The organism is Alteromonas sp. LOR, assembly GCF_000753865.1.
GTDB lineage: Bacteria > Pseudomonadota > Gammaproteobacteria > Enterobacterales > Alteromonadaceae > Alteromonas.
On record NZ_JQFW01000015.1, the window covers coordinates 425,587 to 540,929 of the forward strand.

The window sequence follows — 115,343 nt, forward strand, 5'->3', positions numbered from 1 at the left end:
TGAAGGTTCATCTGAAAGCTCACATGTTGAAGAAAGTGGCCAAATGCAAAAAGGGGGAGAAAAACGAGCGTGGCACGTAATGAAGCATTTCTTTGAGGAGAGAGGAAAGTATTATCACAAGCATATATCTCGCCCTTTTGATGCTCGTCGTTCCTGTTCGCGATTAAGCCCCTATCTTGCTTGGGGGAATATCTCCATCAGGCAGGTTTATCATTTTGTTGAAAAAGAAAAGCAAGTAAAGAAAGCGTCCGCCGGTAAAGACAAAGCACTGTGGTCGCGAGCACTGTCGGCATTAACATCTCGGCTGCATTGGCACTGTCATTTTATTCAAAAGTTTGAAAGTGAACATACTATTGAATGGCGACCGATGAATGCTGCCTATGAAAAATTTCCATTTATTGATGGCCCCGAGGCAGAGCGACGTTTTTATCATTGGAAAAACGGGACTACCGGCTACCCATTGGTTGATGCCTGTATGCGGGCTCTCGCCCAAACGGGTTACATTAATTTTCGAATGAGGGCAATGGTCACAAGCTTTTTGTGCCATCATCTCAATGTACATTGGCTAAAGGCGGCGCACTATTTGGCCACACAATTTTTAGACTTTGAGCCTGGTATTCATTACCCGCAAATTCAAATGCAGGCCAGCGTAACAGGCATTCATACGGTGCGCCTCTACAATCCACATACTCAATCTATGAAACTGGATCCAGAGGGCGTGTTTATTAGGAAGTGGGTACCAGAGCTAGCAGAATTGCCCGGTGACACTGTGCATGCTCCCTACGCCATGCCGCCCTTAGAAGCGATTATGCTGAATTTCGATGTTGAAAAAGACTATGTGTTGCCAATTGTGGATATTGGCAGTATGGCGAGAAAGACTGGGGAAAGATTGTGGCAGTATAGAGAACGCGACGACGTATTGCGCGAAGCTCGTCGAATAGTGCATCGCCACACCATGCAAAACAGCCCGAGTAGACAGTGGCTAAAAAAGAAAGCCTAGTTTCAGTTATCACCTACTTTGATTATCACACCACCTGTTAACGATTGTTTTTTCTGAGCCACTCGGTAAGAAGCTTAATTTGCCCGCATTTGTACGATGCATACATAAGGCGCATGGCATTTGACATGGCCTCGCTATCTGTCCACCCAGTCTTCTCGCGAATTTCGTCGTAACACGCTTTGGCTTCTGGAGACACATAGCCGCGCACGAGTTTTTTACCGGCTTCTTTTTGACGTTCTCTAAAGCGTCGCTGTTTATCAGCATTTGCTTTCGCTTTATCGCTGTTATTTTTTTGAAGCGCTGTTTTTGATTGTTTTTCTGTCATATTGTTCAAGTACCTTTTGAAGAATTTAGTGTACCACGCGTTTTTCTTTATAAAAATGACTGTTCGGAGTTGTTTAGCGCACAACTGTTCGCTAAATTAGCACTGAAATTTAAAACAATACGAGTTGGGAATGTCTGAGAGAAAAAATAGCTTTACTAGAGACGACTTACTAGCGTGTAGTCGTGGGGAAATGTTTGGACCAGGTAACAGCCAACTTCCTGCACCTAATATGTTAATGATGGACCGTGTGGTTTCAATTACAGAAGATGGTGGAGAACACGGTAAAGGTGAAATTATCGCTGAGTTGGATATATCACCAGACCTATGGTTTTTTGACTGTCACTTTCCTGGCGATCCGGTCATGCCCGGCTGTCTTGGCTTAGATGCAATGTGGCAGCTTGTCGGTTTCTTCCTAGGCTGGAGCGGCGGTCCAGGCAAAGGCAGAGCATTAGGCGTAGGTGAAGTTAAATTTACTGGCCAAATTTTACCAACAGCAAAGAAAGTCACTTACAAACTCACTATGAAACGCGTGATAAAACGTAAACTTTTCATGGGTATGGCTGATGGCACTGTTGAAGTTGATGGTAGAGAAATTTATGCGGCGAAAGACCTCAAAGTAGGTCTATTTCAAGATACATCAAATTTCTAATTTTTCCGCAAATACAAAAAAAGCCCCTTATTTGAAGTGACCCCCAATAGTTGGACTATCCAATTACTGGGGGTCTTTTTATGTCCAAACATCACAGAGCATTTAAGTTAAAGCTAGCGCGACTAGCGCAAGAAGAGAGTTCAGGAGTCTTAGGTTCAAAGTTTGAGGTACGCTCCAACCTTGTCCGTTATTGGTCTCAAGTTTATCGCATTAATGGCGCTGATAGTTTTACTCACAAGCAACGTCCATACTCCTTCGAATTTAAAATTCATGTCCTTAAAGCTATGTCAGAGAATAATTGGCCACTGAGTTATACCAGTGCCTATTTCGACTTATCATCTCCTGGTATTTTATTTCAATGGCAAAAGCATTATGCTCACGAAGGAATAACCCGTCTAAAACCACAGAAAAAAGGTAGGCCTCGCGTGACGAATGATTCTTCAACTCCTAAACCATCAGCAGACATGTCTGAAAAAGAGCTCAGAGAAGAATTGGATTATCTACGTGCAGAGAACGCTGTCTTAAAAAAGTTAGAAGCCTTGGCTCAAGCCAGAAAGAAAAAAGCAAAGACAAAACGATAGTTGTCGAAGAGCTCAAGGCAAAATACAGCATACAACACTTATTAAAGGTCACAGGGCTTCCCAAGAGTGTGTATTACTACCAGCGTAATACACTGAATCGGCCTTGTTCCAACACTGACTTGCGCGTGAAAATACGTGATATCTATCACAAGCATAAAGGGCGATACGGCTATCGTAGGATAACTTATGCGCTAAGAGCGACGGGCTTAGTGGTTAATCATAAACGTGTACAGCGCTTGATGGGCGAACTTGGCTTGAAATCAAAAGTCAGACCTAAACGCTACAAGTCTTACAAAGGTGAAGTCGGTAGAATCGCTGAAAATGTTCTTCAACGTGAGTTCATGGCAAAAAAGCCAAACCAAAAATGGGTGACCGATGTCACTGAATTTAAGGTCAATGGCCAGAAAGTATACCTGTCGCCGATAATCGACCTGTTTAACCAAGAAGTGGTCAGCTATGAGGTGCGAACATCTGTCACGTTGCCCTTAGTCACTGACATGCTTAAAACCGCAACAGCAAAGCTGCTGGAGCATGAGAGACCACTCATACACTCAGACCAAGGTTGGCAATATCAAAATAAACGATACCAACAACACCTGGCAGAACATGGGCTGCTCCAGAGTATGTCCAGAAAAGGAAACTGCTTAGACAATGCCGTTGCAGAGAACTTCTTCGGCATATTAAAAACTGAGATGTATCACAATGAAACGTTCAAAGACGCAAATGAACTCATTGAAAATATCAAAGAGTACATCGACTATTACAACAACGAACGCATTAAGCTAAAACTAAAAGGCCTGAGTCCGATACAATATCGAAATCAGGCCTTGGTTGCCGCTTAGAAATGAGTCCAACTTAATGGGGTCACTTCAGGTTGTCACCAACCCTCGCTTTTTTTTCGCTTTATTTCGACCTTTATAATTGGGGCCTTGATATAGCGCCGTAATACTAGCGCCTTTACATTAGCACTCCCTTCGCAGCCTAAAGCCAGCTAGGCTGTTTGTCTTCAAACGCGCTGATAGCGCTATCAAGCTCAAGAGTTTGACCTATTGCATCAAGGCCTTTTATCAGGTTAGTTTTGTGATGAGGTGCAATATCAAAACTAAACGATGTGTCGTTAAAGCTCACTGTCTGCGCCGGCAAATCCACAGTAATAGCGACCGTAGGATCTGCTTTTACAGCATCAAATAAAGCGTCCATTTGTTCGCTACCTAACGCAACAGGAACGAGTTGGTTGTTAATACAGTTGCCATAAAAGATATCAGCAAAGCTGGTGGCAATAACGGTTTTAAAACCAAAATCGGCCAGTGCCCAAGGTGCGTGCTCTCGACTTGAACCACAACCAAAGTTTTCACGAGCCAACAATACGCTAGCGCCTTTATGCTCTGGCTTGTTCAGTGAGAAATCTGGGTTAGGCTCTTGCTCTTTTAAATCCAAATAGCGCCAATCGTGAAAAAGGTGCTTGCCGTAGCCAATACGGGTGACACCCGTGAGAAACTGCTTAGGAATAATTTGGTCTGTATCCACATTGGCTTGGTCTAACGGTGCTGCAATGCCCGTGTGGTGTGTAAAACCTTGCTCTGACATGTCTTACTCCTGATAGTCTCTAACATCGGCGAAGTGGCCGTTAATGGCTGCTGCTGCAGCCATTGCGGGGCTCACTAAATGGGTGCGTGCACCACGGCCTTGGCGTCCTTCAAAGTTTCTGTTGCTCGTTGATGCACAGCGATCGCCAGAAACCAGTTTATCGTCGTTCATACCCAAACACATTGAACAGCCTGGTAAGCGCCACTCAAAGCCGGCTTGCTCGAAGATTTTATCTAAACCTTCAGCTTCAGCTTGGCGTTTTACTGCCCCAGAACCCGGCACCACAATAGCGGTGACCGATGATGATACTTTGCCTTTTTTGGCAACGTGAGCCGCGGCACGTAAATCTTCTATACGACCATTGGTACACGAGCCAATGAAAACGTGATTGACTGCTACATCAGAAAGTTTTTCACCTGCCTTCAAGCCCATATAGCTAAGTGCTTTTTTCGCGCTTTCTATTTCAATTGGGTCGCTAAAGTCTTCGGGAGCAGGCACTGGAGTATTTACTCCAATAACTTGGCCTGGGTTGGTTCCCCATGTGACCTGCGGTGCTATGTCGGCCGCTTCAAGTTCGACAACCGTGTCAAAGCTTGCACCGTCTTCGGTGTATAAGGTTTTCCAATAGGCAACCGCGTCATCCCAAGACTGTTCTTTGGGTGCGTACTCGCGGTCTTTTAAATACGCGAAGGTAACGTCGTCTGGTGCTACAAGCCCAGCTTTTGCCCCCGCTTCAATACTCATGTTACACACAGTCATTCGCTCTTCCATGGTAAGCCCACGAATGGCCTCGCCCGCATACTCAATCACATGACCTGTTGCACCAGCGTGTCCAATTTTGCCAATGATGGCCAAAATAATATCTTTCGCCGTAATTCCCACAGGAAGTTTGCCATTCACATTAATAAGCATGCTTTTTGCGCGGCTTTGCTTCAGAGTTTGTGTGGCTAAGACATGCTCAACTTGAGAAGTACCTATTCCAAATGCAAGTGCACCGAATGCGCCATGGGTTGCAGTGTGAGAGTCGCCGCACACTACGGTCATGCCGGGCTGTATAAGCCCTAATTCTGGCCCCATTACATGCACGATGCCTTGCTTTTGATGGCCTACAGGGTAGAGCTGAATACCGTGATCTTCACAGTTTTTGGCTAGGGTATGCAGCTGTAGTGCATTATCTGGGCCGCATGCATCAATGGCTAACGAGCGCGTTGATATGCTGTGATCCATGGTTCCCACAGTTTTATCTGGGCGACGCACTTTACGGCCTTTTTCGTTAAGGCCAGCGAAGGCTTGCGGAGATGTCACTTCGTGAATTAAGTGGCGGTCGATATAAATAAGGCTATCTTCGCCTAGTTGGTCGACAATATGCGCTTGCCATACTTTGTCATATAAGGTCTTGGCCATGTGGTATTTCTACTCCTGCGCCATTAATTGTTTAACAATTTCATCGCCTACTTGCGATGTATTTGAAGCTTGGTCTCTTTTATCTTCAGACAGCAGTTCGCCAGTGAGTACGCCCTTTTCAAGAGTGGCGACCACGGCTTTTTCGATAGCATCTGCGGCGTCGTTTAAGTTCATACTGAAACGCAACATCATGGCTGCAGATAAAATTTGAGCGATGGGGTTTGCAATACCTTGGCCTGCAATATCCGGCGCCGAGCCGCCTGCAGGCTCGTATAAACCAAACCCGTCTTCGTTCATACTTGCCGAAGGCAAAAGCCCCATAGAGCCCGTCATCATAGCGCATTCATCAGATACGATGTCGCCAAACAAGTTTGAACACAGCATGACGTCAAATTGCGCGGGGTTCTTCATTATTTGCATGGTGGCGTTGTCGATATAAATATGATCTAACTCAACATCGGGGAAGTCTTTGGCCACTTCTTCTGCCACTTCACGCCACAATCTGCTAGTAACCAATACATTGGCTTTATCTACTGAGGTGACTTTACCGCGACGCTTTTGTGCTGCTTCAAAGGCTGCGACGGCGATACGGCGAATTTCTCGTTTACTGTAGCGCATCGTGTCGTAAGCAAACTCTTCCTCGCCTTCACCCTCACGACCTTTAGGCTGGCCGAAGTAAATGCCGCTGGTAAGTTCACGCACTACCAACACATCTACACCTGATTTAGCAATGTCTTCACGAAGTGGAGACAAACCTTCAAGGCCAGGGTAGATACGTGCAGGGCGCAAATTACTGAATAAATCGAAGTGGCTTCTTAAAGTAAGCAGTGCAGCGCGTTCGGGACGCTGTTCAAGTGGAAGCGTATCCCACTTAGGTCCGCCTATGCTGCCAAATAATATTGCGTCTGCTTGTTCACAACCTAACAGTGTTTTCGCTGGAAGGGCTTCGCCTTCGGTATCGATAGCAAAGCCACCAACGGGAAACTCGGTGCGATTTAGCGTAATGCTAAACTTCTTTTCTACAGCATCTAAGACCTTGTTGGCCTCTTGCATAACTTCTGGACCGATACCGTCTCCGGCTAATACGGCAATTGAAAACTGGCTCATTTACACTCCTACAACGCGTTCTTGTTGATTCTTTTGCTGATCAATCTGGTCGGCCAGATAAGTATTGTTCAGTACAAATATCAATGCTTTTACACCGGCCTCTACGATATCTGTGGCCAAGCCTATACCGTGGAATCGACGATCTTTATATGTGGCGATAACACTCACTTGCGCTAATGCATCTGCACCTTCGCCTTTTGAATCTAGTTTAAAGTCGACAACTTCTAAGTCTTCATGACCAAGAATAGAGATTATCGCTTTAAATGCGGCATCTACTGGTCCGTTACCTGTGCATGCCTGTGTAATCTCTTGTTCGCCCACTTTCATTTTTACGGTAGCGCTTGGGATAATCTCTCTACCCGAATTAGCTTGTAGATAAAGCAGTTGATAGTGCGCTTGGTCGTGCTTTTGCTTATCGAAAAACAACAGCGCCTCAAGGTCGTAGTCGTAAACCTGTCCTTTCTTATCAGCCAGCTTTAAAAACGCATCGTATACGGCCTCTAAATCAAACTCTTCAGGTTTGTAACCTAATTCAGTTAGTCTATGTTTGATAACATGGCGACCCGAACGAGAGGTTAGGTTTAGGTTGTTCTTATTAATGCCCACGCTCTCAGGCGTCATGATTTCATAGGTATTTTGCGCTTTTAAGACACCGTCTTGATGAATACCTGACGAGTGGCTAAAGGCGTTGGCTCCAACAATGGCTTTATTAGATTGCACCGGCATATTACACAGCTGGCTGACAAGTTTAGACGTACGTGAAATTTCCGTGGAATTGATATTAGTATCAATGCCAAGCAGCCCTTTTCGCGTTTGCAAAATCATTGCAATTTCTTCTAGCGACGCGTTACCCGCACGTTCACCAATACCATTTATAGTGCACTCTACTTGACGCGCGCCTTGCTCAACTGCCGCCAGTGAATTAGCAACAGCTAGGCCCAAGTCGTTGTGGCAATGCACAGAGATAATGGCTTTATCGATGTTAGGAACCCGATTGAACAACTGCTGAATAATACCGCCGAACTCAGTGGGTGTTGTGTAGCCAACAGTATCCGGAATATTGACTGTGGTAGCGCCTGCGTGTATAGCTGCCTCAACCATACGGCATAGGTAGTCGATATGTGTTCTGCCGGCGTCCTCACATGAAAACTCCACATCATCGGTGTATTTGCGGGCATGCTTTACCGCAGCCACGGCCATGTCTACCACATCATCATGAGATTTACGCAATTTGGCGCCAACGTGTATTTCCGATGTGGCAATAAAGGTATGAATTCTAAACTGATCAGCTACGCTTAGGGCTTGGCCGCATGCATCGATATCACCGGGAAGGGCGCGGGACAGACCGCAAATCACTGAGTTTTTGATTTCTTTGGCAATCAACTGTACTGATTGGAAGTCGCCAGGTGAAGACACAGGGAAACCGGCTTCAATAATATCTACACCTAGTCTCTCAAGCGCCAGTGCAATCTGTAACTTCTCTTTGGCACTTAGACTTGCTGGCAAGGCCTGCTCACCATCTCGCAACGTGGTATCAAAGATTTTCACTTGATTTGTCATGACGCTCTCTCAATTGAATAGTTAAAAAAAAACCCGTGCTGAGCACGGGTTTTTGTGTGATTAGTCGCTGGTCGCAATCTACCCGTGCAGTCTGGCTGCCTTGAGGAGTAGAGTAATTAGAAGAAAACGAATACGCATTTTTCGAAAATCTTTGCTGACCAAAATTGATAGCGACAATTTAACCATGTGAGCCTTGAACGTCAACCATTGTTTACCATATTGATTAAATTTTTATGAAAAAATTGATCTTAACGCTCATATTAGGATGGCTATCCTAATTGGTGGTGTGAGCTCTCTGGTTTTATGTGTTAAACGTCCGTTTGATTGCTGCTAATGCAGATTATGAGTTTGGCTTTTGAAATGGTTAGTATGTTTGTACTCTTTTTGACTGATATGAAGAAGTTATTAAATGAATTAATACTTATTATTTTTGTATTTTTATGCATGTTTGGTTTGGAATGGCATTATTAATGTCTCCTTAAAAGAAAAAAGGGCGTAGACAAGTCCTTTATTTCAATAAGGTAAAGTTCTTCCAGTTTATTTGAGTAGACAGCCGCATTTCTCTAATAGACAGTGCACGAGGTGATACTCGAGATTTGAAGTTCCAAGCATGACCCGAGCAGGCGCTCGCCATGATGGTTTTCGTTGGTTTAAGAAGAGTTTTACTATCAAAAGTTCCGTAGCTTTCAAGTCCACTTTCACGAGACTCTTCATCTGAGCTTTCAATTGAATGACTAGCCTGCTTATTTCTTCGATTCGCTTCCTGACTGTTTCCCCGATTGATTCCATCAACTGTAAACCAACCGTGTTTGTTCAAATGAACGACATCGTCTACCAACATCGTTTTGTCGATAGCGTCTAATTCAAGGTGAATACCTTCAATGGTTTTAACTAAGACCGGAACAATTAACCCATAGTCGGCATGTTTTCTAAACCATTGCGCCGTTGCATCAGCATCCTGTGGTAAACGAGGCGCAGATTTTGGCTGCTTTGCATACCAGCTTCCGTTATAGGTATCGGTAGATAGTGGGGTGGGGTTGGTTACAAAATATCGAGCGACACTTCTAATATGATGAGGCAAGCCACCAATTCGGCGTTTTAGGATAGACGCATTACTGATACCGCTGTGGGCAATAAACAAAAGTTCTCTTTCATATAGCGCCGTACACACTTCAGAAAACTGTGCGTGATTACCACCTAGCTCGCCTAAGTCGTTAAAAAAACCTGATTGTGTTTTTGGCGGATGACTTTTTGTGCTCACGTTAACATCGCGTTTTGACTGTCTCTGCACTAACCGTATCAAGAATACTGCTATCTCGCCACTGCTCGCTTATTAATTGCGCTAGAAGTGAAGAAAGAAGAAATGCATTTTGCGAAACGCCTGATCGGATTATGGTTCGGGCGGCGGCTTAACGCGATGAGTATTATTAGCATAATTGATAATACTTTTTTTGCAAAAGTTAAATTGTCTGGCCATCACTAATAGCTTCCTCATCAACGTCAAAATCAATATCAACATTCGCCTCACCTAATAAATTACCAATTCCACATTTTTGGTAAGTTTCTAGGAAGGTGTTGTTTTTCCTTTTGTTATTTCAAAATCAGTAAATTAGCGGCCTAAGGGCCTGTTTCAATAAGGCTAAGTAAAATTTAAATAAAATTTACATTAAAAACAGTTTGGTATTACCAACTACAGTCTTAATTCCGCTTTTTGTTTACATTCTTGGTTGACCAATAAAGTTTTTTGGCTTAACTTTGTGAACGCCTTGTGAACGTATTGTAAGTTTTTATCTGGCAGGGCATATGACGATGAAAAATAATTCTGTGATTCAGGTGGGCTAGTAACTCACTTTTCAATCCTTAAAGGAAACACAAATGGGACACAAACTATCCAAGATTACACTTGCCGTGCTGTCAGCTACATCACTCAATTTTGCCTCAATGGCCCATGCACAAGAGGCTGAAGAGCAAGGCAAGCAAGAAAAAGAAGTTGAAGTGATTGAAGTTTCAGGCATTCGCGCTTCACTCGCAAGCGCCCTGAACGAAAAGCGCTTTAGCAATAACTTAGTTGAAGTTATCGAAGCCGAAGATATTGGTAAGCTGCCTGATCAAAACTTAGCTGAAGTCCTCGAAAATATTACCGGTATTCAAATTACGCGTTCTGCTGGTGTTGGTACTGGCGTGCAAATTCGTGGTACAGACGCAAACAGAACAGAAATCAACGGTGTTTCAACAGTAGGTTCTGGCGCAGGTCGAAGCGGTATAAACTTCGAAGACGTGTCAGCTGCAATTATTGCAGGCCTTGAGGTAACGAAATCTCCAGATGCGAAAACTATCGAAGGTTCAGTCGGTGGTACCATCAATTTAAAAACTATTCGCCCTCTTCAACTTACTGAAAGACTTGCTGCCGTTCGAGTACAAGGCGAAAACAGTAGCCTTACAACAGACAGCACTTTCCAACCACGTTTTTCCGGGACTTTCGGTGATAACTGGGAAAACGACAACGGTAAGTTTGGTGTAGTAATAAGTGCAAGCTACGCAGAGCAGGATGTGACTGCATTCCGCCCACGTGCTGACCGAGATAACTTAGTAGCTACTGATAGTGGCTTTGCAAGCGCCCAGGCGTTTGACTTCCTTCCTATCCAGTTTTTCGTTCAAGACTACGATAACTTTGAATATGAAACTAAGAACTTTGTAGGTACGTTTGAGTGGGCGCCGAATGACAACTCTAGAGTATTCTTCGACGCGGTCATTAACGACCAAGAACGTCGTCAAGAAAGCTCGCGAGTTCAGGCTTCAGGCGTTAGTGCACTTAATGACATTTCAGTTCCTGATGAATATGAAACGGTTAACTTTGGTTCACTAGGTGGAAGAAACCTAGGTTCTGTAGAAGCGGCACTGCGTGGCGTCATTCCTGTAAACCTAGAGAATGATGATGACGATCCAAACCTTCGTTTTTCTAGCGATACAAACTCTCGTATCACCGACAGCAAAATATTCAGATTTGGTGGTGAGTGGCAAGGCGACAAGTGGAGCATCTTCTCTGAAATCGCGTCATCTTCATCAGATACTACAACGCCTAGCTTCAATACTACGCTTAACTTTATTAACCCTAATGCGCCCTTAGACGCTGGTGGCGGTAACGATAACAGTGTGCCATTTGCCTATGATTTGTCAGGTGGGTCATTAGCATTTGGAATCGCTGAAGGTGCAGATTTTGCGCCTACTTCATCACAGTTACTCGACCCTAATAATGTAGTATTGCGCGACGTTAACATTGGCCGAGACACAACGGAAAACTCTGAAGATGCGTTTCGTGTAGATGTGTCTTATTACATCGATTCACTAATTACGTCAGTAGACTTTGGTTATCGTTATAATAAATCGTCAAGCGTGCGAGAAGATATTGGTACCAGCGTAGGTTTGCGTACCATGGACGACAGTCCTCGCGGTAGCCTGTTCGCTGACCTTCTCGTTGCTGGTCCAGACAACTTTAATGATGCGGATGGCCGCCAGCTATTCGTAAAAGACTTCCTTTTAATTAACCCAGAGTTAGTTGCATCAGACCCAGATGGCGTTTTAGCAACACTTCAGTCTGCATTGACGACCCATGGTTCTAGCAGATCGTTAAGCCAACCGACGGCGTCATCATCTGGTTTCTTTGATATTGAAGAAGAGACTCATGCACTTTATGCACAAGCTAACTTCGAATACGAAATGTTCCGTGGTAATTTCGGTTTGCGCTATTTGCAAACTGACGTTACGTCATTAGGTAATTCAATTACTGAAGATGATGCCGGCAACGAGCTAGTGTCAAGAGTGACTAACAAAGGTGATTACGATTTCGTATTGCCACGTTTAAATATCGTTGCAGACGTTACCGACGATGTGGTTGTTCGCTTCGGTGCAGGTAAAGATATCCGCCGTCCAAACTACAACGACCTATCTACCTCTGTGGTTTACAGCACAAGTCCTAACCCGAATGTAGCGATTGGTAACCCTGGCCTAAGTCCTGAAGAAGTGACGTCATACGATTTATCAGCAGAATGGTATTTTGCAGAGGCTAGTGTTGTCAGTATCGGTATATTCCATAAAACACGTAAAGATCTTTTTGTTGACCAAATTGTCAGCCCATTCGAAGATCCAACCACTGGCTTCCGTGACCTAACCGACCCTTGTGAAGGCGGCGGTATCTTCAACCCTATTGCAGATATCAACGTGTTTGGTCCTGATTTAGGAACGGGTGTGTGCGTAGGTACAGAAACTAAAGTTAACGACACGGGTGAAACGACGCAAAAAGGTATTGAATTTGCTGTTCAGTATGACTTGTCAGGCTTTGAAAAAGAGCTAGGTTGGGCATCAGGTTTCGGTGTGTTGGCTAACTATACCATCCAAGAGTTCTCTGGTGGCGATACTGAAAATAGTGCGACCTCACGTGCCGCTAATGTATTTGCAGCAACAACGGGTAGCGAAGAGGAAGTATCTGCAGTTCAGGGCCTACTCAATCTTTCTGAAAATGCTTACAACTTCACGCTGTATTACGAAAAGTACGACTTTTCTGCACGCATGCGCTACACGTGGCGTGAAGCGTTCAGAACGGACGACTTCGGAAGTACTTCCAGTTTCCCTTGGGGCTTCCCGGCTGTTCAAGGGGATCGCGGCCAGCTTAACGCAAGCGTTACATACACTGTGAATGAAAACTTAAACGTTGGCATTGAAGCGGTGAATTTAACCGAGTCAGAAGTTGACCAGTATTGTGTAAATGAAAATGCCGTTCTTTGTTTCCAAGGATTGACAGATCGCCGCATCACTGTTGGCGCAAACTACAGATTCTAGAAGAGATACTGTAATCAAGGTTTGGCCTTTGTAACAAAAGGCCAAACCATTAACACTCAGCCATCATAATTTGGCTATTAACATATAGCGGAGCAACCCGCCTAACGTTGCAGTCATCCTACAGGTGATAAGCCGTAAATATCCCCTAAGGCGATTGTGACTTGGCGAGGCGTAATTAGCATTGAAACTGGATACTCAAGCGTTCATTCACCAATGTAATAAATGTATGAATATCCTACCTTTACCAACTTTTCATTTACCAATATTTAAATGTAAACCTAGATTGGTTGACAAATTGGTATAATAAAAATAGACTTTTGTTATGTGCTTCCGGTTATCAATTAACACGGTTATCCCGAAGGGGCTAAATCGTTAAGCAGTCTCTAGCGTTATTAAGAAAGAGTTTTATTAACCAGTGAATAAACAAGACTTCACTGCTTAGAACTCAATACTAGTATCAAAATTTAGGAGTTATTCATGTCCAAACCAACGATCGGTTTTATCGGCCTAGGCCTTATGGGCGGCAATATGGTTGAGAACCTTCAGAAGAAAGGTTACACAGTTACCGTAATGGATTTAAACAAAGACGCCGTTGAGCGTTGTGTAGCTCGCGGCGCGAATACAGCGTCTACGGGTAAAGAACTAGCTGAACAGTCAGATATCGTGATGTTTTGTTTAACAACATCAGACATCGTTGAAAAAGTGGTATACGCAGAAGATGGTGTCTTAGCGGGTATGAAAGCCGGTTCAGTATTGATTGATTTCGGTACATCAATTCCTGCTTCAACGCGCAAGATTGGCGCAGACTTAGCAGAGAAAGGCGCTGGTATGATTGATGCGCCGCTAGGCAGAACGCCCGCGCATGCAAAAGATGGCCTATTAAATATTATGGCGTCTGGCGATATGGAAACCTTCAACAAAGTTAAGCCGGTACTTGACGATCAAGGCGAAAATATTTTTCACCTTGGTGCATTAGGCGCAGGCCATACTACTAAGTTGATTAACAACTTTATGGGTATGACCACAGTATGTGCAATGTCACAGGCATTTGCTGTTGCCGAAAAAGCGGGTGTTGATAAACAGCAGCTTTTCGACATTATGTCTACAGGTCCGTCTAATTCACCGTTTATGCAGTTTTGCAAAAACTACGCGGTTGATGATGTTAGCGACTTAGGCTTTTCTATTGCTAACGCTAACAAAGACCTTGGATACTTCTTAAAAATGGTAGAAGACCTTGGTACTGAGTCGAAGATTGCTGAAGGTTCATCTGCGAACCTCAATGCTGCCGTCGATGCAGGGCTTAGCAACGGTAATGTGCCGGAAATTTTTGACTACTTCAAAACGCTAGCAAAGTAATAGCGAATCAAGGTAGATGAGCGCTCGAGATAGAGTATTGTATCAAGAGCGCTACGTTCCACTATCCTCAAACCTAACATCGTTTCTGTAAAAAATATGACATTTTTATTTGCCGTCTCGATAAAGTAAGAGTGTGTTATGCGATTAAGTACGGTCTATTTAGCAAGCTTATTATTCACAAGCGCTTCATTTCTCTCATTTTCTATTGATGCTGCCGACTACGTTGTTTCCTCTCAAGATGAATATAAAAACGTTTCAGGTAATCTAACGCCTGGCGACACTATCATTTTAACGTCTGGTGTCTGGCAAGATTTCGAAATATTGCTAGAAGGTAAAGGTACGAGCGAGGCGCCAATCACCTTAAAAGCAGAATCAAAAGGTGATGTAGTATTATCGGGCAAGTCAAACTTAAGGTTGGCAGGGGAGCACCTCGTTGTTTCTGGTCTAGTGTTTAAGAATGGTTACACGCCAACTAGCGCCGTTATTGCATTTCGCAAGAATAAAGAAAGTTACGCCAATCACTCTCGCGTAACAGATGTTGTTATTGATAACTTTAACAATCCAGACAAGCAAGAATCCGATTATTGGGTTGCTCTTTATGGTAAGCACAACCGCTTCGATCACAACCATCTAGAGGGTAAGCGCAACAAAGGCGTGACGGTTGCTGTTCGTCTTAACTCAGAGGCCAGCCAAGAAAACTACCACACCATAGACCACAATTATTTTGGCTATCGCCCCACGTTCGGTTCAAACGGCGGTGAAACCCTTCGTATTGGAACCAGTCACTTCTCCCTCACCAATTCGTACACGTTGGTAGAGAATAATATTTTCGAACAAACTAACGGTGAAGTAGAAATCATCTCTGTTAAATCTGGCAAAAATACGTTGCGCGGAAATGTATTTTTATCGGCTAGAGGCACACTGACTCTTCGCCATGGCAATGGCAATATCGTTGAAAATAACGTGTTCCTTGGCAACGAGGTTGCACATACCGGTGGCATCCGCGTTATCAACAAAGATCAGGTGATCAGAAATAACTACTTAGAAGGCCTTAAAGGCTATCGCTTTGGAAGTGGCTTCACCATCATGAATGGCGTTCCTAACTCTCCCATCAACCGCTATCACCAAGTAGAAAACGCAACAATCACAAACAATACGTTCATCAACGTTGACCATATACATCTTGCTGCAGGCAGCGACGCCGAGCGAAGTGCAGCGCCTAAATCCACTATTTTCAAAGACAATGTGGTTTATAACCAAAACGACACACAGCCATTTTCTATTTTCGATGATGTTAGCGGTATTTCCTTTCGTGATAATGTCACTAACACAGATGCTGCAAGCCCCATTGCGAGCGGGTTTGATAAGCAAAAGATTTCACTAGAAAGAGCGGAAAATGGGCTTTTTTACGCTAAAAGAATAGCTCAAGGTGTTGATGAGTCTTTATCAGTCATAGACAAGGAAAGTGTAGGAACCTCCTACTATCCTAAAACGGTAGTCTCTGATGATTTCGATACAGGAAATACCATCGCTGTTGAAGCCAGCGCAATGGCGTTAAAAAATGCCATAGCAACAGCACAAAATGGTGATGTGTTAGAGCTTGCTGAGGGAGAGTTTGTTGTACCGTCTGTACTCTACATTGATGACGCTATCACTATTAAAGCGCGAAATTTGCATAAAACCACCCTGTATTTTGAGCGCACTGCGCTATTTGAAATTCGTGACGGGGGAAGCCTAAAACTAGAAGGCCTGGTTATTTCTGGTGCACAAAGCCCTGATTCCTCTGGCAACAGTGTGGTACGTACAAAGAAATGGGGCATGGTAAACAATTACCGATTCACACTAGCAAACACCATTGTGAAAGACCTTGATATTAACCACTCGTTCTCATTCTTTACCTCTGGAAAAGGGGCCTTTGCTGATGCAATAACCCTTTCTAATAATACTTTTACATCGGTTTCAGGAGATATTCTTCGCCTAGATAAAGAAATTGAAGATTATGGTATTTACAACGCTGAATACGTGACCCTTGCGCAAAATACATTTACAGATATACAAGGTGGCGTACTTAAGCTGTATCGAGGTGGTACTGATGAAAGTACATTTGGCCCGCACTTACTGATGACCAACAACGTGCTAAATAATGTGGGTAACGGTAAGCGCAACAAAAAAGGGGCTAGCGTGTTCTTACACGGTGTGCAGGTGACTGATGTAAAGAGTAATGAGTTTATTCAGTCAGCACCTCTTATCATTGACCACACGGTTGGCGAGCCTATCACTTCTGTAATCGATAATACGTTTACGGCCACACCCACAATACAAATCCAAGAACTTCATGCCGAAGGACCACATACCGCAATACTAAAAAATAATATTGTTGCGGGAAAGGAAGCGAGTAACCTATGAAAAAGCTAGCAATTATATCGTGCGCCACAGCAGTGTTGTTATTTGCCGCGTCATCGCTGTCATTCCAGTCGCAGGCTGCCCATCCCAACTTAGTAATTACTGAAAGTGATGTGGTTGACATGAGAGCCGCCGTGAAGGAAGGAGGTCGCTTTTCAAATGCCTATCATGCACTTAAGGCAAACATCGACTTTTACATGACGCAGCCAAATGTTGTACCTGTGCCAAAAGATGGAGGCGGCGGTTACACCCACGAACGTCATAAGAAAAACTATCAGCTTATGTACAACGCTGGCGTGCTGTATCAAATCAGCCAAAATGAAGCTTACGCCAACTACGTTAAAGATTTACTGCTCGATTACGCTGCACTGTACCCTACACTTGATGTGCACCCAAAACGAAAAGTAAAGTCGCAAAACCCTGGAAAGCTATTTTGGCAGAGCCTAAATGAAGCCGTTTGGCTAGTGAATACTATTCAAGCCTACGATTTGGTTTATACGGCGCTAAGTGATGGTGAACGAGCAACTATAGAAAACAAGCTGTTAAAGCCAGTTGCACTATTTCTCTCTGAAGGCCAGCCCTCTACGTTTAACAAAGTGCACAATCACGGCACTTGGGCTACCGCTGGTGTAGGTATGGCCGGATACGTGATGGGCGAACCAGAATGGGTAGAGAAGGCGTTATACGACCTTAAAAAGTCGGGTAAAGGCGGGTTCCTGCGTCAGCTTGATACACTGTTCTCACCTCAGGGCTACTATAACGAAGGCCCTTATTACCAGCGCTATGCACTCATGCCCTTTGTTACTTTTGCCAAAGCGATTGAAAACAATCAACCTGAGAGAGACGTGTTCGACTATCGTGATGGGGTTTTACTTAAAGCCATTGATACCACCATACAGCTTAGCTATAACGGTTTATTCTTCCCCATCAACGATGCTATCAAAAGCAAGGGGATCGATACTATCGAACTGGTTTATGGTGTTGCGGTAGCGTACGGGCGAACAGGTGATACAGCCTATTTAGACATTGCTGATAAGCAAGACCAAATTGTATTAACTGGCGACGGTGTAAAGGTAGCAAAAGCGTTAGACGATGGTTTAACTACACCTTATAGCTTCCGCTCAGTCGCATTTGGCGATGGCAAAGATGGCGATGAAGGCGCTTTGGTCGTCATGCGCAGCGAGAAAAATGGTGATTCTGCAGTACTGTTTAAACCCGCTGCTCAAGGGTTAGGCCACGGCCATTTCGATAAACTCACATGGCAGTTCTATGATGCAGGTGAAGAAATCGTATCTGATTATGGCGCTGCTCGCTTTTTAAATGTGGAAGCAAAGTTTGGTGGTCGTTATCTGCCGGAAAACAACAGCTATGCTAAACAAACCGTTGCGCATAACACGATAGTGGTGGATGAAAAAAGTCATTTCAATGGTAACGTCAAAGTAGGCAATCGCAATGCACCAACCTTAAATTTCTTTGAAAGTAATGCCTTTGGAACGATAGCCAATGGAGAGATTGAAACGGCCTATGATGATGTGTCGCTAGAAAGAACGTTGGCGCTAATTGACCTTCCAAAAATAGACAAAACGGTAGCGCTGGATATTTTCGACGTGACCTCATCAAGTAAGCATCAGTTCGACCTTCCGCTTCATTACAAAGGGCATCTAATTGATACCAGCTTTCCAATGACGGCTAACACATCTTCACTTCCAGCTTTAGGCAAGGACAACGGTTATCAGCAACTTTGGCTTAAGGCTCAGGGAACGGTTGAAGACACCTTATCAAGAGTGACCTGGCTTAATGAAAATGGACACTTCTATTCTCAACTAAGCTTAGTGACTTCTCCAGAAACCTTTTTATTCACGCAGCTTGGTGCTGGCGACCCTAATTTTAACCTTCGAAATGAAAATGGATTTATTCGCAGAGTAGAGGGTGTTTCATCTCACCAGTTTGTGTCTGTGCTTGAGCCTCATGGGAGCTACAACCCAAGCAAGGAGTTTACGCTTAATGCATCAAGCTCAATAACGGCGCTTTCAATGGATGAAGAGTCTGGGATTGTGCTGGTTACACTAACTGCCGCCGAGCATACGTTTCTGATTGCGATAGACAAGCGAAGCGCCGCTGCAGATGAATCAAATTCTTTCACTTTTAACAAAACTTCATATTCTCTTGATGGCCGATTTGCCGTTTATGAGCTGTAACACGATTAGGAATAGATATTATGAATAAGCAAAGCGAACACTTTTTATTCGGCAATGAGACACCTACTGAAGACTTAGGTAATGGTCTAAAGCGCCAAATGCTAGGATTCAACCACGAGCTGATGGCAGTTAAAGTGTTTTTTGATAAAGGCGCTGAGGGTTATACCCATAAACATCGTCACTCACAGGTGACCTATGTTGAGTCAGGTGAGTTCCATTTCAGCATTGGCGGTGAGATGAAAATTCTCAAAGCGGGTGATAGCTGTTTAATTCCTCCCCATGTGGAGCACGGTGCAGTATGCCCAACAGGTGGTGTGTTAATTGATACATTTAGTCCTGCACGCGAAGACTTTGTAGGGGAATAGCCATGAAAGTAAACGGCTTACGCTGGTGGGTAATAGCGCTTATAGCGCTTGCTACCATCATTAATTATATCGACCGTCAGGCGCTGAGTGTGCTGTGGCCGGATATTGTTGAAGACTTGTTCCCAGATAAAAATGCACTGGAACGAAAACAAATCTACGCCAATATTTCCATTGTGTTTGTGTTCGCTTACGCCTTTGGTCAAGCCATTTTTGGCAAGGTGTTTGACTGGGTAGGTACTCGACTAGGCTTCGTTCTGTCCATTGGTGTGTGGTCACTGGCTACCGTGTTACATGCCTTTGCACAAGGTGTACTTAGCTTTAGTTTCTTCCGCGCTATCCTTGGTATTGCCGAAGCGGGTAACTGGCCCGGAGCTGCGAAGGGTAATGCTGAGTGGTTTCCCACCAAAGAGCGTGCACTGGCACAGGGTATTTTCAATTCAGGTGCCGCTATCGGTGGCATAATTGCTATTCCTGCTATAGCGCTACTTACCATCTACTTTAATTGGCAAATGGTGTTTGTGATTGTAGGTGCAATTGGTTTCCTATGGTTGGTTCCATGGCTTATTTTGGTGAAGTCGCCGCCAGGCAGTCACCCTTGGATAACGGAAGAAGAAAAGCAGTATATTCTTACCGGCCAGCGCGCAGAAGATAAAGACGAGCATGGAAATGCGTGTGAAGAGTACAACCCATCTACCGCTGAGTTATTAGGCCATAAAGAAAGCTGGGGCGTTATTATTGCGTCAGCTGCCATTGACCCTATTTGGTGGTTATTTGTGTTCTGGATCCCTATCTATCTTAACGAAGTGTACGGTATGGACGTACAGTCTATAGGCCTTTACGGTTGGGTGCCTTATGTTGGCGCCATGTTCGGAGCTTGGTTTGGTGGTCTGCTTGCGCAAAATAGATTGAAAGCAGGTTGGAACATCAATAAAACGAGAAAGCTCACTATCACGTTAGGCTGTCTTATCATGCTACCTGCCTTACTGGCGATGGCAAATCCTGGCGCTCCCGTCATTGCGGTATTGATCATGGCCGTGATTTTGTTTGGATTTCAAACCGCAATCGGAAACGTTCAAACACTACCTAGCGATCTACTTGGAAGAAAAGCGGTGGGTACGTTATCTGGATTTTCTGGTATGGCCGCAAAGCTCGGTGCCGTGGGACTCACATCGTTGGTGCCTTTCTTGACCGCTGATGGCAATTACACCCCTGCTTTTGTTATTGGTGCTTCTTTAGCCATTATTGCTATGGCTGCTGTGTGGTTCCTTATCCCTAAAGTTGAGCCGTTAAAAAGGTTGAAATAACGCTAGCAGTGCCCCGTTCAACAGCGGGGCGGGCAGCTGACCTCACAACGTAAATTGAGTGCAAATAATGAAAAAAATCTGCTTTATGGGTGAGTGCATGGTTGAACTGCGCCCAGTCGAGCCTCAAAAGCTGAATCAGTCATTTGCTGGTGATGTTTATAACTCCGCGGTGTACTTAACACGTTGTTTTAACGATGTTAGCGCGTCCATGTTAACCGCTGTTGGAAGCGACAGACTAAGCAACGAGATGATAGCTCGATTCAAGCAAGACGACCTTGATACATCGTATGTGTTTCAACATGAAACTCGCTCCACGGGGCTTTACTTAATTGAAACTGACGAAACAGGCGAACGCAGCTTCACCTATTGGCGCAGTGAGTCTGCCGCGAAACAAATAATATCGTTTATTACACAAGCGCAAATAGATTCGCTTAGTGACCTAGACCAATTTGTGTTCTCAGGTATATCTATAGCAATTATTGAAGCTGGCGATAGAGAAGCGTTTTGGCAGTTCCTCAATACACTGAAATCAAAAGGGGTTCAAATTGTTTTTGACCCTAATTACCGCGCTCGGTTGTGGAAAAACGAGTCTGAGGCAGTGATTAATTTCGACCACGCCTTTGAACTCTGTGACGTCACACTTGCTGGGGTAGAAGACTTAACTTCTCTTTATGGTGTTCACACCTCTGAAGAGGTGCTGAGCCTGTGTCAAAAGCACGATATCGACGAAATCATTGTAAAAGATGGACCTTCCTCAGTTATTTCGTGTTTCGACAACGAATGTTTAGAGCACGCAATCACTCCCGTCACCAACGTTGTTGATACCACATCAGCAGGTGATGCCTTTAATGGCGTGTATTTGGGCGCAAGGCTTTCGGGTAGCACTATCAGTGAGGCGATTTCACTTGCCGCTAAAGCAGCTGGAATAGTTATTCAACATCCAGGAGCTATTGTTCCGAAGGGGCTGGTAGAGAAGGTCATTAGTTGAGCAGGTCATTAATAGATAAAGTTGTCACAAGCTAGAAAATAGCAGCCGATGGTACAGACACGCTATCCACATGCTTTCCTAGCGCCTCAAAAGAGACGAAAGAAGGCGCGCACGAAATGACAAGTAAACGCGCAATTACACAATAGATACTGCACTTACGCACTTATGAACTGACCTCGGGGCTTTTGCCACGACAAAACAATATGGAGATTTTCAAATGACCCGTTTTTCTGAATTAATGTCGGGACAGACTCTACTGCCCATTATCCAAGCCAATTCGAGTGAAGAAGGTGTGAACATCGCCAAAGCGATGGCTGAGGCTGGTCTTAATTTAGTAGAAGTGGTTCTTCGTACTGAGGCATCACTTGATGCATTAACCGCTATCAAAAAAGAAGTCCCTTCACTATGCGTTGGCGCAGGGACAGTGATTAATAAAGATATTTTGAAGAAGGCCATTGATGCCGGCTCTGACTTTATTGTTACACCTGCGGTATCAAGAGGGCTTTTAACTGACCTTTCATCTTGCGGATTACCCGTGCTTCCAGGTGTGTCCAACACCGGCGATATATTACTTGCGCTAGAAGCGGGCTTTGAAGAGCAAAAACTTTTTCCTGCGTCACTTTCCGGTGGGGCACCTTTTTTGAGTGCAGTCTCCTCGGTATTTAAATCGGTTTCTTTCTGTCCGACTGGTGGCGTAAATCAGAATAATCAAGCTGACTATCTCTCCCTGCCCAATGTTTTTGCCGTAGGTGGTACATGGGTAGCCAAGAAAGAATGGGTTGCAGAAGGTAACTGGCAAGCGGTTACTGACGCGTGTCGAGAAGCAATAAAAGGCTAATTAATATGGATAGTATAAGGTCTACCATTAAACCCGGTGTGGCGCTTGGTGAAGAAGTGTCATCGCTGTACGCCCATGCACGGCATAACGAATATGCTTTTCCTGCGGTAAATGTTATTGGCACGCAGTCAATTAACGCAACGCTAGAAGCGGCTAAGAGTGTCAACTCTCCCGTTATTATTCAACTTTCACATGGCGGAGCGCAGTTTTTCTGCGGTAAAGGCTTGTCACTTCCGGCAGATGAGAGAGCCGTTATCGGTGCGGTGGCTGCAGCTAACTATGTGCACCACGTCGCCGAAAAATATGATGTGGCAGTGATGCTTCATACCGATCACGCAGCAAAAAAGTTGCTCCCTTGGATTGATGGTCTTCTCGATGAAGGAGAGAAGCACTATGCGCAAACTGGAAAGCCTTTATTTAGTTCGCACATGATAGACCTTTCAGAAGAATCTTTAGAAGAGAATATCGAAATTTGCGCTAAGTATCTCTCGAGGATGGCAAAGATTGGGATGACCCTTGAGATAGAGCTTGGCTGCACAGGTGGCGAGGAAGATGGTGTTGATAATAGCGATATGGACAATGCCATGCTGTACACCCAACCTGAAGATGTTGCCTACGCTTATAAAGAGTTAAGCAAAATCAGCGACAACTTTATCATTGCGGCCTCATTTGGAAATGTTCACGGCGTTTATAAGCCTGGAAATGTGGTTCTGACCCCACAAATTCTTAAAGATTCCCAGCACTATGTTTCGCAACAGTTTTCGCTCCCTGAAAACAGTCTGAATTTTGTCTTTCATGGCGGTAGTGGTTCAGAGCCTGAGAAAATCAAAGAATCGTTGGGGTATGGTGTAGTAAAAATGAACATCGATACCGATACCCAGTGGGCAACGTGGGAAGGCGTGCTTGATTACTACAACGATAAATCTGGCTACTTACAAGGGCAAATTGGCAACCCTGATGGCGACGATAAGCCTAATAAGAAGTTTTACGACCCCCGTGTGTGGTTGCGACATGCAGAAACCAACATGGCCAAAAGACTTGAGCAGTGTTTTGCTGATTTAAATTGTATAGGGCGCTACAAATAATGCGTCGGTTAATACCTGTACTTAAAAAAGACGGTGTTGAAACTGACCTAATAATGTTGATTAGGACGGTGCTTGCTGCATGCAAAGAAATTTCTTTTCGCGTATCACAGGGCGAACTTGCTGGCGTATTAGGGTCGTCCTTAAATGAGAATATTCAAGGTGAAGTGCAAAAGAAGCTCGATATTCTGTCTAATCAATTACTCAAAGACATACTGCTTGACGATGATGCGGTGAGAACCATTGCGTCGGAGGAAGAAGATAGCGTAGTAAGCGGAAACCCAAACGGTAAGTATATTGTTGCCTTCGACCCGCTAGATGGAAGCTCAAATGTTGATGTTAATGGGCAGATAGGCACTATTTTCACTATCTATGAGGCAAGAGACGATGTGCCCTGCGACAGTGATGAGCAATTCCTGCAGCCTGGCAATCAGCAGGTGTGCGCAGGGTATGTATTGTATGGCCCTTCTTCGATGCTAGTGATGACCACGGGAGGGCCTACTCGCTGCTACACATTGGATAATACTCACGGTGGATTTTTACTGACAAGAGACGCGTTAGAAGTACCAGAAGAAAGTAAAGAGTTTGCAGTCAACATGCTCAACTATCGATACTGGTCTGAATCAGTTAAACGCTTCTTTGACGACGTTCTCTATGCATCAGACAATTACGCCGGCAGCTCACTTCGGTGGAATGCTGCTATGGTCGGCGATATTCACAGAGTCTTGTGTAGGGGAGGCGTTTTTTTATATCCCCAAGATGCAAGGCCGGGGAATCAAAATGGAAAGTTAAGGCTGCTTTATGAAGCAAACCCGCTGGCCTTTTTGGTAGAGCAAGCCAAGGGAAGCGGGACGGCTAATGGCGAAAGAATATTAGACATACAGCCACAGGGTATTCATCAACGTGTTCCCGTAGCGATGGGCTCTAGCGTGCCAGTTTCTGCTTATAACTCGCAAACGTAATAGCTAACCAAACACGGTAGAAATAGAGGTGTAAATGCACGCTTCGGCCTTACCAAAATACGTTGCTAAGCATTAAGGATAAATGCTTTTGACCGTTTATTGTGCGATTGCTAAGTGAGTATAAAGGGTATTGTTTGAATGCCCGCGTTAGTAAAATACTGATTATTTCAGTCTTTTGCGTTTTTTAAGTTGGCTGAAATATGCACCAATTGAAATATTACCAATTGCGTGTATATTGGCGGAAAAAAAATGGCATAATATGCGTTTGCATGCGTACTAAATGGAGATATCGAACACAACAGTTTAATGATATTTTCTTGTTCATTTTCACTTAGAAAATAGGCAAAATTGGAAATTATGTGTGATGTTCAAGTGAATGTAATCGTTGGCTACATAATTGACTACACCCAGCGAAGCAGTAAACGTGCTTAAGTATTTAGCAATTATTTTTAAAAGGTTCGACCATGAAAAACCGTCGCATGTTCTGGCAAATAGCCGAAAAAATTCAGTCCCTAATTGAATCTGGATTATACCCTCCTGGAAGTAGACTACCTCCAGAGCGAGAACTTGCGGAATCCTTTAACGTGAGTCGGCCAACTATTCGTGAGGCGATCATTGCACTAGAAGTTCTCCAGCTTGTCGAAGTGAAAACAAGCTCTGGTGTTTACGTGCTTGATAAGCCCAAAAATAACCATGATGCACCGGCAGAAAAAATAAGTGCTTTTGAGCTAACTCAAGCCCGTGCTCTCGTTGAAGGTGAGGCGGCAGCGTTAGCTGCACTGTCAATCTCCGATGAAGAACTTAAAGCACTGGCAGCAACCCTTGATGCCATGGAGTCGGGTATAGAGGCGGAAAAAGCCGACCGTGAATTTCATATCATTATTTCAAAAGCAACGCGTAACAAAGCCATTTTGCTTGCAGTGAATAAATTTTGGTCGTTGAGAGATTCTCAGCCGCAGATCACACAGGCCTATAGTAATGTTTGCAGTCAGTCAGACAGAGACAGATTGGAAGAACATACTAAAATTTACCAGAGCCTAAAAGAGCGTAACTCACAAGCAGCCCGCGCTGCCATGCATGCGCATTTTAACAGGCTTATTAATGCATTGTTCGAAGCGAGCGAGGCACAGGCTCTAGAAGAGGTTCGTAAAAAGACGAGTCAGACAAGAGACTTGTATTCGCTAAGTCATCTGCGCAACTAAATCAACACGCCCCCAACGCGCCTCTAACATGCAAAAATAAAAAAACCTACTATGCAGCGCCTCGCATAGTAGGTTTTAGATATCCCTTGTAAACTTCCCTTTCTAATAGCTACTCGCTGTCTGCGTAGTTGTCGTGGCTGTTTTTGATAGAGTAGAACGTGACTCTCGCTCGCTCATCATTGTTGCTTGAGTTATTAACATGATAGACGCCGACCTTAAAATACATATATTGGTCTGCTTCGTCATAACGACTTCCCGTCATATCGTACGTACTCACTACATCTGCTTTACCTTCTCTAGAGATGGTTACGAACAGGGTGTTGCCAAGCACTTCAATGGTGTAGCTGAAAGGCTCGTTAAGGGCTATGCCGTCACTGGGGTTACTCGCTGTACTACTTCTAGACCCAATCATTTCAATCCAGTCTTCGCTCTTCTCCATGGAGCCATCAGCGCTGGCACGCTTTTCGTGAGCATAATAAATAGCGCCCTTGCCATTGTTAGGCAGCTTGCGGTAATACAGCCTTACAGGTTCGTCATCATTAGCATGAATTTGGCCGATAATGACTCTGCCAATCTGATAATTTTCACCCGTTGTACTCACTTCATTGACAGCTAGAGACACGTTAAGTTTACCGTCAACACCGCCCGCTGCTGTTTGTGCACTTTGCGGTGCAGAGCTAAATACCCAATTGTTTTTATTTACGCCCTGAGTGCTAATGCTTTTATTTCCCCGTCTTAGCATTTCTCTAAGCTCAACTCGCACGTAGCTGGTGTTTTGAGAGGTCTTAAAGCCATAGGCTGGTGAGCGCATTACAATGCCTGCATCATCACTGGCATAGAAGTATTCTGAGTTGGTGTATCCATCGGCCAGTTCGTTCTCATAAATACTGTCTGATGTTCCAGATCCGTCCTCGTCGGTAGGCACGCTCACATACCAATCGAGTAGTTCAATACCTACTTCATTGGGAAATACGTCGACAATTTCTCCGTCTCCTGCTTCGCAGTTAAATGCATCAACTTCTACGATTGCAGTTTCATCGTTTTCTGAGTTTCCAGAACCCGTGATGCGAAGAAAATTCGCGGTTGTTGGCTCTTCAAAGCTGATAAGTTCAAAGCCTGAATGTCGACCGCTAGAGCTTTCATTGCTCAGTATGGTGCTCCAATCGTTGCCACCTGACGAACCTTCAACTGAGAAGCGATATGTACGCTCACTGCCTTTAAACCATTTAATTTGAAGGCTGCCTACCTGTCGCTCCTGACCAAAACCAAGAGTCAGCGATTCGTTACTAAAGTTACTTTGCCATCTCGATGCGCTAGTTGTATCGTTATCGACAGCGTTGCTTGCCCCGAAGCTATCGCTAGATGCACTATCATCTGCAGATACGTTAATTGGCAGTGAAGTGGTGGAACATGTTTGACCGGTCGTGGGGGGCGGGGAAGGCACCTGCTCAGGCACCGACTCGCTAACTGGCTGGGATTGTGAGCCAGAGCCGCCACAGGCTGTAAGCGTTAAAAGGGTACACAATAGGTATAAGCTACGCATAAAATATTGCTCTTTAAATGTAAAAAATAAAGCGCAGAGAGAAGGTAGGGCTACCTTCATGTCTGCGCTCTTTGCATTGACAGGGTTGATCTATTTGCAAAGCTACTAGCACTTACAAGATGACTAGCGCTTGCAATGGTGTTAGTACTTGAATTCAACGCCTGCAAAAACACGTGGGCCATAAACATTAATTTCTGCGAAATTATCACGTGAAGGTCGATACTGTCTTTTCGGGTCGTCAAACAGGTTGATGGCCTCGAGTCTGAATTTCCAGTTGCTATTTAAGCGATATGACAAACGAGCCTCGAAAATTTCGGTATCGTCTACATAACGCACGGCGCTCGGTGTGCTTAAGAATTGCTGGAAGTAATTACTACGATATTTGTAATTTATCGCCACATTAAAGTTCTCATATTCATAGTAAACCTGAGTGGAAAGCACGTGCTCAGAGAAACCAAATAAATTCGCCGGTGGTACAATACCGAAACGCTGCTCAAGTTCACCCGTGCTTGAATTAATCACAACTGAGGTACCAAAGCTTTCATCTTCAAACTCAAAGTTTGAATCTGCGTAGTTATAGCTCACCTTAAAGCCAAAGCCATTTAACCAGCTGTCTAAATAAGAGAACGAGTGTGTGGCGGTAAGCTCTAGACCATAAATTTGGCTTGAGTCGTCACTTGTCTGAGGGGTAGTTACAATGGTATCCACTGACTCGCCATCAATTTCAAATGATTCAGTTTGCGACGTATTCGAGAAACCACCGTCGAAGGTTTTATAGTAAAGGCCAAATGCCAATACGGTGTCTTCATTAGGGTAGTATTCAACTGCAGCGTCTAGGTTCCATGACATAAACGGGTCTAACAGTGGGTTACCAACTGCAACTGCACGGCCTACCGCATCTGACAAGTTACCTGTGACTACTTCGTCATCTATTCCGGTAAAGCTTCGACCGAATCCTAAGTCAGATGGATCTGGGCGAGATAGTCCCCGATACAGACCGCCACGTACAAGAATGTCATCACGGACATCTACAATAACGTTTACACTTGGCAATAGTTCGGTGTAACTACCGCCGCCTTCTACCTGTTCTAGGTCTCCTTCGACAGGGCTTATTGCAGTAATAATGCCGTCAAAGTCTCGCTCAGCCGTAAGCGGGCCGCGATATGAAATTGAGGTTACGTCAGTCTTAACTACACGAAGACCAAAGTTGCCTCGCACACCATAATCACCAATGAAGGTGTCATAATCGGCCTGAAGGTAGGCAGCGATTGTGTCTTCTTCCATATCAACAGCGGCGATATCGCGGGCATCGGCTTCGTCATTGGTAGGCATTGAGTTTGCGATAGTGCGGATATCACCGTTTTCCAGCGTCAACGAGCTAAGAAGGTTTTCTGCTAAGCAGATAGGGTCAAACGTGGCAAAAGAATTGCCCGTACCGTTTGCTAGCACATTGCCATCGCTATCCACATTGGTAAATAAAGGTGCACCGCCGGTTTCGTTGTCAAGAAAGCCTGACTCAGGAAATACCGTATTACGACATGCTATGTTTGCCGCCGCTGCAGCTTCGTTACTGAAGGTTAATTCTGTTCTGTTGTTGGTGCCGCTTCCGCCGGGAACACTTGCGTATTCAAGTTTAGAGACTCGTAAGCCACCTTTCAATCCCACAATAAATTCTGAGTCAGGTATATAGTCAAAGTCTAAGCGGGCAGCATTAACGTCGTTGAAACGAGACTGATTGAGATCAAGGCGAGTTCGTGCTTGATCTGCAAAGGCAGCGTGATAATTTACGTCAAAGTTTTGTAGTGTCCAGGTTGGTACTAACGAACCATTGTTAAAGATTTGCGCTGCGGTAAGCACTTCACCATTGCTGTCTGCACCTTCAACGTTATTTTGATAGATATCTCTGTTTTCAGATTGAAGTCGAGTTTGAATAATGGTTTCTACCCGCTCTGTTTGCGAAGCGGCGTAGTCAAACATCACTTTTAATCTATCGTTAACGGTATATTTAATATTAATACCGCCGCCATTGTATTTCTCACCGCGTTCAGCATATTGGCTATTCGTTTCGATATTTTGAAGTGCAGTAAATTGACGAAGTGCGCCGTTTTCGGTGGCCACCAAATTAAACGGTAATCTTTCCGATTCAGGGGTGTTAAAACCGTCTATGTGGTTTGCCTCTGCAAACACTAAGTCGTTACGAATTTCGCTGAAGTCGCGGTTTGAATACTGATAGTCGGCATTTATTTCTAGTTTATCGTTAGGTTGCCACTGCACAGCGCCAAACACTGACTCACGGGTGTCGTCAGTAATATTTTGTCTAAAAGAGTTTTGAGAGCGAGAGAATACAAAGGGTGTGTTGGCATCAGGGGCGTTGCCACTTTCGTCGGCTACAAGGTCAAGGGCGCCACCACCGTCTTCACAATCAACTCGGCCTTGGTTAATTCCGCCATCAAACCCTGGCGCAATGCGACAAGCGTTCCACGAGGTGCCCGTGCGTGCCTCTTGCTCGGGGTTACTTTTGGTGTCCCGCTGTAAACCAATTGAGAAGCCAAAATCACCTAGCGAGTCAGTTTCAATTTGATCGACAAAGCTGGTGGTAATTCGATGTCCAAAATCGCTTACTGGATCTTCCAAGTCGTAATTGTCAGGGTTCATGTTACCTTTATAAGACAATTGAAAACGGCGCTTTCCGTAGTCTAAAGGTCTGATGGTATCGAGGTGTATTTGCCCAGAAACACCACCTTCAATTAATTCAGCAGATTGGGTTTTGTATATCGCAACTTTGTTAAACAACTCTGATGGAAACTGAGAAAAGTTAACAGATCGGTCACCACTGCCGTTAGCAGCTTCACGCCCATTCATTACCGTGCTTCCTAGATATGGACCTAAACCTCGAATTGATATTTCCGTTGCACCGCCTTGTTCTCTGTGAGAAGAGGCGCCGGTTAGGGTTTCTAACGCTTCACCAATAGACAAGGCCGGAAGATCGCCAATATCGTCTGCTGATATACCGTCGACAATTTCGGTAGATTCTCGCTTTATTGATATTGAGCTCTGGATTGTTTGGCGAATCCCTCGAACTTCAATAACTTCAGTTTCTTCAGCAGATTCACCTTCGCTTTCTTGCGAATAGGCAAATAAGGGAGCCATTGTCATAGGTGCGCATATTACACCAGCAACGAGCGAGGGGCGGTAGGCTTTGCGTATCGCTTGCAATACTTGGCTTAGTCTTGTTTCTTGTTTTGATTCAGTGTGCATAAATGTGATGTCCATTAAAGTTTCAACTACCAAATTTGAGTAAGGCGTTCCTTGTGACTCCATGCTGTCCATATACCAGAAAAGAGGGTAACTAGCGCTATTGTTTGTTACCAAAATTAACGGTAATTGTTACCAACTCTATTCTTTTGTTTACATATTGGCAATAACATTTGGTAAATATTTATAATTCTGTTTAGCGTTACCGTTCTAACGACGGTGTAATATAAGGCTCGTTATTACAATTTTTAATGACTGTATTCTTAGTGCCAGTATTGCTATTTTCTATCAACTGGCGGTGTACTTTCACTCAATGTAAGCTTGGAGAAGCTCACTCTGGCAAAGTCTCCATTCGCTTCATCTTCTTCCCAGTTTCCTGTGCCTAAACAGGCTGGATACCAAAACCCTGCTTTTTCGCTTGTACTGCATTGGTTGTATGCACCAGCTTTAAAGTAGTTCCAGTCGAGGGTGTAACCATAGGGGTGATCGAACTTATCAAGCTCACCATAAGCATCCACTGCATTGGCCAAGTTAATCTCATACTTCACCGTTTCGTGGCCCTCAGCTTCAAAAGTCAGATACATACTGTCTTCGTGAACATTGACGGTATAAGACATTTCATCACCCAGTGCGATGCCCTCACTACCCGGGTCGGCAGGCTCTTTCCAAGTATTCCCCCAAACTGGATAGGCAATGTCGGTCCTATTCGGGTCGTCTTTAGGAAGGTTGCGCTCGTAAGTCCAAAACACTGAGCCCGCTTCGTGCTGTGGCCACTTTTTATAATAAATCTTCAAAGGCTCATTGCCCCAGCCGAAACCCTGCACTTTTTTATCCCACTTGGTAGCGTGGATCTGACCAATTACAACGGAGAACGCGGGGGGTCTATCAGGGTACTTGGCTCTTTTTGCTACGTGCTCTACTTTCAGTGTGGCTTCCATTTTTCCACCAATGCTGGCGAATCGTTTTGCAATAGGGTTACTTGCCACCGTAAAACTGTTTTTTGGCGATTGGGTTTTAATGCGGCCATCGTCACCTTTGAGCATCTGACGAAGTTCGCTGCGAGTATTTGTCGAATTCTTGGTCGTTAGCGCCTTATTAGGCGCAGTAAAGACCATGTTGCCTTCATCATCAAGATAGAAAAAGTCAGGGTGATGAAAGCCTTGTAAGTCTTCTACAGAGATATTATCAACCTTTCCATCGTTATTATCATCTACAGGAAGCGTGATGTACCAGTGAGAAAGATCAAATCGCTCTGACGGTGCGTCGACAGCTACTCCTTGGCTTGAAAATAAGACAAAGCTTGAAAAGAGTAACGTCGTCATTTTTTTAGGTCGTATTTGCATAACGAAGTTTTCACATGTTGTTCACTTTGTTTCGCATATTAACAAACCAAATAAATTTACCAATAATTATTTTTTGACAAACCAATTTTTCAAGTGGAAGTGATTTTAAAGCTTATTCGATTAAGCTCTTTGAATACAAGGAGTGCACGCCTACGCTTTGTAAGAGTGCTATACGCAAAATTAATTTTTGGACTTGACCACCTGATAACGCTTGAAAGACTATTTGTTAATTTTTTGTATTTAATTATGGAATATGGTGAGGGATTGTGATTACATACCAAAAAATAAATTGGTAATAATTAAGCTTTTTGTTGGTAAGGTTTTATTTTTCAGCCTTCACAATGGTCAAGCATGGGTTTAAAAAAGGAAATAGGTGAACCGTGATGAAAATAAAGAGTGTGTTTACATTGAGTATGTTGAGTTTGACGCTTTACGGGTGCGGTGGTTCAGACGCACCTGGAAATCAGCCAGGCTCTGTGACGCTTTCAGGAAGTGCGATTGCTGGCGAAACGCTCAGTGCGAGTGTGGAAGATGCAGATGGTTTTGATGCAAGCGCCGTATCCTATCAGTGGCTAGCCAATGGGATTCCTTTGTCTGACCAAACAAGCTCGACCTTTACACTAACTAGTGCACAGCGCGGCGCTACCATTCGCGTGTCAGTGACCTATGTGGATAATGGTGGAACTCGCGAAGGAGCGACATCAAACGAGACTTCTGAAGTGCTTGCCAATGAAGCTGGTTCAATTACGGTTTCTGGCGCCACAACCGTTGGCTCGGTGCTTACCGCTGAGGTAACCGACGGCAACGGCTTGCCTGAAACAGTCACCTATTCTTGGGCAGCGTCTGGTACGGTGATAGAGGGTGAGACGGCTCAAACGTTAGAGCTTGGAGAAGCAACTGAAGGCACAACCATCACCGCTACGGCAAGCTATACCGACTTAGAAGGGTTCGAGGAAAGTGTTACCTCTGAGCCCACTGAAGAAGTCGATCCATTCGGTACGAATACCCCGGCAGAAATTAGCGGGCTAACTGCTACGGTAAGTAACGATGTGACTGATCCGCTAACGGGTTCGGTATCCGTGTCTGATGTTGATGAAGGTGAAGCAACAATTGTTGCACAAACAGACACCACAATAACTTACGGTACGTTTTCTATTACGGAGTCTGGCGACTGGGCATATAACCTAAACACAGAAGACCCAACGGTTGCTGGCTTAGCCAATGCCTCTGAGTCTGTTGAGGATAGTGCGGTATTAGAATCTGCTGATGGAACCGTTGCTACGCTGGTTATCACTATTATTGGTGTTAATCCTGCGAGCGGGAATAATCAGGCTGCTGTTATTAGAGATTTAACCGATGACGATACAGGAGAACTGCGTTTCTCGCTTCCTGAAGCACTAGCCGCTGGGAGAATTGAAGCAAGCTTCACCAGAACCGATGACGACCTTGGCAGTACTGATGCATTTATAAGCCTATTTAACTCGGGCAATAATAATGCAGGTTCTATTATTGACCTACGAATTCGCGATGATCAATTTGCGACTCGCTACCCTGAACGCTCATTTGATGGAGTGGATGTGACACCAGGAACTTTACAAGATATCGTAATCACATGGGCTTATCCTGATGGAAACACCGCGGCGGGTCAATTGCCAGTAATTACCGTTGAAATTGACGGCGAAGCAGCGGTTGATCCATTCACCCCAGATGGAAGCAATCCTGAAGGCGGCGTGACAACGGTTTCATTCCGTTTTGGTAGTAACTCTCTGGTGCTTCCTGAAACTGGTCAATTTACCATTGATGAATTCGCCGTATACAGCGACGTAAATGGTGACACTCTGGTATTTGAAGATGATTTCTCTACTTACAGCGCCGGCTTTAATCTTGATTCAGAAGTGAGTGACACTTCACCTTACGCGACTAATACTGAAGATGCTCTGGTTGAAGAATATGGTGCAGCCTCTGGTGACGGAAATCAGTATGCTCGCGTTATTGATACGGACGACAGCGATACCGGAGAGCTAAGATTCGCACTACCAGAAGCACAAGCTCAAGGTAAACTTGACCTTCGTTTTACTCGTACTGACGATGACGCAGGCAGCACTGATGCTTTTATCAGCCTATTCAACTCGGGAAATAATAACGATGGCTCAATCATGGACTTACGAGTAAGAGATGATTCCTTCGGTTTGCGCTACCCAAGTATGGATATCGAAGGGGCTGTAGTCACTCCTGGTGAATTCCAAACGTTAAGTGTGACCTGGGCTTACCCAGACGGAAACACGTCGGCAGGTCAACTACCTACTATTACGCTAGAAATCGACGGTGAAGCGGTAATGGATCCGTTTGAGCCAACTGGCAGCAATCCAGAGGGCGGCGTGACGACGATATCTTTGCGATTTGGTAGCAACAGCACGGCGCTTACGCAAGATGCCATGTTCTGGCTGGACGACCTTATCATCTATGCTGACACTGCCGGAACGAACATCGTCTTCCAAGATGATTTTCAAAGCTATGCAGATGGTGAAGACTTAGATCCAGATAACAACGCAAACTCTGTTTATTCAAGTAATACTTCAGAGGCAGTGGTAGCAACCGAGCAGTAAAAGCAGGCGTGTTGCTAAATAACATCGCAACATCGGTTGTCATAGCATAGAAGTTGTTGAATAAGACAAATGCCCGATACGCTACAACGTATTGGGCATTTTTTTCAGGTAAAAAAAAGCGCACTTTATTCAGTGCGCTTTTGTGTTTTTAAAGCGAGTTAACAGCGATTCATAAGAGAATCGCGTTCACTTTATTGGCCTTTAATTTCAGAAAGACCATTGTATGTTGCTGCACTACCAAGCGCTTCTTCAATACGAAGAAGTTGGTTGTACTTAGCGACGCGGTCAGAACGACATAGAGAGCCGGTTTTTATTTGACCTGCAGCAGTACCTACCGCTAAATCAGCAATGGTCGCGTCTTCAGTTTCGCCAGAACGGTGAGAGATAACGGCGGTGAAGCCTGCATCTTTCGCCATTTTAATTGCATTAAGCGTTTCTGTTAGTGAGCCAATTTGGTTGAACTTAATAAGGATTGAGTTACCAATACCGTTATCGATACCGCGCTTAAGAATTTTAGTGTTAGTGACGAACAAGTCATCACCAACAAGCTGTACTTTGTCGCCAATCTTCTTCGTTAAGCTTGCCCAGCCGTCCCAGTCACTCTCGTCTAGGCCGTCTTCGATCGATACGATAGGGTATTGTACAGAAAGATCAGCTAGGTAGTCGCCAAACGCTTCTGAATCGAAGCTCTTATCTTCACCAGACAATACATACTTACCATCTTTGTAGAATTCAGACGCTGCACAATCTAGTGCAAGGGTAATGTCTTCATTCATCTTGTAACCAGCGTTTTCAACGGCTTGTACGATAACAGCAAGTGCTTCAGCGTTAGAACTAAGGTTTGGTGCAAAACCACCTTCATCGCCTACTGCCGTGTTAAGCCCCTTCGCTGAAAGTACTTTCTTGAGTGAGTGGAAGATTTCAGCACCCATGCGCAGTGCTTCTTTAAAGCTTTTCGCGCCAACTGGCTGAACCATGAATTCTTGAATATCAACGTTGTTGTCTGCGTGCTCGCCACCATTGATGATGTTCATCATAGGCACAGGCATTGAATATTGACCAGACGTGCCGTTTAAGTCAGCGATGTGCTCGTAAAGTGCCACGCCTTTTTCAAGTGCGGCAGCTTTTGCTACGGCAAGAGATACAGCAAGGATAGCATTAGCACCCAGGGTTTCTTTATTTTCAGTGCCGTCTAAGTCAATCATCACCTGATCGATATCAGACTGCGCTAGTGCGTCTTTGCCTAGTAGAGCCGGAGCAATGGCGTCATTAATCGCCGCAACTGCTTTAATTACACCTTTACCAAGGTAACGAGACTTGTCGCCGTCACGCAGTTCTAATGCTTCGCGGCTACCCGTAGAGGCGCCAGAGGGTGCAGCAGCACGACCCATAACGCCAGACTCTAAATAAACGTCTGCTTCTACAGTTGGATTACCGCGTGAATCTAAGATTTCACGTCCGATGATGCGACTAATTTTCGCCATGTTATTTCCTCAACAATTGATGTGGGAACGCAACGGGAAAGCGTTCCCTTTATTAGAAACTAGTGATTTTCTTTTTGGTATTTGCCTGCAGCTTCAACAAACCCTTTAAACAATGGATGCCCATCGCGAGGTGTTGAAGTAAACTCAGGGTGGAACTGGCCTGCGATAAACCACGGATGGTCAGGTATTTCGATAACTTCTACAAGTCGTTTGTCAGTGGACAAACCACTTACTTTAAGGCCGGCAGCTTCGATTTCACCGCGTAAGTTGTTGTTCACTTCATAGCGGTGGCGGTGGCGCTCGTAGATTTCCACATTGCCATACATCTCATGCACTTTAGTGCCTTCAATTAGGTGGCAAAGCTGGCTACCCAATCGCATTGTACCGCCAAGGTCTGAGGTTTCAGTGCGTGTTTCGGTTGTGCCTGCTGCATCTAGCCATTCCGTGATTAACCCCACCACAGGATATGCGGTTTGTGGGTCGAACTCGGTGCTGTTGGCGTTATCCATGCCTGCAACATTTCGCGCAAATTCTATTAGCGCAACCTGCATGCCTAGACAAATTCCTAAATAAGGCACTTTATTTTCACGGGCGTAGCGAGCAGCTTCAATCTTACCCTCAATGCCACGCTCACCAAATCCGCCAGGCACTAAGATAGCGTCTAGCTTATCAAGAATCTGTGTACCTTTACTCTCAACATCTTGAGAGTCGATATGATGAATGTTAACGGTCAATCTGTTTTTAAGTCCAGCATGCTTTAATGCTTCGTTAACGGATTTGTACGCATCTGGTAATTCAACATATTTACCAATCATGCCAATGTTAACTTCGGCCGTTGGGTTGGATTCTGCGTAAAGCACCTGTTCCCACTCGACTAAATCAGCTTCTGGGCAATCAAATCCGAAGCGATCCACAACAAGCTGGTCCATTCCTTGTGCTTTAAGGGCAGCTGGAATCCGATAAATGCTATCTACATCTTTTAGTGAGATAACCGCTTTATCTGCAACGTTAGTGAAAAGCGCTATCTTTGAGCGCTCACTGGTTGGTAGTGCACCTACAGAGCGACACACAAGAATATCGGGTTGAATACCAATTGAGCGCAATTCTTTAACCGAGTGCTGAGTGGGTTTTGTTTTCACTTCACCGGATGCTGGCATATATGGCACTAGCGTAAGGTGCATGTACATAGCACGCTCGCGACCTACTTCAGTGCCTAGTTGGCGAATGGCTTCTAAGAAAGGTTGTGACTCAATATCACCTACGGTTCCGCCCACTTCTACAATAGCAACTTCGTGACCTTCAGCACCTTCAATTACGCGACGTTTAATTTCGTTGGTAATGTGTGGAATGACCTGAATTGTGGCTCCTAAGTAATCGCCGCGACGCTCGCGTTTGAGTACTTCTTCGTAAACACGGCCTGTGGTGAAGTTGTTGCGTTTTGTCATACGGGTGCGAATAAAGCGCTCGTAGTGGCCAAGATCAAGGTCTGTCTCTGCACCGTCATCGGTAACAAATACTTCACCATGCTGTATAGGGCTCATTGTGCCCGGGTCGACGTTGATATAAGGGTCGAGTTTTAACATGGTAACGGTGAGACCGCGTGCTTCAAGAATTGCTGCTAATGATGCTGCTGCAATACCTTTTCCAAGCGATGAAACTACACCACCAGTGACGAAAATATAATGTGTCATGCGAAACCTAGAACGTTAGGGTTGTATGGTAAATATAGGCCGATTTCAGAAAGAAACCATCTACACTTTGGACGGGGCGATAGTATACGCAAAACCATGTAAACAGACAATCTATTTGCCTACATGATGTGCAAATTTACGCCAGATTTACACCAAATTCAGGCCAATTGTGACCTAAACTTGGCCTTGCGGCTAAGACTGACTCAAGCGCTTTAAGGTGTAAATAAGGTCGAGAGCTTGCCGCGGAGATAGCTCATCAGGAGATATGTTCGCAAGGGCATCGACAGCAGGGTTAGGTTTATCTGGAAACAGCAGTTCTGCTTGGCCTTTTGGCTTTGCCTTTGATGCAGCCTTTGATGTAGCTTTTGTTGTAGCTTTTGTTGTAACTTTCGGGGTGCTTGCTGCCTTATCAGGCGCACTCTCTTCTCCTTGTGTCATAATATGAGAAGATTCGAGCGCGGCGAGCTTTTGGCGTGCGGCTTGGATAACGGTTTTTGGAACGCCCGCTAACTGGGCTACCTGCAGCCCGAAACTTTTGCTTGCTGCACCTTCTGAAACCGTATGCATAAAGCGAATGGTATCTTCAAACTCAACAGCATCTAAATGCACATTGACGACACCTGGCTGTGTATCTGGCAGCTCGGTAAGCTCGAAATAATGAGTCGCAAAAAGGGTATAGGCATTCAGCTGCTTGGCAAGGTAACTTGCGCATGCCCACGCCAGTGAGAGCCCGTCGTAGGTACTGGTTCCACGGCCTATTTCATCCATTAACACCAATGAGTTTTCCGTGGCGTTATTGAGAATGTTAGCGGTTTCTGTCATTTCTACCATAAAGGTGGAGCGGCCAGAAGCGAGATCATCAGATGCACCAATGCGGGTGAAGATACGGTCGAGTTTACCAATGTGAGCATGTTGAGCCGGCACGAAACTACCCACACATGCGAGCAGTGCAATGAGAGCCGTTTGACGCATGTACGTAGATTTCCCCCCCATGTTAGGACCGGTGATTATCAGCATGCGCCGTGAACTATCTAGCTGAAGCGGATTAGCAATGAAAGGTGCTTTCATTACATTCTCAACAACAGGGTGTCGGCCGTCTTGGTAAGTAAGTGCACACTCGTTACTGAGCTTCGGCCTATGCCAATCAAGGGCAATTGCCCGTTCGGCGAAACAACACAGCACATCAAGCTTTGCTAGCGCAGCGGCACTGTCTATCAGGTTATTTAAGTAAGGCGTAAAGTCATCAAATAGTGCCTCGTACAATTTTTTCTCTAGGGCAAGCGCCGCCCCTTGACTACTAAGTACCTTGTCCTCGTGCTCTTTTAATTCAGGAGTAATAAAGCGTTCGGTATTTTTGAGCGTTTGGCGACGGATATATTCTGCGGGTGCATTTGCACTATTGGCGCGGCTAATTTCAATAAAAAAGCCATGCACTCGGTTATATCCCACCTTAAGGGTAGAAATACCAGTACGTTCTCTTTCTCGACGCTCCATTGCATCAAGATAGTCAGTAGCACCCTGAGAGAGCGCGCGTAACTCGTCTAATTCTTCGTTGTAGCCAGGTGCTATGACGCCGCCTTCTCGAATAATTACCGGCGGGTTATCAATGATGGCGTGATTAAGCAGTGTTTGCAGCTCGGGATAAGTGCCGATGGTTTGACTAATTTGTTTTATTTGGCCAGTTTCAAAGCGCGATAATGCGTCGCGTAAATCAGGCAATGCGTTAAACGCGTTTTTCAACCTGGCAAAATCACGAGGTCGCGCAGAGCGAAGGGCTAAGCGCGCCATAATACGTTCAATGTCGCCAATGTGTTTTAAGGCGCTGCGAATATCGTCAGGGTTATCGTCAATAAAGGCATCAACGGCGTCTAATCGACTCTGTAGCTCATGTTGGTCGGTTAACGGTGAGTGAATAACACGTTGCAACATACGGCTACCCATCGCCGTTGTGGTGGTGTCCATCACACTAAAAAGCGTATTTTCTTGACCGCCAGATAAGTTATGAGTGAGCTCTAAATTACGTCTTGTCGCTGCGTCTAACTGAACGCGGCTGTCTTGCTGTTCGGTTTGTATTTGCCTGATATGGGGTAGGGCCGTTCGTTGGGTGTCTTTTACATATTGCAGCACACAGCCCGCAGCACCTAACCCTTTAGTTATACCTTTAAGGCCAAAACCATCAAGGGTCTTGGTCTCAAACTGCAGATTCAACTGCTCATCTGCGGTATCAATGTCAAACTCCCACTCAGGACGACGTCGTAACCCCTTTCTGTTTTCTATTAGCGATACATGCTCAAATCCCTCTGGGTAGAGCAATTCAGCAGGGTTGACTCGTTGAATCTCGGCGAGCAAGTTCTCATCATTATCGCATTCAAACACCACAAATCGCCCGCTAGTCACATCCAGCGTGGCTAAACCATAATGCATTGTGTGGCCACACACTGCGGCTAATATATTATCCCGTCGTTCTTCTAAAAGCGCTTCGTCGGTGACAGTACCGGGTGTGACAATACGCTGAACTTGGCGTTCCACGGGACCTTTACTCGTAGCGGGGTCGCCTACTTGTTCACAAATTGCCACCGATTCACCCATTTTAACTAATCGGGAAAGGTAACTTTCTACCGCGTGATAAGGTACGCCAGCCATAGGGATGGGATCGCCGCCAGACTTGCCTCTAGCCGTCAATGATATATCGAGAAGGTCTGCAGCTTTTTTGGCATCATCAAAAAACAATTCGTAAAAATCGCCCATGCGATAGAACAAGAGAATATTCGGATGCTGCGCCTTAATCGTAAGGTACTGGCGCATCATAGGAGTATGTGATTCCAAAAAAACGGCCTCGATAGATATGTTTATGGTGTTAGTGCGTATGGTAACAAATAAATGATAAACTCTGTGCAACAAAAAGCACTGACGGTAGATTGATATGACCACACCATTTTCAACGGTTTCTAAACCAAACGCCATACCCGTAATGCTTGATAGCGCATTAAATACCCAAGTCATGGCGATTGGTGATGTGTTGCGTAAAAAGGGGTGGACAGTATCGACTGCTGAATCGTGCACCGGCGGCGGCATTGCTTTTGCGTTTACCAGCGTTGCAGGCAGTTCAGATTGGTTTAATCAGTCTTGGGTAACCTATTCTAATAAGGCTAAAATGCAGGAGCTGTTCGTAAACACTGAGACCCTTGAAACGCATGGGGCTGTATCGCAGCAGACGGTGACTGAAATGGCGCTTGGTGTGCAAAAGCGATGTGGAGCAAACGTAGTGGTTACGGTTAGTGGTATTGCTGGGCCTGGTGGCGGTACTGACAGCAAACCTGTAGGCACTGTGTGGTTTGGTTTCATTTGTGGTGATGGTGCTTTTCAAGTCAAGCAGGTGTTTAGTGGCAACAGGGATGAAGTACGTGGTGAAGCGGTAGCCTTTGCAATTAATTATGTGCTGAAAATGCTTAGTACTAGTTAAGCAACACATCTTAGGCCGAGTTGAAAAAAATAATTAAAACACTGGTTGAAACTGTATGCTTGTACAGTATAGAATGCATGCAGAAATTGTTAGGGTATAGATGTGGTTTGTCGTTCTAGCGTTTTAATATTGACGAACGATGTTGTCTCAGTGGTTCAGTATTTATGGACGAACTCAAGGCAGCCTGAGATAGATAAGCTGCTGGCAAATAAATAGCTGGCAAATTAACAACAAAGTTAACAAATAACAGCGCAAACAAGTAGTAAGCAAAGCGAGAATCATAAGCTGTAAGATGTTTTGAAAGTTAAAATATAAGGAACGTAATAAAACATCCTTATATTTTCATTTTTACTCACATTCATGTTCCAACTCTTGTTGATAATAAACGCAATGTGACGCGCAAAAGATAAGCATAGGCATAGTTAAGATGACAGATCAAAATAGAACCAAAGCGTTAGATGCAGCGCTTTCTCAAATTGAAAAACAATTTGGGAAAGGCTCAATTATGAAGTTGGGCGAAAACAAGACAATGGATGTGGAAACTATTTCTACAGGCTCCCTTGGGCTAGACATTGCTCTTGGTGCGGGTGGTTTACCACTTGGCCGAATTGTTGAAATTTACGGTCCAGAGTCATCAGGTAAAACAACCTTAACCCTTGAAGTCATTGCTGAAGCACAGCGCCAAGGCAAGACTTGTGCGTTCGTCGATGCGGAACACGCGCTAGATCCTATTTACGCGGAAAAACTTGGCGTTAACATTAACGAATTATTAGTATCGCAACCTGATACTGGTGAGCAAGCGCTTGAAATTTGTGACATGTTGACACGCTCTGGCGCTGTTGACGTTATTGTTGTCGACTCCGTAGCAGCGTTAACACCGCGTGCTGAAATCGAAGGCGATATCGGTGATTCACACGTAGGTCTTGCTGCGAGAATGATGTCTCAAAGTATGCGTAAAATTACGGGTAACCTGAAACGCTCGAATACAATGATGATTTTTATCAACCAAATTCGTATGAAGATTGGTGTGATGTTCGGAAGCCCTGAAACAACTACAGGTGGTAACGCACTTAAGTTTTACGCGTCTGTACGCTTAGACATCAGAAGAATTGGTTCGGTAAAAGAAGGTGACGAGGTTGTCGGTAACGAAACTCGCGTTAAAGTCGTTAAGAACAAAATCGCGCCTCCTTTCAAGCAAGCTGAATTTATCATTCGATATGGTGAAGGTATTTCTAAGCACGGCGAGTTAATTGACTTAGGTGTTAAGCACAAATTAATTGATAAAGCCGGTGCATGGTATAGCTACAACACAGACCGTATCGGTCAGGGTAAAGCGAACAGCATGTTGTTTTTAAAGAATAACCCTGCTGTATCGGACGAGATAGAAGCTAAGCTAAGAGAAATGTTGCTTCCAGGCAAAATCGTTGAAGATAAAAGCGAAGAGGCTGGTGAAGAGTCATAAGCACCAGCAGAGATAGCTTCTTACACAAATGACTTGTGAGAAGCCCAACCCTCTTTTAGATAATTAAAACCGCCATCAAGGCGGTTTTTTTGTATCTGCAGATTGTTTATTTTTCATCTGTCTACCGCTTGAGTCATCTACCTTCTTGTTTACTTTTTATATCTATCAAACGCTATCGACAACCAAATAGAAAATTAACGATATCGTTTAATAGAAAAACATTTACTAACATTTTTTGCCTGAATAACCCTTGTTTACATGACCAATAAGAGGAATGCTGTAATTAATACCAAAAAGAAAAGACTAATAGTCTGTGCCGCGTTTCATTGAAGCGCAAAGTAAATCGATAAATAGTACAGCGATATATAGAGCAGTGATAAATAGAATGTTCAGGCAGTAGCCCAATCTATGAACGTTGTATGTTTATACAAAATAAAGTATTGCTAATAAGATAAAAGTAAATAGTGTAATGCTGCTTTTGCTGTATGCATCACTGAACGTCATCGGTTTATGAATACGCGAGTCGCTGGCATAAATCGTCACTAATAAAAGAGAAGAGGGAAGGTCCATGATTGAAATAGCTGGCCTCGCTAAACGTTTTGAGGTCGAGAACCCGAAAAAGCTTAGCGAACAAGAGAAAAAAGATCCGCGTTTAAAGGGGCGTTATTTTCAGTCTGTTCGGGATGTGTCTTTTACATGCCAAAGTGGAGAGGTTCTTGGTTTGCTTGGTCCCAATGGAGCAGGTAAAACGACCACGCTTCGTATGTTATCAACGGCACTTCGTCCAGATAGCGGCAGCGTGCTAATAGATGGTCAAGACATTTTGGCAAACCCTAATGTTGCTCGTAAAAAGATAGGCTTTTTATCGAGTTCCACAGGTTTGTATGGTCGACTTACTGGTAGAGAAAATATCAGCTACTTCGGCGAACTGCATGGATTATCGAAAAGTACGATTGAAGCTCGTATTGAAGAAATGGCAGACTTACTTGATATGCAGAGTTTCTTAGAGCGGCGAGCCGAAAACTTTTCATCCGGTATGAAGCAAAAGGTATCAATAGCGAGAGCGGTTATACACGAGCCTTCACTTGTTGTGCTCGATGAGCCCACCACGGGTTTAGATATTATGGCTACCAGCACCGTAATGGAATTTATTCAACGATTAAAAGATAAAGGCACACCCGTTATTTTCTCTACTCACCATCTCGATGAAGTGCAAACGCTGTGTGACAAAGTCACCGTCATCAATCAAGGTGAAACGGTATTCAATGACTCACTAGCGGCGTTCAGCGCACTGTCCGATGGCCAAATGCACAAGAGTTTCCTTAAAACACTAGAAACAGAATCACAGGAGAAGAGCAATGTGGTTAATCTTTAAGAAGGAATTTAAAGAATTATTGCGGGATAGAAAAACGATCATCTTTATGATCTTGTTACCGCTATTATTGTTCCCCGCGATCTTTGGTGTGGGCATTTTCTTTATGAGTAATGCCGCTGAAAAGGCAGAAAACGAAATTTTAAAATATGCCATTGTTGGTGAAGCTTATGCGCCAGATATTGTTGAGTCGTTCAGTCAGGCTTCTGATAAGTTTGAGCAAGTCGCTATTGACGGCGCTGATACTGACACAGCTACCGACAAAGAAGGCTACGCAACGCTGATTAAAAACGAAACCTTAGACTTCGTGCTAGTAATACCTGAAACCTTTAACCCTGATATTTTGACATCAGGGCAGCATAAAATTGAGCTTTATCTTAATGACGCTGGGCTTAATAAAGTGTACGGACGAGTAGCTGAAATTATCGATGTATATATGGATGAGTACCAGCTTTCTGCATTTACGCAGTTAGGTTTAAATGAATCTCAGCAGGAGGCGCTGCTAAAACCCATTTCAATTGAAAAACAAAATATTGCCGATGACAGAGAAGTGTGGGGAGAGCGTATTGGTGGCTTCCTTCCTTATTTCATATTCATATTGTGCTTACAAGGTGCTATGGCACCAGCGGCTGATTTGGGAGCAGGGGAAAAGGAAAGAGGAACACTGGAAACCTTGCTTATCTCACCAATGGACAGGTACAAACTTGTACTGGGTAAATTCTTTACGGTAAGCGCTGCGGGGATCATTACTGCCCTCATCACCGTATCGTCCATGGCTCTGTGGGGAATAGTGTTATCACAAGGTATGGCCATCGAATTTGTCGTTGAAGTGATGTCCATGATTGGCATTGTAGATTTTGTACTTATATTTCTTATGTTGGTGCCTGTGGTGGCAGTATTCGCAGCTATTTTGCTTTCCCTGTCTATCTATGCGCGTTCATTCAAAGAAGCACAAAGCTATATGGGCTCGCTAATCATGGTGGTTATCTTCCCTGTGCTGATTGCTATGATGCCTGGTGTAGAACTAAAGGGTGCGTGGGTGTGGGTCCCGTTAACGAATGTAGCTCTCGCGATGAAGGAACTGTTTAAGGGCACTATGGATTACTTTGCGCTGTTTGGTATTTTTACTTCCACAGCCGTTATAGCAATAGGCCTTATCATGTTCTGCATTCATTGGTTCAACAAAGAAAAAGTACTATTTAGATAGCCAGTGTACTGGTATCAGCGCGAGCGCCCCGTGTGGTTGGAAGGTGGTTAATCCTACCAGCCACACGGGGCGTTTTTTTATGGCGTGGAATATTTTCGAAGGCCGGATATTTGGCTAATACAAAGGACGTGTTTCATACCTCAAAATCGATTCGTTTGATAATACCTTCCCAGCCAGGAGGGATCTTTCCTTGAAGAACGTATGAGTAGGCGAGCAGCTCTGCGATAACAAAATACAAGGACTCTGGGATATCCTGGCCTACATCAAGTGTGGCAAGTACTTCACTTAAATAAGGGTCTTCATGGATAAGTATTCCTGTTTCTTCTGCCATAGCGATGATGGCTTCGGCGAGGTCGCCATATCCCTTTGCCACCACTTTGGGCGTATTTTTTTTGTCGCCTCCTTCGTACTTGAGGCCTATGGCACGTTTAGCCTTGTTTTGCTTATCTGAACTCATCGCAATAACTCATTTACCATTTTTACGCTTCTTTTGAAAAAGGGAGACTCAACAGAGCGTTTCCAAGGGGAACGCAAAAAAGAGAAGCATTCAAAACACGCTTCACACTTTGGTCTCAAAAATATGATGAGGACGGCTATTGAGTGTGTCTGGTATATGGCCGCGCTGAAAACTCGAATTTTCAACATGAAGCCCCAGCCCTTCTAACCGTTTGGTTAAATACGGCAGTGTATCTGCAATCCTTGCCAGAATAACGTCATTTGACGCATACAAGTCGAGGGTTATTGACTCTTTATCTATTTTTGATTTGGCAAGCACCTGACCTGTATCGCCGATATCCAATTTCATAGTGACGTTCCATAGCCCCCGCTGAGCATTATTTTCTTGCTGTTGATGCTGTTTGTGATTTTCGCGGTAGATGAGCAGTTCTGGTGGCGTGCTGTGTTGAGACAGCGTGGGCAGCACGTAATAAAAAGCATCTTGACCTTGAATACGTGAATCTGCTTGAGTTACTTTGCTTTGCTGATGATTGGCAAGCAATGTTTTTAATTGAGCTAACAGCTGCTGACGGCCATCTAACTGGTTTACATCTTGGCTAACCCTGCTTGGCTGAGTGTTACTTCCCACGCTTGCCAAGGTTTTGGAGATAATAGAGTCAGGTGCATCTATTTGCGACTTCAGACTGGGCTGTCGCTGCAGGGCTCTTCCCGCTAATGCGAGTTGAACAAGTGCAACAAGTCCTTGTACAAAACTCGATACCGCAACGGGAGAGGTTAGCGTTGATGGCGTTGCCAAAAGTGCTGGGCTGTTTAGCAGCGTTTGAATACGCTGAGGCAATGACGAGTCAGGCCCTGACGTACCGGCCTTTAAATTAGCGTCTTTAACCTCTTTGTCCTTTCCCGTGCTGTCAGTAGATTTCACGTCAGACTCGGCTAAAGCACTTGTCATTTCTTTGACTAGCGCGTTTCGTTCACTAGCACTTATTTGCTGCTTGCTGGTGTTATTTGAGAGTTGCTGCAATAGATTATTAAACAGCTCCACCGAAGCGCTTTTTGCTTCAGATTTTATCATTTGAGCAATGGATCCCAATGTGGGCTTTGTTGCGTTTGCTTCTTTGGTCAATTGGGTGTTCGCTGTGTTTTCTACCGCATTTGCAACCTGAGTAGAAGGTGCCTTTTGTGCAGGCAATCCCTGAGTTGTTTCAAGTTGTGGCTTGCTTAGCGCCGAAGGCGACGCCGAGCGAACGTCTATGCTTTTTAGTTGCTGTATTAATTTGGACAGTGCAGATGACGTATCTTGTTGAGCTATGGAATTACCTTGTACTTGCCCAAGAACGCTATTGTTCGGTCTATTCTCTACAATGGACACTAGGGCTGTAAGGGCACTAGCGGTGCTGCCAGTTTGATTTAATAAAACACGGGAGAGTGAGCGAATGGCGTTATGTACATCACTGCCGCTAAGGGACTCAGGTGCAGTTTTAATACTGGCACTGTGAGCATTATTAACACTATGAGAGCTATGTAATGACGCATTAGGTGCTAGCCGTGAACTTGCTCCTTTTCCAGCTTTTAATATTTCAATGCCAGTAAGTTGAGATATCGGCAGGCTTTTAACATCTACATTTCGCAGCTGCCCTGTGCTCAATACAGGCAATATGTCCTTGGCTAAAAGTGAAGCTGAAGCCGGTAGTGAAAATGTGGTTAGCACGCTATTTTTTGTAGTGTGAACGCTTAGTGTAGCGCTTGCTGCGTCCTTTGTATTTAAGGAAAGGAGACTTACGGCTTTTAAGATGTTGTTGCCAAAACTTGAGGTAGAGAGCGACGCCGAGCCAGGGAGAAGCTGCTTTAACGCTGAAGGAACACCGCGCTCTTGAGATATCGCCACACCGCCTTGTTTAAGTGCCTGCTCAATAAGTGGGTATTGAGCTTTAGCACTTATATTTCCTAGTGATAGGGAGTCTAAGTTTGTGCGCTGCTGTGCAGAGCTCTTGCCCGTTAACTCGTTGGCAATAGTATTTAAACTAGTGTGTAGTGTTAGCGCAACATTCCCACTTTGCGTCTTGTTGAGGCTGATGGAAACGCCTTTGCCAATAAGGTTTTGAAGTGATGCCATTGACTTAGCGTCTAATTGGGCCAAGGGCAAATGAAGTGATTTACCCCCCTCTATACCAAGGGTTACTTCTTTACTGGTAACAGAATGTACTTGTGCCCTAAGCGATACGGCGGCTCCTTCAGCGTTCTTTAAAGCTTCTGCGATTGCTTTAAACAGTTGACCTTGCTTATCCAAAGGAATACTTGTGCTCTGCGATATCACCTCTACAGACGTCAATGCAGCTTGTACTGTGCTGTTTATTCCAGAAGCCGTCGCTCCAGAGCTATTTACTCCAAAAGCTCCTGTCCCAGAGCCACTTGCCCCAGAGCCGAGGGATATGAGTTGAGGCTGCTGTATTCCTTGGCGAGAAACAGTATCGGGGACACGTAAATTCGCTTTTAACTGGGGAGTGCTTAGGGCCAAAACATTATCTGGAAGCCGAGCAACAACTACCTTAGCGGCGTTATCAATTGCTACCGCCCGTGATAGCGGGTTGCTGCGGGATTGATTCGTAGCGCCTTGTTGAGTAGGTGCTTGGCCTGTATCAGCGGAGACCGGACTGGTGTTTTGACTTCCAGCAGCGCTCGCAGCGCCTGTTTGCCCTGTAGATTGTGCTGTTGTTTTCAGTACACTCGCGAGAATATTGGAAAGTTGCGACGTCATGTGATTGGTATCGGCCTTGGCATGTTTTTCCTTAGCTGAGTAATTGATAAAGGCACAATCGATTATTATAGTAAAGCAGGCTAAAAGCCGCCTATTAAACCTGTTATTGGCTCACCGATTAATTCGCTAACTAACTCATTTTTTGAAAGGCATTTGAACAACCCAGTTAATGTTGTAGATAGCGTGTGATGGAAACAATAAATCGTAAATAAAAAAGACAAGAAAACTGTTGAAGTAAATCATATTTAATTGATATTCGCGACTGCGAAAATGCCATCCTGTGATAAACTAGCGCCAATTTTTAGAGTTAGTAATTCGTACAGAAGGTAGACGTCGTAGTGCTAAAAGCGTGTGAACTGACATGCGTAAAAAGAGACAGGGTCTTATTCGAAAATGTTTCATTGGCGGTCAGTGCCGGTGAGCTTCTGTATGTTCGTGGGCCTAACGGAGCGGGTAAAACCAGCTTACTTCGAATTCTCACCGGGCTAAGCACGCCTGAATCTGGCACCGTATTGTTTAACGGAGAAGATATTGCAGATTCTTCGTTATCGTATTTGTCGACGTTGTTATACCTAGGTCACAAGAGCGGAACCAACGGCAGCTTATCTGCACTGGACAACTTAAGGTTTTGGCTAGCTCAACATCAAGTGAAATGCGAAGAGAGCCAACTTTTCGATGCATTAATGCGTATAGGGCTAGTTGGTCTTGAAGACGTACCAGTACGGTTCTTGTCGGCGGGTCAGCAGCGAAGAGTAGCCCTTGCCCGCTTGTGGTTAAAGCCCGCTGACGTATGGATCCTCGATGAGCCTTTTACCGCATTAGATGTTAAAGGCATAGCGTTGCTCGAAGGGCGAATGAAATCTCATGTTGAGCGTGGTGGCGTTGTCATAACTACCTCTCATCAGCCGCTGTCTGAAGCTGCAGGCGAGCACAGCGTATTTGATTTGGAGTATCGGTTTTAATGTCGCTGTATCAGGGAGTTTTTAAACGAGACGTTCACATTGCGTTTAAACAGAAGGCTGAACTACTTCAACCGCTTATGTTTTTGCTAATGGTCGTTACTATGTTCCCACTTGGTGTCAGCCCGTCTCCTGACACCTTGCAACGCATTGGTCCTGGGGTGCTGTGGATTGCGGCAATCCTGTCATCATTGATGGCCATGGAGCGAATGTTTCGAGACGACTTTCAAGACGGCACCATGGAGCAATACGTGCTCTCAGGTATGTCTCTTGCGGGGATTAGTGCTGTGAAGGTGTGCGTGCATTGGCTGGTGAGTTTTATTCCCATGCTCGTGCTGTCACCGCTATTAGCCATGTTTTTAAATTTAACGTTTGATATGTACGTGGCGCTATTAGCAACGTTGTTTCTAGGTACGCCGCTACTGTCGTTAATTGGTGCAATTGCAGTAGGGTTAACGGTAGGGTTACAGAAAGGTGGTGTGTTGTTAGCATTGCTACTAATCCCTGTTTTTATTCCGTTACTCATTTTTGCCACATCAGCTGTGGATTCTGCCGCACTTCAATTACCTTATTATCCGCAACTTGCTATTATCGCGGCCATGCTGTTGCTGGCACTAGCAATAGCACCTTTTGCGATAGCGTATTCTTTAAGAGTGAGTCAGAACTAATGTGGAAGTGGTTACATCCCTACGCAAAAACAGAGCGAGCTTATCAGCTTTGCGTAACGTTACAGCCTTGGCTTTGGGCAGGCGCCGGTGTTGCTTTGTTTGTTGGCACGCTGTGGGGACTTGCGTTTGCGCCACAGGATTATCAACAGGGTGATTCATTTCGTATTATTTATATTCATGTGCCAAGCGCCATATTGTCTATGGGCACGTATGTAGCCATGGCAGTAGCGGCACTCGTCGGTATGGTATGGCAGTGGCGCACGGCTTACATGAGCATGATTGCCATGGCGCCTGTTGGCGCTGTAATGACATTTATTGCCTTGTTCACCGGTGCTGCATGGGGCAAGCCCATGTGGGGCGCGTGGTGGGTATGGGACGCGCGGTTGACCTCAGAGCTTATTTTGTTGTTTTTATATTTTGGTGTTATCGCGCTTTACGGTGCATTTGAAGATAAACAGCAAGCTGGCAAAGCCGCAGGGGTTATGGCGCTTGTAGGGGTAGTGAATATTCCTATTATTCATTACTCAGTTGAGTGGTGGAACACCCTTCATCAGGGGGCCACAATTAGCAAGTTTGACAACCCTTCGATAGCTCCTGAAATGCTGTGGCCGTTACTAATTAACCTACTTGGTTTTGCATTTTTTATTGGTGCAGTAACCACAGTTCGCTTACGCAATGAAATTGTGCTGCGAGAAATGCATCGTCCTTGGGTGCAAGCGCTTGCGAAAAAACAGGTAAAAGGGGCTCAGTAGTATGCAATTTGAATCGTTGACAGACTTTTTTGCGATGGGCGGGTATGCCTTTTACGTATGGATATCGTTTTTCGTCACGTTTGGCAGCATGGCCATCATAGCAATACAAAGTTATGTAAAACAAAAAACGCTGCTGTCTACAACGCTAAAAGAACAAGAGCGAAGGGCCCGAATTAAGCGTGCCCAGCAGAGCGTGTAAATTGGGCGCTTAAAATTAGCTCGCTGTATTAGGCGTGCTATTTACAAGACACATTTTTCAATTTTCCAAATATCGAAGTGAGATAGTTGCATGAACCCAAGACGAAAGCAGCGTTTAACTGTAGTGGCTTTAATCGGCCTTCTAGTTGCTAGTGCAATTGGACTGATGCTCTATGCATTAAACGACAGCATTGATTTATTTTATACGCCAAGCGAAATCATTGAGGGTAAAAATGGACTAAAGCCACAGGTAGGACAGCGTTTGCGTATTGGCGGAATGGTAGTGCCAGGAACGGTAAGCCGCGACCCAGATAGTTTAGCGGTCAGTTTCGACCTTGTAGATACAGGCCCTGCTGTTACGGTGACTTTTACCGGTATTTTACCGGATTTATTTCGCGAGGGTCAGGGCATAGTGGCAACGGGCGTATTAACAGACTCAAGACAGATAAATGCTCAGGAAGTACTGGCAAAACACGATGAAGAGTATATGCCGCCTGAATTGGCAGAAAAAATGAAGGGTATAAAACACGTTAAGCCGGAAAATAAATCCGGTTACGGTTCTTCAGACGCCAGCTCTTATAACGACAAATCCTATGAAGCTAGCTCTTATGAGAAAAGCACTTACGAAAGCGGTGTATCGGGCAATAAGCCCTCAAAGGCAGATTCAACCACGAGCATGAATGAGGGGCAGTAAGTTATGATACCTGAAATTGGTAATATAGCGCTTACACTGGCGTTAGTGCTATCCATTTTGTTGGCGGTATATCCGCTTTGGGGTGCCCACCGTCAACATGAAACCTTGATGGCAACGGCGAAGCCGTTAGCGATTGGCCTATTTATTTTTACGCTCATTGCGTATGTATGCTTGACATATGCTTTTGTTACCGATGACTTTAGCGTTGAATACGTTGCACAGCATTCGAACAGCAAACTGCCAATCTATTATAAAATAACCGCAGTGTGGGGCGGGCACGAAGGCTCGTTTTTATTGTGGGTACTGATGCTATCGCTATGGACTGTTGCCGTGGCCATATTTAGCCGAGGGATCCCCCTTGCTATGGTAGCTCGAGTCCTATCGGTGCTGGGAATGATCGGTATCGGTTTCTACTTGTTTATGCTGCTAACGTCAAACCCGTTCAACAGCATGCTGCCGTTCTTTCCTGTTGATGGGCGAGATCTTAATCCGCTGCTGCAAGATTTTGGCATGATTATCCATCCTCCTATGCTGTACATGGGATATGTAGGTTTTTCTGTGGCGTTTGCATTCGCAATCTCTGCGCTAATTTCAGGACAACTCGACTCCACGTGGGCTCGGTGGTCTCGTCCTTGGGTAATTGCTGCCTGGGCATTTCTCACCGTTGGCATTGCATTGGGTAGCTGGTGGGCTTACTACGAGCTTGGCTGGGGCGGCTGGTGGTTCTGGGACCCAGTAGAAAATGCGTCTTTCATGCCATGGCTTGTGGGCACTGCGTTAATGCATTCCCTTGCGGTAACTGAAAAGCGCAAAGCCTTTAAATCTTGGACCGTTTTGTTGGCCATTGCTGCATTTAGCATGAGCTTACTTGGCACCTTTTTGGTTCGCTCTGGCGTCATTGTGTCTGTGCATTCCTTTGCAAGCGATCCCACCCGAGGTTTATTTATTCTCGGTATTCTTATTGTGCTCAGTGGTTTTGGTTTACTGCTCTACGCAATGCGTGCTGCGTCACTAAAAAGCCCGGGCAGATATCAAGCTTTTTCACGTGAAGTGTTACTGATGGGAAACAACGTTTTCCTCTGTGCTGCAACGCTAGTGGTGTTGCTAGGAACTCTATTCCCACTTGTGCATAAAGAGTTGGGATTGGGCAGTATTTCGGTGGGTGCACCGTTTTTCAATCAGATGTTTACGCTGCTTATCGTTCCTTTTGTGCTTATTCTTGGCCTTGGGCCGCTTACCCGTTGGAAGCATCAAAAAGCCAGCGATCTCAAAAAACAGCTGCTTATAGCGCTGGGCATTGCGCTAAGTGCAGGCATACTTGTGAACTTCGCCTACGACACGCCAAGCTACATGGGTGTGCTTGGTATGGTACTGGTGTTTTGGATTTTGGTGATGACGGTGCAAGAAGTTATTCAGCGGGTATCCTCAATGCCCAGTGACATGAGCACACTGACATCGCTTAAAAAACTGACGCCTAGCCACTGGGGTATGGTGCTAGGTCATGTTGGTTTTGCTATTTCAATTATTGGTATCACTCTAGTGTCTAATTATGAGCTGGAGCGTGATATTCGTATGGATGTTGGCGAGACAGTGAGTTTAGGTGGTTATGACTTTACTTTTACCGATGTAAAGCGCGCCGACGGACCAAATTATAATGCCGACGCTGGCGTTTTTGATGTGCATAAAAATGGCGAGAAAGTCGTTAGGCTTGAGCCTGAAAAGCGTCTTTACACCGTGCAGCGTATGCCGATGACCGAGGCTGCAATTCACTCTACAATTACGCGAGATGTGTTTATCGCCATGGGCGAGCCATTAGATAATGGGGCTTGGGCAATTCGGATATACATTAAACCATTTGTTATTTGGCTATGGGCTGGTGCGGTAGTAATGGCGCTGGGCGGGGTACTGTCAATTAGTGACAAGCGCTACCGAATTGCAAAAGTGAAGAAAGTAAAAGCGGTATTGAGTAGAAGCACAACAGATAAACCTGAAGGGAATGCAATATGAAGAATGCGCGTTTAGTCGTCATTCCACTGGTATTATTTTTATTGCTGGTTGTCTTTTTATTCAAAGGGCTGTTTTCAGACCCTCGAGAGCTTGATTCTCAGGTGAAGGATAAAGTACTGCCAGCGTTCTCACTACCAGATCTTATGCAACCAGACATAACCTATACGCCAGAAAGCTTAAAAGGGCAGGTGACGCTATTAAATGTGTGGGGCGTATGGTGCGTAACGTGTGCGGTTGAAATGCCTTATTTGACTGAGCTGAAAAATGAGAAAGGCGTTCATATTGTCGGTCTCTATTTTGACCAAGATTTAGATCCAGATTTTGGCACTAAGACGCTTAACCGTGTTCAACAAGAAGTGACATCCATGTTGAGCCGATACGGCAATCCGTATGCGTTTAATATTTTTGATGTGTATCGCGATACGTCACTAGATTTGGGTGTTACGGGCGCACCAGAGCATTTTGTAATTGATGCCCAGGGCGTTATCCGGATGCATCATATTGGTGACATTAATGAGCGGGTTTGGAAAAACAAAGTAGGCCCACTGTACAATCGGTTAGTGGCAGATGCATCAACTGGTAAGTTTGATAGTGACAAGACAACTACTAGTACCAACGCAAACGCTAAAACTATTAGCGCGGAGGTAAAGTAATGCGCCAATGTATAACGTCGTTGCTCATTGTCTTAAGGTTAAGACCCTTCATATCATGCGCTTTAATGATAAGCGCGCTGGCTTTTGCTGGTACCCTCTATGCAGCAGAGGACAACTTTTCATTTGAAACACCAGAGCAACGGGCGGCGTTTTTAACGTTGACTGCGGAACTGCGCTGCCCTATGTGCCAGAATCAAAACATAGCGGATAGTGACGCTATGATTGCTCATGATATGCGCCGCAAGGTATATACCCTTCTTAAACAGGGTAAAACTGAAGCACAAGTTATTGATTATATGAAAACGCGGTACGGGGACTTTGTTCACTATCAGCCACCGGTGACAATCGCTACCCTGTGGCTATGGGCTGTGCCGGTGTTGTTTGTTTTTATCGCATTACTATTTATCGTTAGACGTAAGTCAGCCTCACCGCCTGAGGACATGGCTGCAAAATTAGCCAAAGCCGATGCAATGTTGGAGCAAGATAAAGAATGAGTTGGTCTGAGTTTTATTTAATTGTTTCTGGGCTTATTACCCTCGTTCTTTTAATTATCGCATTTCCGTTTTTACGCAATAAAAATCATGCAAAACGAGATAGCCTGAGCAATACGCAAATTATTAGACAGCGCCTAGTAGAATTGGAGCGCGAAGTAAAAGAAGGGCTAATTAGCGAAATAGATAAGCGTCAAGCGGTGGACGAGTTAAAAATTGCCCTTGTTGACGAAAGTGCTTTTACAGCAAAGAAAACCGGCACTGCGCCTCTTGTGCTGATTGTGGGTGGGTTAATTGCCCTCATTTGCGGCGCCGTGGTTTACTCTCAAGTGAATCAAATGAGCCAAGTCAAGCGCTCAACGAATGCAATTGCTGCGCTGCCTCAATTGAGTCAGCAACTTGCTAGTGGTAATGCGAATAGCCTGACTCAGCAGGATATTGCTGATTTAGCCCTCGCCATTCGCCAGCGCCTTCGCGACGATCCTAGTGACGATACTGGATGGATGTATTTAGGTCGTTTGATGCTAAGTATAGGGCAAGAGGTGCAGGCGATAGAGGCTATCGATAGAGCTACCGTTTTGGCTCCTGCCAACAGTGGTCACAAAATTACGCTTGCGCAGGCGTTGATGACCACCGGTGATGTGAATAACCTTCAAAGAGCACAGGGTATCTTAAACGGCTTGTTAGCTAACACTCCAGATAACGACAATCTTGCTTTAATGATGGCCGTAGTATCCGCACAAGTAGGTGATTTAGCGCAGACTAAACGTTATTATGCCCAAGTGAAGGACAAGCTTCCCAATGGCAGTGATATGCAGCAACGCCTAACGGTTCGTATTGCTGAGCTTGAGGGGCGAGCTAGTGATATGGCACAGCTGACTGGCAGCTCAGATGGTGTCGCTGGTGTTAGTGCTGACAGCAACATGTTGGCACCAGGTGAATCAAGCAATATGTCAGACACTGCGTTATCAGAACCGTCAAAAGTTAAAACTGGCTTTACTATCAAGGTAAAATTGTCCGAAGAGGCGAAGGTAAAAGCGCCCAAAGAGGGCTTTCTCATCGTGTTTGCACAAGATGCTCTATCAGAAAATAGAATGCCTGCTGCGGTAGTAAAAATGCCTATTGGTGCTATGCCTGCGGCGGTGACACTTAGCAATAAAAACGCAATGATGCCGCAATACACTTTAGGCTCGCTTTCTGACATCACCATCACAGCAAGGCTGTCTATCGATGGGGATGTTTCTATTTCATCAGGCGAGTGGCAGGGCAGTACCTCAGCGCAGGTTAAACAAGGGCAAATGCCTGAGTTAACCGTCATCATAAATAAGGAATTGTAGTAATGGATATAACCAGGCAACTGGTCGCTGGCGCTTTAGTCATAAGCAGCCTGTTAGGTGGATGTGCAACAAATAACGCATCTCAACAAACTTCAGAGGTTTCAACAAACAGCACACAGGTGGATTCATCAGACCCAAGAGATCCTCTTGAACCAGTAAACCGTCTAATGTGGGATTTTAACTGGGAAGTACTTGATGCTTATATCGTACGCCCTCTTACCGTTGGTTACGTGACAGTGATGCCTCAGTTTGCAAGAACTGGGTTGCTAAACGCCTCACGGAACTTGCAAGAGCCGGCTAACTTTATGAACAATGTGTTTCAAGGCAAGGTGGATGATGGTTTAGACAGCTTAGCCCGTTTTCTATTGAACTCTACCGTGGGTTTACTTGGTACTATCGATGTTGCTGAGAACATTGGTATATCTCGCAAAGACGAAGAGTTTGGCGAAACGTTAGGCGTATGGGGTGTTGATACAGGGCCCTTTATGATGCTGCCAGTGTTAGGACCAAACGACCCGAGAAGTTTCACAGGTCAATTTGTTGATGGCACGGTATACCCCATGGCGGTTATTGCCAGCAATTTTTTCATAGCTCGCTACGTGGTGTCTCTACTTGAAACTCGTGCTCAAGTAATGGCGCAAGAAGCGCAGCTAGAACAGTCGGTAGACGATTATGCGTTTATCAAAAACGCCTATTTTGAAAACCTAGCCTTTCGGGTTACCGATGGTAAAAGTGGCGATAAGGCTATTGATGAAAAGCAGCTAGATGATTTCGCTGATTTTGAGGCTATGCTAGAAGATTCAAGCTTCGATGATTACGAATATGAAGAAGAGCAAAGCGAAGATGATGAGCAAAGTGATAAAGCTAAAGCGTCAGAAGATAGCGATATTATAGATAATTAAAGGGCATTCAAAGCTCTCGAGCGCATAAGTAATAAAAGCTTACTTTTAGCAACGCTACAAGCTCAAGACAAATAAAAAACCATGCGTAGCGCATGGTTTTTTTGCATTTAAATGTGTCTAACCGAGGGTTAATCTTTTGGATAACCCGTTGGGTTCTGCGACTGCCAATTCCATGTGTCGGCACACATGTCTTCTAATCCTTTATCTGCGTTCCAATTTAGTTCTTGGGCCGCTTTTGTAGGGTCAGCATAACAGGCGGCTACATCGCCACTTCGTCTCGGTGCAACCTTGTAAGGCACCTTTTTGCCAGAGCCTTTTTCAAATGCTGCTATCATTTCTAACACAGAATAACCCTGGCCCGTGCCGAGATTATACTTATCTAATCCCATATTAAGATTGAGTCTGTCTAGCGCTTTCAAGTGGCCATTCGCTAAATCGACAACGTGTATGTAATCTCTAACACCCGTACCGTCAACAGTGTCGTAGTCATTGCCAAATACGCTAAGCTGCTGAAGTTTCCCTGTGGCAACTTGAGAGATGTATGGCATCAGGTTGTTTGGGATCCCGTTAGGATCTTCACCAATTTGGCCAGATTTATGTGCGCCTACTGGATTAAAGTAACGCAGCAACACAATGTTCCAATCGTTGTCTGACCCATAAAGGTCGCTAAGCATGTGCTCGACCATGAGTTTTGACATGCCGTAAGGGTTTGTTGGGTGACCTGTAGACATATCTTCGCTGAGGGGAAGGGATGCAGGGTCGCCGTATACAGTGGCTGATGAGCTAAACACAATGTTCTTCACATTGTGTTTTTGCATTGCTTTACATAGCGTTAGCGTGCCGTACACATTATTTTCGTAATAAGATAACGGCTTAGCAACCGATTCACCTACCGCTTTAAGTCCGGCGAAGTGAATAACGGCAAAAATGCTGTGCTCACTAAAAATATCATCTAATACGGCGGTATCTCGGATATCACCTTGTACAAAAGTAACTGACTTCCCAGTAAGGCCTTCAACCCGTCTCAACGACTCAGGACTGGCATTGCATAGGTTATCGAGTACTACAACGCCGTAGTCTTGTTCGAGAAGCTGTAGAACGGTGTGGCTACCGATGTAACCTGCACCACCAGTAACTAAGATGGTTTTCATTCATTTTCCTTGCTTGACGGTTGCGCTATGTATTTAGCACATATGGAGTATTGGATAGGTTTTATCACCAACGGATAAAGTAAAAATACCACAAATGCCCACAGTAGCGATGTCCAATTTGTGGCCGTTTGAAGAATAAAAGCAAAAACAGGCACAATAACGAGAAGCTTTAACACATTCAGTAGCGTTTTTTCTGGCACAGAAAGCCGCTTTGATGCTTGGTCTAGCAATCGAGCTCGCTCGGCTAAGGGTAAACCCTGTAGCGCAGGGATATTACGTGTAGAAAAATAAAACGTCATTATTCACTCTCAATAAAAAGCTTACTTGCAACCAACAGTTCGCTCCCAATAAAAAACCGCCGAAATACAACTATTACGGCGGTTATTGTAGGTCAATATTCTATTAGTTAAAACAGCGTAAAAATAAAACTGTTTTAACCTAGAAAAACATAATCAACTTCTACGTTTTTTCTTGGATCCCTGCTTTTTCCCAGAAGCGAGATTTAACGCTAAGAAGGGCAATCACAATACCTACTGCAATACTGAACAAAGCTATCTGTAGATAAAGATTAGGCATTTCTTTTACATTTTCCGGGTCGAAGTTACCAGAAAGAAGACCGGCAATGATGTTACCAATTGAATAGGTCAGTACGAATACCCCCATCATCTGTCCAGCAAAACGCTTAGGTGACAGTTTACTTACTGCACTTAGCGCCACAGGGCTTAAGCACAACTCGCCCACTGTATGTAGGAAGTATGTTGTTACCAACCACATAGGTGCGACTTTTAGGCCTTGTGCGGCATATTGTGATGCCATAAACATGACCAGGAAGCCAGACGCCATAATGATAATACCGACGGCGCATTTAATGGTGTAAGACGGGTCAATCATACGCTTTGCAAGGTTTATCCAAAGTGCGGCAAAAAACGGCGATAGTATGATGATAAACAATGAGTTTGACAGCTGGAACCACACCGTAGGTATAGCAGACATACCAAACCAAGAGGTAAGGAAGGAACCATCGCTTAACACACGGTCGGTATAATTCTGAGCAAATAAATTAAGTGAAGAGCCCGCTTGTTCAAAACCAGACCAAAAACATGCCGAGGCTACACATACAAGGAACAGCGCCCACATACGTCTCTTTTCGTTTTCTGATAGGTCGCCTTTGAAATAAATAAAGCCAAAATATAAAAAGAATATAGCAGTAAAGAAGATAGCCACTTTTTGTGCAAGGGCGATAGGTTCGATAACAATGCTACCCATGTGAGCCATGATGATGACTGCAATAGCTGCCGCAACAACCACAAGAACACCTGTCCACGCCCGCTTTCTGGCAACGCCCTGATAGGCATTTGCAGGGGCGACCGATTCTGCTGAAAGCGTACGGCTAGAGAAATAGTATTGAATTAAACCAATTGCCATACCCACAGCAGCGGCGCCAAAGGCGTAGTGCCATCCCCAGTTTTCTTGAAGGTAGCCGGTGACTAAGTAGGCAATCAAAGAGCCAATGTTGATTCCCATGTAATAAAGGGCATAGCCACTGTCACGGCGACCGTCGTCTTCCCCGTATTGCTGGCCAACCATGGCAGAAATATTAGGTTTGAGTAACCCCGTTCCTGATGCCACTAAAATTAGACCAACGAAGAATAGGTTCTGCAAATCAATAGCAAGTACTACGTGCCCTGCAAAGATAATGAGGCCGCCGTACCATACCGCTTGTTTACCGCCGATAAGTCTGTCAGCTAACCAACCACCGGGTAAGCCAAGAAAGTAAACGGCACCGGTGTATAAGCCATAAATTGCACCCGCTGTCGCTACGGTTAATCCAAGTCCTTGGGTTTGAAGGCTTGCTGTCATAAAAAGTACGAGCAGGGCGCGCATGCCGTAATAACTCATACGTTCCCACATTTCAGTGAAGAAAAGCGTTCTTAAGCCCCCTGGATGACCGAAAAAGCTTGTATCGATAGATGGTTTCATAATTATTTTTTAATTCCACATTGCTTATGGTTGTTATTGTAGAGCTCTATATTGGTCGGCTCTTTGATAATGGTCCGAATACGGATAACTTCTTATACTAGAGGTGGCGATAAGACACAAGATTTCGCGTGCAAACTTCGAAAGCCAAGTGTCAACCGACCAAGTATTGAACAAAGGAGGGGGATTAAACTAATTTTTTTAGGCTGTGATGTATCCGTACTGCGACTATAAGCTTCGATTAATATCGCTTGATTACTACATCGGGGTATCCAATTGATAGATTTATTTATTAAAAGATAGCCTAGTCATTGCCGCGTAACATTATTCGAACAATATTACCCTAGGTATGTAGCGTCTTTACTAACTTGCTTGAGTGACATTTATGGATTTAATAGATAGAGAATCGGAAGATCTTTTCTTTCACCATATTGGTGCGTGAGATATCATACCTTCACAACTTTGGTGCTGAAAACCCGAAAAAATTTATAATTTGTGCATTGAATCATTCTTTATGCTCAAAATGTGTTAGTTGGAACATCGATTGCATCTCATTACACAAGCCGACGTGCTTACCCAAAGTACAAACTCCTAATGAGGATTGTGTAAAGAGACCGTCGAAGAATTTGAATCAAAAGGATATAGACTATGAGTCAGGTAAAAAAGGCAGTAATTCCAGTAGCAGGGTTAGGAACACGGATGCTACCTGCCACGAAAGCAATACCGAAGGAAATGCTTCCAGTTGTTGATAAGCCTCTAATTCAGTATGTAGTGAGCGAGTGTGTTGCAGCAGGTATTAAAGAGATTATTCTCGTTACCCATGCAAGTAAAAACAGCATTGAAAACCACTTCGATACCTCTTTTGAACTAGAGGCTACGTTAGAGGCGCGTGTAAAGCGTCAGCTGCTTGAAGAAGTACAGTCTATCTGCCCTAAAGATGTAACTATCATGCAAATCCGTCAAGGCGTTGCGAATGGCTTAGGTCACGCGGTACTTTGCGCTCGTCCACTTATAGGCGATGCACCGTTTGCAGTTGTGTTACCTGACGTCATCATTGACGATGCTGCGAGCAACCCTAAGAAAGACAATCTTGCCGATATGGTGGCTAAGTTTAATACAAGCCGAGTTAGCCAAGTTATGGTTGAGCAGGTTGCGCAGGAAGATATCTCTAAATTTGGTATCGCAGACCTAGATGGCGCGTCTATTACTCAAGGTGAATCAGCGAAAATTCACAAAATGGTAGAGAAGCCGCCACTTGACGAAGCACCATCTGATTTGGCCGTTGTGGGTCGTTATGTGCTTTCAGAGAAGATCTGGGATCTACTTGAGTTCACGCCTCCAGGAGCTGGTGGAGAAGTTCAGCTTACTGATGCTATCGATGCGCTAATGAAGCTAGAGCAAGTAGATGCCTACTACATGAAAGGAAAGAGCCATGATTGTGGTAGTAAACTTGGTTATATGAAAGCGAATGTTGAGTACGCACTACGCCACCCGACTTTAGGTGAAGAGTTTAAAGAGTTTTTAGCTACCATCAAAGCATAATAGTAGAATTAAGATATTAAAAAATGCGCCTTTTTGTGGCGCATTTTTTTTGAATTGTTAATTCAATTAACTTTTACCAAGCTTTGAATCTTCGATAGCATTTTGTTACCAATTCCTTTCACCTCGGTTAGTTGCGCGACTTCTAAAAAGGGACCAACCTGCTCTCGGTAATCAATAATCGCTTTGGCTTTTGATACACCAACACCCGGTAGCGTTTGCAATTCGGCTAGTGAGGCCACGTTTAAATCAAGCTTGTTGGCAACTGACTGGCTAGCATTGTGTCGTGCTTCGTCAGTATCCATGCTTTGTGAGTAAGCCACAGGTATGTGGAGTGACAGTGCGGTGAGTAGCATTAATCCTGGTAGTGTTTTTTTCATCATCGTTCCTTGTTTTAACGGTGTACACCATTTGTACAACAAGAATTGTATGAGATTGAGGGGATTAGGCTAGTCCAGTTTTAGTACAGGTTTTAAAGTAATTACCTATGCTAACTGGTATAAGTGAAGAATGAGTAGATAAAAAAATAGCGGGCATTGCCCGCTATTTTTGTTTTCTTACTGTAGTGCTTACAGACGTTCAATCAGTGCGTCGGTAAACTCAAGCGTACCCGCTTCACCGCCGAGGTCGCGTGTGGTGCGGTCGCCGCTCTCAATAACGTCTTTTAGCGCTGAGCGAATTTTTTCTGCTTTGTCGCTCATGTTCAAATATTCTAGCATTTGCGCTGCAGCTAGAATTACTGATGTTGGGTTAGCAAGGTTTTTACCCGCAATATCAGGAGCAGAGCCGTGTACAGCCTCAAAGATAGCGCAATCTTCGCCGATGTTCGCACCAGGTGCCATGCCTAGGCCGCCCACAAGTCCTGCACATAAGTCAGAAAGAATGTCACCAAACAAGTTTGTCGTAACAATGACATCGAACTGATGTGGGTTCATAACTAACTGCATACAGCAGTTATCGACAATCATTTCTGCTGATTCGATGTCTGGATAACGCTCACCAACTTCACGGGCCACTTTAAGGAACAGTCCAGAGGTTGATTTTAAGATATTTGCTTTGTGAACCGCTGTAACCTTCTTTCTTCCTTCGCGGCGAGCAAGTTCGTAAGCAAAGGTCACAATCTTCTCTGCGCCGTCACGTGTAATCTTACTCATGGCTTCAGCTTCGTTGCCATCTTCAGACACTACTTGGCCAAGACCAGAATACATACCTTGAGTATTTTCGCGCACAGTGATGATATCAATGTCTTCGTAGCGAGCTTTTGTTCCCTTAAAAGACATTACCGGGCGAAGGTTTGCGTACAGTTTAAACTGCTTGCGAAGGCTCACGTTAATAGACGTGAATCCTTCTCCTACTGGAGTAGTAAGAGGGCCTTTAAGTGCTACTTTGTTTTTTGCAATGAGGTCGAGTGTCTCTTGTGGTAGCAATTCGCCATGTTCTTCTAGAGCAACGAGTCCTGCGTCGGCATAATCGTAGGCGAAGTTACAGCCAACCTTGTCTAAAATTTTTGTGGTTGCATCGATGATATCCGGGCCAATGCCGTCACCGCGAATGACTGTAATATGTTGCTGAGTCATGATGGGAGATCCTCTAGTAATTCTGTTGTCTTAGTCGTTAGGTTCTATATGCACCGCTTTATTGCAGCGAGCACAACACGCCATTGCTTGCCTGCTTATTATAAACTTGAAAAAGTAGGGGATATTAAAATGTCGCAGTGCAAAAGTCCGCGTATTTTATACGATAGAAGGCATAAGTTATAGCCATTCGTAAATATAAATTGGAAACGGGCAGAACCCTCGATATTTAACACCAGTTAAAAAGGAGGGCTTTAGTGCCTCAAGCCTGAATAAAAAGCCGGAGCGCTAAATGTCTTCCAGTAGAGAACTGCATACAGAGATAGCTAATTAGCGGGGCAGTGGGCATATCAAGTGAGGTTTTTGTTCATTCACAATGTACGCTAGGTCACTAGAAGACAAGGACAGTACAGACATCCACAGCTTTACATCTTCAGTGGTACTCAAGTCTTTATCAGGCGTTGTTAATAGGTACGCTTTGGCTAAATAAAACCCCAATGATATTACCGCATGCTCTTTTCTAAGTGATGTTGGCACAGCGTCATTTGTCTTATTACACTGATGGAGAACAGCACGCCACGTAGCGCTTTGATGCCAGTTCTCAGCTAGCTCACTGGCAATAGAGAGCCAGGGCGATGGTGTCGTTATTTTAAACGTATTATTGATGGAGAAATTCGGGTTTGCCCGAACAGGGAGTTTGGTAATTACTTTCAAGCCCGGCAGCGTGAAAAGCGGTGAGCAAGCAAAGGTCATAGTCAGTGCCGCGGATTGGGCCGTAAACTTAGTTTTGGTAAGCGATGCGATATGACTGGCAAACGCGCTGGCAACCAGTGTGAATTGTTTGCACGTATCGACAAGAGGAAACTCATGCTGTGTTAATCGCTCCATTAAAGCAAATTGAACAAGCATATCGCCCACGCGCTCAGTACCGTAAGTAAGTACTGCCTGTTTTATCGTCTTCACCGGCAGTTGCAAGCGGTTATCTTGGCTCGCTGTGCTTATCAAAAAATGATTGAACGTAGGAGCATGTTCTATTTTCTTACAAAGCGTTGGAATATCGATATCGCGTTTTTGCAACTCGTCAATAATGTGCAAAAGTGCTGAAGGGGGGCGTTGAATAGCAAATGTTGTTGGAAAAAAAGGCTGCCCTCCCTTTACTACTCTAGGGGCTCTAGTTTCATTAAAAAGCGCAATGAACGCATCAAATTCAATGTGTTGATGTATCGGCGAGCGTATTGATGAAGCAGGCACCCAGTCACTATCGCGGTCGGCATTACGAGCCACCGCTGCAAAACTGTGGTTTTGCTGTATATCTACAATGGTTGCCGGAATACCACTGGCATACACTTTCTCGCCTGGCATAGCACGCTCAAAAAGCGGAGACAGTGAGGGCAATAAGCCATGATGGTGCACAGGTATTAAGCGAGTGCATTGAGAAAAGAGACTATGCTTTTTTTCCGCCGATGCGCTGCTGATAATTTTAGACAGTAAACAAAGTCGTTGGGCGCGGTTGAGTTTAGCACTGGCAAGAGAGTGGGCTTGGGCATTTTTGACAGAAAATACTACCCGTTTTAACCGCAAAATATCCAGCCAAGACGATAAGCCTTTCGCGCGTAAAAATTCAGAAATTGCTTTACTGTCATTCGGTTTTCTTTCTTGGGTCGCGTCGCCTGCAAGTCCGGCATCTGCTTCGTCGCTTTTATCATGACCAGTAAGGTGATAGAGGGCCAAGGTTGCCGCAATAAGATGCTGAAGATAGTGATCGTTAAAGTGATTGAGCTTACCAAATACTGTCAACAATAGTATGTGGGTTAACTGCGGGGGGAGTGAGTTTTTAGTCCCATGAACCGCTAGTGCCGCGGCGGGCTCTTCATTAACAAGCGCGATGGCTAACTTAGCATTTCTAAGCCATAGGTTAACTTTGCTATCAACGCTTTGCGAGGGAGTCGGTGCAGCAAGTATCTGAGAAAACGTCGACTGAATATCGGCTAATGCCATACGGGGTTAGCTTTCTTGATAGCTAGAGTAGGCACCTTCTCCCCAGGCAATGAGCTTGTCATTTTCAAACAGTAGAGGCGTACATTCATCTTGGGTTGTTAACCCATCGGCGCGGACATGCTGCGTTCGAAAGAACATGACTTGAATAGCGTTCACCCCTTGGCGTTTCGCCTCAGTTAAATCAGGTGAGCCGAGTAGTGCAAGCACCTCCTCTCGCGTGCTGCCTAATTTAAGCTTGGTAATTTGAACGCGGTTATACTCTTCTCGATCCTTCCAATCCATGTTCTCAGGCTTATCTGGATAGAACGCGATAATCATAAAAACAAATAACGCGTAAAGTCCTACGCCAGCTAGGATGAGTCGAATAACTTTGGTGTTCATAACCGTTACTTCTCGTGTCTAAATTAATGTAGTAGTGACAAGCATGGGTGCCTATTGCAGATGCACAACGCGGCCGAATAACGTGGCCGAATACCTTGAGTGTGTAACGCATAGGCGTGCAGATGAAAAACGCGCTAAACCTATTCGCTCATTCCCAGCTTTTATAATATTTTAAGTTTACCGTAAATTGTATGAGAATAATAAGCGATTATGGTAAGTGTTTATGTCAGGCCATCATTACCAGCAAAAGTATAAACGCTAAAGAGTTGAGGGCGAACGAGCAGCGCTTATTTTCAAAGCGCTGGCGGTGCAATACATCTCTTGGCTAAATAAGTTGGCTAAATTAATTTGCTAAATGAGCTGGCTAAATGAGCTGGCTAAGTTACTTCACCAAATAGCAGGGCTCGTAAGCGCTGCCTGGAAGCTTCATTCGGTGTTGTTTTACAAATGATTTTAGCAGTACATCAACATGCTTCATTAACGCTTTATCGCCCGTGATCTCAAAAGGGCCGTTTTCTTTTATCTGCTTAATCCCTTCTGCCTTTACATTACCAGCAACGATGCCTGAAAACGCTTTTCTTAAATTCGACGCTAAATCGCTTCCGCTTTGATGATGGTCAAGTTGAAGCCCAGCCATACTCTCGTGCGTTGGAATAAATGGCTGTTGAAAGTCTCGCTCTATTTTTAACGACCAGTTAAAACTAAAAGCATCTCCCATCGCACCGCGATATTTTTTCACCTTTTCTAACCCTTTACATAATGAACGTGCTACTTCTTCCGGGTCGTTCACTATAATTTGGTATTTCTTCTGTGCTTCTTTTCCCAAGGTCTCTGCAATAAACGTGTCTACCGCCTCAAAATACTCTTCACTGCCTGCAGGGCCGGTTAGAATGACAGGGAATGGCTGTTGGTCATTTCTTTCATTCATCAGAATGCCAAGAAGATACAGCAGCTCCTCAGCCGTGCCTACACCACCTGGGAATATAACAATGCCGTGTGCCAAACGCACAAATGCCTCTAAACGCTTTTCAATGTCAGGCATTATGATGAGCTCATTAACAATGGCATTAGGGGGCTCAGCGGCAATAATACTAGGTTCTGAAATGCCTACGTACCGACCGGATTTGTGTCTTTGCTTAGCATGACCTATTGCCGCCCCTTTCATTGGGCCTTTCATTGCACCCGGCCCGCAGCCAGTACAAATATTCATGTCTCTTAGACCAAGCTGATAGCCCACTTCTTTAGTGTACTTATACTCAGTTTGATTAATGGAGTGGCCGCCCCAGCATACAATGGTATTAACGCCATCGTTGCCCTCTAGCGCTTTAGCATGGCGAAGCATATCAAACACCATGTCGGTAATCTGTGCGCCGTCTGCTGGTGAGTGTTGATGTAAGAAGTCATACTTATCGCCCATGTACAGTAAGTCTCGCAACACTGCGAATAAGTGCTCATGAACGCCTCTTACGAGGTTGTCGTCTACAAAGGCGACTTCTGGAGGGTTAATCAACTCAATTTTCACGCCGCGCTCACGGCGAACAAGTCTTATATCGAAACTTTCATAGGGGGCAAATAAGGTTTCAAAATTATCTTCATCAACACCGCTGTTTAAAACGGCGAGAGAGCAATTTCGAAACATGGTAAAGAGTTCGCTATCGGAAGCATCCTGCAGACGCGCAACTTCAGCTTGTGACAGTTGGCTCATCCAACCCATTGGGTTTAGCTGTACTTTTTTAATCACATTACTTCCTATTTTTGGGCGTCGATGTCAGTAACGACCTGATTTCGGCCATTTCGTTTAGCTTGATAAAGGTATTTGTCTGCTCGCTCAAAAGCCGAATCAATGCTATCTGTTGAGGTAAATGACGTACCTCCGAGCGATACAGTAATAACCACTTTTTCTTGCTTAAACTTGAGCTGCATACTTTCTAAATCTTTTCTAATAGCCTCTAGTTTTTCTCGTAGTTTTTTCTCGTTGGTATCGGGCAGAAGCACCACAAACTCCTCACCTCCCCAGCGCGCAAGAAACTGATCGCCAGCCATATGACGCTTAAACGCTCGGCTAACAAGCTGCAGCGTTTTATCACCAGCGGAATGACCGAACTTGTCGTTAATTGATTTGAAGAAATCAATGTCGATAAGGGCAATAGAAAGCGGCTTTTTTGAAGATTGGAAGTGCTGATGCGCTACAGCCAACTGTTCATTGTACGCTTGACGGTTAGGTAAACGGGTAAGTGCGTCTGTTTTACTTTGCATAACCTGTTCGGCAATTTTCCGCTTATAAGAATCAGTTTGCTGTTGAAGCTTGTTGATTCGGTCCTGCATTGACGACAATAATGAAATGAGTGCTGTTTGGCTCTCGCTATCGCTTGCCTGAGTATCCGTCAGCGTTTTTGACAATACTTTGATACATGATTGTGTTTGCGTTTTAAGCGTGTCAAAAGAATCGGTTGTAGAAACTGCTTCTTCAATGTTGTCGATATAGGTTTTCAGCTCAGCATTACTGGCTGTGCGTTGCTCAAACTGTGCTTTGCTTCCATCAATACTTTTACTCACGTCCTCGCCAATTTTACCGAGTGACGTATGCAGTCCCTGAATGACCTTTCCGGTTAAACTCGCTTCTGTCATGGCGTCTTGTACTATCATACGAAGTACTACGACACAGCTTTCTAGTAGCTGCTCGTTAGCCATGCCTTGATCAAGCCGCTTTTTGATATCTAAAAGCTGTCTATCGTTGGGTTTTTTCTCTGTGTATGAAGTAACTAGCTGATTTAGCTCTATAAATATAGAGCGATAAAAATGAGCACTCCCTTGCTCCGTACCTTCATCTTGAGTTGACTGTCGCTGTTTTGATGTGGCGGTTTCGGGCGTTGCAGAATCGCCTGATAACAAGCCTTTAACGTGCTTACCAAGGGCAACTCGGTGAAGCTGAACCGCTCTCGCGTAGAGCCTGTAAATGCTGAAAATATCTGATACTGGCTGATTAAGCTTTATGAGTTCTTGAGTAGCAAGGCCGCGAAGCTCTTCATCTTCAAAGATTATTTTCTGCAGCTGCTTCATAGCATCTTCAATAGATGACACCGTCTCAAGGCTGTACTTGCGAAGGCTAATCTCTTGATGCTGAAGCGCCGCATTCAGTTTATTGATACTGACTGTAGCTAAACTGAAATTGGGCGTGCCGGATAGGTGTCCGCGCAGGGTTTTCAGTTCACCATCAACCTTGTCTGAAAAACCCTCGTAAAAAGATGAGAGTTTTATGATGAATTGACACAATAGCGCATTGTTTTTTTTGTACGCTTGCAGCTGTTTATCTTCCATGTTGCTCATCTTTTGTTGTTTATGGACACGTCACACTTGTAAACTCAGTAAGGGACTACTGTCGAGCTTGACGATGGTTTGGGTAAGGTGCCTCAAAATTGGTACGAAACGGATTGATATCGAGTCCACCTCTTCGTGTATATCGAGCGCAGACCGTCAGTTTTGTTGGTTTACAGTGATTAAGGATATCGGTGTAAATGCGCTCTACACATTGCTCATGAAATTCATTGTGTTGTCTAAAGCTAATCAAATATCGCAGCAAGCCTTCATGGTCGATTGGCGAACCTGTATATTTAATTTGAATACTTGCCCAATCTGGCTGGCTGGTAATAAGGCAGTTAGATTTTAGCAAATGAGAAACAAGTGTTTCACTCACTTCATGACCTTTATCTGATGATGCCAAACCAAGATACCGAGTGTCGGGCTCATAATTATCAATCTCAATATCAAGCTCATCGAGCAATGTACCTTGGAACTCTCTGAATTGTAGTGTTTCAAATTCACTTGGTAAAATCAGGTTAACTTCAACATCTTTACCCGCGCAGGCAGATAAATCTTTTTGGAGCACTGATTTTACGTCATCGCTGCTTTGAAAACGGGTTTGATTAAAGCTGTTTAGATAGAGCTTAAACGACTTCGACTCAATCAGGTTTTCAGAGGTGATTGGCACCATGCATTCAAGAATTGCGACCTGAGGTTTACCCTTCATATTGAGCCAGGATAATTCATAGCCTGTCCACGTATCGATACCTTCAAAGGGAAGCGCATCAGAGGAAGGAGCTTTTGATTTAAAAGACAGTGTGTCTCTACTTAGACTACGAGGCACCCCTTGAAGGAGCGCAGGGTTGTATTCATACTCGTAGTCTACTTGCTTACCTAACGAGAGGTCGTTTGGTGCAGAAATAGTAATTTTTTCTCGTTTGTTGTCTGTCGACATAAGAACCCTAATGCATTAATCGGTATATCATCGCCAAACGTTGACTTGGCATATTTTACGTATAGTGTAACCCAAAAATACGAAGGTAATTAAATAATGGCTCTGTCTATTTGCGAACAACTGGATAATTTTGTTTCATCTTATGTCGAAAATGCCAGCGAAGGTGTTCTGTCCATTCCTTATGACGAGGAGTGGCCCTCGCTGTGTTATAACAGCGAAGGCGAGCAAGGGCTGCAGGGACAAATAGTACCTTGGCAGCCTGTGAAACAAACACAGCCGTTGTCTTTTGACAATGTAGGTTCTGCCCTTGAACTCACCTTAGACAGTGACTACTGCATCTATTTCACTCGTTATTTTAGCAATAACCTAATTGCAACAGCCCCTCAGGGTGAATGCGAGCTACTTCAGGTGTGGAATGAAGAAGATTTTGAGCGCTTGCAGCAAAACCTCATAGGCCACCTGCTTATGAAGCAGCGGTTAGAACAGGCGCCAACGCTATTCTTTGGGTTAACCGATGAAGAAGATTTCATATTAACGGTAATCAACAAAACAGGCGAGGTTGCATTAGAGCAGGTGGGCATGGAGCCAAAAGAAATTTTGGCGCCGTCACTCGCTATTTTTCTTTCTACACTTAAGCCAAGCTCAGCAAGTCGATAACGCCTATTTTACAATACCGACGAATAGACCCTCATTGCCGGCCGTGTATATTATTATCGGTCGCGTAGCAGGTCAGCCAGTGATGCTTTCAGTATTTCTACTTCTCGTTCGAGGGCATCTACTCGAGTCGCCAAGCTAACAGAGTCATCACCAGGCTGTGTCTCGTGCTGCGAGTTTTTAGTTTGTGCTTTTGGCGTACTGGCATTAAAGCGCTTAATTGCATCTATTGCTTCAGTAACCGACACTTTAAACGGCGCCTTCGAACGAAGAATTCCCACACTTGGCGTCTTGCCTTCTTCATGCATTTTTTGGCAGATAATGATTAATTGGTTGATGGTGTTGTTCATAGTTTATTTGTTACTACCCTAATGTTTATGCCGAGTGTCAATGTATCGCCCTCACTGTATTCCCTCAATGTGCCGCCCTCAATGTGCCGTCTTCAATGTGCCGCCTTCAATGAAATGGGGGGGGAAAGCCTTTTGAGTTTAAATTGAACGTTAAGCATCGTACTTATAATCAGTCTTTATATTCATTACTCAAAGTACTGCAAGGCATATCAAACTTACCTTCGGCGCAAAGGTAAAATGTTAAAAAGACTAATAATTTGCCTTATCCACTAATTGTTAAGGTATTTAGTATTTGGCGTTTTCAATAAATATAATAAAAACAGCTGCTTACATTTTGGCGCTATTTTTGATTGTTACTTGCTAAGTTTGTGCCTTGCAATGTTTGCCACCTAACGGTGTAACTACTTAGCAACGGCGCAGGCGTGTTGACCATTTTGACCAAAGCTTGAACAGAAATAGTCAAGACGCCCTAAATAAATCAAATAATAATTAAGGAATATACATGAAAACACTCATTCTTTCTGTCGCTGTTGCGTCTTCATTACTACTTTCTGGCTGTGTTGTTTCTGTAGGAGGGGGCTCTGATAGTCACTACGGTTCAGATTGGGAAGACAGAGAGTTCAATAATCGTAAACATATCGCTAATCTTGAGGTTGGGGTTGGCTATGAAACGGTATTGAGAAAAATGGGAGTCGCCGACTTCAACGAACTTTTTGAAAAAGCAGATGGCACATACCGCGTACTGTATTACCGTACTCAAAAAACAATGGGTGATGGTGTAACAACAAAAGACGAATGCACTCCACTGGTATTTAGAAACGGAAACCTTGCGGGTTGGGGAGACAGTGCCTACAGCCTAATGCATTAAAAATTGTTAATAAAAAGTTAACAGTTGCTGGGTTTTCGCGTAGTCTAATCATTAATCAGTTCTACAGCGTATGAGTTATCGCTATTTGAATTTGCGTGAACCGTATCTTCAGGGGGCATTTTTTCAAACGCGAACTTAGATATAAGCCTACACGGAGGCCCTCTCATGGATATCGAATCAAATGAGGCTGTTCTTGCTCCATCAGCCGATACGGTTAAAGCCATTTACCTTGGCGTTGATGATTTAAAAATCGCGGCATCTATCCTTTATAACGCCTATGTGGATGACCCTCTGTTTTTGGAAATTTTCCAAGCAGAAAAAGAAGGCTATGAGAGCCGGTTGCGTTCGGCTATCCGAGAAGAGCTTAATGCGTTTTGGGTTGCAGAGCAGCCCATGATAGGGCTGTTTGATGCTGAACGTTTAATTGCAGTAGCGTGCCTTACTGCTCCTGATGCGGCATTTGGTGCAGGGCGATATTGGCACTGGCGACTTCGCATGTTGCTTACCGCTGGGCTTTTCGGAACGAAGCAAATGCTGGAAAAGGAAGAAAAAGTACGAACCCTGGTTCCAGCAGAAAATTTTCACATGCTTAGCTTCATTGCTGTGCATCCTGATTATCAAGAACACGGTTTAGGTCATATTCTACTTGGCGCAATTGACAGTGTGGTTGAAGAAGACGCTAAAAGTGCAGGTATCGCGGTATTCGTGACCATTGATAAGCATAAATCCTTCTTTGGCGATGACAAGTACAGTGTTGTCGGTAATTTATCTTTATCTCATGTTAATGGGTCGGTGATGTTCAGAGCCAAATAGAGCAGAATTTGCCTCGGCACATTTTCACGCCATAGCGAGCATAAACGCCTAGAGCATATGCTCTGAAAATTTAACCCGAGAATATAGCGGCTACGCTCTTGTTCGCTGCGTAGCTGCAAAATTTATGGTCTTTTCACCTAAAAATTTGTTATCTAATGTTCACCACTTGCCGCCAGGTAAAGCTTCAGATTCGCTAATATTCGAAATATAGTCTAAACCTTATGATACCTATTCAACCTAACCGCTGCGAAACTATCCATGATCCATTCTATTTTATATGTAGAGGACGACTATCAGCTTGGTGATGTGGTTGAGGCTTACTTAGACGCTAATGGATATCGGGTGACCCACTGCAAAAATGCCGAGGATGCACTGCGTGAAGCGAAAAACAGAGAGTTTCATTGTGTAGTACTCGATCTAACCCTGCCTGATGAAGACGGATTGGTAGTTCTTCGGAAAATTAAAAGCTTTCGGCAGGTACCTATTATTATCTGCTCGGCAAGAAGTAGCGTAGAAGATAGAGTATCAGGGTTAGAATTTGGCGCAGATGACTATCTTAGCAAACCCTTTTCATCTAAAGAGTTACTACTGCGCATTAAGAAGCTGATCGAACGCTGGTCGTTTAGTGAGAAAGAAAGCGATAGTTTTAGAGTTGGAAAGTTTACCCTTGATACAGGCCGAAAAGCGCTAGTTGGATCGCTAGCTGATGAATATATCTCTCTTACTATTGGCGAGTATGTATTGCTTGCGCTGCTTGCAAAAAAACCAGGAAAAGTATATTCACGAGAGCAGATAATTGACAGTGTATCAGGCGTTGAAGGGCCAGAGAGCACAAGGGCCGTCGATATATGTATTTCTAGATTGCGAAGAAAAGTCGAAGCCGATCCTAAAAAACCAGTAGTGCTCAAAACATCTGTTGGTTTTGGCTACTACCTCGAAAATCGAACCCCTGAATAGGTGAACGAATCCAAAAAAACGATGTTCAAATAAAACGCTTCTATTTTCCTTGATGACATTTAGTGTCAATCCCAGTCGCAGAGTTTCCCCATTTCATTTCTAGGTACCCGTTGACCAAACGTAACATTATGTAGGCTGACTAGTGACCCGAGCTTTTGAGTAAGGCTGTCCATCACGTTAAACTTCTTTGCCACATTATCTAATGCGACGTAGAGTTTCACTTCATTATTGATACTGGATTGAACAACGCGAACGGCAACATCATTGACCTCAGGTATTAGTGATACTTCATATTTGATATCGTCTGGGCACACGTTATAGCCGTTTATCTGAATTTTATTATCGTGCCTACCTTCAACTTTAAAGCGACGATCGTCGCTAAAAACTAAGTTGTCTTGTAAAGCCAAACAATGGTCTTCATTAAAAACACGGGTATTAACTCGACGAAGAGATTGCCGAAGGGAATATTCAAATGAGTCTCCCGTTCTCAAGCCAATCCCTCCCGTTTCAGTAGCGCCGTATATTTGTAAAGCCGATTTATATTCGTTCTTGTGCAGGTGCTGCAGTATGTCAAAGTCCAGGGGAGCGGTTGAGAGCACTAGGTGCGTATTGCTTTTGCTGATGTCAGGAAGCCTGTCAATTAGGTGAACCATAGCTGGCACACTAATCATTAACGTGGAGTGAGTAATATCGAGACTATGAACAGTCATTTTTTGTACTTCGGTGGCTGTGATATTGGCTATTTTTGGTAAAACTACCGTCCATATGAAACCATATATATGCTTACTCGGTACGGTACTCAATACGTGAGAGAACGCCGGCAGCGTTTGCATCCAATCCTCTGCTTCACGAATTAATGCGCTTAATGTGTGTGTTATTTTTTTGGGTTTTGATTCTGAGCCTGACGTGTAAAAAGTAATGGCTGCATCATCCTGGTTCATAGCATGGGCACAAAGATCAGCTATCGCACTTAAATTTGGCGTAGCCACGAGGCTGTTGATGTTGTCGTCATCGTGAATATTAAAAAACTCGCAGATGTAGCTAAGTGCTTGGTAGGTCGCCAAAGAGTCAAGATACCACCGGTTTCGATTATCAACGTGTGTTGCACTGTCGACAATATCTTTTTTGCTTAAATCACGGTATGAACAGGCTTGTATTATCAGTTCGATAATCAACCGTTCTATTCCCTCATCCTCTTTGCTCCAATGGTATGTATTAATCATTTTTTCAACGCCTCAACCCATGTTTGATTCAAAGTATAGACGGCTTTAAACGTCAAATTTGCCTTGAAACATGTTTGAAACATCAAAGAGAACACATTGAAAAATCTATCAGCCATGCTCCATCTATCGCAACAAGATAGATTTGTTTTGCTATAGGAGATGAAGATGAATGAAGAGCAGCTTTTAGAGTTTTTGTACATTGCGCCTGTCGCTCTCATTAAATTTGATGAGGGCGGAAACGTAAAAATGGCTAATCCACGAGTGGCCCAGCTGTTTAACCGATATGCGCCTGGCGGCTACTTTGCCAATTTTTTCCAGTTTCTCGATGATGAGTTGCCGGATCTTAAAGAGGCTATTGCAAGCTATGGAGCCGAACACGGGCAGGTTATGGAAAACCAGCGATATTGCATGAAGGCGCCCGCTAGCGACGACGGTATTGCAAGCGATGAGTTGTGGATGGATGTCACGGTGGTAAGGCAAGACAAAGGTGAATTTATCGCTTCTTTAAACAACGTAACAAATCAAGTGAAAATTGAATCTGAAAAGTTTATCGCTGAACAAAAACTATCGCGTGTTTTTGAGTCGGTGAAACAACATGTCATTTTCACAATGACTGCTTCAGGCGTTACAGATAGCTGGAATACCACTGGCGAAACTTATATCGCTAACCGCGACGGCGCTATCGGTAAAGTGCTTTCGCAATTATTTCCCATATCTATAGCAAGAAATGCTGAGTTGTTAAGTCAAACACTCGAAGCTGGCGAGGTCGTTGAGCCTATTTCGTTTAAAGATTTAGCTAACTCTGCCCATGATGCACGTCTGTGCATTTCAACAATTCGAGACCAGAGAGGAGCTCACCGCGGCTTCTCTGTGGTATTGACCTTTGGCGCACAGCCACATTAATTCTATTGGAGATAACTATGAACTTCTCGAGTGTAACTATCGATCAACTCAATGCTGCTTCATCACCAAACTTCAACGCTGCTAATTTTGGTGTCGTTAAAATGTCCCACGATGGAAAAGTGACGGGATATAACGAAAATCAGGAAAAGCATACAGGAATGTCAAAAGCTGCTGTTTTAGGTAAGCACTTTTTTACTCAGGTTGCGCCATGTACGAACAACTTTATGGTGGCGCAGAAGTTTGAGAATGAGAGCACGTTGAATACGAAAATTCCTTACACGTTCACGCTGAAAATGGCACCTACCCCAGTAACACTGCGAATGCTAAAAGATAATCAAAATCAGTATTTGTTGTGTGATTGGTAGAAAAAAGTATCGGGCGTCTGTTAGGCGCCCGATAAATCAACTCGCATTATTCGAACGGAGGTTTACATGTCTAAAATCTACAGAATTTTAATATCATCGTTTATCACTTTTGTTGCCTTAGCAATAGGGTGCGTGTTGTTTGCGATAGGAAACGATATGTTTGGCTTTGTTTTATGCGGTGCGAGCGCCATATCGCTAGCAATATCTGGCTGGCTGCACTACTCACAGGTTGTTAAGCCCATAGCGCACTTAAATACACTTATTGAAAAGAATGTTGATGGGTTTAATACAATTTGTAAAAAGCAGGGTTTCAATATCAATGATGACTGTGTCATTGAGAAAATCACTGAACTATTAAGGGAGACCAATCGAGATAATGGAGAAATTCTCGAGGCCTACCAGGCCGATCACAGTATTGTCGAAAAAGTGAATAAAGAGATGGAAGCAATGGTTATGTACAACGACCACGTTATTGCTATTGATGAGGAGCACTCTTTTGATCCAGAAGCGGTGAGAGGCGCATTCGAACAATCTGAAAACGCGGCAGATTATGCCACAAGCACGTTTGAACAAATTTATATGTCCATTAATAACCTTGGCACCAGTTATTCAAATATTAATGAGAACTCACAAGCACTTAAAGAGAGCACCGCAGAAAGTGTAGAACTTGTAGATTCAACGCGAAAAAGTATTAGTGAACTCGCAGAGAAAGCGAGTGAGATAACTGAGTTTACTAACTCAATTGCCGACATTGCGAGGATGACTCAGCTCCTAGCGCTTAATGCGTCTATTGAAGCCGCACGAGCAGGAGAGTTGGGAAGAGGGTTTGCTGTTGTGGCCGACGAAGTTAAAAAGTTGGCCGAGCAAACCGATCAGGCTACCGCAAAAATATCGCAGATATCCGCATCAATTTTAGAAAGTAGTGCGCATTCTGCATCATCGATGGTACTTATCGATGAAAAAATAAACACGGTGAGCAGTACGCTCTTTTCTGTTGTTGATACGGTTGAAAACCAATGGAGTGACGTTCAAATGTTGCTTGGGCAGATGGGCCAGACTGCAGGAACCGTCAGTGGTTTAAAAGGCATCTTGCAAAGCTCATCGGCCGAGCTTGAGTCGCATTTTGTGATGCTGGATGGTTTATACAATTTTGCTCGAGAAAGCGCAGTGTCAGTGGTGAATCTTAGACAAATATTGGGGTTGGAAAACAGCCAAACTAACGATGAAGTCAACGCATCATCCGAGTTTCAGGAGGACAGTAATCATCAAGAGCAAGAAGGAACGGAATTAATGAGTAGTGAAATAGACGCATCTGATGTGATTGAAACCACTGATAGCTCACCAACCACACCCTCGTCTCCCGCATGTGCGTAACTAAAAAGAGTAAAGACAATGTCGAATCTTGCTAAAGCCATACACAGTGACATGATGAATTCTCATAGTGAGCCGCTCTCTATCGATGGAACCAATATTACGCTAAGTCGTTTTTCACGATTTGTAAGCGGGCAGTCAAGGGCGCACGTGGCGATGCATTTAGATGACACGTTTTTTGATGAAAGTATCAATACCTTAAATCAGTCATTAGCAAGCGGTCGAAAAATCTACGGTGTAAATACACTTTTTGGCGGCATGGCTAACCAAGAATCATCAGATGCAATTGCGCTACAAAAAGAACTCATCTTGTCTCACTTAAGTGGTGTAGGAAATGAACTCCCTGATGAGGACATTAAAGGTGCCATGTTACTAAGAGCTAACTCACTGTGTCATGGTGTTTCCGGGATTAGAAAAGAGATAGTTGAGCGTTACTTATTGCTAGCTAACAACAATGTTTTACCACTAGTTCACGAGTTTGGTTCTATTGGCGCTAGCGGCGACCTTATTCCTTTATCTGCCATGGCGGCAGCAGTGTGCGGTATATCAGATCAAAGCAAGTTGAAAGTAAAAGGTGAGTATAGCAATGCGATAACAGTGCTAAATAAACTTGGCCTAACCCCATTTGAATTAAGGCCTAAAGAGGGACTTGCGCTAATTAATGGCACTTCAGTATTAACAGCAATAGCGGCAAATAACTGCAATAAGCTCTCTAATTTGTTCGCGCTGCACGTAAACATTCAGACGCTCATTGCTGAAATTATGGAGTGTGATGTCAATCCATTTAGCGACTTTATTCAGAGAAACCGACCTCATCCAGGTCAAATAGCAGTCGCAAAAATATTGAGAGAATCGCTTTCACAATCAAGAATGATAAGAAAAGAGTCCCAGATTGAAGCCGATTTAATGAATAGTGACCTTATTCAAGATAGATATTCAATTCGCTGTATGCCCCAGTATTTAGGGGCAATTATCGAAGATTTGTACGCCATAGAGAAAACAGTACAAATAGAAATGAATAGTGCGACGGATAATCCTCTTATCGATTCCCAGCGACAAACCCATGTACACGGCGGCAATTTTCTTGGGCAGCACATTGGTATGGCGATGGATAAGCAGCGTGTGTGCGTTGCGCTGCTGGCTAAGCACAATGAAGCGCAGCTTGCCATGCTAGTAGAACCTGCTTTTAATCGAGGTTTGAATCCATCGTTGTTAGATGAACAAGGAGAGGGGCTTCACGTTGGTGTAAAGCCACTGCAAATACTCAGTAACTCACTCACGCCGTTGCTAGAGCACAAAGCTAATCCTTTATGTACGCATTTCCCTATTCATGCAGAACAGTTCAATCAAAACTTAAATTCTCAAGGCTTTGGCTCAGCGCAATTAACAAGGGAGAGTATTACTCTATTTACCAAGCAAGTGGCTGTGATGTGCATTGTGGTGGCACAAGCTGCCTGCCAGAGAGCAAAGCAAAAAAACGATGAGAAAAAGCTGCGATATTCGCAACGTTCGAAAGATCTACTACAGTCTATAGGTACCATTATTAATGTTGACCTTTTCTCTGCACAATCTCCGGTAGAGTCATCATCGGGCGGAAATTATAGCGCTTGGTTGGCGCTGTTATCCACTGCAATTGAGCATAACAAGCTTCCAGGAGCAAACAGTATTGATTGGGAAAATATCAAGCTATCGTAAAGGGGGGAGTCATGTTGAAAAACAAAGACCTAGCGAAGTTGTTATCCCGGCTTGACGTGGGATGCTTGACCTTTGCTATTTCTAGCTCATTTGACTATTTAACCCTAAGCGGCGAGCAATTTGCCCTCAATAATAATGACAACTTATTTCGGCGCATTATTCATACTGCGAGGTGGTGCTTGCAGCATCGCAGTTCCCATCATTATGATGAGGTTTTTTTTGACTGTACGCCTGATGTATCAAAAATTTATTCTCGACAATTTTCTTACTCAGTTCTTGAGAGTCATGTTTTATTAGAGGTGTCTGATTTATACGATTATTCTCAGCGTATTCTTACGGGCCAATTTGAATCTACGTTATTTAATGCTATTTCTGACGCCATAGTATTAACCGAAGCTGACTGCATAAGCAGACCAGGCCCTCGCATTGTTTTCTGTAACGACACCTTCCTTGAAATGACAGGATATGAAAGGCAGGAGGTCTTGGGGCGGTCTCCACGTTTTCTTCAAGGAGACAGAACCAGCAAAGCCGCTACATCGACAATTCGAACATCGCTTTCTGAGTGGAAAAGTTTTAAGAAAACACTGACTAACTTTACAAAAAGTGGAAGTCCTTTTGAGGTTGAATTGCACATATCGCCGGTCAAGGATGACACGGGTTGGTATTCGCATTGGATCAGCGTGCAGCGAGACGTGTCCGGTCACAAACAGGTACTGGATTACATACACAAAAGCAACATGATCCTTAAAACATCAAAGATAGGCTGTTGGTATTTTAACTTTGAGCATAACTATCTGTTCTGGGACGAGCAGATGATAAACATTCATCAGAGCGCCCATACCAAAGCACCCAAAAGTATAGAAGAGTGGGCAGCCCTCGTTGCTACGCAATTTTCAGAACGCTTTACTATGAATGTCGTGCGTGGGATGTCTGGAGAATCTAATATTGATTTTGAGTATGCTATTTCCCTCGAAGAAAATAACGAGCGTTGGCTGCGAGTTAAAGCTGAAAGAATGAAAGCAGACGATGATAGGTATCAATCGCTCGCTGGTGTGTGTTTTGATATTACAGATGAAAAAGCATCTCTCCGGGCAATCGAAAATCATCGAAAGATTGCTGAAAAGAAAGCAAAGCTAGCGCTCCTTGGAGAGGTGGCTGCAGGAGTTGGGCATGAGATTAACAACCCACTTTGTGTTGTCACTACGTCCATAGACTTACTTGAATTAGACTTAGCAAGGGGCATTCGTACACAAAGCCATTTTGAAAGCCTTACATCGAGAATGAAAGAGGCGTGTATAAGAATTGCGAAAATTGTCGATGGATTACGAAATATTACATCAGTGACACGGGAAGGCGGCGAACTCACATCGATTAATATAGTGGCATGCATTAAAGAAACGATAGAGATGTTAACCAAACTCTATGCGTTGGAATCCATTACGTTAACGTTGGAGCTAGACTCTCCCATCAATGAGTATGAGGTACACGCAGACTACTCTGGGTTACAACAAATACTAATAAACTTACTTTCAAACGCTAAACACGCTGTGCAAAAATTAGATGGAGAACGCAGAGTTATTCATGTGGTACTGCGATCGCATCAAAGCTATTGTCAGTTGGATGTTATAGATGCAGGTTTGGGGATCCACACTGATATGCGGGGGCGTTTGTTTGAACCCTTTTCAACTAATAAGCCTGTCGGTGAGGGTTCTGGGTTAGGGCTTTCTATTTCAAAGAATTTGATTGAAAGCTATGGAGGCAAGATCAGTTTTATCACAGGGGAAAATGGCACCTGCTTTTCGTGTCAGTTTATAAAGGGTCGTAAACATTCTACGCACAAAAGCGAAGCGCATGTTGAATATTGCAAAGACCATGTCCTTGTCGTTGAGGATGATCCGGCCGTAGGTGCGAGCATAAAAGCACTAATTATAGCCATAGGAAGCGAATGCACTCTGGTGGGAAACGGTGCAGATGCATTGACATTACTCGCGTCACAGAATGGAGATAACTTCGACGTTATTCTCACTGATATTAAGATGCCAATACTCGATGGGGTGCACTTTCTCCAAACTATCAAGCACAGAAAGCTCGCGCCTAGGGCGAGAAAATACATTATGACAGGGGATGTGTTTAGTCTCTCAGAGGAAAGTGCTACCCATATATCAACCCTAGCAAGCGGTATTTTGAAAAAGCCTCTAACTCGGGCTGATATGGCGCACGTGCTTTCAGGACTAGACGCTATCGCTTAGGTGTACTAGCTCAGGTATAGTGACTATTTTCTTCATCATCAAAGACGCTCTGGTGGCACTAATATTCAGATGTTCTTAAAGGCCATGCTAAACATTGGCTGTGCTTGTAATTAGTCTTTTAATCCAAACTTTTTTCGAATTCGTTTAGCCCATGAAGGCCTTTGTATTTTGTAACGATTTGGGTGATCCGGAAGAATGATACTTGGGTTAGCTACTGCAAGTGCTTCGAAAAAAGCGTGTCGGTTAAAGCCGCGATAATTGTGATACATAAGTTGCTTCTTCTCTCCACTTTTCAACACAATGAAATTAGAAATATGTTGCCTTGTGTCACTGATTTGCTTTAACTGTGTAATGTCATCAATGTTTATCTGCCAACTGATATCACTGAAGGTAGGGTCGAAGTAGGACAGTTTAGTGGACGACACACAAACTCTAATCTCTTTATTTTCACACCAAAACCATAATGCCAACCCAAGCAAAATAGCTTCAATAAACCAAATGGCGATATCTAGCACATCAAAAAGTTCATTTAGTGCAGTGCTATCGTTTGTTAAATTTGGAAGATATCGATGTGCTGCCTCGTATAAAACAAGCGCCACGCCAGCATTAAAAACAAGCAGTAACGCGGAAGAGCGCTGCTTTCTTGTAAAAATGAAGTGAGTTGCCATACGATCTTTCTCAGGAATGAACCTTATAGTAAGACTACAATAGAGTGTTAATTCGCATTAGCAAAGTAGAACGTGGCAAATAGTTGATGGTGAGTTGCGCCTCTATCAATAACCATATTGAAATATTCGAACGAAATATATACTTCGAATTTCTGAACGCCATCCACCCACCTCACCAATTGCTCAGGCAAGTGTGAGATATCTCCTACAAAACCTGTGAGTTTTCCGCCTTTTTTTATATAGTAAATTTTTAGACTAAAGTATAAAGCGTTTGATTTTTATAGGCTTTTTAGTTTTATCCAAAAGTTGTAGAAGATCACTCCTTAAAACTTTGTAATTTCGTATAGCGGTAATATTTAAAGATTATATTATTTATCACGTCACAGGGAAACACGATGAGTCAGGATGATTTGCAAGGATGACCTAGGACAACTTAAGGATGAGACTCTCACATGTAGTGAGAAAAAGGAAATGGACAAGACAAGGATGCTAATTACAGGACGTGCTTAAGGGATGAAGGATAGGGATATCTCGCAAAAAGGATTCACAATTGGATGTGGGCAGAGAACAGGATGCTTCTTCTGCATTGCTAGAAAGGATGAGTCAGGGACGATTTTACAAGGTTGTAAAGCAAGGATGTAAACAAGGATGCTATTAACAGGGAGCGCTTAAGGAATGAGCGGGCTACAGCAGGATGTGTAGTCAAAAGGACTATAAAATAATGGATAAGGAAAGTCAGCGGAGTCTGACACGGACAGCCTCAGGATGAGGAATACTGCAGAATGGATTTGCAGTAAAGAAGGGAACAATGGAAAGGGACCTACGCACGGACGGGTAGCTCACAAAGGGTATTGTGAGGCAAGATGGAAAGGGGCGAAGACGGATTCTGATCGGGAAGATTTTAGTCGCAAAGGATCGCAGAGAGGGATGCTCAAAATTACGAAAAAGGGGGAAGTCTGATGACTTCCCCCTTTTTTATTAAACGCGATGGGGTGGAACCTCGGTGCGTATGACGCGGCTTCCTACCAACTCTACCTCTCCGCTGTATCTATCTTCACCATTGCTTGAAAATTCAAACATAAACACACTATTCCAATCGGGCTTTCCGAATTTAAACGAGAGACGTGTTTTAGCTCGCGCAACACTCAATAATTGAAGTTGGTGTTTATCACAGTACTGTTTTAAGTAGGTATTAGTGCTTTCTGATATGCCTCTTATTCGCCAGAATTGATAACTGATAAAGCCAATTGCCAACCATAGGGAAAGCTCTAAAAGTGTCATACTACTTCCCCGTTTGCGCAAAAAGTTGATTAAAGGCTTTGGCTAATACGGTCGGACGGTCGGGTGAGCGTAATAGGGTAAGTACTTGACGGCGCAACTTCGGAACCTGAACTAAGTCAGAGAAGAACCCAGAAAATAAAGCGCCTGCATGACCTTCACTTTCATCTGCCTTTGCTGCTTGTGTTAAAAACAAGGTTAACAACTCATTGTCCATTTGCTCATAGTGACGAGCGGCTATAACGCTTAGCACGTCAAGTCGCGTTGAAATGTCTTTATTTAAAATACTCTTGAGTTCACGGTGAAGCTGCTGATCAAACTCATTACTTGAAAGGGAACGCAGTGCAGCGAGGTTAATATCATCGTACTGCGCTTTTTGAAAAAAGCGTTGTAACACGAACGTCTCGACAGTTTTTGACAGAGGTACGTACTCGAGCATTTCCATAAACGTATTCAAAAATACGTCAGAATACAAACTTACATTGTTTACAAACGCTTCTTCCAACCTATTTTGATGACTGTGGGTAGGTAGAGAAAATGCAAAATCCGCCACACTTTGCATAGACAGCCCTCGCCAATCCACTAACTGTGGCGCTTGAATGTAAGCCTCAACTTGTTTGGCTTCATCGCTTAGCGGCTGCGATAATGTGTGTTTAACTAACGCATTAAACTGAGCCAGTAACGCTTGATTGGGAACAAACGAATAGGGGTTATCGGGCAGTGTCTGTGCTTTTTCAGTATCCTCTACTATGGACTGACCCAACGCATCGACAATAATATCAAGAAAATGATTACGGGCGGCTGTGACTACTAAGCCTTGTTCATCAATAGGTAGCTTTACAAACCAAATATAATGTTCACTCGAGCTTTGCTTGTTCCAAAAAACAATACCAAACCATGCGTGCTGTTGGCGCGGGAGGGGAGCGTAGGCATTGCCACTTTCAATATCTAAGAATGATTGATTATCAATGATTGTCAATCTGCGACCAATATCGAATACCTTGTATTCAGTACCAGCGTGTAATAAGAATTCACTGATTGAATTAATTGTGTCTGCGCTCATCAAAACATCCTAAATACTACAAATTTATCCACGTGAGCTTTTTGCTCATAATTGTGTGCCTGAATAGACTTTTTCTAAATACACGTTTTCATTACGCTGAAAAGAACAAGATTGCACACAAGCGTGCATGGCCAGCGTCGCTTTTCTATATGTGTTTCTCGAACATGTATCGCCAATACGAGCCTAGAAGCCTCTAATGCTATTAGTTTATCACAGATAATACACACTCAGACATGCACACAGTGACGAATACAGCAGTGACAGGGTTCTGATTAGCCTGATATAATTTCGCGATATATTTTTGAGCATTCGTTGGTAGTGAGTTAATGGTAAATCAGGTCTATCAAGATATGGCCTCAGCAATAGAGACACTCGTTTTGTTGATGGACAATGAAGGGCTGTGGCCGAGCACTAATTCTACTGAAGCTAAGCCTTCTGAAGCGGCGTTGCTCAGCCAAGTACCATTTGCTTTAGACACCATGGGATTTGAAAGCTGGTTGGCTTACGTCTTTATTCCTAAAATGAGACATATCCTCAGTGCTCAAATGCCTATACCAAATATGAGCATCACACCGGCCGCTGAGCAGTATTTTACCTCAGCCCCTCCAGCTATTCTCGACCAGCTTAAAACGATTGATGGGCTCTCGAGCAAAGCGAATTCGAACTAATGAGACGACTACACAAACTAGCACACGGAACAATTCAAATGGCGTTCTTGCAATGAACAATGAAGCAGTCGATAAGCCCTCATCGAAGCACATGGTTGAGCAGCCAAGGTCACTGGCCGGTCCCTTGACAGTTTTATATCAAGATGAAGATATTGTTGCCATTGAAAAGCCTCCTGGTCTTTTGGTTCATCGAAGTCCTATCGACAAACATGAAACCGTTTTTGCCGTTCAGACTTTAAGAGATCAGCTCGGTAAGCACGTATTTCCTGCCCATCGATTAGACCGGCCTACCTCCGGCGTACTGTTATTTGCCTTCGATGGGCGCATGGCGGCGCAGCTTGGTCAGCAAATGATGCAAAAACAAGTGCATAAAACCTATCATGCCGTTGTAAGAGGGTTCGTTTACAACACTGGGCTTATCGATTATGCGCTCAAGTACAAGTACGATAAAATTGCAGATAAACACAAGCGCCCGCAGCAACCTGCGCAAATGGCAACCACCACCTACGAATCCTTGGCACGCTATGAAGTGCCCGAGCCGGTAGGAAAATATCAAAGCGCTCGCTATTCGCTAGTAAAACTAACGCCAAGCACGGGGAGGAAGCATCAACTTCGTCGACATTTGGTTCATATTCGTCACCCGATTATTGGCGATACCACGCATGGCGACGGAAAGCAGAATAAATTCGCTAAATCGCACTTTAGTTTTAATAATTTGGCCTTAAACTGTACGTCAATGGGATTTCATCATCCTTCATCAGGCAGATGGATGACAATATCATCAGAACTTCATCATGAAATGGCGACATTTGTACGCCATTTAGAAAACTTTCGCGTTGTTCCTTCGTAAAAGCATACGACATCGCAGAAAATAAATAGCAGGGGTAGTAATGGGTACTTTGAAGATAATTGCGGGCACAGTATATGGAAATGCTCAGCATGTGGCCGAGCAGGTAGAAGAGAATTTGGCCGAGCAGGGTGTTGATTGCGAGCTAGAGAGCGATCCATCAGTTGAAGATTTTACTGATGCGGATGCAATATTAGTTATTACGTCTACCACTGGGCAAGGGGATATCCCGCCTAATTTAGAGTTTGTATTTTCAGACTTAAAAGACGATTCACCACTGCTAAAAGATAAGCCCTTTGCAGTAGCTGCACTAGGTGACAGCAGTTATGGTGAGAGTTTTTGTGGCGCAGGCAAACAGTTTCAGGCTTTATTAGTAGAGCTTCAGGGAACGCCAGCGGCAGAACTTCTCGAAGTAGATGCAATGGAGACGTTGGAGCCAGAAAAAGACGTAATCGATTGGGTGAACAGTATTAAAGACAAGCTAATCGCATAAAATTAGATGGGCCTTTAACAAATGCAAGGTCGTAAAAATAAAAAAATGGCGCTAACTGGTTAGCGCCATTTTTATTTGTAGTTCGATATTCTTAGCTTAGCTTTAGTACTAGCTCTGCTTTAGCACCAGCTCTGCTTTCGCAATAACTAGGTGTGTTATTCAACGCCGCGTAAAAGCGCATTAATGCCAACTTTCGCACGGGTTTTCGCGTCTACTTTTTTCACAATAATAGCAGCGTAAAGGCTATATTTGCCGTCAGCACTTGGCAGGTTTCCTGAAACCACTACCGATCCTGCTGGAACTCGGCCGTAGTGAATTTCCCCTGTTTCACGGTCGTATATACGAGTACTTTGACCAATATACACACCCATAGAAATTACCGCACCTTCTTCAACAATAACGCCCTCAACAATTTCAGAGCGGGCTCCGATGAAGCAGTTGTCTTCGATGATGGTTGGGTTTGCTTGCAATGGCTCCAACACGCCGCCGATGCCTACGCCACCAGAAAGGTGAACGTTCTTACCAATTTGTGCACATGAACCAACGGTTGCCCATGTATCAACCATTGTGCCTTCATCCACAAATGCACCAATGTTGACGTACGATGGCATTACCACCGCATTTTTACCCACAAAGGTACCAGTACGAACTGCCGCTGGCGGCACAATACGCGCACCGTCAGCAACGAATTGCTCGTTGGTGTAGTTGGTATACTTAAGAGGCACTTTATCAAAGTATTTGCTCTCGGCACCGTCAATCATTTCGTTGTTATGCAAACGGAAGAAAAGCAATACCGCTTTTTTCAACCACTGGTGAACTACCCATTCCCCAGCAATTTTCTCTGCTACTCGAGCTTTGCCGCTATTCAGTAATGAGATAGCTTCTGCAACGGCATTTCTTACCTCATCAGGTGCTTCATTTGGGCTGATGGCATCGCGATTTTCGAAGGCGTCTTCAATAATGGATTTCAATTCATTCATGGTATTGTAATATCTTCAAGTTGGTCGAGTTTAAACAAAATCTGCTTCTTCAAGCTGACTTGTTGTTCTTGGGTTAATGCGGTGCCAGCCTCGTTGCTGACGATGAAAATGTCTTCGGCGCGTTCGCCAATAGTGGCTATTTTAGCAAGTTTTAATGTCATATTCGTGTCGACAAACGCGTGGCCAATTTTAGCCAAAATGCCGGGCGCGTCCAGTGCTTCAAGCTCAACCAGAGTGGCTTCGTCGTGTAAGTTAAAAAAGCGCACTTTAGTTGGTACGTCTAATTGTCGCATTTGACGAGGCAATTTGCGCTTGTTTTCGTGAGAACGCCCTGGTTTTTCAAGTTGTGTTGATACTGCCTTTTCTAGCGACGAAATACGAGAGTCGGATGAAAGGCGAGTGCCATCATTTTCAAGAACTATCATACTGTCGAATACGTAACCGTCTCGAGTAACGGTAACGTGGGCATCGTGAATTGAGCAGTTTCTGCTATCAAGTACCGAGGCAACCTGTGCAAACAGGGCCTTTCTGTCTTTACCATAAACGAACAACTCAGTGCCACCTTTAGCGCTGTTGTCATTCGCCCGTACAAGCAAGGCTTCGTTGTCTGGAGTAAGCCAGTCATCTTGTGCCGTGATAATTTCTTCTGTATGCCACGCAACTTGAGTGGGTTTAAAGCGCACAAAGTAATCGTCGTCTAATCGTGCCCACAGCGCATCAACGGATACCGGATCAACGGCGCGCTCTTGCAATATCTGTCGTGCTTGGTGTTTATGTGTCGCAACGCGTTCATTAAGGGTCACCTGACACTGCAAGCCATTATCTAGTGCTTTTTGCGTCATCAGGTATAGCTCTCTGAGCAATGAGGCTTTCCAGTCGTTCCACAAATTGTCATTGGTAGCACGAATATCAGCAAGGGTTAGCGTGTAAAGTAAGTTTAAATGATTATGGCTTCGAATAGCTCCTGCAAATTCACTGATTACATCCGGATCGTAAATGTCTCGTCGTTGAGCCACCACCGACATCAGTAGGTGATTTTCTACTAACCAGGCTATCATTTCGGCATCATCTGAGGGCACATTATGAAGCTCGCAAAACGTGGCGACATCTTTTGCGCCAAGTTTGGAATGATCGCCATTTCGACCTTTAGCTATATCGTGAAAGATTGCGGCAATATACAGTACTTCTGGTTTATCGAGGTTGCGACAAATGCGCCCGCATCGAGGAAAATCTTTATTTTCTTTCGAGAAGAAATAATTGACCTGTTTAACGAGTCTGTGCGTGTGCTCGTCAACGGTATAGGCGTGAAACAAATCGAACTGCATCATACCCACAATGGTATCCCATTCAGGCAAATAGGCTTGAATAATGCCGTATTGATGCATGATGTCCCAGCCGAAGTTGAAGAAGTCTGGTTGCTTCATTAACATCATGAACTTTTCACGACATGCAGGTCGTTCTACGTAGTAATCACTTTCAAACTCTCTATGCGCATTGCGCAGCTGTCGAATGCATATGGTACTGAGGCCTTTTACTTCCGGGGTATTCGTCACTAAATTTAGAAAGTCGAGAATTGCTTCAGGTGTTGAGAACACGCGCTCGTGGCGCGGCGATATCATATAGTCGAGTAATTCAAAGTCTTCATTGATGATGGCGCTGTGCTGAACACTTTGATTCAACATATCGTACTTAAAGCGCTGAAGCAGCATCTGATTGAGCTCGGTCACTCTTGCCACTGTACGGAAAAAGTCACGCATCATCTTTTCTACAGACGACTTGCCTTCTTCGCCATATCCCATCATTTCTGCCACATCGGGCTGATAGTCAAACAGAAGGCGGTTTTCGCTTCGCTGTGCAACTAAATGCAGTGCGCAGCGCATTTTCCAAAGGTGCATCCGACAGGCTATTAGCTCGCTGTGCTCTTGCTCCGTAAAGTAACCGTGACCAACTAAATTCCAGCCGTCATATTCTTTAAAGTGCTTTTTGGCCACCCAACCAATCGATTGAATATCACGCAAACAGCCGGGGTTTTCTTTAATATTCGGTTCAAGGTTATAGGCAGTGCCGTTAAACTTTGCGTGACGCCTTTTCTGTTCATCGTATTTTGCAGAGAAAAAGGCCTTGCTGCTCCAAGAGTTTCTGCCGTTAGCCTCTTCCCAGAGTTTTTCAAACGTTTCTTCGCTTCCAATTAATAAGCGACTTTCCACAAGGTTAGTGGCAATGGTGATATCGTCTTTTGCTAGCTTCACCGTTTCTTTTAAGGTTCTTACCGACTGCCCTACATCAAGCTTGATATCCCACAGTAAGGTGATGAAGAGACCGACTTTCTCTTGAGCATCAGCACTGAGCTTCTTTTTACTTACAATAAGCAAGTCGATGTCTGAGTGAGGTTGAAGATGACCGCGGCCATAGCCACCAACAGCGCAAAGTGACAGGTCGTTAACCGCATCTAAGCCGAATAATTTCCAAAGGTGGCAAAGAAGTGCGTCAACAAAGTGCGCTCTTCCGGTAACCAACTGATTTACTGGGGTGCTATCAAAAGATTGAGTTATCCATTCGTAGCTTTTTTCTACACAGGCCTTAATAGTAGGAACGTCATCAACAGCACCTATGGTATCGATTTCTTGAATAAGAGATTGGAGCGTCAAATTGCACCTTTTTCGGACGTCTAACAAACACCCCTGACTTTATCATGAATTAATATCAATTCGCACCTGTGAATAAATGCATATTTTAGGTTAAATTGTGAATATTTATGGAAAAATGTTATAGCGTTAGCGTTAGCGTTAGCGTTAGCGATAGGTAGAGCATGACATTAACAGGACGAGTGAGTGAAAGAGGTTATGCGTGAAGTTTGTATAAAGCCGCGCTAGCCATTGCTACAGAATTCATAACAATGGGGGCGCGGCTGCAAGGGATAGCGCTTAAAAATTAACGGCAACCTTGATTAGCTGTGAGAAATGGTACGCGGAAGGGTTTCTTCATCGCGAAGTGTTAGCACTTCGACACCGTCTTCAGTCACCAATAAAGTGTGTTCCCACTGCGCACTCAGGCTCCTGTCTTTAGTCACTACGGTCCATTGGTCTGGAAGAACTTTTGAATAGCGTTTACCAGCATTCACCATAGGTTCAATGGTAAAACACATGCCTGGTACAAGTTCTTCACCTGTCCCCGGCTTGCCGTAATGTACAATCTGCGGTTCCTCATGGAAGCTCGAGCCAATACCGTGGCCACAATATTCTCTCACAATTGAATAGTTATGCGCCTCTGCATGGGTTTGGCATATATGACCAATATCGCCTAAACGCATGCCGGGCTTAACCTGCTCAATCGCCTTATACAGTGACTCTTGCGTTACGCGAATTAAACGCTCCGCTAGAATAGTAGGCTTACCCACGACAAACATTTTTGATGTATCGCCGTGATAGCCGTCTTTAATAACGGTAACGTCGATATTAATAATATCGCCGTCTTTCAGCTTTTTGTCCGAAGGTATGCCGTGACAAATACAGTGATTAACCGACGTACATACAGACTTTGGAAAAGGCGGTTGCCCGTAATTCAACGGAGCAGGAATAGCCTGCTGCTCATTGACGATGTACTCATGACATATCGTATTGAGTTCATCCGTAGTCACTCCTTTTTTTACATGGGGAGTGATCATGGTTAATACGTCTGCCGCTAGTTTTCCAGCCACGCGCATTTTTTCGATTTCATCAGGGGATTTGATAATTGCTGCCACAACGCCTCTCAATAGTCGTGTTTAGTTAATGACAATATTCTACGCAGTATATCACCAATAAGACCGCTTTTGGATAAGCAAGAGCACAAAGAGACAGCTTAAAGAAAGAAGAAAGAAAAATTGAAGAGAGGAAATGCCCCTGAATATGGGCTCAAAACTTGAGAGTGAACTGTGGTTATGGTATAAAGCGCGCGCCCTGACGGAAAGCCTATTTTTCTTTGCGAAAAAAGCCGCACGTTAGAGGGTATATTCTTTTATTAAAACACACATATACCGACACTTGTTATCGGGGTGTCCAAGCTAACTCGCGTTGGCAAGGATCGATACAAGGGGTATGTGGAGGCCTAACCCCAAGAGGAAAATAAAATGGCTAATGTTTCTATGCGTGACATGCTGAAAGCCGGTGTGCATTTCGGTCACCAAACTCGTTACTGGAACCCAAAGATGAAACCTTACATCTTTGGTGCTCGTAATAAAGTTCATATCATCAACCTTGAAAAAACAGTTCCACTTTTCAACAACGCGTTGAACTACATCTCAGGTGTTTCGTCGAAGAAAGGTAAAATCCTTTTCGTTGGTACAAAACGTGCCGCTGGCGATGCAATCAAAGATGCTGCAGTAAAATGCGACCAGTTCTACGTAAACAAGCGTTGGTTAGGTGGTATGTTGACTAACTGGAAAACAGTTCGTCAATCAATCAAGCGTTTGAAAGAGCTTGAGCAAAAGAGCCAAGACGGTACGTTTGAAAAGCTAACCAAAAAAGAAGCATTAATGCTTCAGCGTGAAATGGATAAGCTTGAAAACAGCCTTGGTGGTATCAAAAACATGGGCGGTCTTCCAGACGCGATCTTTGTTGTAGATGCAGACCACGAGCACATTGCAGTTACAGAAGCACGTAACCTTGGTATCCCTGTTGTTGGTGTTGTAGATACTAACTCTAACCCAGATGGTGTTGATTACATCATTCCTGGTAACGACGATGCTATCCGTGCTATCCAACTTTACTTGGACGCTGCTGCAGACGCTATTAACTCAGGTCGCGAAAGCAACCTTGAAGTACAAGCTGAGCAAGACGATTTCGTAGAAGCGGCAGAGTAATTCTGACTGCTCGCTGCCTTGTAAAAGGTGGTGACATATTGCGAAACGTAATGAGAGGGGCGAGTCGCCCCTTTTACCTAACGAATTTATATTTATTGCTGAGGAATTGAAAAATGGCAGTGACTGCAGCACTAGTTAAAGAACTGCGCGAACGTACAGGCGCAGGTATGCTGGATTGTAAAAAAGCCCTGGTTGAGACGGATGGCGATATTGAACTAGCCATCGAGAACATGCGTAAATCAGGTCAAGCAAAGGCAGCTAAAAAAGCAGGCCGTATCGCAGCTGAAGGTGTAATCCTTACTAAAGTTGAAGGTGGTCGTGCGACTATGCTTGAGCTTAACTGCGAAACTGACTTCGTAGCACGTGATGAAAGCTTCCTTAAGTTCGGTAACGACTTACTAGAAGTCGCATCTGCGAACAACATTAACGACATCGAAGCGCTTAACGACGCAGAAATGAACGGCGTTAAAGTTAGCGACGCTCGCGACACGCTTGTAGCGAAAATTGGTGAAAACATTTCTCCACGCCGCGTAATCAACGTTGAAGGTGACACGCTTGGCGGTTACGTTCACGGTGGTCGTATCGGTGTTATCTCTATCCTTACTGGCGGCAGCGAAGAGCTAGCTAAAGACGTGTGTATGCACGTTGCAGCTGCAAGCCCGCAGTACGTTAAGCCTGAAAACGTTCCGGCTGAAGTTGTTGAGAAAGAGAAAGAAATCCAAATCGACATCGCAATGCAGTCTGGTAAGCCAGCTGACATCGCTGAGAAAATGGTTGCGGGTCGCATGAAGAAGTTCACTGGTGAAGTGAGTCTTACTGGCCAACCTTTCGTTAAAGATCCATCTATCACCGTTGCTGAACTTCTAAAGAACAACAGCGCTGATGTTATCAACTTCGTACGTTTTGAAGTAGGTGAAGGTATCGAGAAGAAAACTGAAGATTTCGCAGCAGAAGTAGCTGCGCAAATGGAAGCGGCCAAGAAATAATTGAGCGTTTTTCTTTTGCATTCAGTGAATGTCAGATAAACTAAAAGCACCTCTTCGGAGGTGCTTTTTTATAGCTGAATCTCTTTCTATTACTGCGGTTTCGCGATAGTGTGAGTCGTCGCTGTAATGATAAGCGCAGCGGTAATGGCAAGTAGTATGCAGAAGTAGTATGCGACAAAACCACTTATGCAAACGCATAAACATATCAAAATGAGCTAAAGCGATTTGTTCTATATTTTTTCATGCAGTTGCATGTCGTTAAAATGTATAGCACAAACCGGGTTTACGAGGACATATCGAATAATGAGTATCACACCAAAATCAGCATATCGACGCATTCTATTAAAATTAAGCGGTGAAGCCCTTATGGGTGAAGAAGGGTTTGGTATAGACCCTAAAGTGCTTGATAGAATGGCACAAGAAATTAAAGAGTTGGTTGAACTAGGCGTTCAAGTGGGTCTTGTAATTGGTGGCGGTAACTTATTTCGCGGCGAAGGTTTAGCGAAGGCAGGTATGAATCGTGTTGTTGGCGACCACATGGGTATGCTCGCTACAGTGATGAATGGCTTAGCGATGCGTGACGCGTTGCACAGAGCATTTGTTAACGCACGTATGATGTCAGCTATTCCATTGAATGGCGTTTGTGATGCTTACAACTGGGCCGAGGCTATTAGTCTGTTAAAATCGGGTAGAGTCGTTATCTTCTCAGCGGGTACAGGCAATCCGTTTTTCACAACAGACTCTGCGGCGTGTTTACGTGGCATCGAGATTGAAGCTGACGCCGTGTTGAAAGCAACAAAGGTTGACGGTGTTTACAGCGATGACCCGGTTAAGAATCCAGACGCTACCTTGTACGACCAACTCAGTTATAATGAGGTATTGGACAAGGAACTAAAAGTAATGGATTTGTCAGCATTTACCCTAGCACGTGACCACAGCCTCCCAATTCGCGTTTTCAATATGAATAAGCCTGGTTGTCTTAAACGCGTAGTGATGGGCGAAAAAGAAGGCACGATAATCAGCCACGCTGGCAATGATAAATAAAGAAACATAGGACATATAATCGTGATTGATGAAATTGAATTAGATGCGCAAGAGCGCATGGAAAAAAGTGTTGTTGCCCTGAAAGGCCAGTTTAGCAAGATACGCACTGGGCGTGCACACCCAAGTCTGCTTGACGGTATCATGGTGCCATACTATGGCGTAGATACACCGCTGAAGCAGGTTGCAAACGTTATTGCAGAAGATAGCCGTACGCTAGCGCTAACGGTTTTCGATAAATCAGCTATCCAAGCCGTTGAAAAAGCAATCATGCAGTCTGACTTGGGATTAAACCCAATGAGTGCAGGTGGTTCTATTCGTATTCCTCTTCCCCCATTAACGGAAGAGCGAAGAAAAGATCTTATCCGCGTTGTGCGCAACGAAGCGGAAGGCGGACGTGTTGCTATTCGAAACATTCGTCGTGATGCGAATGGCGACATAAAAGATTTACTAAAAGAAAAAGAAATTAGTGAAGACGAAAGTCGCGCTGCTGAAGAGAATATTCAGACAATCACTAATGAGATTATTAAGAAAGTTGACAGCATGCTTGCTGACAAAGAAAAAGAACTCATGGAAGTATAAGTTAGTATCATGATTGGAAAGCGTTTAAACGCAGCCAAAAAGACTAACGTAATAGGGCCAGCACCAGTTGCTGGCCCTAAACACGTGGCTATCATTATGGATGGCAACGGTCGATGGGCGCAAAAGAAAGGGAAGATTCGTACTTTTGGTCACAAAGCAGGTGTTGAGTCTGTTCGTTCTGTAGTGCGGTTTGCTAGGCAAAACGCCATTGAATCACTCACACTGTTTGCCTTTTCCAGCGAAAACTGGAAGCGACCAGAAGAGGAAGTGAGCGTGTTGATGGAGTTGTTTAACCTCGTACTTAACAGTGAGGCAAAGCGACTGCACAAAAACGGCGTTCGGCTTCAAGTTATTGGCGATTTAAGTGCCTTTGACACAAAGTTGGTAGAAAAAATTCGCAAAGCCGAAGATATGACCAAAAACAATGCCGACCTAGTGCTTAATATTGCAGCAAACTACGGCGGGCGTTGGGATATTGTTAATGCTGCTCAGCAATTAGCTAATCAAGTGAAAGAGGGTAAGATACACGCAAGAGATATCGATGAAGCGATGTTTACTGCACATACCTCTACCGCAAACCTACCCGAATTAGACCTCCTTATCAGAACTGGTGGCGAGCACCGCATAAGTAATTTCCTATTATGGCAATGCGCTTACGCTGAGCTTTATTTCACCGATGTACTGTGGCCAGATTTCAACGAAGATGTATTTCAGCTCGCTGTAGACGATTTTAATGTTCGTCAACGTCGTTTCGGTCTCACCGGTGAGCAGGTTATCGTTTCCGATGATTAGGTTTACTCAGGCGATTATCGGACTCGTCCTGAATAGAAAAGCCAAGGGCAAATTATGCTAAAACAACGAATAATAACCGCATTAATTCTTGCGCCACTTGCGCTGTACGCCATTCTATTCTTACCAATATTCTGGTTTGAGATTGCTATAGCGGGCGTTGTAGGTATCGGTGCTTACGAATGGGCAGCCATGGCGGGTGTCTGTGAAAGACCTAAAAAACTGCTCTTTATGGCAGGTGCATTTGCTATTTGTATAGTGCTTTCGTTTATTGTTGATGCCAGTGTCATCTGGTACCAAGGGCAATTGCACAGCCTGTATACGGGTATTCTCAGCGTGGCTGCTGTGTGGTGGATTGCGTCATTGGCAATGGTGCTTGCCTATCCAAAGTATTCTAAATTTTGGCGCGACAGCAGGGTGGTACGAACGGTATTTGGTTTACTTACCCTCATTCCTACATGGGTTGCGGTTATCGCGCTTCGCACAAGCTTGCACGATGTAGACCCTTTCTATGGCGCCTCACTTATCTTTTATGTATTGGGTATTGTGTGGGCTGCTGACATTGGCGCGTTTTTTGTGGGCGTTAAGTTTGGTCGTCATAAATTGCGTCCTAACGTATCACCGGGTAAAAGCTTAGAAGGCTTATTAGGTGGTATTGCTGCGTCGTTTGCTATTATTGCCTTTGCCGCACTGCATTACCAAGTTGAACCGTCGCGTATCTGGCTTCACCTTGCAATCGGCGGAATTACGGTGGCAGTATCAGCGTTAGGCGATCTTAACGAGAGCATGCTAAAGCGTTGTGCGGGCATTAAAGACAGTGGCAAGATTTTACCTGGGCATGGTGGAGTCTTAGACCGTATTGACAGCTTAACAGCTGCGTTTCCTGTTTTCGCGTTTTGCTATGTTACTTGGATGGCGTAATGGAGACGGTAACGGTATTAGGGGCCACAGGCTCCATTGGTTGTAATACACTTGATGTTATTAACCGCCATCCAGACAAATATCGCATTTTTGCTATCACTGGCAACACGCAGTTATCTTTGCTTATGGAGCAGGCGAATAAATGCTCGCCCCGTTACGTGGTCATTGCTGACCCTTCAAATTACGACGATGCTTTACAACTAGCTAAGCAACATAATGTTGAAGCAGAAATTCTATGCGGCCAGCAGGCCTTAGAAGATGTTTCAAGCGCGCCAGAAGTCGATGCTGTGATGGCGGCAATTGTCGGTGCTGCAGGTTTGCTGCCCACCATGGCCGCGGTAAAAGCGGGAAAGCGTGTATTGCTTGCCAATAAAGAAGCATTGGTTATGTCCGGAGCGCTCTTTATCGATGCGGCGAATAAAAGCGGTGCGCAAATTCTGCCTATTGATAGTGAACACAACGCTATTTTCCAATGCCTACCCCATGATTATACCTACGGCGATTTAGCGGCCTCCGGTATTGCAAAAATATTGCTTACTGGCTCTGGCGGACCGTTTAGAGAGCGAGCGTTAGACTCCTTTGGTAGCATTACTATCGATGAGGCTGCAACTCACCCTAATTGGTCCATGGGCAGAAAGATTACTATCGATTCAGCCACCATGATGAATAAGGGGCTTGAGTTTATTGAGGTATGTTGGCTATTCGGTGTCAATGCCAGCGATATTGATGTTGTTATTCACCCGCAAAGCATTATTCACTCAATGGTGCAGTACGTTGATGGTTCGGTGATTGCCCAAATGGGGAATCCGGATATGCGCACGCCCATTGCTTACGGCTTAGCACATCCTCAGCGAATCGACGCTGGTGTCAAGCCGCTAGATTTCAAAAGCTTAGCCGACTTCAGCTTCCACACTCCGTGCTTTGAACGATATCCAAATTTGAAGTTGGCAATAGACGCTTGTCAAGAAGGGCAGTGTGCAACGACCAGCTTAAATGCAGCCAATGAAGTTGCAGTAGCGCACTTTTTAGAGGGGCAAATTGCTTTTTGTGATATTGCAAAAGTCAACGAGGCGACACTCAATGCGCTGTCTATGGTTGAGATGACGTCTATTCAGCAGATATTGGAGCAAGACGCATTGGCTAGAACCAAAGCGAACGAATTAATTCGAGGTAAATTTCAGTGCTAGCATTTTTTTGGAGTCTGGGTGCATTCATTCTTGCTCTCGGTATTCTTGTTGCCGTTCACGAATGGGGTCACTTTTATGTGGCGCGAAAATGTGGGGTGCAGGTAGAGCGTTTTTCCATAGGCTTTGGCAAGCCGATTTGGCGCAAGTTGAGTAAGTCAGGTACAGAATATGTAATTGCCATGATCCCACTTGGCGGATACGTGCGGATGCTTGATGGGCGAATTGACGATGTCCCACCTGAACTTGAGAATAAAGCCTTTAACAACAAAACCGTATTGCAACGTATGGCCATAATTGCTGCGGGCCCAGGCGTTAATTTTATATTTGCGTTTTTTGCGCTCTGGCTAATGTACATAGTAGGTCTAGAGACGGTTAAGCCAATAGTTAAAGCGGTAGAACCTGACAGTATTGCTCACATGGCAGGTGTGCAACCAGGCGATGAAATTATCAATATTGACGGGCGAAACACGCCAGACTGGGAAGCTGTTAACTTAGAGTTAGTGTCAAATATTGGCGGTGACAATACCGTAGTTACCGTTAGAAATTCATCGAATACAGAAAAAGAACTCATATTTACACTGGATACTTGGAACTTTGACCCAGATATCGAGTCTCCTTTAAGCAGCTTAGGATTGACGCCATTTCGCCCAAATCCAACTTTAACCGTTGGTTTTGTAGGCGATGATAGTGCAGCGAAGGAAGCGGGGCTTTTGCCTGGTGATAAAATCGTTGCACTTAATGGTAATAAGCTTGCATCGTGGAATGCGTTAGTTGATGAAGTTGTTGAAAGTCCTGGAGAGGTTATATCTCTTGTTATTGAACGGGATGGACAGCAACAGACGCTACGTGCCACGATAGCGCGCCGTGATACACCACAAGGGCAAAGTGGGTATCTTGGCGTGAGCCCAACGTTTGAGTCTTGGCCAGAGGGGTATGTGTTTACGCATCAATATGGCATTATAGAGGCTATTGGGACAGCGCTAGATAAAACATGGCGCTTAATGACACTCAGTGTCGAAATGATAGGCAAATTACTCACTGGCGATGTGTCAGTTAAAAATTTGAGTGGGCCTATCTCAATTGCTCAAGGAGCAGGTACAAGCGCTGGTTATGGGCTTGCATACTTCTTGAGTTTTCTAGCCTTAATAAGCGTAAATTTAGGCATTATAAATTTATTACCCCTGCCCATGCTTGATGGTGGTCATTTGATGTTTTTTATCGTTGAATGGATCACTGGCAAGCCTGTGCCCGAAGCGGTGCAAGAATGGGGTTACCGAATAGGTGGCGTGCTTCTGTTTATGATTATGGGTATCGCTATTTTTAACGATATTGCTCGCATAACCTGATGAATATCAGGAAGTACAAAACAGCAAATATGAAACGCGGCCAGGAAAAGAAAAATAGATGAAGTTAAAACAGTTAGTAGCAGCCGGAGTTATTCTTTCCAGTGCTAGCTTTGCCAATGCTGCGGCGCAAAACAGTGAATTCGTAGTACAAGACATTCGTGTTGAAGGTTTACAACGTGTAGCACTTGGTGCGGCGTTAACTTACTTGCCTGTGCAAGTAGGTGATGAGCTAAATACATTCCGTGTAACTCAGCTTATCCGTTCGTTATATTCTTCAACTCACTTTGAAAACGTTGAGATATTGAGGGATGGCAACACACTCGTTGTGCGCGTGTCTGAACGTCCAACCATCAGTAATATCATTTTTGAAGACAATGACGACATCAAAGATGAGCAGCTGCAAGAAAGCTTAGATGGAAATGGCATAAGGATTGGTGAACCCCTAGACAAAACCGTATTAACCTCTATTGAGAATGGTCTTAAGGATTTCTTCTACAGTATCGGTAAATATAACGCTGACGTTACCGCCATTATTACGCCTCTACCGCGTAATCGTGTGGATCTAAAGCTTCTTTTCGAAGAAGGGGACGCAGCGGAAATAGAACAAATTAACATTGTTGGAAACGAGCTGTTTTCAGATGAAGAGTTGATGGAGTCGTTTGAACTTCAATACGACACCCCTTGGTGGGATTTCTTATCTGAAACCCGTTATCAGCAGCAAACACTGCAAGGTGATATGGAATCGTTGCGCAACCACTACCTCGACCGTGGTTACCTGCGCTTCAATGTAGATTCAACGCAGGTCTCTATGACACCAGAGAAAAGCGGTATCTACGTAGCCATGAACGTGTCTGAAGGTGAGCAATACACCATTTCAGAAGTAGAGCTTGTGGGTGATGTTCTCGGACACGAAGAATATATTGAGCGTGTACTGCCGTTAACACCTGGTGAGCTTTATAACCAAGGTGAAGTGACTTACACAGAAGAATTCATCAGCAAATATCTTGGCCGATTTGGCTATGCCTATCCAACGGTAACTACCGTGCCTGATATTAACGATGAAGACAAAACGGTGAAACTGACATTGTCTGTCGACCCGGGTAAGCGCATCTACGTTAACCGTATTAAATTTAACGGAAACGTAGTTACCGCCGATGACGTACTGCGCCAAAATGTAAGTCAGATGGAAGGCACGTGGTTGTCAAATAGCCAGCTTGAGGTGTCAAAAAGCCAGCTATCTCGTCTTACTTACATGGAAAATGTAGAGTTTGAAACAGTACGAATTCCTGGCTCAGAAGATAAAGTAGACGTTAACTTCAACGTTAAAGAGCAGCCTTCTGGTTCATTTAACGCGGGTATCGGTTACGGCGACAGAACGAAATTGAGTCTGCAAGCGGGTATTCAGCAGGATAACTTCCTAGGTACTGGTAAACGCGTGGGCCTTAACCTAAGCACGGTTTCTTATCAGAAGTCAGCGCAAATAACCTATAACGACCCTTACTTCACCATCGACGGTATCAGTTTAGGTGGAAGTATTGGTTACAGCGAATTTGATGGTTCAGACTTTAACGTTATCCAGTACAACTCGAAGCGCTGGTCTATTGGTGCAAATATTGGTTACCCGATAAACGAAGTAAACCGTATTAACTTCGGTCTAACCTATAGCAATGTTGAACTATTTAACCGTGGTTTCTACGAGCAAACCGAACGCTTCTACAATCAATTCCCAGATGGAAACGATCCAGATGCAGCGGTAAAATATGACAGCTACCTTGCAAGTGTGAGTTGGAGCAGAGTTACCTTAAACCGTGGCTTGTTCCCAACTGCAGGTTCATCGCAGCGCGCTTCATTTAGTGCTACAACGCCTAACTCTGATGTAACATACTTTAAATCTGTGTTTGATGGTAAGTGGTATTTTCCACTGTCGCGTAATAATCGTTGGTCTTTCTTAGCTCGAGTTCGCTTAGGGTACGGAAACGGCTATGGCGACATAAACGGCAATGAACAAATTCTTCCGTTCACAGAAAACTTCACCGCGGGTGGTGCAGACTCACTACGTGGGTTTGAAAACAACACCGTTGGCCCAAGAGGTTTACTGGTATCGTCACCTGGTAATATAATAGGCCCAGACGGCGAAGCGTTCCCAACGGATCCGGCTGACGCGGTTATATCGTGGTCTAGACAAAGTCTAGGTGGTAACGCAATGGCACTCGGTGGTATTGAGCTTATTGTTCCAACACCGTTTGTTGAAGCTGACATGGACAACTCGGTAAGAACAAGTTTGTTTGTGGATGTGGGTAACGTATGGGATACTGAATTCGATTACGAAAGATTCAGACAGTTGAACGTTAGCCCGAATCAGCAGGGTGAGCTATTGGACTATTCAGACTGGACTCTGTATCGTAGTTCGGCAGGTTTATCGGTTCAGTGGGTTTCTCCCATGGGGCCAATGGTATTCAGCTTCTCTAGAATGATCCAAGAGCGTGATGGTGATGATGCGAGATTCTTCACTTTCAACATTGGTCAAACTTTTTAGATACGTTTTTAATTAGAAAAGCGGGCTCGCACTTCGTGTGTCCCAAACAAGAAGATACAAAAAGGAGTTCCCTTTGAAACAGTTGGTTAAACATATCGTTGCAGGTGCAATGCTAAGCAGTGCACTAGTCAGTACGTCAGTAATGGCAGAGCAGAAAATGGCCGTGGTAGACGTGCAAGGTATTTTCCAAGCTATGCCTCAGGCTGCAGAGTTGCAAAACGCAATTCAATTAGAGTTTAAAGATCAGATTGAAGAAGTTAATCAGCTTCAACGTGACGGTCAGTTCTACGCAGAACGCCTTCAGCGCGATGCAGCAACTATGAGCGACTCAGAGAAAAAAGAACTAGAACAAAAGATCTTATCTGTTCGTGAAGAGTTGTCTCAAAAAGGTCAGCCACTTCAGCAAAACATTCAGCGTCGTAGCAACGAAGAGCGTAACAAGCTGCTAGGTCTTATCAAACAAGCAATCGATACAGTAGCGGCGAAACAAGGTTATGACCTTGTACTTAACGCTGGTGCGGTAGCCTTTGCTAAAGAAGACCACGACCTGTCTGAGCAAGTATTAGAACAGGTTAGCAAAGCTAACTAAAAACATTGCCAAGGCGGGTAGTGTGCAACAATTTATCAGACCAACAACCGAAAGGTGTTGGTCTGATTTGTTTTTTGCGTTTAACAGCGTATGGTTGCCGCCGAATTTAGTTTTACGGCGAGTTTGACCATAAATCAGTTGCTAGGTCATGCTTGATTACAGGAGAAAGTTCTTGACCAATTCACTTAATACCATCGAAATACAGGAAATAATGGCACTATTGCCACATCGTTATCCTTTTCTGTTAGTCGATCGCGTCACCGATTACGTCCTTGGCGAGTCAATCAAGGCGTATAAAAATATTACGATTAACGAACCGTGTTTTACCGGTCATTTTCCAGGCCAGCCCATTTTTCCAGGCGTGCTTATTCTTGAAGCGATGGCGCAAGCGGCAGGTGTACTTGGTTTTAAAACCATGGGCAAAAATGACAGTCTATACTTGTATGCAGGAATTGATAACGCCCGCTTCAAGCGCCCGGTAGTGCCTGGTGATAAACTAGACTTTGACGTGGCGTTAGTGAAAGAAAGAAGAGGGATCTGGAAGTTTAAAGGTACTGCAACCGTCAATGGCGATTTAGTATGCAGTGCAGAATTTATGTGTGCGATGAGAGAGATAGCATAACGTGATCCATCCTACTGCGGTAATTTCAGAGAGCGCTACCATTGGTGAAAATGTCACTATTGGTCCATTTTGTGTGGTCGACGATAATGTAACTATTGGCGATGGTTGCATCTTGAAGTCGCACGTAGTTGTTCGCGGTACAACGCGAATAGGCAAAAATAACAAGTTCTTTCAGTTTTCGTCTATTGGTGAGGACTGCCAAGATAAGAAGTATGCAGGCGAGCCCACCGAACTCATTATTGGCGACGACAACGAATTTCGTGAAGGTGTTACTGTCCATCGCGGTACCGTGCAGGACGAAGGCGTGACCATTATCGGCTCTCGCGGCTTGTTTATGGTTAATGCCCATATTGCCCACGACTGTGTGCTCGGCGACGACATCATTGTCGCTAATAACTGTGCAATTGCAGGCCATGTTCACATGGATGATTTTGTTATTGTTGGTGGCGCAGTGGGTATTCATCAGTTCTGCAAAATTGGAGCTCATGCCTTTTTAGGTGCTGGCGGCATTATTTTAAGAGACGTTCCGCCGTTTGTTATGGTGAGCGGTCACAAAAATATTCCTCAAGGCATTAATTCAGAAGGCCTTAAGCGCAGAGGTTTTGAAAAGGACGAAGTGCTTGCGATAAAGCGCGCATACAAGGTAATTTATCGTGCTGGCAATACCATTGAAGAGGCCATCGACGCGTTAGAAGCACCCGCTAACGATCACGAGGGTGTGGCGCGAATGGTAGAGTTTCTTCGCCATGCTGAGCGAGGCATAATTCGATAGTCATGAAAACGCCATTACGAATTGGCATGGTTGCCGGAGAGCCTTCCGGGGATGTATTGGCCGCTGGAGTGGTCGCTGAACTAAAGCGCCAATACCCCGATGCAGTTATAGAGGGTATTGGTGGCCCTAATATGCAGGCCCAAGGTTTTAACACATTATTTGACATGGAAACGCTGTCGGTAATGGGCCTTATCGAAGTATTGTCCCATCTTCCTGCCATCCTAAAAGTGAAAAAGCAGCTGCTCGCCCACTTTGAGCAGAACCCCCCAGACATATTTATTGGTATAGATGCACCAGATTTTAATTTGCGTGTGGAAAAGACGCTTAAACAGCGGGGTATAAAAACCCTTCACTATGTCAGTCCCACTGTGTGGGCATGGCGAGAGAAACGTATTCACAAAATTGCGAATGCAGCGAGCCGCGTGTTGGGTTTGTTTCCTTTTGAGCAAAAGGTATACGATAAATATCAGGTTCCCTATACGTTCGTTGGTCACACTATGGCGGATACCATCGCTTTAGTGCCGGATCAGTCTCTTTCTAGGGCTACGTTGAATATTGCAGCTGACAAGCCTGTTTTGGCGGTGTTGCCTGGTTCACGGCGAGGCGAAGTTGATACCTTACTGCCCGTTTTTTTGGACACTATGGAAGCTATCCACAATAAGCGTCCCGATATCCAATTTGTCATTCCTGCTGCTAATGAACACCGTTTAGTACAAATTGAAGCGTTTTTAGCGCAGGCTGATGATGCTCAATCGCGACTCCCTATCCACATCACGACAGGTACTGCCCGTGATGCCATGATTGCCAGTGATGTCATACTCTTGGCCTCTGGCACAGCAACCTTAGAAGCCATGCTGTGTAAGCGGCCCATGGTTGTTGCGTATAAACTGGCTCCGCTTACCTACAAAATTATGCAGCGCATTTACAAAGCGCCGTATTTTGCCTTGCCTAACTTACTTGCTAACGATGCAATTGTTCCAGAATTACTTCAAGAGGACGTAAACGCTGAGAATATGAGCAATCAATTATTAGGTTTCTTTGAAAGTGACAATTCTGCACTTATTTCCCGTTTCACCGAACTCCACCATACGCTAAAATGTGACGCTGACAAAACAGCTGCAAAAGCGGTAGTGGAGGAGTTACTTGGATAAATTAATAGCCGGTGTGGATGAAGTAGGTCGCGGACCTCTCGTTGGTGATGTGGTAACCGCTGCCGTTATCTTAGACCCGTCAAACCCTATTGAAGGGCTAAACGATTCAAAAAAACTCAGCGAAAAAAAACGCATTGTATTAGCTCAAGAAATTCGAGAGAAGGCACTGTATTGGAATATAGGTCGTGCTAATCCAGCTGAAATCGACAAGTTAAATATCCTGCACGCAACCATGTTAGCGATGGTGCGAGCTGTGGAAGGACTTCCCGTTACACCTGATTTTGTGCGCGTTGATGGCAATCGGTTGCCTGCATGGAATTACTCATCTGAAGCGGTTGTGAAAGGTGATAGCCTACATCAAGAAATATCCGCGGCGTCGATTATTGCAAAAGTAGAGCGTGACAATGATATGTTGGCTCTGCACGAGGCTTTTCCTCAATACAACTTTGCAGGTCACAAAGGTTATCCCACTAAAGCACATTTTGCGGCACTGGCCGAGTTTGGTGTGTTAGATTGCTATCGAAAAAGTTTTAAGCCGGTAAAGGCGTTGCTAACAAATAACAATTAAAACGCTGCTAGCGCACAGTAGTTAAAAAACTGCTAACGCACAATTATTAACAATGCTGCTAGCGCAAGATGCCTCGCAAAAATTAAAAAAGAGAAATAACATCATGTCTTCGCCATTTATTCATTTACGGGTCCACAGTGATTATTCAATGATGGATGGGCTTAACAAGGTTAAGCCCATTTTGAGCAAAGTGGCTGAGCTTGAAATGCCGGCAGTTGCCATCACCGACCAAATGAATATGTGCGGCCTAGTGAAGTTCTATTCTGAAGCGCATTCGAAGGGTATCAAGCCCATCATTGGCACTGATTTTTGGGTAACGAATGAGGTATTTGGCGACGAACCGTTTAGGCTTACGCTATTAGCGATGAACAATGAGGGATATAAGAACATGACCGTGCTTATATCCAAAGCCTATTTAAGAGGTCACCTAGCTCATCGCGCGGTTATCGACCAGTCTTGGCTTGCTGAGCACAGTGAAGGGCTTATCGTGCTTTCTGGTGGTTTACACGGCGATGTTGGCGTGGGGCTAACCAAAAATAATACAAAAATTCTCGATGCTTCAATCGAGTTCTATAAAACTTATTTTAAAGACCGCTTTTACTTAGAGCTTGTTCGCACTGGACGGGTGGGAGAAGAAGACTACCTTCACCGTGCAGTAGAATTTGCTCATCAGCAAGACTTGCCCGTAGTAGCGACCAACGAAGTTTGCTTTATTGATAGAGAAGGCTTCGAAGCCCATGAAATTCGCGTGTGTATTCACGATGGGTATACCCTTGACGACACCCGTCGCCCAAAGCGCTATAGCGAGCAGCAGTACCTGCGAACTGCCGAAGAAATGGTGGACTTGTTCAGCGATATTCCAGAAGCCATAGAAAACACCGTTGAAATAGCGAAGCGGTGCAATGTTACCGTTCGTTTAAATGAGTACTTCTTACCTCAGTTTCCGACGGGTGGCATGACCACCGAAGATTTCCTGGTCAAAGTATCAGAGGAAGGCCTTGAAGACAGGCTTGAGTTTTTATTTCCAGATGAAAATGAACGCAAGGAAAAACGCCCTGAATACGATGACCGACTTCGAATAGAGCTCGAAGTTATCAACCAAATGGGATTCCCCGGTTACTTCCTTATCGTGATGGAATTTATCCAATGGAGTAAAGATAACGGTATACCCGTTGGACCTGGGCGTGGTTCAGGTGCGGGTTCATTAGTGGCTTATGCGTTAAAAATTACCGACCTTGACCCCCTTGAATTCGATTTGCTTTTCGAGCGATTTTTGAACCCTGAACGTGTATCTATGCCCGATTTTGACGTGGACTTCTGCATGGATAGACGGGATGAGGTTATCGATCACGTTGCCGAGCTCTACGGTCGCCAAGCGGTATCGCAAATTATTACCTTTGGTACGATGGCAGCAAAGGCCGTTGTACGTGACGTGGGAAGGGTACTAGGACATCCATACGGCTTCGTAGATAGAATTTCAAAGCTTATCCCGCCAGACCCGGGTATGACCCTAGAAAAAGCATTCAAAGCGGAACCGCAGCTTCCTCAAGTATACGAGCAAGACGAAGAGGTAAAAGACCTCATTGATATGGCGCGTATTTTGGAAGGTGTTACCCGTAACGCAGGAAAGCACGCCGGTGGTGTTGTTATTGCGCCCACCACTATTACCGACTTTTCACCATTGTACTGTGATGACGAGGGGAACAACCCGGTCACCCAGTTTGACAAAAATGATGTTGAAACTGCGGGGCTAGTTAAGTTTGACTTCTTGGGGCTGAGAACGCTGACCATCATTCAGTGGGCTATTGATATGGTCAAAGAAGGCAAAAATATCGATATAGACATTTCTGCTATTCCTCTTGCCGATGCCAAAAGCTTTCGCACGCTTCAAAATGCTGAAACTACGGCGGTTTTCCAGCTTGAATCCAGGGGTATGAAAGAGCTTATCAAGCGCCTTAGACCTGACAGCTTCGAAGATATCATTGCATTGGTGGCGTTATTTCGCCCAGGCCCACTGCAGTCGGGCATGGTAGATAACTTTATCGACCGTAAGCATGGCAGGGAAGCGATTTCCTATCCGGATAAAGATTATCAGCACGAATGCTTGGAAGTTATTCTAGAACCTACCTACGGTATTATATTGTACCAAGAACAGGTTATGCAGATTGCCCAAGAGATGGCGGGCTACTCACTTGGGGGCGCCGACTTACTGCGTCGTGCAATGGGTAAGAAAAAGCCAGAGGAGATGGCTAAGCAGCGCGGCGCGTTTGCTGAAGGGGCCAAGGGCAATAACATTGACCCTGATCTGGCCATGAAAATCTTCGACTTGGTGGAAAAGTTTGCAGGCTATGGTTTTAACAAATCACACTCTGCGGCGTATGCATTGGTGTCATACCAAACGCTGTGGCTAAAAGTCCATTATCCTGCCGAATTTATGGCCGCGGTAATGTCTGCGGATATGGATAACACCGATAAAATTGTTACCCTGGTAGACGAATGCGAGCGCATGGGTATTGAGATCCTGCCCCCAGACTTAAACGCCGGTAAATATAAATTCACCGTTGATAGTAAAGGGCGCATTGTCTATGGCATTGGCTCTATAAAAGGGGTTGGTGAGGGCCCAATTGAGGCCATAATTGAAGCCCGAGATACTCACGGTGAATTTAAAGATCTTTTCGAATTTTGCGCAAAAATCGACACCAAGCGAGTTAATAAGCGGGTACTAGAGAAGTTGGTACTATCTGGCGCCATGGATAATTTAGGGCCGCACCGAGCTACACTAATGGCCACGCTGCCTGAGGCACTCGCCGCTGCAGGTCAGCATGCGAAAGCCGAGTCATTTGGACAGTCCGATATGTTTGGACTACTGACCACTGAGCCCGATGAAGTAGAGCAGGCCTTTGCCGACGTTCCCGAATGGCCTGAAAAAGTGTGGTTAGAAGGTGAAAAAGACACCTTAGGTTTATATTTAACCGGCCACCCCATCAATCAATATGCCGATGAACTTCGCTATTATACCGATGGCCGTCTTGTGGACTTAAAACCAACGAACAAAGATCAAATGTCGAGTGCTGTAGGTCTTGTCCTTGGCGTAAGGGTTATGACGAACAAACGAGGACGTCGTTGGGCAATAGTGACACTGGATGATAAGAGTGCCAGAATGGATGTTCGTTTTTTCCCCGATACGTACGAACAGTTCGAAAGTGTGCTAGAAACCGATAAAATATTGCTCATAAAGGGACAGGTCAGCTTTGATGATTTCTCTGGGGGCAATACAATCACCGCCCGTGATGTAATGGACATTGTTCAGGCACGAGAGAAAAATGCGAAAGCGCTGGCGTTAAAAGTTGATACCCAGTCGCTTGAAACGAAGAAAATGAGTCAGATGCAATCTATTCTGCAGGCATTTAATGGCGGTAGTTGTCCTGTTCAAATAGAGGTTACGCACCCCGACGCCGAAGCAACCTTAGCGTGCGGTGTTAAGTGGTATGTAACCCCAGAGGATCAACTCTTGCACGATCTCAAACAGTGTTTGGGAGAAAAAGCCGTTTCAATTCTCTACCATTAATAGGTAGAGTTCGATAGATTGGACATCTCGCGTTTGTATTGACGAGCGTAGATAGAATAGGACATAAAATGAGCATACAGTTTTTGGACTTTGAGCAACCCATAGCCGAATTAGAAGCAAAAATAGAAGAGCTAAGACTGGTTAATCAAGGCGGTGAGTTCGATGTTGGTATTGAAGAAGAGATCAACAAGTTACGAGGCAAAAGCGCCGATCTAACGAAGAAAATCTTTTCAGATCTCGGAGCATGGCAGGTTTCTCAGATAGCCCGCCATCCAATGCGTCCATACACATTGGACTATATACCTCGTATTTTTAGTGAATTCGATGAATTAGCAGGGGATAGAGCGTTTGCGGATGATAAAGCGATTATTGGCGGCCCGGCAATGCTAGACGGTCAGCCAATAATGGTAATCGGGCATCAAAAAGGCCGAGACACCAACGAAAAAGTCAGACGCAATTTTGGTATGCCGAAGCCAGAAGGGTACCGCAAAGCGCTACGTTTAATGAAAATGGCGGAACGTTTTAATTTACCTATCATTACCTTTATCGATACACCAGGTGCATACCCTGGCGTAGGAGCTGAAGAGCGTGGGCAAAGCGAAGCTATTGCGAAGAACCTTTTTGAAATGGCAGAGCTCACTGTGCCTATCATCTGTACCGTTATTGGTGAAGGCGGCTCTGGTGGTGCATTAGCCATTGGCGTGGGCGATAGAGTAAATATGCTTCAATATTCAACCTACTCTGTTATCTCACCAGAAGGGTGTGCTTCAATCTTGTGGAAAAGCGCAGAGAAAGCGCCACTAGCCGCAGAAGCAATGGGTGTTAGTGCTCCGCAAATTAAAGAGCTTGGGCTGATTAACAGTATTGTTGAGGAGCCTTTGGGCGGTGCTCATCGAGATCACAACAGCATGGCTGCCAATTTAAAAGCGGTACTGAAACAGCAGTTGAGTCAACTGAAAGAGTTAGACAAAGACAAACTGCTTGAAGAGCGCTATCAGCGACTCATGTCGTTTGGCTACTGCTAATTAACAAACGGACAGTGTGTGCCCCCCATATCAACTGAAATAGGCCAGCAGGTAATTGACTCAATTGCTGCTGGTCTCAATGAAGCGAATCTTCCTTTACATTCCCCCCTTGTCGTTGCTTTTAGCGGCGGAGTGGACTCATCAGTACTCTTACAATTAGCCTTATTATATCGCGACCAATATCACTGCGAGCTACATGCAGTGCATATTCATCACGGGCTAAGCGATAATGCCGACGCGTGGTCAAAGCATTGCGACTTACAATGCAGAATAAATGATGTTGTATATCACCAGCAGCGGGTTGTCGTTGATACAAGTTCACGTAAAAGTATTGAAGCTGAGGCAAGAAAGGCGCGTTATCACGCCCTACTAAGTGCTTGCAAGCAAATAGGAGGCGTACTGCTTCTTGGGCAGCATGCAGAAGACCAATTAGAGACAGTACTGCTGCAGTTAAAACGTGGAGCCGGGCCCCAAGGACTTGCCGGTATGGCTGAGTCTCAGTGGCGAGGGAACACCTTGGTTTTGCGACCTATGTTAAACCTCAAAAAGGAGGATATCGTCAGTTTTGCTCAGTGTGAGGCATTGAGCTGGGTTGAAGATGAGTCGAATTTTGAAACCAGTTTCGATAGAAACTTTTTGCGAAATGATATTATTCCTGACTTAGTTGCGCGCTGGCCTGAATTAGCCAAAACGGTAAGTCGCAGTGCGTTGCTATGCGCAGAACAGTCTCATTTAATCAATGATACTGCCAATCAATTTTTAAACGACTGCCAGCTATCACCGATTCGTATTAATGGCGATGCTCTGTCAACACTGTCGATACCCTGGCAAAAAGCAGTGATTCGATTGTGGTTTACCCAGCAAGGGCAACTAGCGCCGTCAAAAGCACAATTAGATGAACTGCTTTCCATGCTAGGTGCTAAACAAGATGCTACACCGGAAATGTCGTTTAAGTGGGGTAAAGTTGCGCGCTCTAATGGCGATATTTACTGGGTGGTAAAGCCAACAGAAGATATTCCGGCAACGCTGGCACTGAACAATCACGAGACGACTTGCCTAGCGTGGTTGAGTATGAGCGTCACCGTGTCTCTTGAAAACAGTGACGAGGCAATTTGTCTTAAAACTGATATGCGAGGGCTTAAGGTTAAACCTGAGCAAGCTGGGGTGTCAAAAGAGTTAAAAAACTGGTTTAAGGTATGGCGCGTGCCTCGTTGGGAGCGACAGGGCGTACCGGTAATTTTTATTGGCGATACTCCGGTAGCAGTCATTGCCAATAGGGAGTGCCTTTATTTAAGACGTGAAGACAGCAGCGTAAAGGTAGATATACGTATCGAGCACTGCTTAGAGGATTAGCGGCAAGAGTTTGCCGCGTTTTAGTTTTAAAAAGAACAGATTCGCCATTAGCTCAGAGTTGTAAATAAGACAGAGTCCTAATCAAAATCCTAATTAGGTATGCAGGCAACAGTGATTATGCGGCTTGATAATCATCCTTTCCTGAACTTTTTACTTTGTACAGCGCACTATCAGCTCGGTCGAACATACTGTGCGTCGTATCACCTACGCGATAGAGTGCGCCGCCTAGGCTGCATGAAATGCCTAAATTCACCAAGTAATCGGAACCACTGATACTGGCCTTTATTCGCTCAGCGGCACATGAAAGCTGCTGTTCGGTTTGACAGTCTAAAATGCAGCAAAACTCATCGCCACCATACCTAAAGGGCTCATCTTCATTGCGCAGCACGTTCACTAAACGCGAAGCCACATGTGCCAACACACGGTCTCCCTCACTGTGTCCAAACGTGTCATTCACCTGCTTAAAGTTATCTAAGTCTAACACCAAAAGTGAAAATGGTTCATCTCGGCGCTGTGCCCAGCTACGCTGACGGATCATAGCTTGTTCAAAGGCAATACGATTACCTAGCTCCGTTAAGCCATCTTTTGTTGCCATACTCTTCATGCGCGAATGCGATACGGCATGTTTTACTTGTTTACCAAATAAATCATGAAGTTGAAAAAGTATCTCACGTTGCGACAGCGAAAGAGGTGAGCTAATGTAATAGTAGGCGTGCGCTTGTTCTCCACCTTTCGATGCAGAGCCTTGTAGAGGCAAATCAATCAGGGTTGACGAAATTTTTGCATTGCCGTACACCCAGCGGGGGTCAAAATCAGTCAAGCTCAAACCTGCCACTGGCAAAAGAGCGTTCAGCTGTTGGAAATAGAGTGTACCCAACTCTTCAAGCTCAAGTGTAGAAAGTAGTCGATTGATGAATACAGTCAGTTCACTCACAGAAAGCCCGTGAGCCTGTGACTCTCTCGGATAAAAACTGCTATGGTGTGTGCTATCGTATACTGACGTTGAGAATTCCACGGCGTACCCTTTTCGCAATATGTTGCATCGGTTGTGTGTCAAATCACTGACACTGGTGCGTATACTGACGCCAAGCATGGGCAAGGCGGCAATATTTATCTTAAATGCTGGCGTGCATCGGGGCTGTTATATCGGCGAATGAATCGGCGAATGAATCGTCGAATGAATCGTCGAATACATCGGCGAATGCTATCGACAGATGTAACACGTGCACGCTAACACGTTATTGATTAAGAGCGTTGCAAACTAAGTGCCAATTCTTTTTTGACGCATTGGGCTTTCTCACTAGGCGGCCCTGTTAACTCAATGGTTCTGCTAGTTCAGTGGAAGCTGTGAAGTAATCACTGAATATTTAAAAGAAGTAACGGAGGTAAAGTGGGAGCTGGTTTTTTAAACATAGTGGTTTTAATGTTTATATCGGTGTGTGCGGTTGCTTTATTTAAGCGAGCGCACTTACCACCTATTCTTGCCTACCTCTTTGCAGGCATTCTTGCTGGCCCACAAATATTATCGGTATTTGCTCATCCAGAGCAGATGCATCTGCTGGCCGAAGTGGGCATTGTATTTTTGCTGTTCTCTCTAGGGCTTGAATTTTCATTACCTAAATTGCTTGCAATGCGCTCATTAGTTTTTGGGGTTGGCTTGGGGCAGATGTTGATCACCACTGCAGTCTTCACAAGCGTTCCGTACTTTTTAGGGTTGTCATTAAGTGCTTCCATCATTGTGGGCGGAACCCTCGCACTAAGCTCGACAGCTATTGTAATAAAGCAGGCCACTGAAATGGGGATCTTAAACAATCGCCGCACTCAGCTAGCAATCAGTATTCTGCTTTTCCAAGACTTAGCCGTTGTTCCTTTTCTTATTGCCATTCCCTTGCTAGCACAAACAGGTGAAGTAAGTATTGGCTTAGCATTAGGTGAGGCATTACTTAAAGGTGTGTTCGTTATCGCCTTTCTTATGTCTGTTGGTAAGTGGGTACTCCCATGGGTATTTAGAGAGGTCGCCAGAACGAGAACCGATGAACTGTTCGTTCTTACCACTATATTAATCGCTTTATTGGCCGGTGGATTAACCTACTATTTTGGTCTTTCAATGGCGCTAGGGGCTTTTCTAGCTGGAATGATGTTGGGAGAAAGCCAGTATAAATATCAGCTAGAGGCAGATATTCGCCCCTTTAGAGACATTTTGATGGGATTGTTTTTTGTTACTGTTGGCATGCAGCTAGATTTAAGCGTGTTGTGGAGCAATCTATTTGAAATCGTTTTTGGTGTCTTTGCCCTTATGCTGGTGAAGGTGGTACTAGTAAGGCTTGCATCAATGCTGGTTAAAACCGACCCCATTGACGGATGGTCGGCTGGCGTGAAACTTTGCCAAATAGGAGAGTTTAGCTTTGTTATTGCCGCGCTAGCCACTACCCATGGTGTTCTTTCAACGCAGCAATCGTCACTGATTATCAGTATGGGGGTCATTAGCATGGCGTTAACCCCGTGGTTAATGAGTAACAGTGTGCTAATTGCAAAGCGTATTGTGAAAAGTGATTTAACCCTCACCGATGAGGAAACGAGTGTACGCCACGATAGCCTGACTAATCATGTCATTATTTGCGGTTTCGGCCGGGTAGGGCAATCGGTGGCACGCATGCTCAAAATGGAAGGGATAAAGTTTGTCGCCATAGATATGGACCCTGTACGGGTACAGGAAAGTCGCAATGCTGGAGAGCCAGTGGTTTTTGGAGACGCGAGTCAAAAAGATATCTTGATAAGTACTGCGATTGAAAAAGCCACCTTGGTGTTAGTGACCTTCGATCAAGTAGATAAAGCCAAACAAGTTATCACCCAGGCCAGAACCATTTCCTCTACAGACGTAATGGTGAGAACGAAACGAGACTATCAATTAGAAAGTCTTTACTCTGCTGGAGCAAACCAGGTTGTGCCTGAACTGCAAGAGGGAAGCTTAATGCTAGTCTCTCAGGTGTTGCATTACGCTGGTGTACCTATGTCGAGAATATTGAAGCGGGTAAGAGCAGAGCGAAAAGGCCGTTACGATCACATGCACGGTTTCTACCCAGGTGAAACCACGGAGATAAGCTACGGTACAGAGGATAAGTTGGAGTTTATCCATGCCGTTGTGCTTAGCGAAGGCGCTGCATTTGTGGGTAAACCTTTAAAAGACATTGACTTTGCCCGCATGCGGGTAAAGGTGAAAGGATTGCGTCGAGACGGTAACGAAGTGAAAGAGCCAGATGAAAACGTGATATTACAAGCCCATGATGTGCTTGTTATTGCCGGCAAACCACGAAGAGTGGAGCGGGCAGAGCGTAAACTATTAGAGGGCAATTAGCCCTCTTAAGATCTGCAACTCATTAAGCCACGCGGTCTTTTTCTAAATCAGCAAACTGCTTTTTGAGGTCGTATTTTTCGTCGGTAACGATTTTCTCTAATACCGAAATACGCTCTTTTAATTCAGCAATTTCCGATTTGTATGCATCGAATTCCTTGCTGTTAAGTTTTTTCTTGCTCTTATCTTTCGCGCTGTCGATAATACTGACCAGCGCCCAAGCACAGATAGCAACAATAGCAATAGCAGTTAAATTCACGGTGGCATCCCTCTCAAATATCGTTAAAAAAGTGTAGTCGATAACAATTAGTTTGTCTTGTTAGGCTGTTTGACACAGCGTGTTTACTTAATATCGATGATTTAAATAAACCCTATTTGTTGATAAATGTACAGCAAGATTGTTGCCATCGATAAAAAAGCAATTATTAACAATGGTTTATATTATTAAGGTGAATGTTTTAGTGTTTTGGATGATGAAAATCACTAACTGTTTTGGTGATATTGACGAAGGAATAACTAAAATGGTCATTACGAGGTATGCCGTTACATGACGCCTGACAATACGATTTCTTCTTGCTCAGAGGCCAATGAACAAGATATAGAGTGGATGAAACACGCGTTGAAGCTTGCTGATAAAGCCGAGGCAATTGGCGAAGTTCCTGTCGGTGCATGCGTGGTAGTTAACGGCGAAGTAATCGGTGAAGGCTGGAATACGCCAATACAAGATCACAACCCCACCGCTCACGCGGA

95 protein-coding genes and 1 pseudogene (2 of these 96 only partly in view) are annotated in these 115,343 nt (G+C 44.4%); 62 read left to right on the forward strand and 34 right to left on the reverse strand.

Going from position 1 to position 115,343, the window contains the following annotated elements; genetic code table 11:
* Nucleotides 1-1,000: the 3' portion of a cryptochrome/deoxyribodipyrimidine photo-lyase family protein gene (locus tag JV36_RS19760; RefSeq protein WP_032096225.1), read on the forward strand. The gene continues 716 nt to the left of window position 1, outside the view; the window shows 1,000 of its 1,716 coding nt (coding positions 717-1,716); its start codon lies beyond the left edge, outside the window; it ends in the stop codon at nt 998-1,000.
* 37 nt (nt 1,001-1,037) lie between these two features.
* On the opposite strand, the gene JV36_RS0107220 is transcribed toward JV36_RS19760, so the two are convergent.
* Nucleotides 1,038-1,325 (reverse strand): hypothetical protein, encoded by a 288-nt coding sequence (locus JV36_RS0107220; RefSeq protein ID WP_032096224.1) that lies wholly within the window; start codon nt 1,323-1,325, stop codon nt 1,038-1,040.
* 130 nt (nt 1,326-1,455) lie between these two features.
* Between JV36_RS0107220 and fabA the strand changes: the two genes are divergently transcribed.
* Genes fabA through JV36_RS0107235 form a run of 3 tightly spaced genes read left to right on the forward strand, consistent with a single transcriptional unit; the run spans nt 1,456 to nt 3,397 of the window.
* The gene (gene fabA, locus JV36_RS0107225; protein ID WP_032096223.1) at nt 1,456-1,974 is read left to right on the forward strand and encodes a 3-hydroxyacyl-[acyl-carrier-protein] dehydratase FabA; all 519 of its coding nucleotides are present in this window, start codon (nt 1,456-1,458) and stop codon (nt 1,972-1,974) included.
* Nucleotides 1,975-2,024: 50 nt separating this feature from the next.
* Nucleotides 2,025-2,555 carry a transposase gene (locus JV36_RS0107230; protein ID WP_235207793.1) on the forward strand — a complete coding sequence of 177 codons (531 nt, stop codon included), beginning with the start codon at nt 2,025-2,027 and terminating at the stop codon, nt 2,553-2,555.
* Nucleotides 2,465-3,397 (forward strand): IS3 family transposase, encoded by a 933-nt coding sequence (locus JV36_RS0107235; protein ID WP_152561557.1) that lies wholly within the window; start codon nt 2,465-2,467, stop codon nt 3,395-3,397. Before JV36_RS0107230 ends, JV36_RS0107235 begins: the two co-directional genes overlap by 91 nt.
* A 139-nt stretch (nt 3,398-3,536) precedes the next feature.
* Here the strand turns inward: JV36_RS0107235 and leuD are convergent, their stop codons facing one another.
* From leuD to JV36_RS0107260, 5 genes are all read right to left on the reverse strand, one after another.
* Entirely contained in the window at nt 3,537-4,142 is a 606-nt protein-coding gene (gene leuD, locus JV36_RS0107240; protein WP_032094284.1) for a 3-isopropylmalate dehydratase small subunit, read from the reverse strand.
* Between the two features lie 3 nt (nt 4,143-4,145).
* A complete protein-coding gene (gene leuC / locus JV36_RS0107245) occupies nt 4,146-5,546 on the reverse strand; it encodes a 3-isopropylmalate dehydratase large subunit (RefSeq protein WP_032094285.1) in 1,401 nt (466 codons plus the stop codon).
* 9 nt (nt 5,547-5,555) lie between these two features.
* Nucleotides 5,556-6,653 (reverse strand): 3-isopropylmalate dehydrogenase, encoded by a 1,098-nt coding sequence (gene leuB, locus JV36_RS0107250; protein WP_032094286.1) that lies wholly within the window; start codon nt 6,651-6,653, stop codon nt 5,556-5,558.
* Entirely contained in the window at nt 6,654-8,213 is a 1,560-nt protein-coding gene (gene leuA / locus JV36_RS0107255) for a 2-isopropylmalate synthase (protein WP_032094287.1), read from the reverse strand.
* A gap of 508 nt (nt 8,214-8,721) precedes the next feature.
* On the reverse strand, nt 8,722-9,474 hold the full coding sequence (locus tag JV36_RS0107260) for a hypothetical protein (RefSeq protein WP_032094288.1): 753 nt from the start codon (nt 9,472-9,474) through the stop codon (nt 8,722-8,724).
* Nucleotides 9,475-10,088: 614 nt separating this feature from the next.
* Between JV36_RS0107260 and JV36_RS0107265 the strand changes: the two genes are divergently transcribed.
* The 11 genes from JV36_RS0107265 (at nt 10,089) to JV36_RS0107315 (ending at nt 25,747) form a co-directional block, all read left to right on the forward strand.
* Nucleotides 10,089-13,049, forward strand: a complete 2,961-nt coding sequence (locus JV36_RS0107265) for a TonB-dependent receptor (protein WP_032094289.1) — start codon at nt 10,089-10,091, stop codon at nt 13,047-13,049.
* 477 nt (nt 13,050-13,526) lie between these two features.
* Nucleotides 13,527-14,405: an NAD(P)-dependent oxidoreductase gene (locus tag JV36_RS0107270; RefSeq protein ID WP_032094290.1), complete on the forward strand. Its 879-nt coding sequence runs from the start codon at nt 13,527-13,529 to the stop codon at nt 14,403-14,405.
* Nucleotides 14,406-14,543: 138 nt separating this feature from the next.
* Nucleotides 14,544-16,811, forward strand: a complete 2,268-nt coding sequence (locus JV36_RS0107275) for a polysaccharide lyase 6 family protein (protein WP_032094291.1) — start codon at nt 14,544-14,546, stop codon at nt 16,809-16,811.
* On the forward strand, nt 16,808-19,006 hold the full coding sequence (locus JV36_RS0107280) for a heparinase II/III domain-containing protein (RefSeq protein WP_032094292.1): 2,199 nt from the start codon (nt 16,808-16,810) through the stop codon (nt 19,004-19,006). Before JV36_RS0107275 ends, JV36_RS0107280 begins: the two co-directional genes overlap by 4 nt.
* A gap of 20 nt (nt 19,007-19,026) precedes the next feature.
* A complete protein-coding gene (locus tag JV36_RS0107285) occupies nt 19,027-19,371 on the forward strand; it encodes a cupin domain-containing protein (RefSeq protein WP_032094293.1) in 345 nt (114 codons plus the stop codon).
* Between the two features lie 2 nt (nt 19,372-19,373).
* Nucleotides 19,374-20,675: an MFS transporter gene (locus JV36_RS0107290; protein WP_032094294.1), complete on the forward strand. Its 1,302-nt coding sequence runs from the start codon at nt 19,374-19,376 to the stop codon at nt 20,673-20,675.
* 67 nt (nt 20,676-20,742) lie between these two features.
* Nucleotides 20,743-21,663 (forward strand): sugar kinase, encoded by a 921-nt coding sequence (locus JV36_RS0107295; RefSeq protein WP_032094295.1) that lies wholly within the window; start codon nt 20,743-20,745, stop codon nt 21,661-21,663.
* Nucleotides 21,664-21,880: 217 nt separating this feature from the next.
* Complete coding sequence (gene eda / locus JV36_RS0107300) at nt 21,881-22,501, forward strand: bifunctional 4-hydroxy-2-oxoglutarate aldolase/2-dehydro-3-deoxy-phosphogluconate aldolase (protein ID WP_032094296.1); 621 nt, start codon at nt 21,881-21,883, stop codon at nt 22,499-22,501.
* Between the two features lie 5 nt (nt 22,502-22,506).
* Complete coding sequence (gene fbaA / locus JV36_RS0107305; protein ID WP_032094297.1) at nt 22,507-23,586, forward strand: class II fructose-bisphosphate aldolase; 1,080 nt, start codon at nt 22,507-22,509, stop codon at nt 23,584-23,586.
* A complete protein-coding gene (locus JV36_RS0107310; RefSeq protein ID WP_032094298.1) occupies nt 23,586-24,545 on the forward strand; it encodes a class 1 fructose-bisphosphatase in 960 nt (319 codons plus the stop codon). Before fbaA ends, JV36_RS0107310 begins: the two co-directional genes overlap by 1 nt.
* A gap of 464 nt (nt 24,546-25,009) precedes the next feature.
* Nucleotides 25,010-25,747: a FadR/GntR family transcriptional regulator gene (locus JV36_RS0107315; RefSeq protein ID WP_032094299.1), complete on the forward strand. Its 738-nt coding sequence runs from the start codon at nt 25,010-25,012 to the stop codon at nt 25,745-25,747.
* A gap of 109 nt (nt 25,748-25,856) precedes the next feature.
* Here the strand turns inward: JV36_RS0107315 and JV36_RS0107320 are convergent, their stop codons facing one another.
* From JV36_RS0107320 to JV36_RS0107330, 3 genes are all read right to left on the reverse strand, one after another.
* Nucleotides 25,857-27,290, reverse strand: a complete 1,434-nt coding sequence (locus JV36_RS0107320) for a polysaccharide lyase family 7 protein (RefSeq protein ID WP_032094552.1) — start codon at nt 27,288-27,290, stop codon at nt 25,857-25,859.
* 141 nt (nt 27,291-27,431) lie between these two features.
* Complete coding sequence (locus JV36_RS0107325) at nt 27,432-30,548, reverse strand: TonB-dependent receptor (protein ID WP_032094553.1); 3,117 nt, start codon at nt 30,546-30,548, stop codon at nt 27,432-27,434.
* 275 nt (nt 30,549-30,823) lie between these two features.
* Entirely contained in the window at nt 30,824-31,867 is a 1,044-nt protein-coding gene (locus JV36_RS0107330) for a polysaccharide lyase family 7 protein (RefSeq protein ID WP_235207794.1), read from the reverse strand.
* Nucleotides 31,868-32,271: 404 nt separating this feature from the next.
* Here JV36_RS0107330 and JV36_RS0107335 point away from each other — a divergent pair, with 404 nt between their 5' ends.
* Nucleotides 32,272-34,494, forward strand: a complete 2,223-nt coding sequence (locus JV36_RS0107335) for a VCBS domain-containing protein (RefSeq protein WP_032094301.1) — start codon at nt 32,272-32,274, stop codon at nt 34,492-34,494.
* Between the two features lie 191 nt (nt 34,495-34,685).
* Here JV36_RS0107335 and eno read toward each other — a convergent pair whose 3' ends face one another.
* The 3 genes from eno to mutS all read right to left on the reverse strand — a co-directional run bounded on the left by eno (nt 34,686) and on the right by mutS (nt 40,477).
* Nucleotides 34,686-35,978 (reverse strand): phosphopyruvate hydratase, encoded by a 1,293-nt coding sequence (eno, locus tag JV36_RS0107340; RefSeq protein ID WP_032094302.1) that lies wholly within the window; start codon nt 35,976-35,978, stop codon nt 34,686-34,688.
* A 59-nt stretch (nt 35,979-36,037) separates the two neighbouring features.
* Nucleotides 36,038-37,669: a CTP synthase gene (locus tag JV36_RS0107345; RefSeq protein WP_032094303.1), complete on the reverse strand. Its 1,632-nt coding sequence runs from the start codon at nt 37,667-37,669 to the stop codon at nt 36,038-36,040.
* Nucleotides 37,670-37,861: 192 nt separating this feature from the next.
* A complete protein-coding gene (gene mutS / locus JV36_RS0107350) occupies nt 37,862-40,477 on the reverse strand; it encodes a DNA mismatch repair protein MutS (RefSeq protein WP_032094554.1) in 2,616 nt (871 codons plus the stop codon).
* Nucleotides 40,478-40,592: 115 nt separating this feature from the next.
* Here mutS and JV36_RS0107355 point away from each other — a divergent pair, with 115 nt between their 5' ends.
* The 4 genes from JV36_RS0107355 to JV36_RS0107370 all read left to right on the forward strand — a co-directional run bounded on the left by JV36_RS0107355 (nt 40,593) and on the right by JV36_RS0107370 (nt 45,173).
* Nucleotides 40,593-41,132: a CinA family protein gene (locus JV36_RS0107355; RefSeq protein WP_081926555.1), complete on the forward strand. Its 540-nt coding sequence runs from the start codon at nt 40,593-40,595 to the stop codon at nt 41,130-41,132.
* Nucleotides 41,133-41,559: 427 nt separating this feature from the next.
* Nucleotides 41,560-42,594, forward strand: coding sequence for a recombinase RecA (gene recA, locus JV36_RS0107360; protein WP_032094305.1), 1,035 nt, complete (start codon nt 41,560-41,562; stop codon nt 42,592-42,594).
* Nucleotides 42,595-43,162: 568 nt separating this feature from the next.
* On the forward strand, nt 43,163-43,969 hold the full coding sequence (locus JV36_RS0107365; RefSeq protein ID WP_032094306.1) for an ATP-binding cassette domain-containing protein: 807 nt from the start codon (nt 43,163-43,165) through the stop codon (nt 43,967-43,969).
* Nucleotides 43,953-45,173 carry an ABC transporter permease gene (locus tag JV36_RS0107370; RefSeq protein WP_032094307.1) on the forward strand — a complete coding sequence of 407 codons (1,221 nt, stop codon included), beginning with the start codon at nt 43,953-43,955 and terminating at the stop codon, nt 45,171-45,173. Before JV36_RS0107365 ends, JV36_RS0107370 begins: the two co-directional genes overlap by 17 nt.
* Nucleotides 45,174-45,306: 133 nt before the next feature.
* Here the strand turns inward: JV36_RS0107370 and JV36_RS0107375 are convergent, their stop codons facing one another.
* Nucleotides 45,307-45,630 carry an EscU/YscU/HrcU family type III secretion system export apparatus switch protein gene (locus JV36_RS0107375; protein ID WP_032094308.1) on the reverse strand — a complete coding sequence of 108 codons (324 nt, stop codon included), beginning with the start codon at nt 45,628-45,630 and terminating at the stop codon, nt 45,307-45,309.
* A 102-nt stretch (nt 45,631-45,732) separates the two neighbouring features.
* Nucleotides 45,733-48,384 carry a flagellar hook-length control protein FliK gene (locus JV36_RS0107380; RefSeq protein ID WP_032094309.1) on the reverse strand — a complete coding sequence of 884 codons (2,652 nt, stop codon included), beginning with the start codon at nt 48,382-48,384 and terminating at the stop codon, nt 45,733-45,735.
* A 338-nt stretch (nt 48,385-48,722) separates the two neighbouring features.
* Between JV36_RS0107380 and ccmA the strand changes: the two genes are divergently transcribed.
* The 10 genes and pseudogenes from ccmA to JV36_RS0107430 all read left to right on the forward strand — a co-directional run bounded on the left by ccmA (nt 48,723) and on the right by JV36_RS0107430 (nt 57,045).
* On the forward strand, nt 48,723-49,346 hold the full coding sequence (ccmA, locus tag JV36_RS0107385) for a cytochrome c biogenesis heme-transporting ATPase CcmA (RefSeq protein WP_032094310.1): 624 nt from the start codon (nt 48,723-48,725) through the stop codon (nt 49,344-49,346).
* A complete protein-coding gene (gene ccmB / locus JV36_RS0107390) occupies nt 49,346-50,011 on the forward strand; it encodes a heme exporter protein CcmB (protein ID WP_032094311.1) in 666 nt (221 codons plus the stop codon). The genes ccmA and ccmB overlap by 1 nt, the downstream gene beginning before the upstream one ends.
* A complete protein-coding gene (locus tag JV36_RS0107395; protein WP_032094312.1) occupies nt 50,011-50,763 on the forward strand; it encodes a heme ABC transporter permease in 753 nt (250 codons plus the stop codon). The genes ccmB and JV36_RS0107395 overlap by 1 nt, the downstream gene beginning before the upstream one ends.
* 1 nt (nt 50,764) lies before the next feature.
* Nucleotides 50,765-50,962, forward strand: a complete 198-nt coding sequence (gene ccmD, locus JV36_RS0107400; RefSeq protein ID WP_032094313.1) for a heme exporter protein CcmD — start codon at nt 50,765-50,767, stop codon at nt 50,960-50,962.
* A gap of 90 nt (nt 50,963-51,052) precedes the next feature.
* Nucleotides 51,053-51,502: pseudogene (gene ccmE, locus JV36_RS0107405) on the forward strand (cytochrome c maturation protein CcmE); the annotation flags it as partial.
* Nucleotides 51,503-51,658: 156 nt separating this feature from the next.
* A complete protein-coding gene (locus JV36_RS0107410) occupies nt 51,659-53,662 on the forward strand; it encodes a heme lyase CcmF/NrfE family subunit (RefSeq protein WP_032094314.1) in 2,004 nt (667 codons plus the stop codon).
* On the forward strand, nt 53,659-54,315 hold the full coding sequence (locus tag JV36_RS0107415) for a redoxin family protein (RefSeq protein ID WP_052009998.1): 657 nt from the start codon (nt 53,659-53,661) through the stop codon (nt 54,313-54,315). Before JV36_RS0107410 ends, JV36_RS0107415 begins: the two co-directional genes overlap by 4 nt.
* 65 nt (nt 54,316-54,380) lie before the next feature.
* Nucleotides 54,381-54,809 carry a cytochrome c-type biogenesis protein gene (locus JV36_RS0107420; protein WP_032094315.1) on the forward strand — a complete coding sequence of 143 codons (429 nt, stop codon included), beginning with the start codon at nt 54,381-54,383 and terminating at the stop codon, nt 54,807-54,809.
* Complete coding sequence (gene ccmI / locus JV36_RS0107425) at nt 54,806-56,143, forward strand: c-type cytochrome biogenesis protein CcmI (protein ID WP_032094316.1); 1,338 nt, start codon at nt 54,806-54,808, stop codon at nt 56,141-56,143. The genes JV36_RS0107420 and ccmI overlap by 4 nt, the downstream gene beginning before the upstream one ends.
* Before the next feature lie 2 nt (nt 56,144-56,145).
* Complete coding sequence (locus tag JV36_RS0107430; RefSeq protein ID WP_032094317.1) at nt 56,146-57,045, forward strand: MlaA family lipoprotein; 900 nt, start codon at nt 56,146-56,148, stop codon at nt 57,043-57,045.
* A gap of 128 nt (nt 57,046-57,173) precedes the next feature.
* Here JV36_RS0107430 and galE read toward each other — a convergent pair whose 3' ends face one another.
* The 3 genes from galE to JV36_RS0107445 form a co-directional block, all read right to left on the reverse strand.
* A complete protein-coding gene (gene galE / locus JV36_RS0107435; protein WP_032094318.1) occupies nt 57,174-58,196 on the reverse strand; it encodes a UDP-glucose 4-epimerase GalE in 1,023 nt (340 codons plus the stop codon).
* Nucleotides 58,193-58,495 carry a DUF6170 family protein gene (locus tag JV36_RS0107440; protein WP_032094319.1) on the reverse strand — a complete coding sequence of 101 codons (303 nt, stop codon included), beginning with the start codon at nt 58,493-58,495 and terminating at the stop codon, nt 58,193-58,195. Before JV36_RS0107440 ends, galE begins: the two co-directional genes overlap by 4 nt.
* Nucleotides 58,496-58,655: 160 nt before the next feature.
* A complete protein-coding gene (locus JV36_RS0107445; protein WP_032094320.1) occupies nt 58,656-60,176 on the reverse strand; it encodes a peptide MFS transporter in 1,521 nt (506 codons plus the stop codon).
* Nucleotides 60,177-60,821: 645 nt separating this feature from the next.
* On the opposite strand from JV36_RS0107445, the gene galU reads away from it, so the two are divergent.
* Complete coding sequence (gene galU / locus JV36_RS0107450) at nt 60,822-61,715, forward strand: UTP--glucose-1-phosphate uridylyltransferase GalU (protein ID WP_032094321.1); 894 nt, start codon at nt 60,822-60,824, stop codon at nt 61,713-61,715.
* Nucleotides 61,716-61,777: 62 nt separating this feature from the next.
* On the opposite strand, the gene JV36_RS0107455 is transcribed toward galU, so the two are convergent.
* From JV36_RS0107455 to queF, 7 genes are all read right to left on the reverse strand, one after another.
* Nucleotides 61,778-62,092, reverse strand: coding sequence for a ComEA family DNA-binding protein (locus JV36_RS0107455; protein ID WP_032094322.1), 315 nt, complete (start codon nt 62,090-62,092; stop codon nt 61,778-61,780).
* Between the two features lie 189 nt (nt 62,093-62,281).
* Nucleotides 62,282-63,289, reverse strand: coding sequence for an isocitrate dehydrogenase (locus JV36_RS0107460; protein ID WP_032094323.1), 1,008 nt, complete (start codon nt 63,287-63,289; stop codon nt 62,282-62,284).
* A gap of 327 nt (nt 63,290-63,616) precedes the next feature.
* The gene (locus tag JV36_RS0107465) at nt 63,617-65,284 is read right to left on the reverse strand and encodes a hypothetical protein (RefSeq protein ID WP_032094324.1); all 1,668 of its coding nucleotides are present in this window, start codon (nt 65,282-65,284) and stop codon (nt 63,617-63,619) included.
* 6 nt (nt 65,285-65,290) lie between these two features.
* Complete coding sequence (locus JV36_RS0107470) at nt 65,291-65,665, reverse strand: DUF3192 domain-containing protein (protein WP_032094325.1); 375 nt, start codon at nt 65,663-65,665, stop codon at nt 65,291-65,293.
* A 382-nt stretch (nt 65,666-66,047) separates the two neighbouring features.
* Complete coding sequence (gene ppnN / locus JV36_RS0107475; protein ID WP_032094557.1) at nt 66,048-67,403, reverse strand: nucleotide 5'-monophosphate nucleosidase PpnN; 1,356 nt, start codon at nt 67,401-67,403, stop codon at nt 66,048-66,050.
* An 11-nt stretch (nt 67,404-67,414) separates the two neighbouring features.
* Entirely contained in the window at nt 67,415-68,983 is a 1,569-nt protein-coding gene (locus JV36_RS0107480; RefSeq protein ID WP_032094326.1) for a diguanylate cyclase domain-containing protein, read from the reverse strand.
* A gap of 55 nt (nt 68,984-69,038) precedes the next feature.
* Complete coding sequence (gene queF / locus JV36_RS0107485) at nt 69,039-69,920, reverse strand: NADPH-dependent 7-cyano-7-deazaguanine reductase QueF (protein WP_052009999.1); 882 nt, start codon at nt 69,918-69,920, stop codon at nt 69,039-69,041.
* A 96-nt stretch (nt 69,921-70,016) separates the two neighbouring features.
* Here queF and syd point away from each other — a divergent pair, with 96 nt between their 5' ends.
* Nucleotides 70,017-70,577 (forward strand): SecY-interacting protein, encoded by a 561-nt coding sequence (syd, locus tag JV36_RS0107490; protein ID WP_032094327.1) that lies wholly within the window; start codon nt 70,017-70,019, stop codon nt 70,575-70,577.
* A 53-nt stretch (nt 70,578-70,630) separates the two neighbouring features.
* Here the strand turns inward: syd and JV36_RS0107495 are convergent, their stop codons facing one another.
* Complete coding sequence (locus JV36_RS0107495) at nt 70,631-70,924, reverse strand: hypothetical protein (RefSeq protein WP_032094328.1); 294 nt, start codon at nt 70,922-70,924, stop codon at nt 70,631-70,633.
* A gap of 502 nt (nt 70,925-71,426) precedes the next feature.
* On the opposite strand from JV36_RS0107495, the gene JV36_RS0107500 reads away from it, so the two are divergent.
* The 3 genes from JV36_RS0107500 (at nt 71,427) to JV36_RS0107510 (ending at nt 73,562) form a co-directional block, all read left to right on the forward strand.
* Nucleotides 71,427-71,792: a DUF3192 domain-containing protein gene (locus JV36_RS0107500; protein WP_032094329.1), complete on the forward strand. Its 366-nt coding sequence runs from the start codon at nt 71,427-71,429 to the stop codon at nt 71,790-71,792.
* Nucleotides 71,793-71,957: 165 nt separating this feature from the next.
* Nucleotides 71,958-72,605, forward strand: coding sequence for a GNAT family N-acetyltransferase (locus JV36_RS0107505; protein WP_032094330.1), 648 nt, complete (start codon nt 71,958-71,960; stop codon nt 72,603-72,605).
* Between the two features lie 258 nt (nt 72,606-72,863).
* Complete coding sequence (locus JV36_RS0107510; RefSeq protein WP_032094331.1) at nt 72,864-73,562, forward strand: response regulator transcription factor; 699 nt, start codon at nt 72,864-72,866, stop codon at nt 73,560-73,562.
* A gap of 65 nt (nt 73,563-73,627) precedes the next feature.
* On the opposite strand, the gene JV36_RS0107515 is transcribed toward JV36_RS0107510, so the two are convergent.
* Nucleotides 73,628-74,785 carry an AMP-binding protein gene (locus JV36_RS0107515; protein WP_032094332.1) on the reverse strand — a complete coding sequence of 386 codons (1,158 nt, stop codon included), beginning with the start codon at nt 74,783-74,785 and terminating at the stop codon, nt 73,628-73,630.
* A 165-nt stretch (nt 74,786-74,950) separates the two neighbouring features.
* Here JV36_RS0107515 and JV36_RS0107520 point away from each other — a divergent pair, with 165 nt between their 5' ends.
* The 5 genes from JV36_RS0107520 (at nt 74,951) to JV36_RS0107540 (ending at nt 81,368) form a co-directional block, all read left to right on the forward strand.
* On the forward strand, nt 74,951-75,688 hold the full coding sequence (locus tag JV36_RS0107520) for a PAS domain-containing protein (RefSeq protein ID WP_032094333.1): 738 nt from the start codon (nt 74,951-74,953) through the stop codon (nt 75,686-75,688).
* A gap of 17 nt (nt 75,689-75,705) precedes the next feature.
* Nucleotides 75,706-76,053: a PAS domain-containing protein gene (locus JV36_RS0107525; RefSeq protein ID WP_032094334.1), complete on the forward strand. Its 348-nt coding sequence runs from the start codon at nt 75,706-75,708 to the stop codon at nt 76,051-76,053.
* Nucleotides 76,054-76,119: 66 nt separating this feature from the next.
* Nucleotides 76,120-77,427, forward strand: a complete 1,308-nt coding sequence (locus JV36_RS0107530) for a methyl-accepting chemotaxis protein (protein ID WP_032094335.1) — start codon at nt 76,120-76,122, stop codon at nt 77,425-77,427.
* Nucleotides 77,428-77,445: 18 nt separating this feature from the next.
* On the forward strand, nt 77,446-79,119 hold the full coding sequence (locus JV36_RS0107535) for an aromatic amino acid ammonia-lyase (protein ID WP_052010000.1): 1,674 nt from the start codon (nt 77,446-77,448) through the stop codon (nt 79,117-79,119).
* Between the two features lie 11 nt (nt 79,120-79,130).
* Nucleotides 79,131-81,368: a PAS domain-containing protein gene (locus JV36_RS0107540; protein ID WP_032094336.1), complete on the forward strand. Its 2,238-nt coding sequence runs from the start codon at nt 79,131-79,133 to the stop codon at nt 81,366-81,368.
* Nucleotides 81,369-81,478: 110 nt separating this feature from the next.
* On the opposite strand, the gene JV36_RS0107545 is transcribed toward JV36_RS0107540, so the two are convergent.
* The 3 genes from JV36_RS0107545 to JV36_RS0107560 form a co-directional block, all read right to left on the reverse strand.
* On the reverse strand, nt 81,479-82,036 hold the full coding sequence (locus tag JV36_RS0107545) for a hypothetical protein (RefSeq protein WP_032094337.1): 558 nt from the start codon (nt 82,034-82,036) through the stop codon (nt 81,479-81,481).
* Between the two features lie 978 nt (nt 82,037-83,014).
* Entirely contained in the window at nt 83,015-83,317 is a 303-nt protein-coding gene (locus JV36_RS0107555; protein WP_032094339.1) for a DUF3301 domain-containing protein, read from the reverse strand.
* Between the two features lies 1 nt (nt 83,318).
* Nucleotides 83,319-84,377, reverse strand: a complete 1,059-nt coding sequence (locus JV36_RS0107560) for a DUF3549 family protein (protein WP_032094340.1) — start codon at nt 84,375-84,377, stop codon at nt 83,319-83,321.
* A 326-nt stretch (nt 84,378-84,703) separates the two neighbouring features.
* Between JV36_RS0107560 and JV36_RS0107565 the strand changes: the two genes are divergently transcribed.
* The 3 genes from JV36_RS0107565 to JV36_RS0107575 are packed head-to-tail and all read left to right on the forward strand — an operon-like array spanning nt 84,704 to nt 86,385.
* Nucleotides 84,704-85,045 (forward strand): YqcC family protein, encoded by a 342-nt coding sequence (locus JV36_RS0107565; RefSeq protein WP_052010001.1) that lies wholly within the window; start codon nt 84,704-84,706, stop codon nt 85,043-85,045.
* A gap of 52 nt (nt 85,046-85,097) precedes the next feature.
* Nucleotides 85,098-85,895 carry a pseudouridine synthase gene (locus tag JV36_RS0107570; RefSeq protein WP_081926557.1) on the forward strand — a complete coding sequence of 266 codons (798 nt, stop codon included), beginning with the start codon at nt 85,098-85,100 and terminating at the stop codon, nt 85,893-85,895.
* 40 nt (nt 85,896-85,935) lie between these two features.
* The gene (locus JV36_RS0107575; RefSeq protein ID WP_032094341.1) at nt 85,936-86,385 is read left to right on the forward strand and encodes a flavodoxin domain-containing protein; all 450 of its coding nucleotides are present in this window, start codon (nt 85,936-85,938) and stop codon (nt 86,383-86,385) included.
* A gap of 155 nt (nt 86,386-86,540) precedes the next feature.
* On the opposite strand, the gene dapD is transcribed toward JV36_RS0107575, so the two are convergent.
* The 3 genes from dapD to map form a co-directional block, all read right to left on the reverse strand.
* A complete protein-coding gene (gene dapD / locus JV36_RS0107580) occupies nt 86,541-87,365 on the reverse strand; it encodes a 2,3,4,5-tetrahydropyridine-2,6-dicarboxylate N-succinyltransferase (RefSeq protein WP_032094342.1) in 825 nt (274 codons plus the stop codon).
* On the reverse strand, nt 87,362-90,013 hold the full coding sequence (gene glnD / locus JV36_RS0107585) for a [protein-PII] uridylyltransferase (RefSeq protein WP_032094343.1): 2,652 nt from the start codon (nt 90,011-90,013) through the stop codon (nt 87,362-87,364). Before glnD ends, dapD begins: the two co-directional genes overlap by 4 nt.
* Nucleotides 90,014-90,312: 299 nt before the next feature.
* Nucleotides 90,313-91,107: a type I methionyl aminopeptidase gene (gene map / locus JV36_RS0107590; protein ID WP_032094344.1), complete on the reverse strand. Its 795-nt coding sequence runs from the start codon at nt 91,105-91,107 to the stop codon at nt 90,313-90,315.
* Between the two features lie 366 nt (nt 91,108-91,473).
* On the opposite strand from map, the gene rpsB reads away from it, so the two are divergent.
* The 17 genes from rpsB to tilS all read left to right on the forward strand — a co-directional run bounded on the left by rpsB (nt 91,474) and on the right by tilS (nt 111,241).
* Nucleotides 91,474-92,205, forward strand: a complete 732-nt coding sequence (gene rpsB / locus JV36_RS0107595; protein ID WP_032094345.1) for a 30S ribosomal protein S2 — start codon at nt 91,474-91,476, stop codon at nt 92,203-92,205.
* Between the two features lie 113 nt (nt 92,206-92,318).
* Entirely contained in the window at nt 92,319-93,191 is an 873-nt protein-coding gene (tsf, locus tag JV36_RS0107600; RefSeq protein WP_032094346.1) for a translation elongation factor Ts, read from the forward strand.
* A gap of 303 nt (nt 93,192-93,494) precedes the next feature.
* Nucleotides 93,495-94,235, forward strand: a complete 741-nt coding sequence (gene pyrH / locus JV36_RS0107605) for a UMP kinase (protein ID WP_032094347.1) — start codon at nt 93,495-93,497, stop codon at nt 94,233-94,235.
* Nucleotides 94,236-94,256: 21 nt separating this feature from the next.
* On the forward strand, nt 94,257-94,814 hold the full coding sequence (gene frr / locus JV36_RS0107610; RefSeq protein ID WP_032094348.1) for a ribosome recycling factor: 558 nt from the start codon (nt 94,257-94,259) through the stop codon (nt 94,812-94,814).
* A 9-nt stretch (nt 94,815-94,823) separates the two neighbouring features.
* Nucleotides 94,824-95,606, forward strand: a complete 783-nt coding sequence (gene uppS / locus JV36_RS0107615; protein WP_081926558.1) for a polyprenyl diphosphate synthase — start codon at nt 94,824-94,826, stop codon at nt 95,604-95,606.
* Between the two features lie 54 nt (nt 95,607-95,660).
* Entirely contained in the window at nt 95,661-96,524 is an 864-nt protein-coding gene (locus tag JV36_RS0107620; protein ID WP_032094349.1) for a phosphatidate cytidylyltransferase, read from the forward strand.
* Nucleotides 96,524-97,711 (forward strand): 1-deoxy-D-xylulose-5-phosphate reductoisomerase, encoded by a 1,188-nt coding sequence (ispC, locus tag JV36_RS0107625; RefSeq protein ID WP_032094350.1) that lies wholly within the window; start codon nt 96,524-96,526, stop codon nt 97,709-97,711. The genes JV36_RS0107620 and ispC overlap by 1 nt, the downstream gene beginning before the upstream one ends.
* Nucleotides 97,705-99,057: a sigma E protease regulator RseP gene (rseP, locus tag JV36_RS0107630; protein ID WP_032094351.1), complete on the forward strand. Its 1,353-nt coding sequence runs from the start codon at nt 97,705-97,707 to the stop codon at nt 99,055-99,057. The genes ispC and rseP overlap by 7 nt, the downstream gene beginning before the upstream one ends.
* A gap of 58 nt (nt 99,058-99,115) precedes the next feature.
* Nucleotides 99,116-101,593: an outer membrane protein assembly factor BamA gene (gene bamA, locus JV36_RS0107635; RefSeq protein WP_032094352.1), complete on the forward strand. Its 2,478-nt coding sequence runs from the start codon at nt 99,116-99,118 to the stop codon at nt 101,591-101,593.
* 73 nt (nt 101,594-101,666) lie between these two features.
* The gene (locus JV36_RS0107640) at nt 101,667-102,182 is read left to right on the forward strand and encodes an OmpH family outer membrane protein (RefSeq protein ID WP_032094353.1); all 516 of its coding nucleotides are present in this window, start codon (nt 101,667-101,669) and stop codon (nt 102,180-102,182) included.
* A 172-nt stretch (nt 102,183-102,354) separates the two neighbouring features.
* Nucleotides 102,355-102,804 (forward strand): 3-hydroxyacyl-ACP dehydratase FabZ, encoded by a 450-nt coding sequence (gene fabZ / locus JV36_RS0107645; protein ID WP_032094354.1) that lies wholly within the window; start codon nt 102,355-102,357, stop codon nt 102,802-102,804.
* 1 nt (nt 102,805) lies between these two features.
* Nucleotides 102,806-103,576, forward strand: coding sequence for an acyl-ACP--UDP-N-acetylglucosamine O-acyltransferase (gene lpxA / locus JV36_RS0107650; protein WP_032094355.1), 771 nt, complete (start codon nt 102,806-102,808; stop codon nt 103,574-103,576).
* A gap of 2 nt (nt 103,577-103,578) precedes the next feature.
* Nucleotides 103,579-104,727 carry a lipid-A-disaccharide synthase gene (gene lpxB / locus JV36_RS0107655; RefSeq protein ID WP_032094356.1) on the forward strand — a complete coding sequence of 383 codons (1,149 nt, stop codon included), beginning with the start codon at nt 103,579-103,581 and terminating at the stop codon, nt 104,725-104,727.
* Nucleotides 104,720-105,295 carry a ribonuclease HII gene (gene rnhB, locus JV36_RS0107660; RefSeq protein ID WP_032094357.1) on the forward strand — a complete coding sequence of 192 codons (576 nt, stop codon included), beginning with the start codon at nt 104,720-104,722 and terminating at the stop codon, nt 105,293-105,295. The genes lpxB and rnhB overlap by 8 nt, the downstream gene beginning before the upstream one ends.
* A gap of 103 nt (nt 105,296-105,398) precedes the next feature.
* The gene (dnaE, locus tag JV36_RS0107665) at nt 105,399-108,863 is read left to right on the forward strand and encodes a DNA polymerase III subunit alpha (RefSeq protein WP_081926581.1); all 3,465 of its coding nucleotides are present in this window, start codon (nt 105,399-105,401) and stop codon (nt 108,861-108,863) included.
* Nucleotides 108,864-108,931: 68 nt separating this feature from the next.
* The gene (gene accA, locus JV36_RS0107670) at nt 108,932-109,888 is read left to right on the forward strand and encodes an acetyl-CoA carboxylase carboxyl transferase subunit alpha (protein WP_032094358.1); all 957 of its coding nucleotides are present in this window, start codon (nt 108,932-108,934) and stop codon (nt 109,886-109,888) included.
* 18 nt (nt 109,889-109,906) lie between these two features.
* Nucleotides 109,907-111,241 (forward strand): tRNA lysidine(34) synthetase TilS, encoded by a 1,335-nt coding sequence (tilS, locus tag JV36_RS0107675; RefSeq protein WP_032094359.1) that lies wholly within the window; start codon nt 109,907-109,909, stop codon nt 111,239-111,241.
* A 115-nt stretch (nt 111,242-111,356) separates the two neighbouring features.
* Here the strand turns inward: tilS and JV36_RS0107680 are convergent, their stop codons facing one another.
* Complete coding sequence (locus tag JV36_RS0107680; RefSeq protein WP_032094360.1) at nt 111,357-112,256, reverse strand: GGDEF domain-containing protein; 900 nt, start codon at nt 112,254-112,256, stop codon at nt 111,357-111,359.
* 375 nt (nt 112,257-112,631) lie between these two features.
* Between JV36_RS0107680 and JV36_RS0107685 the strand changes: the two genes are divergently transcribed.
* A complete protein-coding gene (locus JV36_RS0107685; RefSeq protein WP_081926559.1) occupies nt 112,632-114,596 on the forward strand; it encodes a cation:proton antiporter domain-containing protein in 1,965 nt (654 codons plus the stop codon).
* A 22-nt stretch (nt 114,597-114,618) separates the two neighbouring features.
* Here the strand turns inward: JV36_RS0107685 and JV36_RS0107690 are convergent, their stop codons facing one another.
* Nucleotides 114,619-114,852, reverse strand: a complete 234-nt coding sequence (locus JV36_RS0107690) for a hypothetical protein (RefSeq protein WP_032094361.1) — start codon at nt 114,850-114,852, stop codon at nt 114,619-114,621.
* Between the two features lie 288 nt (nt 114,853-115,140).
* On the opposite strand from JV36_RS0107690, the gene tadA reads away from it, so the two are divergent.
* A protein-coding gene (gene tadA / locus JV36_RS0107695) for a tRNA adenosine(34) deaminase TadA (protein WP_032094362.1) crosses the window boundary here: on the forward strand, nt 115,141-115,343 show its 5' end (the start). Its footprint extends 355 nt past the window's final position; the window shows 203 of its 558 coding nt (coding positions 1-203); its start codon is at nt 115,141-115,143; the stop codon falls past the right edge of the window.

What these genes read in the sequence shown, in the direction of transcription:
- JV36_RS0107220 (WP_032096224.1), bottom strand. Translation starts at nt 1,325, where the DNA reads ATGACAGAAAAACAATCAAAAACAGCGCTTCAAAAAAATAACAGCGAT.
- fabA (WP_032096223.1), top strand. Translation starts at nt 1,456, where the DNA reads ATGTCTGAGAGAAAAAATAGCTTTACTAGAGACGACTTACTAGCGTGT.
- leuD (WP_032094284.1), bottom strand. Translation starts at nt 4,142, where the DNA reads ATGTCAGAGCAAGGTTTTACACACCACACGGGCATTGCAGCACCGTTA.
- leuC (WP_032094285.1), bottom strand. Translation starts at nt 5,546, where the DNA reads ATGGCCAAGACCTTATATGACAAAGTATGGCAAGCGCATATTGTCGAC.
- leuB (WP_032094286.1), bottom strand. Translation starts at nt 6,653, where the DNA reads ATGAGCCAGTTTTCAATTGCCGTATTAGCCGGAGACGGTATCGGTCCA.
- leuA (WP_032094287.1), bottom strand. Translation starts at nt 8,213, where the DNA reads ATGACAAATCAAGTGAAAATCTTTGATACCACGTTGCGAGATGGTGAG.
- JV36_RS0107265 (WP_032094289.1), top strand. Translation starts at nt 10,089, where the DNA reads ATGGGACACAAACTATCCAAGATTACACTTGCCGTGCTGTCAGCTACA.
- JV36_RS0107270 (WP_032094290.1), top strand. Translation starts at nt 13,527, where the DNA reads ATGTCCAAACCAACGATCGGTTTTATCGGCCTAGGCCTTATGGGCGGC.
- JV36_RS0107275 (WP_032094291.1), top strand. Translation starts at nt 14,544, where the DNA reads ATGCGATTAAGTACGGTCTATTTAGCAAGCTTATTATTCACAAGCGCT.
- JV36_RS0107280 (WP_032094292.1), top strand. Translation starts at nt 16,808, where the DNA reads ATGAAAAAGCTAGCAATTATATCGTGCGCCACAGCAGTGTTGTTATTT.
- JV36_RS0107285 (WP_032094293.1), top strand. Translation starts at nt 19,027, where the DNA reads ATGAATAAGCAAAGCGAACACTTTTTATTCGGCAATGAGACACCTACT.
- JV36_RS0107290 (WP_032094294.1), top strand. Translation starts at nt 19,374, where the DNA reads ATGAAAGTAAACGGCTTACGCTGGTGGGTAATAGCGCTTATAGCGCTT.
- JV36_RS0107295 (WP_032094295.1), top strand. Translation starts at nt 20,743, where the DNA reads ATGAAAAAAATCTGCTTTATGGGTGAGTGCATGGTTGAACTGCGCCCA.
- eda (WP_032094296.1), top strand. Translation starts at nt 21,881, where the DNA reads ATGACCCGTTTTTCTGAATTAATGTCGGGACAGACTCTACTGCCCATT.
- fbaA (WP_032094297.1), top strand. Translation starts at nt 22,507, where the DNA reads ATGGATAGTATAAGGTCTACCATTAAACCCGGTGTGGCGCTTGGTGAA.
- JV36_RS0107310 (WP_032094298.1), top strand. Translation starts at nt 23,586, where the DNA reads ATGCGTCGGTTAATACCTGTACTTAAAAAAGACGGTGTTGAAACTGAC.
- JV36_RS0107315 (WP_032094299.1), top strand. Translation starts at nt 25,010, where the DNA reads ATGAAAAACCGTCGCATGTTCTGGCAAATAGCCGAAAAAATTCAGTCC.
- JV36_RS0107320 (WP_032094552.1), bottom strand. Translation starts at nt 27,290, where the DNA reads ATGCGTAGCTTATACCTATTGTGTACCCTTTTAACGCTTACAGCCTGT.
- JV36_RS0107325 (WP_032094553.1), bottom strand. Translation starts at nt 30,548, where the DNA reads ATGCACACTGAATCAAAACAAGAAACAAGACTAAGCCAAGTATTGCAA.
- JV36_RS0107330 (WP_235207794.1), bottom strand. Translation starts at nt 31,867, where the DNA reads ATGACGACGTTACTCTTTTCAAGCTTTGTCTTATTTTCAAGCCAAGGA.
- JV36_RS0107335 (WP_032094301.1), top strand. Translation starts at nt 32,272, where the DNA reads ATGAAAATAAAGAGTGTGTTTACATTGAGTATGTTGAGTTTGACGCTT.
- eno (WP_032094302.1), bottom strand. Translation starts at nt 35,978, where the DNA reads ATGGCGAAAATTAGTCGCATCATCGGACGTGAAATCTTAGATTCACGC.
- JV36_RS0107345 (WP_032094303.1), bottom strand. Translation starts at nt 37,669, where the DNA reads ATGACACATTATATTTTCGTCACTGGTGGTGTAGTTTCATCGCTTGGA.
- mutS (WP_032094554.1), bottom strand. Translation starts at nt 40,477, where the DNA reads ATGATGCGCCAGTACCTTACGATTAAGGCGCAGCATCCGAATATTCTC.
- JV36_RS0107355 (WP_081926555.1), top strand. Translation starts at nt 40,593, where the DNA reads ATGACCACACCATTTTCAACGGTTTCTAAACCAAACGCCATACCCGTA.
- recA (WP_032094305.1), top strand. Translation starts at nt 41,560, where the DNA reads ATGACAGATCAAAATAGAACCAAAGCGTTAGATGCAGCGCTTTCTCAA.
- JV36_RS0107365 (WP_032094306.1), top strand. Translation starts at nt 43,163, where the DNA reads ATGATTGAAATAGCTGGCCTCGCTAAACGTTTTGAGGTCGAGAACCCG.
- JV36_RS0107370 (WP_032094307.1), top strand. Translation starts at nt 43,953, where the DNA reads ATGTGGTTAATCTTTAAGAAGGAATTTAAAGAATTATTGCGGGATAGA.
- JV36_RS0107375 (WP_032094308.1), bottom strand. Translation starts at nt 45,630, where the DNA reads ATGAGTTCAGATAAGCAAAACAAGGCTAAACGTGCCATAGGCCTCAAG.
- JV36_RS0107380 (WP_032094309.1), bottom strand. Translation starts at nt 48,384, where the DNA reads ATGACGTCGCAACTTTCCAATATTCTCGCGAGTGTACTGAAAACAACA.
- ccmB (WP_032094311.1), top strand. Translation starts at nt 49,346, where the DNA reads ATGTCGCTGTATCAGGGAGTTTTTAAACGAGACGTTCACATTGCGTTT.
- JV36_RS0107395 (WP_032094312.1), top strand. Translation starts at nt 50,011, where the DNA reads ATGTGGAAGTGGTTACATCCCTACGCAAAAACAGAGCGAGCTTATCAG.
- ccmD (WP_032094313.1), top strand. Translation starts at nt 50,765, where the DNA reads ATGCAATTTGAATCGTTGACAGACTTTTTTGCGATGGGCGGGTATGCC.
- JV36_RS0107410 (WP_032094314.1), top strand. Translation starts at nt 51,659, where the DNA reads ATGATACCTGAAATTGGTAATATAGCGCTTACACTGGCGTTAGTGCTA.
- JV36_RS0107415 (WP_052009998.1), top strand. Translation starts at nt 53,659, where the DNA reads ATGAAGAATGCGCGTTTAGTCGTCATTCCACTGGTATTATTTTTATTG.
- JV36_RS0107420 (WP_032094315.1), top strand. Translation starts at nt 54,381, where the DNA reads ATGATAAGCGCGCTGGCTTTTGCTGGTACCCTCTATGCAGCAGAGGAC.
- ccmI (WP_032094316.1), top strand. Translation starts at nt 54,806, where the DNA reads ATGAGTTGGTCTGAGTTTTATTTAATTGTTTCTGGGCTTATTACCCTC.
- JV36_RS0107430 (WP_032094317.1), top strand. Translation starts at nt 56,146, where the DNA reads ATGGATATAACCAGGCAACTGGTCGCTGGCGCTTTAGTCATAAGCAGC.
- galE (WP_032094318.1), bottom strand. Translation starts at nt 58,196, where the DNA reads ATGAAAACCATCTTAGTTACTGGTGGTGCAGGTTACATCGGTAGCCAC.
- JV36_RS0107440 (WP_032094319.1), bottom strand. Translation starts at nt 58,495, where the DNA reads ATGACGTTTTATTTTTCTACACGTAATATCCCTGCGCTACAGGGTTTA.
- JV36_RS0107445 (WP_032094320.1), bottom strand. Translation starts at nt 60,176, where the DNA reads ATGAAACCATCTATCGATACAAGCTTTTTCGGTCATCCAGGGGGCTTA.
- galU (WP_032094321.1), top strand. Translation starts at nt 60,822, where the DNA reads ATGAGTCAGGTAAAAAAGGCAGTAATTCCAGTAGCAGGGTTAGGAACA.
- JV36_RS0107455 (WP_032094322.1), bottom strand. Translation starts at nt 62,092, where the DNA reads ATGAAAAAAACACTACCAGGATTAATGCTACTCACCGCACTGTCACTC.
- JV36_RS0107460 (WP_032094323.1), bottom strand. Translation starts at nt 63,289, where the DNA reads ATGACTCAGCAACATATTACAGTCATTCGCGGTGACGGCATTGGCCCG.
- JV36_RS0107465 (WP_032094324.1), bottom strand. Translation starts at nt 65,284, where the DNA reads ATGGCATTAGCCGATATTCAGTCGACGTTTTCTCAGATACTTGCTGCA.
- JV36_RS0107470 (WP_032094325.1), bottom strand. Translation starts at nt 65,665, where the DNA reads ATGAACACCAAAGTTATTCGACTCATCCTAGCTGGCGTAGGACTTTAC.
- JV36_RS0107480 (WP_032094326.1), bottom strand. Translation starts at nt 68,983, where the DNA reads ATGGAAGATAAACAGCTGCAAGCGTACAAAAAAAACAATGCGCTATTG.
- queF (WP_052009999.1), bottom strand. Translation starts at nt 69,920, where the DNA reads ATGTCGACAGACAACAAACGAGAAAAAATTACTATTTCTGCACCAAAC.
- syd (WP_032094327.1), top strand. Translation starts at nt 70,017, where the DNA reads ATGGCTCTGTCTATTTGCGAACAACTGGATAATTTTGTTTCATCTTAT.
- JV36_RS0107495 (WP_032094328.1), bottom strand. Translation starts at nt 70,924, where the DNA reads ATGAACAACACCATCAACCAATTAATCATTATCTGCCAAAAAATGCAT.
- JV36_RS0107500 (WP_032094329.1), top strand. Translation starts at nt 71,427, where the DNA reads ATGAAAACACTCATTCTTTCTGTCGCTGTTGCGTCTTCATTACTACTT.
- JV36_RS0107505 (WP_032094330.1), top strand. Translation starts at nt 71,958, where the DNA reads ATGGATATCGAATCAAATGAGGCTGTTCTTGCTCCATCAGCCGATACG.
- JV36_RS0107510 (WP_032094331.1), top strand. Translation starts at nt 72,864, where the DNA reads ATGATCCATTCTATTTTATATGTAGAGGACGACTATCAGCTTGGTGAT.
- JV36_RS0107515 (WP_032094332.1), bottom strand. Translation starts at nt 74,785, where the DNA reads ATGATTAATACATACCATTGGAGCAAAGAGGATGAGGGAATAGAACGG.
- JV36_RS0107520 (WP_032094333.1), top strand. Translation starts at nt 74,951, where the DNA reads ATGAATGAAGAGCAGCTTTTAGAGTTTTTGTACATTGCGCCTGTCGCT.
- JV36_RS0107525 (WP_032094334.1), top strand. Translation starts at nt 75,706, where the DNA reads ATGAACTTCTCGAGTGTAACTATCGATCAACTCAATGCTGCTTCATCA.
- JV36_RS0107530 (WP_032094335.1), top strand. Translation starts at nt 76,120, where the DNA reads ATGTCTAAAATCTACAGAATTTTAATATCATCGTTTATCACTTTTGTT.
- JV36_RS0107535 (WP_052010000.1), top strand. Translation starts at nt 77,446, where the DNA reads ATGTCGAATCTTGCTAAAGCCATACACAGTGACATGATGAATTCTCAT.
- JV36_RS0107540 (WP_032094336.1), top strand. Translation starts at nt 79,131, where the DNA reads ATGTTGAAAAACAAAGACCTAGCGAAGTTGTTATCCCGGCTTGACGTG.
- JV36_RS0107545 (WP_032094337.1), bottom strand. Translation starts at nt 82,036, where the DNA reads ATGGCAACTCACTTCATTTTTACAAGAAAGCAGCGCTCTTCCGCGTTA.
- JV36_RS0107555 (WP_032094339.1), bottom strand. Translation starts at nt 83,317, where the DNA reads ATGACACTTTTAGAGCTTTCCCTATGGTTGGCAATTGGCTTTATCAGT.
- JV36_RS0107560 (WP_032094340.1), bottom strand. Translation starts at nt 84,377, where the DNA reads ATGAGCGCAGACACAATTAATTCAATCAGTGAATTCTTATTACACGCT.
- JV36_RS0107565 (WP_052010001.1), top strand. Translation starts at nt 84,704, where the DNA reads ATGGTAAATCAGGTCTATCAAGATATGGCCTCAGCAATAGAGACACTC.
- JV36_RS0107570 (WP_081926557.1), top strand. Translation starts at nt 85,098, where the DNA reads ATGAACAATGAAGCAGTCGATAAGCCCTCATCGAAGCACATGGTTGAG.
- JV36_RS0107575 (WP_032094341.1), top strand. Translation starts at nt 85,936, where the DNA reads ATGGGTACTTTGAAGATAATTGCGGGCACAGTATATGGAAATGCTCAG.
- dapD (WP_032094342.1), bottom strand. Translation starts at nt 87,365, where the DNA reads ATGAATGAATTGAAATCCATTATTGAAGACGCCTTCGAAAATCGCGAT.
- rpsB (WP_032094345.1), top strand. Translation starts at nt 91,474, where the DNA reads ATGGCTAATGTTTCTATGCGTGACATGCTGAAAGCCGGTGTGCATTTC.
- tsf (WP_032094346.1), top strand. Translation starts at nt 92,319, where the DNA reads ATGGCAGTGACTGCAGCACTAGTTAAAGAACTGCGCGAACGTACAGGC.
- pyrH (WP_032094347.1), top strand. Translation starts at nt 93,495, where the DNA reads ATGAGTATCACACCAAAATCAGCATATCGACGCATTCTATTAAAATTA.
- uppS (WP_081926558.1), top strand. Translation starts at nt 94,824, where the DNA reads ATGATTGGAAAGCGTTTAAACGCAGCCAAAAAGACTAACGTAATAGGG.
- JV36_RS0107620 (WP_032094349.1), top strand. Translation starts at nt 95,661, where the DNA reads ATGCTAAAACAACGAATAATAACCGCATTAATTCTTGCGCCACTTGCG.
- ispC (WP_032094350.1), top strand. Translation starts at nt 96,524, where the DNA reads ATGGAGACGGTAACGGTATTAGGGGCCACAGGCTCCATTGGTTGTAAT.
- bamA (WP_032094352.1), top strand. Translation starts at nt 99,116, where the DNA reads ATGAAGTTAAAACAGTTAGTAGCAGCCGGAGTTATTCTTTCCAGTGCT.
- lpxB (WP_032094356.1), top strand. Translation starts at nt 103,579, where the DNA reads ATGAAAACGCCATTACGAATTGGCATGGTTGCCGGAGAGCCTTCCGGG.
- dnaE (WP_081926581.1), top strand. Translation starts at nt 105,399, where the DNA reads ATGTCTTCGCCATTTATTCATTTACGGGTCCACAGTGATTATTCAATG.
- accA (WP_032094358.1), top strand. Translation starts at nt 108,932, where the DNA reads ATGAGCATACAGTTTTTGGACTTTGAGCAACCCATAGCCGAATTAGAA.